This window comes from Vibrio splendidus (assembly GCF_002873455.1).
GTDB classification, from domain to species: domain Bacteria; phylum Pseudomonadota; class Gammaproteobacteria; order Enterobacterales; family Vibrionaceae; genus Vibrio; species Vibrio splendidus_J.
The window spans coordinates 1-115,343 of sequence record NZ_MCUN01000018.1 but is presented as its reverse complement, the minus strand read 5'-3'; the positions used below and the strand labels follow the sequence as shown (position 1 = coordinate 115,343).

At 43.0% G+C, this 115,343-nt stretch carries 97 protein-coding genes, 1 tRNA gene and 5 pseudogenes (1 of these 103 running past the window's edge); 24 read left to right on the top strand and 79 right to left on the bottom strand.

The window, feature by feature from the left end:
- The 7 genes and pseudogenes from BCU75_RS15865 to BCU75_RS15840 all read right to left on the bottom strand — a co-directional run.
- Positions 1-886, bottom strand: the 5' portion of a protein-coding gene (locus BCU75_RS15865) for a PA4780 family RIO1-like protein kinase (RefSeq protein ID WP_198592511.1). Its footprint begins 2 nt before the window's first position; 886 of the gene's 888 nt are visible here — the first part of the coding sequence; it begins with the start codon at positions 884-886; only part of the stop codon is in view: it crosses the left edge, with 1 base visible at position 1.
- 225 nt (positions 887-1,111) lie between these two features.
- Positions 1,112-1,246 carry a DUF2256 domain-containing protein gene (locus BCU75_RS15860; RefSeq protein ID WP_102474423.1) on the bottom strand — a complete coding sequence of 45 codons (135 nt, stop codon included), beginning with the start codon at positions 1,244-1,246 and terminating at the stop codon, positions 1,112-1,114.
- 222 nt (positions 1,247-1,468) lie between these two features.
- Positions 1,469-5,185, bottom strand: coding sequence for an SbcC/MukB-like Walker B domain-containing protein (locus tag BCU75_RS15855; RefSeq protein WP_102474422.1), 3,717 nt, complete (start codon positions 5,183-5,185; stop codon positions 1,469-1,471).
- A 5-nt stretch (positions 5,186-5,190) separates the two neighbouring features.
- Positions 5,191-6,444: an exonuclease subunit SbcD gene (gene sbcD / locus BCU75_RS15850; protein WP_102474421.1), complete on the bottom strand. Its 1,254-nt coding sequence runs from the start codon at positions 6,442-6,444 to the stop codon at positions 5,191-5,193.
- Between the two features lie 234 nt (positions 6,445-6,678).
- Positions 6,679-7,260 carry a porin family protein gene (locus tag BCU75_RS15845; RefSeq protein ID WP_102474420.1) on the bottom strand — a complete coding sequence of 194 codons (582 nt, stop codon included), beginning with the start codon at positions 7,258-7,260 and terminating at the stop codon, positions 6,679-6,681.
- A 506-nt stretch (positions 7,261-7,766) separates the two neighbouring features.
- A pseudogene (locus BCU75_RS24845) lies at positions 7,767-7,969 on the bottom strand (glutathione S-transferase family protein); the annotation flags it as partial.
- The gene (locus BCU75_RS15840) at positions 7,970-8,566 is read right to left on the bottom strand and encodes a LysE/ArgO family amino acid transporter (protein ID WP_102474419.1); all 597 of its coding nucleotides are present in this window, start codon (positions 8,564-8,566) and stop codon (positions 7,970-7,972) included.
- Positions 8,567-9,067: 501 nt separating this feature from the next.
- Here BCU75_RS15840 and BCU75_RS15835 point away from each other — a divergent pair.
- Positions 9,068-10,786 (top strand): S8 family peptidase, encoded by a 1,719-nt coding sequence (locus BCU75_RS15835; RefSeq protein ID WP_102474418.1) that lies wholly within the window; start codon positions 9,068-9,070, stop codon positions 10,784-10,786.
- A 215-nt stretch (positions 10,787-11,001) separates the two neighbouring features.
- Here the strand turns inward: BCU75_RS15835 and BCU75_RS15830 are convergent, their stop codons facing one another.
- A complete protein-coding gene (locus BCU75_RS15830) occupies positions 11,002-11,526 on the bottom strand; it encodes a GNAT family N-acetyltransferase (RefSeq protein WP_102474417.1) in 525 nt (174 codons plus the stop codon).
- A gap of 255 nt (positions 11,527-11,781) precedes the next feature.
- On the opposite strand from BCU75_RS15830, the gene BCU75_RS15825 reads away from it, so the two are divergent.
- Both BCU75_RS15825 and BCU75_RS15820 read left to right on the top strand, forming a co-directional pair.
- Positions 11,782-13,077: a sensor domain-containing diguanylate cyclase gene (locus BCU75_RS15825; RefSeq protein ID WP_102474416.1), complete on the top strand. Its 1,296-nt coding sequence runs from the start codon at positions 11,782-11,784 to the stop codon at positions 13,075-13,077.
- A gap of 306 nt (positions 13,078-13,383) precedes the next feature.
- Entirely contained in the window at positions 13,384-14,139 is a 756-nt protein-coding gene (locus BCU75_RS15820) for a class I SAM-dependent DNA methyltransferase (RefSeq protein ID WP_102474415.1), read from the top strand.
- A 131-nt stretch (positions 14,140-14,270) separates the two neighbouring features.
- Here BCU75_RS15820 and BCU75_RS15815 read toward each other — a convergent pair whose 3' ends face one another.
- From BCU75_RS15815 to BCU75_RS15800, 4 genes are all read right to left on the bottom strand, one after another.
- Positions 14,271-16,316: a TonB-dependent receptor domain-containing protein gene (locus BCU75_RS15815; protein WP_102474414.1), complete on the bottom strand. Its 2,046-nt coding sequence runs from the start codon at positions 16,314-16,316 to the stop codon at positions 14,271-14,273.
- A 172-nt stretch (positions 16,317-16,488) separates the two neighbouring features.
- Entirely contained in the window at positions 16,489-17,418 is a 930-nt protein-coding gene (locus tag BCU75_RS15810) for a LysR family transcriptional regulator (RefSeq protein ID WP_102474413.1), read from the bottom strand.
- Positions 17,419-17,653: 235 nt separating this feature from the next.
- On the bottom strand, positions 17,654-19,843 hold the full coding sequence (locus BCU75_RS15805; protein ID WP_102474412.1) for an immunoglobulin-like domain-containing protein: 2,190 nt from the start codon (positions 19,841-19,843) through the stop codon (positions 17,654-17,656).
- Positions 19,844-20,329: 486 nt separating this feature from the next.
- Entirely contained in the window at positions 20,330-21,328 is a 999-nt protein-coding gene (locus BCU75_RS15800; protein ID WP_102474411.1) for an acetyltransferase, read from the bottom strand.
- 260 nt (positions 21,329-21,588) lie between these two features.
- Here BCU75_RS15800 and BCU75_RS15795 point away from each other — a divergent pair, with 260 nt between their 5' ends.
- On the top strand, positions 21,589-21,828 hold the full coding sequence (locus BCU75_RS15795; protein WP_102474410.1) for a PAS factor family protein: 240 nt from the start codon (positions 21,589-21,591) through the stop codon (positions 21,826-21,828).
- Between the two features lie 132 nt (positions 21,829-21,960).
- On the opposite strand, the gene BCU75_RS15790 is transcribed toward BCU75_RS15795, so the two are convergent.
- The 8 genes and pseudogenes from BCU75_RS15790 to BCU75_RS15755 form a co-directional block, all read right to left on the bottom strand.
- A complete protein-coding gene (locus BCU75_RS15790) occupies positions 21,961-23,505 on the bottom strand; it encodes a glycosyltransferase family 39 protein (RefSeq protein WP_241905387.1) in 1,545 nt (514 codons plus the stop codon).
- Between the two features lie 97 nt (positions 23,506-23,602).
- A complete protein-coding gene (locus tag BCU75_RS15785; protein ID WP_277868919.1) occupies positions 23,603-24,238 on the bottom strand; it encodes a class I SAM-dependent methyltransferase in 636 nt (211 codons plus the stop codon).
- Between the two features lie 108 nt (positions 24,239-24,346).
- Positions 24,347-24,718, bottom strand: coding sequence for a GtrA family protein (locus BCU75_RS15780; RefSeq protein WP_076678708.1), 372 nt, complete (start codon positions 24,716-24,718; stop codon positions 24,347-24,349).
- Positions 24,705-25,655: a glycosyltransferase family 2 protein gene (locus tag BCU75_RS15775; RefSeq protein ID WP_102474407.1), complete on the bottom strand. Its 951-nt coding sequence runs from the start codon at positions 25,653-25,655 to the stop codon at positions 24,705-24,707. The genes BCU75_RS15780 and BCU75_RS15775 overlap by 14 nt, the downstream gene beginning before the upstream one ends.
- Complete coding sequence (locus tag BCU75_RS15770) at positions 25,648-26,781, bottom strand: glycosyltransferase (protein WP_198593428.1); 1,134 nt, start codon at positions 26,779-26,781, stop codon at positions 25,648-25,650. The genes BCU75_RS15775 and BCU75_RS15770 overlap by 8 nt, the downstream gene beginning before the upstream one ends.
- Positions 26,782-27,022: 241 nt before the next feature.
- Positions 27,023-28,747 carry a methyl-accepting chemotaxis protein gene (locus tag BCU75_RS15765; RefSeq protein WP_102474450.1) on the bottom strand — a complete coding sequence of 575 codons (1,725 nt, stop codon included), beginning with the start codon at positions 28,745-28,747 and terminating at the stop codon, positions 27,023-27,025.
- Between the two features lie 620 nt (positions 28,748-29,367).
- A pseudogene (locus tag BCU75_RS15760) lies at positions 29,368-29,466 on the bottom strand (MarR family winged helix-turn-helix transcriptional regulator); the annotation flags it as partial.
- Positions 29,467-29,499: 33 nt separating this feature from the next.
- A complete protein-coding gene (locus BCU75_RS15755) occupies positions 29,500-30,405 on the bottom strand; it encodes a LysR family transcriptional regulator (RefSeq protein WP_102474405.1) in 906 nt (301 codons plus the stop codon).
- Between the two features lie 183 nt (positions 30,406-30,588).
- Here BCU75_RS15755 and BCU75_RS15750 point away from each other — a divergent pair, with 183 nt between their 5' ends.
- A complete protein-coding gene (locus tag BCU75_RS15750; protein WP_102474404.1) occupies positions 30,589-31,848 on the top strand; it encodes an adenylosuccinate synthase in 1,260 nt (419 codons plus the stop codon).
- A gap of 68 nt (positions 31,849-31,916) precedes the next feature.
- Here BCU75_RS15750 and BCU75_RS15745 read toward each other — a convergent pair whose 3' ends face one another.
- From BCU75_RS15745 to BCU75_RS15675, 15 genes are all read right to left on the bottom strand, one after another.
- Complete coding sequence (locus BCU75_RS15745) at positions 31,917-32,858, bottom strand: sensor domain-containing diguanylate cyclase (protein ID WP_102474403.1); 942 nt, start codon at positions 32,856-32,858, stop codon at positions 31,917-31,919.
- 129 nt (positions 32,859-32,987) lie between these two features.
- A complete protein-coding gene (locus BCU75_RS15740) occupies positions 32,988-33,617 on the bottom strand; it encodes an OmpA family protein (protein ID WP_102474402.1) in 630 nt (209 codons plus the stop codon).
- 8 nt (positions 33,618-33,625) lie between these two features.
- Entirely contained in the window at positions 33,626-35,182 is a 1,557-nt protein-coding gene (locus BCU75_RS15735) for a TadE/TadG family type IV pilus assembly protein (protein ID WP_102474449.1), read from the bottom strand.
- A 10-nt stretch (positions 35,183-35,192) separates the two neighbouring features.
- Entirely contained in the window at positions 35,193-35,750 is a 558-nt protein-coding gene (gene tadF, locus BCU75_RS15730; protein ID WP_102474401.1) for a tight adherence pilus pseudopilin TadF, read from the bottom strand.
- Entirely contained in the window at positions 35,740-36,222 is a 483-nt protein-coding gene (locus BCU75_RS15725) for a TadE family protein (RefSeq protein ID WP_099166926.1), read from the bottom strand. Before BCU75_RS15725 ends, tadF begins: the two co-directional genes overlap by 11 nt.
- Entirely contained in the window at positions 36,209-36,910 is a 702-nt protein-coding gene (locus tag BCU75_RS15720) for a tetratricopeptide repeat protein (protein WP_102474400.1), read from the bottom strand. The genes BCU75_RS15725 and BCU75_RS15720 overlap by 14 nt, the downstream gene beginning before the upstream one ends.
- Before the next feature lie 47 nt (positions 36,911-36,957).
- Positions 36,958-37,800, bottom strand: a complete 843-nt coding sequence (locus tag BCU75_RS15715; protein ID WP_102291571.1) for a type II secretion system F family protein — start codon at positions 37,798-37,800, stop codon at positions 36,958-36,960.
- The gene (locus BCU75_RS15710) at positions 37,797-38,699 is read right to left on the bottom strand and encodes a type II secretion system F family protein (protein ID WP_102474399.1); all 903 of its coding nucleotides are present in this window, start codon (positions 38,697-38,699) and stop codon (positions 37,797-37,799) included. Before BCU75_RS15710 ends, BCU75_RS15715 begins: the two co-directional genes overlap by 4 nt.
- A gap of 1 nt (position 38,700) precedes the next feature.
- Positions 38,701-39,972, bottom strand: a complete 1,272-nt coding sequence (locus BCU75_RS15705; RefSeq protein WP_004733950.1) for a CpaF family protein — start codon at positions 39,970-39,972, stop codon at positions 38,701-38,703.
- Positions 39,969-41,210: an AAA family ATPase gene (locus tag BCU75_RS15700; protein WP_102314327.1), complete on the bottom strand. Its 1,242-nt coding sequence runs from the start codon at positions 41,208-41,210 to the stop codon at positions 39,969-39,971. Before BCU75_RS15700 ends, BCU75_RS15705 begins: the two co-directional genes overlap by 4 nt.
- Complete coding sequence (locus tag BCU75_RS15695) at positions 41,210-41,689, bottom strand: hypothetical protein (protein ID WP_102474398.1); 480 nt, start codon at positions 41,687-41,689, stop codon at positions 41,210-41,212. The genes BCU75_RS15700 and BCU75_RS15695 overlap by 1 nt, the downstream gene beginning before the upstream one ends.
- Positions 41,686-43,056, bottom strand: a complete 1,371-nt coding sequence (locus BCU75_RS15690) for a type II and III secretion system protein family protein (protein WP_102474397.1) — start codon at positions 43,054-43,056, stop codon at positions 41,686-41,688. Before BCU75_RS15690 ends, BCU75_RS15695 begins: the two co-directional genes overlap by 4 nt.
- Positions 43,056-43,880, bottom strand: coding sequence for a Flp pilus assembly protein CpaB (gene cpaB, locus BCU75_RS15685; RefSeq protein ID WP_102474396.1), 825 nt, complete (start codon positions 43,878-43,880; stop codon positions 43,056-43,058). The genes BCU75_RS15690 and cpaB overlap by 1 nt, the downstream gene beginning before the upstream one ends.
- A 21-nt stretch (positions 43,881-43,901) precedes the next feature.
- On the bottom strand, positions 43,902-44,354 hold the full coding sequence (locus BCU75_RS15680) for an A24 family peptidase (RefSeq protein WP_102474395.1): 453 nt from the start codon (positions 44,352-44,354) through the stop codon (positions 43,902-43,904).
- A 145-nt stretch (positions 44,355-44,499) separates the two neighbouring features.
- A complete protein-coding gene (locus tag BCU75_RS15675) occupies positions 44,500-44,706 on the bottom strand; it encodes a Flp family type IVb pilin (RefSeq protein ID WP_102474394.1) in 207 nt (68 codons plus the stop codon).
- A gap of 420 nt (positions 44,707-45,126) precedes the next feature.
- Between BCU75_RS15675 and BCU75_RS15670 the strand changes: the two genes are divergently transcribed.
- A complete protein-coding gene (locus BCU75_RS15670) occupies positions 45,127-46,020 on the top strand; it encodes a LysR family transcriptional regulator (RefSeq protein ID WP_102474393.1) in 894 nt (297 codons plus the stop codon).
- A 361-nt stretch (positions 46,021-46,381) separates the two neighbouring features.
- Here BCU75_RS15670 and BCU75_RS15665 read toward each other — a convergent pair whose 3' ends face one another.
- Complete coding sequence (locus BCU75_RS15665; protein ID WP_102474392.1) at positions 46,382-46,705, bottom strand: winged helix-turn-helix transcriptional regulator; 324 nt, start codon at positions 46,703-46,705, stop codon at positions 46,382-46,384.
- Positions 46,706-46,844: 139 nt separating this feature from the next.
- On the opposite strand from BCU75_RS15665, the gene BCU75_RS15660 reads away from it, so the two are divergent.
- Positions 46,845-47,258, top strand: a complete 414-nt coding sequence (locus BCU75_RS15660) for a YybH family protein (protein WP_102474391.1) — start codon at positions 46,845-46,847, stop codon at positions 47,256-47,258.
- Between the two features lie 236 nt (positions 47,259-47,494).
- Here BCU75_RS15660 and BCU75_RS15655 read toward each other — a convergent pair whose 3' ends face one another.
- From BCU75_RS15655 to BCU75_RS15615, 9 genes and pseudogenes are all read right to left on the bottom strand, one after another.
- Entirely contained in the window at positions 47,495-48,880 is a 1,386-nt protein-coding gene (locus BCU75_RS15655; protein WP_198593427.1) for an McrC family protein, read from the bottom strand.
- 3 nt (positions 48,881-48,883) lie between these two features.
- Positions 48,884-50,923 carry an McrB family protein gene (locus BCU75_RS24585; protein ID WP_102474390.1) on the bottom strand — a complete coding sequence of 680 codons (2,040 nt, stop codon included), beginning with the start codon at positions 50,921-50,923 and terminating at the stop codon, positions 48,884-48,886.
- Between the two features lie 18 nt (positions 50,924-50,941).
- Positions 50,942-54,238 carry a type I restriction endonuclease subunit R gene (locus BCU75_RS15645; RefSeq protein WP_102474389.1) on the bottom strand — a complete coding sequence of 1,099 codons (3,297 nt, stop codon included), beginning with the start codon at positions 54,236-54,238 and terminating at the stop codon, positions 50,942-50,944.
- A 261-nt stretch (positions 54,239-54,499) separates the two neighbouring features.
- Positions 54,500-55,798, bottom strand: a complete 1,299-nt coding sequence (locus BCU75_RS15640; protein WP_102474388.1) for a restriction endonuclease subunit S — start codon at positions 55,796-55,798, stop codon at positions 54,500-54,502.
- Positions 55,788-57,434: pseudogene (locus tag BCU75_RS15635) on the bottom strand (N-6 DNA methylase). Before BCU75_RS15635 ends, BCU75_RS15640 begins: the two are co-directional and overlap by 11 nt.
- Before the next feature lie 123 nt (positions 57,435-57,557).
- The gene (locus BCU75_RS15630) at positions 57,558-59,507 is read right to left on the bottom strand and encodes a 3'-5' exonuclease (protein ID WP_065679647.1); all 1,950 of its coding nucleotides are present in this window, start codon (positions 59,505-59,507) and stop codon (positions 57,558-57,560) included.
- A complete protein-coding gene (locus BCU75_RS15625) occupies positions 59,507-61,237 on the bottom strand; it encodes a DEAD/DEAH box helicase (protein WP_102474387.1) in 1,731 nt (576 codons plus the stop codon). The genes BCU75_RS15630 and BCU75_RS15625 overlap by 1 nt, the downstream gene beginning before the upstream one ends.
- 306 nt (positions 61,238-61,543) lie before the next feature.
- Positions 61,544-61,620, bottom strand: a tRNA-Val gene (locus BCU75_RS15620).
- Positions 61,621-61,894: 274 nt separating this feature from the next.
- Positions 61,895-62,563: a DUF2726 domain-containing protein gene (locus BCU75_RS15615; RefSeq protein ID WP_076678690.1), complete on the bottom strand. Its 669-nt coding sequence runs from the start codon at positions 62,561-62,563 to the stop codon at positions 61,895-61,897.
- 273 nt (positions 62,564-62,836) lie between these two features.
- On the opposite strand from BCU75_RS15615, the gene BCU75_RS15610 reads away from it, so the two are divergent.
- Positions 62,837-63,022: a hypothetical protein gene (locus BCU75_RS15610; protein ID WP_102474386.1), complete on the top strand. Its 186-nt coding sequence runs from the start codon at positions 62,837-62,839 to the stop codon at positions 63,020-63,022.
- A gap of 154 nt (positions 63,023-63,176) precedes the next feature.
- Here BCU75_RS15610 and BCU75_RS15605 read toward each other — a convergent pair whose 3' ends face one another.
- A complete protein-coding gene (locus tag BCU75_RS15605; RefSeq protein ID WP_102474385.1) occupies positions 63,177-65,141 on the bottom strand; it encodes a tetratricopeptide repeat-containing diguanylate cyclase in 1,965 nt (654 codons plus the stop codon).
- Positions 65,142-65,402: 261 nt separating this feature from the next.
- Here BCU75_RS15605 and BCU75_RS15600 point away from each other — a divergent pair, with 261 nt between their 5' ends.
- Complete coding sequence (locus BCU75_RS15600; RefSeq protein ID WP_102474384.1) at positions 65,403-66,509, top strand: M20/M25/M40 family metallo-hydrolase; 1,107 nt, start codon at positions 65,403-65,405, stop codon at positions 66,507-66,509.
- Between the two features lie 155 nt (positions 66,510-66,664).
- On the opposite strand, the gene BCU75_RS15595 is transcribed toward BCU75_RS15600, so the two are convergent.
- Positions 66,665-67,087: a DUF3859 domain-containing protein gene (locus tag BCU75_RS15595; RefSeq protein WP_076678686.1), complete on the bottom strand. Its 423-nt coding sequence runs from the start codon at positions 67,085-67,087 to the stop codon at positions 66,665-66,667.
- A gap of 78 nt (positions 67,088-67,165) precedes the next feature.
- Positions 67,166-67,534 carry an AAA family ATPase gene (locus BCU75_RS15590; RefSeq protein WP_102474383.1) on the bottom strand — a complete coding sequence of 123 codons (369 nt, stop codon included), beginning with the start codon at positions 67,532-67,534 and terminating at the stop codon, positions 67,166-67,168.
- Positions 67,535-67,807: 273 nt separating this feature from the next.
- Here BCU75_RS15590 and metA point away from each other — a divergent pair, with 273 nt between their 5' ends.
- Positions 67,808-68,749, top strand: a complete 942-nt coding sequence (gene metA, locus BCU75_RS15585; RefSeq protein ID WP_004734938.1) for a homoserine O-acetyltransferase MetA — start codon at positions 67,808-67,810, stop codon at positions 68,747-68,749.
- Between the two features lie 169 nt (positions 68,750-68,918).
- Positions 68,919-69,686 (top strand): type IV pilus biogenesis/stability protein PilW, encoded by a 768-nt coding sequence (pilW, locus tag BCU75_RS15580; protein ID WP_102474382.1) that lies wholly within the window; start codon positions 68,919-68,921, stop codon positions 69,684-69,686.
- 97 nt (positions 69,687-69,783) lie between these two features.
- On the opposite strand, the gene rlmF is transcribed toward pilW, so the two are convergent.
- Positions 69,784-71,106, bottom strand: coding sequence for a 23S rRNA (adenine(1618)-N(6))-methyltransferase RlmF (gene rlmF / locus BCU75_RS15575; protein WP_102474381.1), 1,323 nt, complete (start codon positions 71,104-71,106; stop codon positions 69,784-69,786).
- Positions 71,107-71,110: 4 nt separating this feature from the next.
- On the bottom strand, positions 71,111-71,608 hold the full coding sequence (locus BCU75_RS15570) for a YgjP-like metallopeptidase domain-containing protein (RefSeq protein WP_102474380.1): 498 nt from the start codon (positions 71,606-71,608) through the stop codon (positions 71,111-71,113).
- 153 nt (positions 71,609-71,761) lie between these two features.
- On the opposite strand from BCU75_RS15570, the gene BCU75_RS15565 reads away from it, so the two are divergent.
- Positions 71,762-71,998, top strand: coding sequence for a glutaredoxin family protein (locus BCU75_RS15565; protein ID WP_004734934.1), 237 nt, complete (start codon positions 71,762-71,764; stop codon positions 71,996-71,998).
- Between the two features lie 89 nt (positions 71,999-72,087).
- On the opposite strand, the gene BCU75_RS15560 is transcribed toward BCU75_RS15565, so the two are convergent.
- The gene (locus BCU75_RS15560) at positions 72,088-72,960 is read right to left on the bottom strand and encodes a LysR family transcriptional regulator (protein WP_102474379.1); all 873 of its coding nucleotides are present in this window, start codon (positions 72,958-72,960) and stop codon (positions 72,088-72,090) included.
- A gap of 110 nt (positions 72,961-73,070) precedes the next feature.
- On the opposite strand from BCU75_RS15560, the gene BCU75_RS15555 reads away from it, so the two are divergent.
- Together BCU75_RS15555 and BCU75_RS15550 are read left to right on the top strand one after the other, a co-directional pair.
- Positions 73,071-74,270 carry an MFS transporter gene (locus BCU75_RS15555; protein ID WP_102474378.1) on the top strand — a complete coding sequence of 400 codons (1,200 nt, stop codon included), beginning with the start codon at positions 73,071-73,073 and terminating at the stop codon, positions 74,268-74,270.
- Positions 74,271-74,355: 85 nt separating this feature from the next.
- A complete protein-coding gene (locus tag BCU75_RS15550) occupies positions 74,356-74,922 on the top strand; it encodes a DUF1415 domain-containing protein (protein ID WP_102464999.1) in 567 nt (188 codons plus the stop codon).
- A gap of 28 nt (positions 74,923-74,950) precedes the next feature.
- Here the strand turns inward: BCU75_RS15550 and BCU75_RS15545 are convergent, their stop codons facing one another.
- Entirely contained in the window at positions 74,951-76,021 is a 1,071-nt protein-coding gene (locus tag BCU75_RS15545; RefSeq protein WP_102474377.1) for a sensor domain-containing diguanylate cyclase, read from the bottom strand.
- Positions 76,022-76,234: 213 nt separating this feature from the next.
- Here BCU75_RS15545 and BCU75_RS15540 point away from each other — a divergent pair, with 213 nt between their 5' ends.
- Positions 76,235-76,810: a nucleoside triphosphate pyrophosphohydrolase family protein gene (locus BCU75_RS15540; RefSeq protein ID WP_102474376.1), complete on the top strand. Its 576-nt coding sequence runs from the start codon at positions 76,235-76,237 to the stop codon at positions 76,808-76,810.
- Positions 76,811-76,950: 140 nt separating this feature from the next.
- On the opposite strand, the gene BCU75_RS15535 is transcribed toward BCU75_RS15540, so the two are convergent.
- From BCU75_RS15535 to BCU75_RS15415, 25 genes and pseudogenes are all read right to left on the bottom strand, one after another.
- A complete protein-coding gene (locus tag BCU75_RS15535) occupies positions 76,951-77,439 on the bottom strand; it encodes a GNAT family N-acetyltransferase (protein WP_102474375.1) in 489 nt (162 codons plus the stop codon).
- A 265-nt stretch (positions 77,440-77,704) separates the two neighbouring features.
- Entirely contained in the window at positions 77,705-77,884 is a 180-nt protein-coding gene (locus tag BCU75_RS15530; RefSeq protein WP_102474374.1) for a hypothetical protein, read from the bottom strand.
- Between the two features lie 239 nt (positions 77,885-78,123).
- Positions 78,124-78,204, bottom strand: a pseudogene (gene cydX, locus BCU75_RS24580) (cytochrome bd-I oxidase subunit CydX); the annotation flags it as partial.
- A gap of 10 nt (positions 78,205-78,214) precedes the next feature.
- Positions 78,215-79,351 (bottom strand): cytochrome d ubiquinol oxidase subunit II, encoded by a 1,137-nt coding sequence (gene cydB / locus BCU75_RS15520; RefSeq protein ID WP_102474373.1) that lies wholly within the window; start codon positions 79,349-79,351, stop codon positions 78,215-78,217.
- 12 nt (positions 79,352-79,363) lie between these two features.
- Entirely contained in the window at positions 79,364-80,950 is a 1,587-nt protein-coding gene (locus BCU75_RS15515; RefSeq protein WP_102474372.1) for a cytochrome ubiquinol oxidase subunit I, read from the bottom strand.
- Between the two features lie 142 nt (positions 80,951-81,092).
- Entirely contained in the window at positions 81,093-82,523 is a 1,431-nt protein-coding gene (locus BCU75_RS15510) for a PLP-dependent aminotransferase family protein (RefSeq protein ID WP_198593426.1), read from the bottom strand.
- 123 nt (positions 82,524-82,646) lie between these two features.
- Positions 82,647-83,186, bottom strand: coding sequence for an MAPEG family protein (locus BCU75_RS15505; protein ID WP_102474371.1), 540 nt, complete (start codon positions 83,184-83,186; stop codon positions 82,647-82,649).
- A gap of 288 nt (positions 83,187-83,474) precedes the next feature.
- Entirely contained in the window at positions 83,475-84,941 is a 1,467-nt protein-coding gene (locus tag BCU75_RS15500; RefSeq protein ID WP_102474446.1) for a lytic polysaccharide monooxygenase, read from the bottom strand.
- A 399-nt stretch (positions 84,942-85,340) separates the two neighbouring features.
- The gene (locus BCU75_RS15495) at positions 85,341-85,700 is read right to left on the bottom strand and encodes a DUF6559 family protein (RefSeq protein WP_102474370.1); all 360 of its coding nucleotides are present in this window, start codon (positions 85,698-85,700) and stop codon (positions 85,341-85,343) included.
- A 158-nt stretch (positions 85,701-85,858) separates the two neighbouring features.
- A complete protein-coding gene (locus tag BCU75_RS15490) occupies positions 85,859-87,163 on the bottom strand; it encodes an MATE family efflux transporter (RefSeq protein WP_102474369.1) in 1,305 nt (434 codons plus the stop codon).
- On the bottom strand, positions 87,160-87,942 hold the full coding sequence (locus BCU75_RS15485) for an ABC transporter ATP-binding protein (RefSeq protein WP_102474368.1): 783 nt from the start codon (positions 87,940-87,942) through the stop codon (positions 87,160-87,162). Before BCU75_RS15485 ends, BCU75_RS15490 begins: the two co-directional genes overlap by 4 nt.
- The gene (locus tag BCU75_RS15480; RefSeq protein WP_102474367.1) at positions 87,942-88,748 is read right to left on the bottom strand and encodes an ABC transporter ATP-binding protein; all 807 of its coding nucleotides are present in this window, start codon (positions 88,746-88,748) and stop codon (positions 87,942-87,944) included. Before BCU75_RS15480 ends, BCU75_RS15485 begins: the two co-directional genes overlap by 1 nt.
- Positions 88,745-89,569, bottom strand: a complete 825-nt coding sequence (gene opp1C / locus BCU75_RS15475) for a nickel/cobalt ABC transporter permease (RefSeq protein WP_102474366.1) — start codon at positions 89,567-89,569, stop codon at positions 88,745-88,747. Before opp1C ends, BCU75_RS15480 begins: the two co-directional genes overlap by 4 nt.
- The gene (gene opp1B, locus BCU75_RS15470; RefSeq protein ID WP_102474365.1) at positions 89,566-90,510 is read right to left on the bottom strand and encodes a nickel/cobalt ABC transporter permease; all 945 of its coding nucleotides are present in this window, start codon (positions 90,508-90,510) and stop codon (positions 89,566-89,568) included. Before opp1B ends, opp1C begins: the two co-directional genes overlap by 4 nt.
- A 111-nt stretch (positions 90,511-90,621) precedes the next feature.
- Complete coding sequence (nikA, locus tag BCU75_RS15465; RefSeq protein WP_157933912.1) at positions 90,622-92,208, bottom strand: nickel ABC transporter substrate-binding protein; 1,587 nt, start codon at positions 92,206-92,208, stop codon at positions 90,622-90,624.
- Positions 92,209-92,512: 304 nt separating this feature from the next.
- Entirely contained in the window at positions 92,513-92,800 is a 288-nt protein-coding gene (locus BCU75_RS15460) for a DUF2607 family protein (RefSeq protein ID WP_277868918.1), read from the bottom strand.
- A 281-nt stretch (positions 92,801-93,081) separates the two neighbouring features.
- Complete coding sequence (gene btuD / locus BCU75_RS15455) at positions 93,082-93,837, bottom strand: vitamin B12 ABC transporter ATP-binding protein BtuD (RefSeq protein WP_102474362.1); 756 nt, start codon at positions 93,835-93,837, stop codon at positions 93,082-93,084.
- On the bottom strand, positions 93,824-94,819 hold the full coding sequence (gene btuC / locus BCU75_RS15450) for a vitamin B12 ABC transporter permease BtuC (protein ID WP_102474361.1): 996 nt from the start codon (positions 94,817-94,819) through the stop codon (positions 93,824-93,826). Before btuC ends, btuD begins: the two co-directional genes overlap by 14 nt.
- Positions 94,820-94,952: 133 nt before the next feature.
- Positions 94,953-95,981, bottom strand: a complete 1,029-nt coding sequence (locus tag BCU75_RS15445; protein ID WP_102474360.1) for a succinylglutamate desuccinylase — start codon at positions 95,979-95,981, stop codon at positions 94,953-94,955.
- Between the two features lie 268 nt (positions 95,982-96,249).
- Entirely contained in the window at positions 96,250-98,046 is a 1,797-nt protein-coding gene (locus BCU75_RS15440) for a M3 family oligoendopeptidase (protein WP_102474359.1), read from the bottom strand.
- Between the two features lie 146 nt (positions 98,047-98,192).
- Positions 98,193-98,810, bottom strand: coding sequence for an alpha-ribazole phosphatase family protein (gene cobC / locus BCU75_RS15435; protein WP_102474358.1), 618 nt, complete (start codon positions 98,808-98,810; stop codon positions 98,193-98,195).
- Positions 98,811-98,819: 9 nt separating this feature from the next.
- Complete coding sequence (gene cobU, locus BCU75_RS15430) at positions 98,820-99,422, bottom strand: bifunctional adenosylcobinamide kinase/adenosylcobinamide-phosphate guanylyltransferase (protein WP_102474357.1); 603 nt, start codon at positions 99,420-99,422, stop codon at positions 98,820-98,822.
- 9 nt (positions 99,423-99,431) lie between these two features.
- Positions 99,432-100,238: an adenosylcobinamide-GDP ribazoletransferase gene (locus BCU75_RS15425; protein ID WP_102474356.1), complete on the bottom strand. Its 807-nt coding sequence runs from the start codon at positions 100,236-100,238 to the stop codon at positions 99,432-99,434.
- A complete protein-coding gene (gene cobT / locus BCU75_RS15420) occupies positions 100,238-101,293 on the bottom strand; it encodes a nicotinate-nucleotide--dimethylbenzimidazole phosphoribosyltransferase (protein WP_102474355.1) in 1,056 nt (351 codons plus the stop codon). Before cobT ends, BCU75_RS15425 begins: the two co-directional genes overlap by 1 nt.
- 44 nt (positions 101,294-101,337) lie before the next feature.
- Positions 101,338-101,949: a flavin reductase family protein gene (locus tag BCU75_RS15415; RefSeq protein WP_102474354.1), complete on the bottom strand. Its 612-nt coding sequence runs from the start codon at positions 101,947-101,949 to the stop codon at positions 101,338-101,340.
- Positions 101,950-102,663: 714 nt separating this feature from the next.
- Between BCU75_RS15415 and BCU75_RS15410 the strand changes: the two genes are divergently transcribed.
- Entirely contained in the window at positions 102,664-103,359 is a 696-nt protein-coding gene (locus BCU75_RS15410; protein WP_102465565.1) for an NAD-dependent epimerase/dehydratase family protein, read from the top strand.
- 184 nt (positions 103,360-103,543) lie between these two features.
- The gene (locus BCU75_RS15405; RefSeq protein ID WP_076679225.1) at positions 103,544-104,917 is read left to right on the top strand and encodes an L-cystine transporter; all 1,374 of its coding nucleotides are present in this window, start codon (positions 103,544-103,546) and stop codon (positions 104,915-104,917) included.
- Between the two features lie 123 nt (positions 104,918-105,040).
- Here BCU75_RS15405 and BCU75_RS15400 read toward each other — a convergent pair whose 3' ends face one another.
- Positions 105,041-105,433: a GlcG/HbpS family heme-binding protein gene (locus BCU75_RS15400; protein WP_102465563.1), complete on the bottom strand. Its 393-nt coding sequence runs from the start codon at positions 105,431-105,433 to the stop codon at positions 105,041-105,043.
- 9 nt (positions 105,434-105,442) lie between these two features.
- Positions 105,443-106,453: an aldo/keto reductase gene (locus tag BCU75_RS15395; RefSeq protein WP_102474353.1), complete on the bottom strand. Its 1,011-nt coding sequence runs from the start codon at positions 106,451-106,453 to the stop codon at positions 105,443-105,445.
- Positions 106,454-106,585: 132 nt separating this feature from the next.
- Between BCU75_RS15395 and BCU75_RS15390 the strand changes: the two genes are divergently transcribed.
- The 7 genes and pseudogenes from BCU75_RS15390 to BCU75_RS15360 form a co-directional block, all read left to right on the top strand.
- Positions 106,586-107,470, top strand: a complete 885-nt coding sequence (locus tag BCU75_RS15390) for a LysR family transcriptional regulator (RefSeq protein WP_102465558.1) — start codon at positions 106,586-106,588, stop codon at positions 107,468-107,470.
- Positions 107,471-107,837: 367 nt separating this feature from the next.
- Positions 107,838-108,599, top strand: a complete 762-nt coding sequence (locus BCU75_RS15385; protein ID WP_076679229.1) for a YdcF family protein — start codon at positions 107,838-107,840, stop codon at positions 108,597-108,599.
- A 426-nt stretch (positions 108,600-109,025) separates the two neighbouring features.
- Positions 109,026-110,498: an aerolysin family beta-barrel pore-forming toxin gene (locus BCU75_RS15380; protein ID WP_102474352.1), complete on the top strand. Its 1,473-nt coding sequence runs from the start codon at positions 109,026-109,028 to the stop codon at positions 110,496-110,498.
- Positions 110,499-110,685: 187 nt separating this feature from the next.
- On the top strand, positions 110,686-112,965 hold the full coding sequence (locus BCU75_RS15375; RefSeq protein ID WP_102474351.1) for a hypothetical protein: 2,280 nt from the start codon (positions 110,686-110,688) through the stop codon (positions 112,963-112,965).
- Between the two features lie 58 nt (positions 112,966-113,023).
- Positions 113,024-114,589 (top strand): M91 family zinc metallopeptidase, encoded by a 1,566-nt coding sequence (locus tag BCU75_RS15370; protein ID WP_372201795.1) that lies wholly within the window; start codon positions 113,024-113,026, stop codon positions 114,587-114,589.
- Between the two features lie 179 nt (positions 114,590-114,768).
- On the top strand, positions 114,769-114,951 hold the full coding sequence (locus BCU75_RS15365; RefSeq protein ID WP_076679233.1) for a hypothetical protein: 183 nt from the start codon (positions 114,769-114,771) through the stop codon (positions 114,949-114,951).
- Between the two features lie 246 nt (positions 114,952-115,197).
- Positions 115,198-115,343 (top strand): annotated as a pseudogene (locus BCU75_RS15360) (IS3 family transposase); the annotation flags it as partial.

Here is a 115,343-nt window from a genome sequence, read left to right as displayed (position 1 = left end):
AAGACTCAGACCAATTAAATTTGCTGTCGTCGACACCTTCTTTTTCTTCTTTAACACGTTCGCGGCGGTGTTGTTCTTCAACTCTTGCCGCATCTATCTCTTGCATTATAGCTTCGATATCCGCTAGCTCATCGGTTTCAGTAAACTCACCGGTTAGCTTGGTGTCTGGTTTCAAGTCACCTTTTTCGTACAGTGCCCACATTTCCTTAGCGTACTCTGTTTGGGCTAACTCTGGCGCGAACTGAGCGTAATAGTCACGGATATTATTAACGTCACGAGTCAGCATCCACTCGGCATTATTATTGGCAGAAGCATCAACCGCTTGCGGTAAATCGATGATAACCGGACCATACTCATCAACAAGCACGTTGAACTCAGACAAGTCGCCATGAATCAAACCAACACACAGCATTTTGACCACGTAAGTCATCATCACTTGGTGATCTTCAATCGCTTGTTCTGCAGGCATCACGACATCGTTTAATCTTGGTGCGACATAACCGTCATCATCAGTGACTAGCTCCATAAGCAGCACACCATCGAAACAACCATAAGGAATGGGCACACGAACGCCTGCCTCCGCCAATTTATACAAGGCATCAACTTCAGCGCTTTGCCACACTTTCTCTTGTTGTTCTCGACCAAAACCAGAGCCTTTTTCCATCGCTCTAGCACGGCGGCTATTACGTACTTTTCGGCCTTCACGATATGCCGTTGCTTTTTTAAAGCTGCGTTGGCTTATTTCCTTATATACCTTGGCACAACGGATCGTATCGCCGCAGCGTACTATGTACACTGACGCTTCTTTGCCACTCATAAGTTGGCTTGTCACCTCGTCGACTAAACCATCGTCAACTAAAGGCTGTATTCTTTTTGGTATCTTCATGCCGCCTTTATACAGCAGTTATCTTACAGATAGAAATATTAACTTAAGAAATGAAGAAGTGATTATCAATTGGTTCTTAAAACCATTAAGAAATGAGGTGATTGTTTTTTTTAACAGCAGTTTGGTGTTGGTTTCGTTTGAATGGATTAACAGTCGCGTTTGAATATACGCAGGGTTTTAGGTCTGTCGATTAAGGTGTCACTGGTTTGATCCTATCGACCTAAATTAGGATTTGTTACGACGACAGCGCTCTGAACAGTAAATGACATTTTCCCAACAGCGCTCCCACTTCTTGCGCCATACGAATGGTTTTTGGCAGGCTGGGCATATCTTAGTTGGTAGATGTGGTTTCTTGTGCATGGCAGATCCCTTTCGATGAATTTAGTTCCTACGTTGATTAGAGATTCCCTATTACGTTCGTCCCTCGCTTTAGGGAATGACGGCGGTGTGATTGCTAACACCCCCCAACTCCGTCATCCTCGAGAATGAGGAGCGACTGAGTCGGGGATCTGCTTTATCCAAACGGATTCGGCTTTACCTGCACTGACTCTGCTCAAATTCAACTAAGTCCGCTTAATCCAGTTAAACAACAACTTTGTACTGCTTCTCCATCTCACTCACACCAAGACCCGAGTGTTTTGTCACTTTAAGCTGAACTGGAACACGCTCTTTCAAAGCTTCGACATGGCTGATTACGCCGATCATCTTGCCAGACGCATTCAGGTTATCCAGCGCGTTTAGGGCTATGTCTAATGTGTCACTATCCAGCGTGCCAAAGCCTTCATCTAAGAACAAAGAATCAATACTGGTTTTGTAGCTCACAAGATCAGATAGCGCGAGCGCCAACGCCAAACTTACCAAGAAGCTTTCACCGCCTGACAAGGTCTTTGTATCTCGCATTACATCGCCCTGCCACGTATCTAACACTTGCAGTTCCAACCCGTCATCGGCTTTACGTTTTAACTCGTAACGACCATGTAAACGCTGAAGCTGCTTGTTCGCCAAGTACACCAAGTTTTCCAGTGTTAGACCTTGAGCAAACTTACGGAATTTGTCGCCGTTCTTGGAACCGATAAGCGAGTTCAAACGTGAGATATCATCAAACTCGACTTGTTGCTCGTCTATTTGCTTGAACAGATCTTGCTGATTACTTCGGTTCTGGCTATCCGTTTGAAGGTTAGCCGAAATCGCGCCGATCTTTGTCGCATGGCTTTGTTGTGCGTTTTGGCACTCGGTTGTCGCGTCTTCAACTTGCTGCTGATCTTGCTCTTGCCATGCTTTAGCATTTTCGTGGTTTTGTAGCTCCACTTGCGTCGTTTTGGCGGTGTTCAACCTAGCTTGTGCACTGACAATCGCTTCGTCTAAAGACTTCTTCAGGCTTTGAAGTTGAGTTCTAACCTCTTCATCCAACAATGCTGCTTCAAAATCAGCCTCACCTTCGAATGGGCTCGTTTTAAGCGCTTCTGACCAAGCATTCGACGCTTGTGTGTAGCTCGATTGCTTACTGGCCAACTCGTCCGAGAAACCAGTGTGTTTGGTTTGCTCGGTTCGATGTTCCAGCTCGCAGCGGTTAAGCAGCAACTGCGCGGCATCAAATGCATTTAACGCTTCAGTGACTTTTTGCTTCATCGCATTGCTGGTGGCTTGAATGTCTTTGTCACCAAACAACTCTGTTCTTTCAGCACTAATACGTGTCAGTTCTAATACCAGAGATTCACTCTGTTGCGTGAGTGCCGTGAGTTCTTTCTCTGCGCCACTTAGCTTGTCATCTAGGGTTTTCAATTCGGCATTTTGAGTGATTAGCTGCTTCTCAATATCGGCCTGTTGCTGTTTAGTTTGCTGCCATGTGCTTGATGCTTGTGATTTCGCAGTAAACCAATCATCAATATGTTCAAGTTCAGGCGCTTCAATAGCCGTTTGAACAATGCTCTCTTTCAGAGCGTTCCATTGCTGTTCTTTTGCTAGAGCTATCTGAGCCGCTTGTTCGTTCGTGCTGTGATTTTGCTTATTCAGATCCGCTAAGCGTTGCTCGGCCAACTCGAGATTAGACTGCGCCTTGTCAGCCATAACACTTGCAGACAAGCATTGTTTCTCAGCTTCAGCATAGAGCGCTTTCGCATCAGCCAACACCTTGAGTTGCTGTGAGCTCTGACTTAGTTGAAGTTCACACTGCTGAGCAAAGGTCACGACTATAGCTTCATTACCTAAATCGTTAATCGTTAGCAGCGCCAGTTCAGGAGCCGTGCCAACAAAATCCGATAAGCTCTGTTGAAGCTTGCCGACAACGCCTTGCCAATTCAGTTGAGCTTGTTGAATATCCGCTTGCGCTCGCTGAATGTCATCGTTAAGCGCCGCAATCATAGGGGCAAGAGAATCTAACTGCTGACGATGCTCTTGGCCTTCTTTTTTGATGGCCGTTAACTCTAGGTTTTCCGTTTCTTTTTGAGCAACCAAATTTGCAATATCTTGCGACTGCTCAATCGAATGGTCTGTTGAACCACACAGTGGGCACTCAGATCCAGATTCCAGAGCCGCACGGTATTTCGCCAATTCACCTTCTTGATCAATCAGTCGCGTTAATCGTTCAAGAGACGTCTCTTTCTCTTTATATCGCTCGACTAACACTTCACGTTCTTTCGAAAGCTTGTCGACCAATTGGGTGTTGGTTTGATGTGCCTGTGTTTTTGCATGCAGCTGTTGCTGGGCATTTAGGAAACCACGATTGATCTCAAGTAATGAGTGCGTATTGCGATTCCAATACTCCAACAGATCTTTTTGCGAATTCAACACTTGCTCGCTGGTGTTACCTTGCAATGCTTCCCACTGTTGCTTTGCACTACTCTCTAACACGACCAATTCAGCTAGTGCTTTGTCTTGCGATGCCTTAGCTTGTTGTGAGGTTTTGATGATCGTTTGCTGAGTATCAACCGCAGACAAAGCCTGCTTTGCTGATTTCAGTTGTTCTGCATGTTGACGCTCTAGGGTACGAACTTGCTCAACTTTGGCTTGCCATTGACCTAGGTATTTTTCCAAATGCTGGTCAGCTTGATGCTTATTTAGGTACTCAGTGCTGAGTTGTTCTTGTTGCTTTAGTGCATCTATTTTTTGGACTAACACGACCTGTTGATTGCGTTGCTGCGTGTGTTGCTCGTTTAGCGTATTAGCAGCATTAACGGTCGCAGTTTGCTTATCTTTGAGTACGGCAATTTGGTTATCCAGCGGACGCACGAGGTCGATGATCTTTTCTTGATCTTGTTGCTCGGTTTTAACCTGTTCGACAATCGCACTGCTTTGAGTCAATTTAGTTTGCGCGTCTTGCTTCTCTACATCACGAACCGCAAGTAACTTGGTGCTGTTATCTAAGTGAGCTTGAGTGGTGTTCACCTCTTGTTCGCAACGCTTTAAATCTTTGTGCATTGGGCGCAGCTTTTCAGCCGGTTCACTGTATGCCAAACGCTCTAGTGATGGTTGATTACGGTCTAGTTCATCTTGGGCTGTTTTAAGATCGTGCTCACTGGCCTCGATAGTTTGCTCAGCTTTAGTCACGTATTTCCACCAGCTGAGATGCGCTTGCCACTCTTTTAATTGCTCGGCTAAACGCTTCTGCTCGGCTTCTAGCGTTTCACGCTCTGCGGTTAACTCTTGGATTTGCTCTTCAGACAGCAAACTCACACCCTCAGCTTTTGCTTTCAGGTGATTGAGTGACCCTTCACTCGACTTGAAATGATCGTAGATGCGCTCGGAAATCAGGCTATAGACTTCAGTGCCCGTTAGTTCTTCTAATAGTTCTGCACGGTCATTTGCATTGGCATTTAGGAACGCTGCAAACTCACCTTGAGACAACATGATGGATTTAGTGAAGCGTGAAAAATCGAGACCTGTTATCTGCTCCACCAACTTGGTTTTCTTGGTCAGCATGGTTTCTAAGACTTTATCGGTGTCCGCATCCGCAAATTCACACGTTGGCGTTTGTAATGCGCCATCGTGCTTTCCGCGCGCTCGCTTTTGATGGAAGTTAGAGCGGTACGTTTTACCCTGCACTTCAAATTCCAGCTCAGCGAAACACTCACCCGTGCCACGCGTCATTAATTCGTTGCTGCCTTTGGCGATACTCTTCAAACGTGGCGTGCGGTGGAACAATGCCAAACAAATCGCATCAAGAATGGTGGTTTTACCCGCCCCTGTTGGGCCAGTAATCGCAAACAGACCATTTTCTGCAAACGGTGATTGGGTAAAATCGAGCTTCCAACGCCCTTTCAAAGAGTTCAGGTTTTCAAATTCTAGGCTTAAAATCTTCATACTGGTTACTCTTCTACTTTATTTGGCGCTTGAGCGCTCTCAGACACTTCAACCATCACTTGTTTAAACTTCACCGTCATTCGCTCTAAACGTGCTTTTTCAGAATCGGTTTCAAACTCTTCTAAGGCAATACGCTTGCTAAAAACGTCCATCGGGCTCAGTTCAGATAAGGTTTCTGCTGACTCTTGCTCTAATGCTTGATTGCGACGCTCTCTTGCTCGGCGCAGTTGAAGTACTTCCACATTCAAACCTTCGGTTAGTACGCGCATGCGTTCTTGTAGATCAGACAAGTAATCTTGCGCTTGCACTTCTATCGATAACCATACGCTTTGGTCGCTATCTAAACCTATGTATTGGTTCAGCTGAGATTCGATCTCGCTCAAGTCGCCTTTGATTTCAGCTAGGGGTTGGAATGTAGGAACAGGCAATTGAGAAATGGTGCGCTCACCTTCAACAAACTCAACCACACACACTTGTTTCTGAGACTTAAGTTCATCAAAGCTTAGTGGGATTGGAGAGCCTGAATAACGAATGTATTCACGCTTTGCCACCACTTGTGGGCGGTGGATATGACCCAGTGCAATATAGTCTGCGTCTGGGAAGCCATCAGCGGCGAAACCATCAAGGTTACCGACATAGATGTCGCGTACCGAATCCGATTGTTGGACACCCATTGCCGTTAAGTGTCCGGTAGCGATAATCGGCATATGTTCGCTGTTTCCAAACGTCGCACGTTTTTCTACAGCGGCATCATAAACACTTTGATAATGCTGTTTGATCGCATCGCCGAGTTGCTTCTGACGCTCAACGCCAGATACACCCGCCTGACTGGTCAACACATCGCGAGGGCGGATAAAAGGAATGGCACAAACCAGCGCTTCTACATCGCCGTTTTTGCCTTTTAGTTCGACAACCTGAGTCGCATGATCTTCATTGGTATTAGGAATCACGTCTGCGCCCATGTATTTGAGCAGCTGTTGTGTCTCTTTAAGCACAGACACCGAATCATGATTTCCACCTAACAACACCAATTGGCAGCCGATCTTGTTCGAGTCGACCACGAACTTGTTATACATCTCACGAGCGTAACTCGGCGGTGTGCTGGTATCGAAAATATCGCCAGCAACAATGATCGCGTCGATGTCGTGTTCTGTGACTTGCTCAAGTAACCATTGTAAAAACCGTTCATGTTCATTCTTACGGCTTTTATTGTAGAAGTTTTGGCCAAAGTGCCAATCGGACGTGTGAAGAATCTTCATTGCTGCTCACTGGAAGTCGGTAATACTTCTAATTTACCAAAATACCTATCAACTACCAAAATAGTTCTCACAATTCCCTTTTATAAGCTTGTGAAAACTAACTAAATTAGGGTTTTGTGCCAACCTAGTTCAGAAGCTGACCAATCGTTATTTTTGACATAAAAAAACCGCTCAAAGTTAGAGCGGTTTTTAGGTGTCCACGAATACTAGCGGTAAACTATTTTGCAGAGGTCATTAGAAATTGTAAGAAGCACCCAATGTTACTGTGCTAAACGCTACATCTCTGCTACTTGTACGGAGTTTGTTGCCATTGAAACTGTAGGTGTAAGTTTCAATATTCACAGCATCTGCTTGCGAGATCAGACGAAGTGTTAGGTTTTCTACAGGCGTGTATTCAACACCAATACCAAAATGGAAGCCTGTACCCGAATCGTCGCCATAGTAAGCGCCGTTACTAGAGTTCAGATCAACATAGCTCAAACCTGCTGTTACAAACGGGCGAATTGAATTGTCGAAAGTGTAGCCAACATTAGCAGCAACAGACAAAGATGTTGGCGAAAGCTTCTTTTTACCCAATAGTTCGTAGTCAGCGTAATCCGTGTAACCAAGCTCGATGCCTACGATACGGTTGAACTGGTAACCACCGTAAAGGCTGTATCCCATGCTTTCCGCGTCTAAATTGGCACCACCATCAGTGTCTGAATCTTGATATACGCCAAGGCCAGCACCAATGTATGGACCGCCTTCAATACCAGCAGCAAAAGTAGGAAGTGAAACCAAGCCAATTAGGCCCAATAGAAATGTTGATTTAAGCATGAAAATACCCTTTTTAGTTTGTCCTGTAGTAACGTTGACCAATCGGAAATAGTTATCCGACACCATTCAAAATGTTGCGTTACTGTTTAAAATAAATCATATAAGCAGCTCCTAGCGAATAATAAAACACTGTTCATTTACGGAGCGAATGAGAAAGTACCACAAGATTTTCAGGTCATCAAACGAACATTCATAGATATTTAATCAAGTCTTATTTATGAGACGGGTATATTTTTCGAGGAGGAACGAGTACCAAAACAAGTATAAACTTGGTAGTAAATCTTAACATAATTATAATTAACTTCATTAAAATCAATTCATTAGAATACTGGCTTGATTGTTACCAGTTCTAAGAAACAACCTAAATTTTCACGCCCAAATATAAAAACTTACCCTATAGGTCCCTCTCTCTGGTGAAAAATATAAGGGCAGAATGAATTTATTTTTTGAATGGAATTATTTAGAACGGCCTACCATTAAAATATATTTCAACTTATTCTATATTATTAACAAGCCTCAGCGAGACTTGCCAAGTAGTTATTCGTTAAATAGAAGCCGCTGAACTTCTCAATAAAGTCCGCAGGAACGGTTTTATCGATCAATCCAGATTCGATCGGCGCGGCTTGCCACTTCTGTAATTTCGGGAAACCTTAAAGCACGTAAAACCTGAGCCCTCTTTAATCACTGACGCACTGTGCAAGAGTAGTAGTTAAACGATCAAAGATATTGCGATAGATGCCATGATCACACCAACGACAAATTCCAACACCTTCCACGCCCTAGGGTTCTTAAACATTGGAGCCAAGAAACGTGCGCCATATCCAAGTGAAAAGAAGAACACGAATGAAGCCGATACGGCACCTGCGCCAAACAACATTTGATTAGGTTGATATTGCGTTGAGATAGAACCCAGCAATACCACAGTATCCAAATACTCATGCGGATTAAGCCAAGTAAACGCCAAACACATCGCAATTGCTTTGGTTAGCGAGTCTTTCGTTTCAGAAGTCGCTTCTAAGGCGTGGTTTTCAGTAAATGCTGAACGGAAGCTTAAGAATGAATAGACACCCAAAAAGACCGCCCCACCATAACGGGCGAACTGCTCTATTTGTGGGAACTGCTTAACGATTGCACCAAAGCCCGTCACGCCAAAGCTAATGAGTAAGGCATCTGAAATGGCACATACAGCGCAAACTGCCAATACGTGTTGGTTCTTAAGCCCTTGCTTTAAAACGAACGCATTTTGAGAACCGATTGCAAGAATCAGCGAAAGCCCAAGGGAAAAACCAGCAAAATAAGTCGTCATGAAAAAGTTCTGTAAAGTAGTGACGGTAATAATTGGAACAATACTGCAAATTTATCAAATTGTTAACAAGTGAATCTGTTGTTTATCAATGACACGTTTCGTGTGCTTTGGGCAATTTGAGTAGCCAAAGACGAAGAGCAGACGCGCAGTTCAACCCCAACCGAAACTAATCGCCCCACACTCAGTTTTAATAATTAACAAACTAATCAATTGATTTTAAAGGCCTTTAATTTTCAATATAAATTTTATAAATATTGATTTTATTAATAGAATTTCGCTCAAACTTTGAGGCTTAAAAATCGATCACAGTGAGATCTTCCTACCATTTCATTGATCAAATGAATGATAGAAGTCTGATTGCATATTATCTTTTGACTACTTTTTGAGCGGGAATTTCCCTCTCACATAACTGACTTACTACGTGTTCTGCAAACCTCTTTTCGAAGGAGTCAGTTCTCGTCGCACAACTATTTAGTCGCAAAATGATAAGGATGCACACAGATGAATCACGGACACAGACTTACCACCATAACCCTAGCTATTTTGGCTTCGGCTCATGTATCAGCTTCGGCTCTCAATGAAACCAACCTAGAGCCGCAACCCGTCAACTCACCTTTCATTCAAGATGTAAAAGGCACGATTGTTGAGGATTACTCACGAGAAACCATTCAACCTTCATTCTTCTCTATGAGAATGATGAGTAACGCAGATGAACAACGCGGCGATTGGTTTAACTTATCGGCGAGCTACACAAGACTTCAGGGCGTGGGTTCAGATATTGTGTATGACTACCTAATACCTCCTCTTATGCCACAGCCTGTTATCGTTGCCGTTCTTGATTCGGGTGTTGACGTTGAACATGAAGACCTAAAAAATAAACTTTGGACCAACAAAAACGAAATTCCAGACAATGGCATTGATGATGACCGCAATGGGTACATCGACGATGTCCACGGCTGGAACTTTCTTGGCAACTCGCTAGGAATTAACGTTGATCAAGATACATTAGAGGTCACCAGAGAATACAAAAAGTACCTCCAATTAAAAGAAAATGGACATTGGATTCCGCGTAAGAAACGCAAGTATTATCAAGACGTTGAATCCGATTACTTGTCGTCTCTAAAAGATGACCAAGACGCGTTGAATCGCGTAACGACAGCAACTGAACAAGCCAATGAATACAAAGAAGAGATTCTTCAATTCGTCGATCAAAAAGACTTTTCTACTAACGGTCTGAAAACACTATTAGATAGCGAGAACGCTAGCGTTGTTACAGCTGCCGAAGGGCTTTTGAGTGTGTTTGATTCATGGTATTCATTTGAATATCTGGAATCACGTCGTAACCGTTATCAAGACTCTCTAGATTTCCACCTTAACTTAGATCTTGATACACGTGGCGATATTGTTTGGGACGACATTTCTAACCCTTGGGAAAAAGGCTATGGTAACAACGATGTGAAAGGCCCTGTTGGATCGCACGGTACACATGTTGCTGGAATCATCGCTGCGGAGCGTAACAACTCAGTGGGTATTGATGGTGTGGCAGATCATGCTCAAATCATGGCTGTACGTATGGTGCCAAATGGCGATGAGCGAGACAAAGATATTGCCAATGCGGTGCGTTACGCCGTCGATAATGGCGCGAAGATCATCAATATGAGCTTTGGTAAAAGCTACTCACCACGTAAATACATCGTCGATCACGCTTTTCGCTATGCAGCGCGTAAAGGTGTGCTAATTGTTCACTCTGCGGGGAACAGCCGTAACGATAACGACGTCAAACCAAGCTTTCCAAACCGCTACGCTAAGCACTACCGCTCAAAGCCTATTTCAACGTGGTTAGATGTGGGCGCATCAGCGAAATACGCAGACGAAACCTTAGTAGCTAGCTTCAGTAACTTCGGCCAGAAATCGGTTGATGTATTTGCACCAGGGTACCGTATTCTATCAACCACTCCGGGGAATACTTACGGTTCGAAAAGTGGCACAAGTATGGCTGCTCCTGTGGTTTCCGGTGTAGCAGCATTGGTTTGGTCACGCTACCCAGATTTGTCAGTCAAAGACTTGAAAGCGATGTTAATGAGTGAGTCCAAAATCTACCCAGAGCTGCTTGTTAAAAAGCCATCAAGCCCAGAGGATTTGGTTCCTTTCAGTACCCTTTCTATCTCAGGCAGCGTAGTAGATGCCGAAGCGATATTTGCAGAACTAGAAACACGCTAACGCTTTATCCATTATCGTTAGCCATTGATTCACAAATAAAAAAGGTTGCTCACAGCAACCTTTTTTTTTCAAGCCAGCCTAACCCCGAGCTAAAACACGGTATATAGACCGCCACCCAAGTGTTATTAGGTTGAAAAAATAGCATCCCTCTTACTTACAAGAACGAACGTGATAGGGAATCTTTCTTTTACTCCGATCTACAATTTCGACCGCATCTAACGCAACTCAATACTCATGAACTGGCTGTGCGGATCCAACACATAGTCAGCAAATGGTTCACAGTATCCAAAGCCAAATTTCTCATACAGGTTGCGCGCTGGCTTAAAATAATCTTCTGAGCCCGTCTCTAAACTGATGGTTTTATACTGACGAACGGCTGCGGTATCTAATACATGTTGTAAAAGTTGGCTAGCAACACCTGATTTTCGAGCAAACTGCGAGGTTCTCATCGATTTAAGTTCAGCATGTTGTGTATCAAGCTCTTTAATCGCAACGCACCCAAGTAGTCGACTGTCTTTCCAAGCGCTAAAAAAGGTAATCTCTGGCGACTTTAGCCCATTCAGATCCAATGCATGAACGCTTTCAGCTGGTGAGGTGGCATACATATCGGCAAGGTGTTCTTCAAGCAATTCAACGACTTCCCCGCCCGACAAATCATCAAGTTTAATTTTTATTGATACGCTGCTTTCCAATACTGTCCCGTTTTCTATAAAGCTTTTTGTGGTTGTTGCTCGTTTCATTGTCTTAACTTTCCTTGTTTAGCTCACTCATTTAGCTTGAGTTACTGATCTACTTCCTGAATTGTTTTTTTTAACTCGGTTTGAATCAGTAAAATTAACGATTAATTATGAAATTATAAATGCCATACTGATCTTACCTAGATAGCATATTTTTCTTATCTAGTCTCTTCATAAAAGTGTTCCACAGTGCCTGTGTGGTCGCTACGCCGAGGAAATACACCTGTTTCAATTTAGCGAATAAGTAGCCAAGTCGATATGAGCATTCAATTAGATTTAACCACTACGAACCCCTGCCAGAACTTCGACTCCGCACAAGGATGCATGACGCTGCAAGATCACCGAATTATTGAGGTCGACAACGAGATAGCTCAGATCTTTGGTTACCGAACCCGCGAAGAGCTGCTATTGAACGTTGAATTTGTTTATGCGCTAGTTCCTGACAGTTACCAAGGGTTAGCCAAGAAACGTTACTTAGAAGCAATAAAAGGTGAATTCAAAAAAGGAAAGTTGTACACCGATATTCCAGCCAGTGGCCGCAACATCTCAATTTTCTGCCTGTCGCACATTATTGAACTCAATGGAAAACCCGCCCTCCAAGTCACTATCATCGACATCACATCCGTAGTCGAAGATCAGCGAAAAAGTAACGAAACAGATCGCATGTACCGTAAGCTACTTAGCACATCGAAACAAGGTATCTTAATCCACAGAAGCTTCAGACCTATTATGGTTAACCAAACATGGGTTGAGCAACAAGGTGCGGACTCTATTGAGCAAGTGCTAGCGATGGACTCCATCCTATCCATCGTACCTGAGGATCAGCGTTCAGCGGCAATCAGACGCTGCGAGAACATTCTCAATGGCAATACACCCAACTTTAGTTCCGTGGTGGCTAACCAATGCTTTGATGGCACCCACAAATACTTCAACCTTTATGACAACGTGATTAACTGGGAAGGTGAAGACGCCATTCAAGTTATCCTTGAAGAAGTCACTGATAAAGTATTACTAGAAAGGGAGTTACTGCATCGAGCGATGCATGATGACTTAACGCATGTGTTCAATCGCCGCGCTATTTACGATTGGTTCAAGAAGCCGGTTAATCAACATATGGAGATGTCATGTATGTTGATTGATATTGATGACTTCAAATCGATTAACGATCGATTTGGACATGCAGTTGGTGACACGGTCATTATACAATTAGCAGACACAATTAAAACTCACGTTGAGTTGTTAGGTGGCATAGTTGGACGTTGGGGTGGCGAGGAGTTTATTGTGTTCATTCCAAAAGCGAAATCTGCTCATACCAAAATCATTGGCGAGCGAATCTGCCACACCTTCAGTCAGCATACCTTCTTTGGCATTAATCGACGCGCTTTTACAACGAGCGTGAGTATTGGCGTTACCAACCAGTGCGTGTGCGACTCTGACAACACTATTAATACTCTTATTCGTATGACTGATGATGCACTATATCGTGCGAAAGCAAGTGGTAAAAACCAAGTATCGATCAACGATGATCTGGTTTGCGATGAAGTACTAGCTTGATCGTAGTCCTCTTGTACTTTCTATAATCCATTCGGTCTCGTGCATAACCCACCAGCTATCCTTAGTAATCCAACGCCTTTCAAGCTAGCGCTAAATGAGTCGGCTACTGCATGAACTGAGCACAGTTCCTATAATTAAAGTACAACCACGAGAATTAAAGTGAAGAGACTTAAAATTCAAGTGCAGCCACCGGAAAATCAAAGCAGATGACTTAATCGAATATTTGATTGCGATTTCGACATTTCGGTATATGATGCGCCACCTTAATTCTATCAGCTAACGCTGTAGGCACTTATGTCCGCCAATATGTCAGCTACTATTTCTTCCAACGCACTTTATACCGATCTATCCGGTTACTACGATTTAATGTGTGTTGATATTGACTATCAAGCGCAAAGCAACTGCGTACGTAGGCTACATCAAATTTTCGGAAATGGTGGAAAGACTCACCTCGACTTAGCTTGTGGCACTGGTCCACACGTTCGTCACTTTATTGATTTTGGTTACCAAAGTAATGGACTCGACCTCAACGCGCCAATGCTAGACATCGCTCAGGTTCGCTGCCCCGAAGCCAATTTCTCGGTGCAAAACATGAGCAGTTTTGAAGTGGCAGAACCTCTGGATTTGATCACCTGCTTCTTATACTCAATCCATTACAACGATGGTTTCGAGAAGCTAAAAGAATGTGTTGAGAGCGTACATCGCGCTTTAAAACCAGATGGGATTTTCTGTTTTAATGTGGTGGATAAAGACAAGATCAACAATGATCTTTTTGTTCGTCACACCACCAATCTTGAACAAGATGATTTCACGTTCAGCTCAGGCTGGTATTATTCTGGCAAGGGTGACAAGCAGGCGTTAAAACTCAGTATCGAAAAGACAACATCCGGTGAGACACAAGTTTGGAATGATGAACACCCGATGGTGGCATTCTCGTTTAAGGAGCTCATTGAGATATTGAAGCCCTACTTTGAGGTTCATATTTTTGAGCACGATTACGATAAGCTGATACCTTGGGATACTCAGTCTGGCAATGCGCTGATCACATGTGTGAAAATCTAAATTAATAGATACACAACGCGTTAAGCCAAACCTATAGATCAAAAAAGAACCCACACTCGCCGCTCTCCTTATAGAGGCTCGGCTAGTGTGGGTTCTTTTGTATCAAGCTATCGGTTACTGAACTAGCGGTATTAGAAGTCCGCAGTCATACCTACGTAGTAAGTACGTGGCTCTTCAACATAGCCCATGCTCTCTAGTTCTTGCGATACCGCTTCGTCCGTCAAGTTAGTAATGCCTGCGCGCACTCTAACCGAATCATTAATGTTGTATACCCCACCAATATTTAGCGTAGTGTATGCATCTTGAGTTAAATCAGTTTCGATATTGCGCTCACCACGGTAACGCGCACTAATAAACGTGTTCAGGTCGTAAGTTGGGCTCCAGTTCAGTTTAACTAAACCTGAATGCTTGTAACGCTCAAGCAGTTCTTCACCGGTAGACTTATCTTCAGTGTCTAAGAACGTGTAGTTACCAGATACACCCCATTCATCCGTTATTTGGAATTGGCCAGTAAGCTCAGCACCTTGAACCACAGCCTCAGACACATTGGTATAAGTACGTTTGCCTTTCACGTAGCCAGTTGAGCTAGAACTATCGGCACACCCTTTACCCGATTCAAACATTCCGCCGTTCTCGCAGTAGGTTTCGTCACGGTCAATAAGGTCGTTAATTTCATTACGGAACAAGGCACCTTCGACATTCCAACGAGGTTGGCTGTATATTGCGGCAATCTCATAGTTCCAGCTTGTTTCAGGCTTAAGATCTTCGTTGCCATATAAGTCACAAGCTCCCTTACAGCTATTAACTTGGTAATCCGCTTGATTTTGCGTCAAAGTTGGCGCTTTAAATGCTTTACCCACGCCACCCTTAATTATCAGATCATTCGTTGTTTGGTGCACCAAATACACACGCGGGCTGAACTCTTCACCGTACAATTCGTGCTTATCTAAACGACCACCGATGGTTGCTGTTAGTTGCTCAGTCATCAGCCATTGGTCTTGAACAAATAACGCTCCTTGATACGCTTCTGATGTTCCATTAACGAGATTTTCTTTGTTGGTTAATTCACTTAACTGGTAGTCCATACCAAACGTTACGGTATGATTCTCACCAAGATAAGTCGTCGCTGATGCTTCTACTATCTGAGTTAACTCTTCAACGTCACTGCTGTAATTAGTGTCAGAATCCGCAGCATCATTATCTGTCACGTTTTCACGTGAGTAGCGAACTTGTGTATCACCCCAGATCCAAAAGCCACTGTGCGTAATCGCTTGGCTCTGACGCACTACTCGCGTGTCAGATTCAATAACAGACGATACGTTTTCTGCAGATGATTCACGTTCGTCGTCACTGTAACCAAAATCGAAATCGATGGTTTGGTTGTCTGTCGCATTCCAAGTCAGGCTTGCGAGTAAGCTTAGTGTGTCACGTTCTTCTAAAGCGGTAACATCTGAGCGATCGTATCCGGAGCTGTGTGTACCAGAGTATGGTTGCCATGCATTACGACTAGTTTGGTTCACAGAAACGCGTGCAAACAATTCATCTTCAATTAGAGCACCAGAGGTAGTGAAGCCCATCGAGTACTGTTCTCCACCATCACCGTCTAACGGCGATGAAGTGTCCATGCTTAACGTAGAGCTCCAATCGTTTTCAGGAGCCTTGGTGATGATGTTGATTGTACCACCCATGCCATCGGAGCCGTAAAGTGCAGACATTGGGCCACGGATGATTTCAACGCGTTCAATTGAATCAGCAGGAATAGTCGATAGGTCGAAGTCGTTACCACGGATGATGGCACTCGCCGAGCTAAGGCGACGACCATTCACCATGATAAGTGTGTAGTCTGAATCCATACCACGAATAGAGATCATCTGACGGCCAGCACGTGTGCTATCAAAGTCAGATTCGACACTGGTTGATTCTGCAACGATGTCAGCCAAGGTAATACCAGGACTGTCTTCGATGTCTTGAGCGGTGATCACCGACATTGAAGCTGGCGCTTGTTTTAGTGCCATTTCAGTACGAGTTGCCGTAACAACCATTTGCTCATCTGTAGCTTGCGGTTCTTCTTGCGCTAACACGTTAGCCGAAAGTGAAGTACAAATAGCAGCGACTGCGATCGAAAGGGGTTTACGAACCAAAAGAGGTTTGCGAATCAAAAGAGATCTCTCAGACATGATATTCATTCTTATATGTGATTGGTAATGATAATGGTTTGCATTAAACAACCAGTTACCACTCTTATCAACGAAAGTTTCATACCAAAAATTGATTCTCGTTATTCAACTTTCAAATAATAAAACCAATACATATTCATTTTAATAGCATGACCTCAATAGCATTCACCACCTAGATGGATTGGGTATATATCTCTTTAAATAAATCACGAACCCAACGACACATAGGGTCATTATGGAAACGTTTATGCCAATAGAGATAAACATCTTCTGATGGGCTTCTGATCGCTTTGGGAACGCGTTTGCAAATTAAATCTCGTTGATTGGCAGCTTGTGTGGCAAATGGTGTCGGCAAGTGAAAGATAATGTCGGTCGTCTCCGCAATATCCGCAGCAATATTGAAGTTGGACAACTGAATTGGGATCGATAGTTGGCGCTGCTTATCAATCAAACCAAGATCTTTGAAGCGATTTTCAATAGAAAGTTTCTTATCCCCTTGCAGTGAGATTTGGCCAAGTTGGCTACTCAACAAGTCATCAACGGTGATCTCTTTGTCCGCCAGAGGATGGCCTTCGCTCATTAATAACCGATAATCGCGACTGATTACGAACATTCGATACAGGTTTTGTTCAGAACTTAATGGCTCATGCGTCGACAGCACAAAATGCGCATCACCGGATAACAGAGGCTCAAAGTGTCGTTTAGGAATCGAGTCGATATCGACCACCATGTTCGGTGCTTGTTTTCGAATTTGCGCCACTACTTTTGGCAAAAGGTGTGAGACCTGAGGAACCAAACCAAAAAAACGAACCGTACTATCACTCGTTTGTGGTTCAAACACGTCTCCGTGAACCAGTTTCTCAAGGCGCGTAAGCACAGAGTTGAGGTCTTGCTTGATGACCTCTGCTTTCGGGGTCAATTCATAGCCATAAGCAGCTCGCACCAACAAATCATCGTTGAACACAGTACGAAGTTTTTGTAGAGATCGGCTCACCGTAGGTTGGCTCATATCCAGCGCCAACGCCGTGTTTGATACGTGCTTCTCTTCAAGAAGGTGTTTAAGAATAACGAGTAGGTTTAGGTCGACTTGGGCAAGATTCATTTTGCAAATATTCACAGCGGAGAAAATTCAGATTACGCATAGTGCATCTACCATATTATTAATACAATTGATAATCACTCTTATTTTGATCTGTAACAACATACAAAACTGAGTTTTAGACTGATAAGGGTTTTGAAGCTCTAAATTAGAGGGAAGACCATTAAAAAGAGAGGCTCTGTGGCCTCTCTTTGTTGTTTATATCTGTGTATCTACCTTTAAAAACTTACCAAGTAGACTACAGCTTTGTCCAAGCATCTTTCCAGTATTGGCTTTCTGCTGGTGCGTAAGATGCGCTTGCACACCAAGCCGTGTATGGCCAAGGCTTACATTCGTACAGACCATTATCGCTGCCGACCACAATGTCACCTCCCGCGTAGTTCGTACCTGCTTCATATGGCGGGTAATCACCTGGAGGTGGAGTCGTTCCGCCACCGTCTTTAACAGTAAACGAATCGTTTACCATCACCATTTCACCATCGGATGCCTTGCCGACCACTTCAAGTGCATATTGCCCTTCAGCTACATCGTATAAGTCCATGGTAATAGCGCGGCTGTCCGTTAAGTTAACCTGAGTTTGCTCAACCACAGTCCCTACACTGTTGATCACCATAGCCTTAACATCTAAAGCTTCATTTGATGTCAGTGTTAGGTCTAAACGAACATTGCCGTTATCTGGCGCATATTCTGACTGAAGGCCTGAAACTGAAAGCTCTAAGTCACCGCCCGGATCTGGGTTACCACCACATGAAGAGTCTGAAACTTTTCTCCAAACGCCCCACTCACCTGTTGTTCCTGGTTCTTCGCCGCGAGTGTACCAACCCGCTCCCCACGTTGAACCGTCGTGAGAGACTTGATCACCTTCAACATAAACGGTGTCGGCATCCCATGCAGCAGCACAGTTAGAACCATCCGTCACAGACACTTTGCGGGCAGCGGTTACAGTTTGGTTCGCGCTATCTGTTACGCTATACACAAGCGTGTAGTTGCCGATTTCATTCACATCAACACTGCCAGTGTGTGTGATGGTACTTGTTAGGTCGCCATCTTCAGCATCATTCGCCGTTACGCCTGACATAGCATCAAATGCAGTTCCCAACACGACAGTTGTGTCAGACACACCATTAAATACTGGCTTCTGGCTGTAAACCTCTACCGTTCTCGCTTTAGTGGTTTCGTTGTTATCGCTGTCTTTCACTCGGTAAGTTAGAACGTAAGTGCCAATCACACTGGTTTCAACGTAACCTTCAACATCGACAGAAGATGTTAGATCGCCGTCTTCTTTATCGGTTGCTGTTACGCCTTCCATAGGATCAAACGTTGTGCCGTGAAGAACACGCGTATTTTCGACACCTTTTAGAACTGGCTCACCCTCGACTGGTGGTGGCGTCACTTGACCGTGGACAAACGGGCCGTAGTCTTTAATAAACTGCTCGTTGTATTGTTGACCGTTTTTGTTAGTACCCATGTCCCAGTTGATAGACCAAGTCATTACACCACGCAGCGGTTGGCCTTGAGTTGTTAAGGTCTCGAACGCTTCGTATAAATCTTGAGGATCTTGCACAAAGCCCGTCGCTGCAGCATCGATACTTGAAGGAATACCAAACACCAGCTTGTCATGAGGGATCTTGTGGAAACCACGCGTTCCGTTGATAAGCGAATCAGAGATGTAGTAGATGAATTCTTCTTTTAATGCATCGTTGTTTTGAGCAATCCAGCCCACACCGTCAACCCAGATACCGTCGCCACCTTGGTTGTAGAACTGTGGGTTAATCCAGTCGTAATAACCTTCTAGATTATCGATATAAGGAACGTACTTACCGCCTGTCGTTAGATACGGGAACTCAGGCGCCATAGTAATAAGGAAGTTTTTACCTTCAGCACGGTAGTGGTCTTTCACTAACATAAGAGCATCAGGAATCACGGTTTGGTTGTTTGCTGCGGTTACCGCGGCTTGTTCAAGGTCGATATCTAGGCCATCGAAACCGTAATGCTCAGTAAGGCGGATTATCTCATCGGCAAAGGCTCTTTCATCACCCGCTTCAAGTTCTACGTGTGCATCAGCACCGCCCAGCGCTATCAATACAGAACGGCCTTGCTTGTTGAGTTCGGCAATTTGGTCAATAAATTGTTCTTCTGATAACCCAACGGTTGGGTCCAGTTTAAAAGTTGGGATTCGACCATCAGCCACATCGTAAACCTTCATGAATGATACATTCACGATGTTATACATTGGGTTTACTTCATCCAGCGTCACGCATGGCGCATTACCACCTTGGTAGCCGCCACCGTCACACCAGTTGTGCCAATAACCGACCACGACACCAGAATCTGGATTCGTCATATCTGAACCATTCGCATAAACAGCGCCAGACATTGCGGCCATGCCGACCGATACAGCTAATTGTAGAGCTTTACGTTTCAACATTAGTCCCACTTCCTTACTTAACAGCTGTGCCAATCACAACCGAACCAATTCATTGTAATCATGAATATTTATAGAGAAGTAATGGAATTTATAGGAAAAGATGACCTTTGATTTAACTTGTGATTTTAAGTCACAGATTGAATATCATAATCAATATGATTTTGACTTTTCATTCAAATTGAAATGCTAAAAACTGTTATTTTCGGCCGGACACATTGACCATGCAAATATTTAATCAACCTTAATTCATAGAGATAATTAACCGAAAATATAAAAAATCATCAATAGGGAAAAACTAACTTGAAATCGACAAAAATCGGCCCGAAAACACCGTAACCACTGACCTAAGACCAGATAGCATTGCGAGTAATGTCACTTAAATAGTCTAGATGTAGTCGTCATACATGTGCTAGCGATACACACGCACAAGTAAATATAGCAGTGGAAATTCGAAGAATTATGTATATTTTCCCGGATATTTTTCAGTCAACCCTCAATACTGAATGAATAATACACATCTAATAATGAAATAAAATTCATCTTATCAAGTTCATTAAGTTGATTAATACCAGCCGCAGCTTTTCTTCCTCCGCCTGTTGCAAAGCTTGAGCAAATTTCGTCTGCACCCGTTCTGTTTGATAATGGTGCCCGTAAGCTCACCGTGTAAGACTCACCATCTTGGTTTTTCGTTAATACTGCTTGCGCTCGGTTTGGATCTTGATTAACGATTTCATTACCAAATACACCACTGATGCGCCTTGCCCAAGTCTCACCTGGCAGTTCAAACACACGTGCGACGTCACTTTCATAAACAGGAGCAAGGTTTGATAGTTGCTGGCGGTCATTTTGATAAGCAGATCGTAGTCGATAAAACACAGAGTTTTTATCATCTAAAAGGTCAAATGGGTTCGGGTATTGATAAAGGGTTTGGTAGAGCTCAACTGGCGTGAAATGCAAATCGCTTAGAGAAGAACCGTAACCATTGTAGTTAACCAAGGTACCTAGCTCTTCTAAAAACTCTGTTTGAGATTGATCGAATCCATTTTCATCCGCTAGCCGCGTGGCCACTGTTTTTAGGTTATCACCAAAAGCAGCCGCGATTGCCCAAGCCACATGCGCACCATTCAGTTTCTGGTTAATCAGCAAGCTCGTACAGCTCTCTGGCGCGGTATCAATCAGAGTATCCAAATAACTAGAGTCAGGTACCTCACCAGTTCGATGATGATCGCAATAAAATACATTGATGTTGTCGTCTAGCAGTGAGTGCAATGCAGGCAAGTTTTTCTCCATCGACACATCTAAAACGGTAACGGAAGGAATGTCACCTTGCTTACCCGACTCCATAATTTGAGTAACAACTTGAGAGACCAACTTAATATCACGTTTTACACCAGTGATCAGTACACTTTCTTTCGGCTCGTTTAAGCGCAGTTGCAGTAAAGCGATGATGCCGTCTGCATCTCCATTGAATACGTCGTAGTGCATGTTGTTCCTTTTCCGCAAGATTTAACCGTTTACCTGAAACAAACCAATGGCATGGCTCACACTAATACGTTCGTTTCTTCGATAATCTGTCGTCCATTTTAGCTTTATTTCACAGATACTTAAGTCTATTTTGGAATGCCTTATTCTCATTCGATTGATAAGTCGCAAAAACATTAATAATATTGTATGACTTATATCACAGTAAAAGTACCTATAAAGGTTATAAAATAGACGCCTCCCACTTAATGATAAAGAGACGAATGAACACTACCACCACTCTTGTTTATGACACTTTGAAAAGCCTTGCTGCTCACGCTCCTGAGCAACATGCCGAGATTCGCCAGCGTTTATATGAGCAGTTGAGCCTGCCATTTAATAAGCAGCTCTCGTTATACGCTAATGTGCTTGGTCCTATCAGTTCAGGTAAGTTAGCGGGATGCGACAATATTGATAAAGCGGTTGAACTGGCACTTGATGTGCTGGAAGGCCGAGACAAGTAATTCCCCCCTTTTTAAAACGTAACATAGCGGCCCTTATCTTCCCCCAGATAGGGCCGTTTTTTAGTTTTTCCCAAATTCATCGTTTCGCCATGTTTCATACTCAATGTTGGGAGGTCAATTGACTAAAATAAGCTAAGGGCTATACAAATATGGCTTACTCCGGCTATTGCTGCGCTTCAGTTCCTCCAACGCGCCTTTGGTAAAATTCCACTGTATCGTGCAAATCCCAATTTCTGTAGAAAGAATATGCGGACCAGTTTTCAGCCATAAACTTTCCCCAGAATAATACCGGTCTTTATCGAGTAGACATGTTTTCCCCTCTGAATTTACGACCTTATACAGTCCTTCTCGAAGTATATTTCCCTCAATATTTGAACCGTTAGAAAATCCTAATGCAAGCACATGAGGTGCAATCTCAACATAATGAGCGTAGAGAGAAACACGATCTTCTTGTAATAACCAATTTGGAATTCGATAACTCTCTAAAACGAGAATAGGTTTTTCTGATAAAATCTCTTGCCACACATTGTATCTACCTTCCCAGTAATTATTAATTTTGATCGCTGAAGTTCTCCAGTGGTAGGTTGACGGTCGAAATAACCCAACGCCTTCATATGCAAAAACAGAGTCTACATATAGCGTATTGTTTTTAATAAACTGATGTAATGCTATTTGGTGTTGATTGTCTCGATAATAATGAATTATAGCGCCTTTGATAACTGAGATTGAGATAACGATGATTGATAATCTAATTTTAGTCTCTCTCGATATCTTTCTGCTTGATGACAATAAATTGATGGAGAATGCACAGAAAAATCCCATTAGTGGATATAGTGTCACAAGGTTATATGCATGATAATGTGGGTTGGCCAATATCGTCAGTAACAACAAAAATGACATCGCGAGTAGACACGACTGTTGCTGATAGTCCCACTTCTTAAATTGGAGACATGCGATAAAGAATCCTGACACACTTAACAGCCAAAACACAGTGTCTTGAATAAAATAACGACCTAAGACCTTAATACGCAATGAAACATTTTCTGAAGTATGATTAACTGAATAAAGTAATAAATCCTGGGTTGTATCTAAAAATAGATTAAATGTTGCTTCACTTCCAAAAAAGTAGAACAACATTATACAAACGAAGCTACCACTAACGAAATTCATAACTTTTAGCACTGTTTTCTTAACAAAATGTGGTTGACTAATGCCACCTAATAAATAAATACCAATTACGACACCAATTAATATTGCTTTGAATTTAAAAAGTAAGGCACAACTACACAACAATCCAATCAAGAACATTTTTTTTCCTGATTTGTCTTTCTTAACGTATATAACAACCAATATCTGAAGCCATAGAACGAGTATTAGCAAGTCAGGCCTCAAGTCTAGCCCTCTCATAAACATTGCAGTCGTTGTTAGGATGAAAATCAAGGTAATAAGCGCTACTGACCTATTAAAAAAGATCCGTATAAGTAAGTAAATTTGATTAGAAGCAATTAGCATTAAGAAAATAAAGAGTATACGATAGAAATATACTATTTCTATCCTCTCCCCAACAATGTAGTAAAGCGGTGCTAACAAATCGAATAATAATGTATAGCTGTCAACATTGAAGTCAACACCTGCTTCCTTTCCATCACTCAACAACCACATAGTGTACAAAGCCATATAGTCATCATTAATCAAAACTGAATTAAACGCGATGAAAATATACATAATAAAACAAAGAATGAGTCCAACATTGATTAACCTTTGTACTCGTCGTTCAATCATTTTTTTGTAGTAACCAAACTGTCTTAGTTTTCAAAACACTAGGCCAAACCAACTCCAACCTACGTACAAAACTCATTAAAAAACTTGGTATAAAGTTATATAAGAAGCTAGGAAATATAAAGATATTCTGTGATTTTACTACTGTAAATCCATATTGATTCGCAAGCGTAATTATACTTTTATGATCATTTGCGAAAATATCCCCCCCTAATTGTTTTGAGTAAAATGAAAGCCTACTACGAGGGGACCAATTAAGCGTATCAAAAATTAGATAGCCGTTTGGTTTTATTAATCGCTTAAACTCTATAAATAAACGGGGTTGGTCATCACAGTGGAACAAAAAGCGACTGGATAAAATGGCATGAAATTTATGCGGTTTAAACTTCGTATCGTAAATATCTCGTTTGGATATATTTATTAAATCAGAATGCCCGTTTGATTGACACTGTGTTAGCATTTCATCAGAGTAATCTCCGCCATAGATATTCTCAAAACTTAATTCCTTAAGCATTGGAAACATTCGACCGGTCCCGCAAGGGATATCCAAGATGTTTCCGGGTTGCGTTGGGTTTTCAAGAAGTTTAGCAAATGTCTGCTCTTCTAATTCGTGAACAAACTGCCCCCCTATATTTGAGAATCTAAGCTTCTCATACTGCTCAACAGTCTTAGAATCGCTGTAGAATTTTTGCTTTTTCTGTTTATTAGTTTGAATAATTCACTCCTCCTACCTGACTCATCAAGACGAACGTTTAAGTCCGAAAACTACGAACTTCATAAGTAAGTAAACGAACGGAAAGCGAACGATGACTACAAACATTTGCGCAATTAGCACAGGAATACCTAACTTACTTTTCAATATATAAAGTAGTAATAGGCCAAACGAGAGCGATGCTATAGTGACAGACAAAAACTTTGTAAAGTCCCAAATATTTCTTTGAACATAAAATGTATATCTAGAGTTTACGGTATAGCTAAACAAGGTGCCGATTATAAAAGACAGTCCGCTTGCAGTTAAATAATGTACATTTAGCCGAATAATAACAAGAAAAATAAGATAACTCAGCACCGTATTCATAACTCCAATAGAGCCGAATTTAAGTATTGTCATCGTTATGTTTTACATTTTTGGTGTATCGAACAACGTAGTCCGGTCTTTCCTGACCTTGTTCAAATATTCGACCAACATATGCTCCAATGAGTGCAACGAAAAAGAGTAAGATTCCAGAAAAGAAAACCTGAAAAAAGATAATAGATGTCCAACCATCAATTGTCGTTTCGAAAAGAAATTTACTTATTAACGCCTTGCTTAAGTAAATTAGACCTAAGGACCACATCAGCGTCGAAACTACAAACATTAACTGGATAGGGAAACGAGAAAAGTTAAGCACGGCATCTGACGCTAGAGCTATCATTTTGGCTAACGAGTATTTACTTTCACCAGAGTGCCTAGCCTCTCTCTCATACTGCACTATTGTCTGATTAAAACCGACAATAGCGAATATGCCTCTCAAATACTTATGCTTTTCTCGGTACATAGATACGGCTTGCCTCACCGGTTTGGTGAAGGCCCGAAAATCTCCGCAATCATCAATCAAACGTACAGAGGACGTAATGGATAGAAAGCGATAAAACAACTTAGCACTAAGCCTCTTAAACGCAGTTTCTTCAGCTCGAGACAAACGCTGAGCATGAATAACTTCAAAGCCCTCTTCGATCTTTTGAATGAATAACTTAATAAGTTCGGGAGGATCTTGTAAGTCAATATCAATGGTTATGTTGATGTCACCTTTAGCAGCTTCGATCCCCGCGAATAACGCAGTTTGTTGTCCAACATTCGCAGCTAAGTGAATAATAACTAGCCTAATATCCCTAGTAGCAAGATTATCCAATAACACAGCACTGCCGTCTTCACTCGCATCATTTACCACGACAAACTCGAATTCATATTCGATGTAAGTATCAGCTATTTCACACAGTCTTATGTAGTACTCTTCAATGACAGATTCTTCATTGAAGCATGGGGCAATAAAGCTAATCTTATCCATGACTTCTCCCATCTAATCTCAATGCACGAGCATATCCAGCGACAAAGTGCTCTAACGTATGGCTCTGTTCGAACTGGGCTGTTTGACAATGGGAAAGATGTGGTAATTGATTACATTCAACAACACCTTCTATCGTTTTTGCACAACTATTTAAATCTTGAAGATCTAATTTTACTGCGTTGAAACCAAACTTAATCACCTCTTCGAGTTGCTCAAATTCAGGCACCGCAATTGGAAGGCCACAAGATATAGCTTCGATAATCAGATTTGGAGTTAAACTGGTTCCGACACAAGTTCTTAATGGAAGAATGAACAAATCTGCACTTGTCATCTCTTTTACAATATCGATATTCGTTTTAAATTTAACGTATTGCTCAAGCCTATGTTCGAACACAATTCTTTCTATACGATCGCTATCTCCAAAGCCACTCAAGCAGAGTGTAAGTTGAAAATCGACATGATTTCGTTCCCTCACCTTTTTGACTATATCAATTAGTACATCCACCCCTTTTGATGGTTTTGCATGACCTATGTACAACAACTCCAATTTTTCATTGTGTGGTTGTGTTTCATCTTTAGAGAAACGTTCGGAAAAAACGCCTACAGGAATATAAGTTACTGGGAAGCTTGAACATCTAATCAGTTGATTTTTCTGATACTCATTATGTACACATACTTGATGGAAAAATCGTAATAGTCGCGCATAAATAAGTGCAGAAATGAATGAATTAAAGACAAGTAAGTGTGCATAATCGGTCCAATTTTTAATGAAAAACTGATAGTTATCCTTAAATTCTTTATAACTTAAGTAAGACTGCCAAATTGAAATCGTGGTATTCACTCTATACTTCGAATCCAAAAACAAAAACACAAGTAGCAACTCAATGGGCGTCGCGATATGAATATTCAGATTCACGTGTGTCCTCGTTGCGAGAAGTTGGTTTAAAAGCTTACAAAGACGTATTAGGTTACTAGCCCCTTCTACCAAAGATTCATATCGACTCTTTTGACGAAAAGTAAATTGCTCAATAGGAAGGTGCGTAACAAAACCAGATGGCGTAACGGCGATAATATCGTTACCACTCTCGCACAAAGATTCTGAAAGATTCACGAAATTCTTACTCATCGCTTCCTTTTGATCTACCTTGAACCTCGCAATTGCTAAGATAACCAACCTAGACTCCACTATTGTGCTAATTGTTATTACTTAAAAATATAGACCTAACGCTCTGAATAAGAAAACATAGCAAGTTAAAAAGTAGCGATGACATTCATTCAGCAATGGTTTGCAAAAAGCAAATTCTTAATCTGAAGACACAAAAAAGGCGCGGATAATCCGCGCCTTTGGTTTAGTTTTCTCTGAATGTTTACGAAGTCTTAAACTGTGCCACTGCTTTATCCATATCGTGGGCTTGTTCTGCAACCTTATCCACTTCAACTAAACAATGCTGCGCCGAAGCGTTATTGTCGTTCGAGATAGTGTTCAACTCAGTGATTGAGTCGCTGACTTGCGCCATTACAGCACCCTGCTCCTCAATCGCTGATGCAATACGCTCTGAGTTGCCTTGGATGCTTTCCATATCGCTTAAAATAAGCTGCAGGCTAGCATCGAGCTCTTCCGAATCTTTCAGAGTCAGTTGGCCTTGTTGGTTACATTCACCAATCTCGGTCATCGAAGCGTTCATTTGGCTTTGAATTGCCGTCACAACGCTGGTGATTTCAGTGGTAGATTGATGCGTTCGGCTTGCCAATGCACGTACTTCATCAGCAACAACCGCGAAGCCACGGCCTTGTTCACCTGCTCGCGCTGCTTCAATCGCTGCGTTCAATGCCAATAAGTTGGTTTGTTCTGCTATGCCTTGGATGATGTTTACTGCATCACCGATTTGATCCACATGATGGTTCAGCGAGCTGATCGAATCTTGGCTGCTTGATAGGCGTTCAGACAACTGAGTAATGTTGCTGATCGTATCAACCACCACTTCACGGCCTTTATCGGCATTCACTTTGGCTTGATGAACGCCCTCAGCTGCAACCGATGTACTTTCTGAGATTTCACCGATTGTGAGTACCATCTCTTGCACTGAAGTAGTCATAGTCGAAGTGTGGTCAGCTTGCACTTCAAACTGTTTGATGACCGATTCAAGCTCATCATGCATGTTCGACGTACTTTGTGTCAGTTGCAGTGACTTAGATTGAGACGCCGCGATTAAGCCTTCCAGTTGGTCAAGCAACTGGTTGAAATATTGGCCTAGTGTGCTGAGCTCATCTTTGCCATCAATGTGTGAACGAATTGACACATCGTTAGAATCAACGATATTACGAATCACCGAGAGCAATGACTCAATCTTGCCGATAATAGAGCGGACAATTAACCAGCTGAACAGAATGATCGACACAAGTAACGTGACGCAAAGAATGTTGTTGATCAGCGATAGTTTGTCCATCTCTTGCTGGGTTTCTTGGTCTAATACGGTTGAGAACTCTTTAAATTGAGTCTCGATAGCGTGAGAACCCGAACGAGCCTGCCCAAGTAGACCTTCGTTATGCTTCAAGCCAATCACTCTTTTCTGTTCAACCACTTGACGAGCTGCGTCTATCAAAGCAGTTGAGCTTCCCGCGTTAGAAGTAATAGACAGAACACTTGAGTCGAACTCGCCCTTTTCAATCAGGTCATTAAACAAGTACAGCTCGATTTTTTGTTCGGCACTGGCGCTAGCGCTTATGTTATCGAGTACTGAATAAAACTGCCCCAGTAAACCTTTGTCTCGTGCTAACCCATAGACTTCACTGGCTTTTACCAAGTTAACAAAGCTTGTGTAGTACGTTTCGATATCTTGACGCAAATGTGTACTGTTCGCTAAACCTAACTCATTAAGCACAGCATTGAGCTCAGATTCAGACGCTAAAAACTTGTTGTAGTTTGTATCAAACTTGTCGAGGTATTTCATATCACTACGTAATAAGAAATCCTTTTCGTTACGGCGAAGGTTGAGTAGTCGAACTTCAAGTTCTTTAGTGATTTGTTTGGCTTCGCTCATTTGAGCAGTGGTGTCTGCAAATTGTGATGTGGTAAACAACAATGAAATCATGCCGAAGATGGAGAACATCCCCAGCGAATAGAGCTTTTTCTTTATATTCATATACGTGGCTCGTCTTTACTAAATTAACTATGAGTATCTAATTGATCCCATCGAATCATGGATATACAACTCGTGCGATCTGGTTATTGTTATGTTTTTGTATCAGTAATGAGCACTAAATCTAGGGACTGTTCGGCCCACTAGCAGTGACATTCTCAATGGTATTCAAACAGAGAATGAATCTTCTCACTAAAGATAAAAGCATCAATAACACAAATTGAATACATGTACATTAGTTGATTGATAAAAGTGAGAGACGGCTATTTGACAGGGTGTAAATGGCTTGAACGCTATGATACACAAGGCTTTGAATTAAAAGGCTTTGACTGCCTCTTGACTACAATATTTATGATGACATTTTTTTGGCTCGCCATAAGAGCATAAATGGAGCGCAATATTGGAAGTTTGACTAGAACTTTTAAACGGCATATCCAACTATTGGTACATTGAAGGTCAAGTATAAGTTGGGTTACAAAAAATGGCCCCACTCTATTCGAGTCTGGCCCATTTTGGGATTTTCTAGTCAATCGCTTTGCAGTTCAAAATTTAGGGTGCGAACTTAAGGCTGACTAAAACGCTTTCACCATCTTGGTTAGGCACTTCAATAACACCGCTTTCTCATCTTCTTCGATGCCTTGTGTTAGTCCATTAACCAAATTCCAGTGGAGGGGGTATCTTTACACCCTCTTCACTCCGCGGTCTTAGTGTTGTAACAGAGTAATCTCATCATTAACCCAACCTAACAGTTGCTTGGTCGCTTTCGACAAGACTTGGTTCTGCCGAACAATATAACCAAGACTGGTACTAGAAAAGTTCATCAACGGTGTCACTTTCGAATGCAGATGTTGCTTAGTGGATATTGCAAACTCAGGAATGATAGCTACTCCAAACCCCGCTTCTGCCCAATCGATTTGAGCGTCAACACTCCCTACTTCCATTACCCTGTAATTCGGTAAGTTTAAGCTTGGCAAACCTTCATCAATGAAGTCGCGGGTTCTCGTATCGTGGCCAAGCAGAATCAAGGTGAGTTCTGTATCTACATCGTCGTCTTTAGCCTCGTTTTCTGTCTTGCTATCAGAGTCTTGCATGTCGAGGCCATCGCCTAGCGCACACCAAGAAAGCTCCTGCAGCTTAGTGAAATACAATGACTCGTTGTGCTGTTCTTTGGCTATAACAAAACCAAGATCCGCCTGAGCGTTCTTAACTAAACTCGATGCCTGAGATGAGGTGGTATTCAACAAGGTAAGGTCAATACCGGGATACTGCGCTTTGAACTTTTGGAAAGGACGAATCAGCAAGAATCGGGAAATGATGTCACTCACAGCGATGGTTAACGTCCCTATTTTGAGATCGTTAATGGCATTGAGATCGGCCTGACAAATCTGCAGTTCGAGTAACGTTCTTTGACTTGTCTCTAAGAGCCTTTCGCCTGCTTGAGTCAGTTGAAACGGACTTCGCTCTATCAGTTTGATCCGCGTAGTTTGCTCTAATTGCTTTAAGTGTAAACTCACATTCGGTTGTGTCATATGAAGTGCATTGGCCGCTTTCCCAAAATGCTTGTACTCAGCAAGTGTCACAAACGTCTTCAACAAATTAATATCGAGCATTATACCTGTCCTGTGTTCCTTACATCATTCCCTACAGTGAAGAACGAACATATTAGGGAATCTCGCTTGTAGGTTAAGACTTTAAGGATATATGAAATACTTATCAAGATAATAAAGATAATTAATTTCTCTTATCCACTTTGTGGGCCTAACATGATTTCTCAATCAGTTAGGAGAAAAATTATGCCATCTATCGTTGTTGTGGGCGCAAACTGGGGTGATGAAGGCAAAGGCCGCATCGTCGATTTTTTAGCAGACCAAGCTTCTGCTAGCATTCGTTTTCAAGGTGGAAACAATGCAGGTCATACTGTGGTAAATGACTTCGGTACATTCAAACTGCACCAACTACCTAGTGGTATTTTTAATCCTGATTGTACGGCGGTTCTTGGCCCTGGCATGGTGATCAGCCCTGCTGCGTTAACTCAAGAGATTGCAGAAGTTCAAGAGGCTGGCATCAAAGTGAAAATGGCGATCTCAGATCGTGCGACACTGTGTCTTCCTTTACACGCCCTTGAAGATACCCTTGAAGAAGAGCGTTTGGGTGACGGCGCTTACGGTTCAACACGTCAAGGTATTGCACCAGCATACGGCGATCGCGTTATGAAGAAAGGTATTCTTGTCGGTTGGTTGAATCAACCTGAAATTTTAGAGCAACGTATTCAATTCCTGCTTGATTGGAAAATGCCTCAGCTTAAAGCGCTATACCCTCAATGTGACTTCTCTCAGACTGCTTCTGAAATGACAGAATGGCTACTTGAAGTAACTAAAGCTTGGCGCCCGTTCATTTGCAACGTCACTGAGCCGCTTAAAGCACTGCAATCACAAGACGCGAACCTACTGTTTGAAGCTCAACTTGGTGCAGGCCGTGACCTTGTTTACGGTGAATACCCTTGGACGACGTCTTCTAATGTAACCGCAGCTTACGCGGGTATCGGTAGTGGCTTACCTGCCCTTCGCCCTGAGCGTGTAATTGCCGTTGCTAAATCGTTCAGCTCGTCTGTTGGTACTGGCACCCTCGTTACAGCAATGGAAGAGCAAGACAGCTTCCGCGAAAGCTCTAACGAATATGGTGCAACTACAGGTCGCCCACGTGATATGGGGTACTTTGATGCGGTAGCAACTCGCAATGGTGTTGACCTACAAGCTGCAACGGAAATAGCACTGACTAAGATCGATTGCCTGTCTGGTTTATCTGAACTTAAGATTTGTACGGCTTACTCAGGTGAACACACTGAGAACCCGATTTGGCCACAAACGGCTGATCTAAAGCCGGTATATGAAGATATGGCAGGTTGGGACGAAGACATCACTGGCTGCCGCACGTTTGAGAGCCTTCCTCAAGCCGCACAAGATTACGTTACTCGCATCGAAGAGTTGATGGGCGTGCCAATTGTAATGGTATCGGTTGGTCCAGAGCGCGAGCAAATGATCATTCGAGGCTAATTTAGAAAGCTACTACATCTACATCTAAGCCCACATCCAGTGGGCTTTTTTACAGCTGTCACCAATATCTAAATCTTGTTCTTCTTGTTGAGATACATGTTTTCATCGGACGACTTTATTAGATTTATGATGTTGTAACTTCGGGAATCCGCCGTACCACAACCATATGAAAAACCGAGTGGCACCTCATCATCACAGCGAAAGCCTTCAATGAAATCATCGAATTCAGCGTGAATTTTATTGACCAACTCAGAAGCGTAGCCAGCCTCTTCCGAATGTATGACGACGATGAACTCATCACCACCGACCCTAGCCGATATGATGTTGTACTTTGAATTGTTTTTAATGCATGACGCGAAGCCAGAGATATAGTCATCGCCTTTGAAGTGACCATAGGTATCATTGATGTACTTCAAATTATCCAAGTCGAAATACAAACAAACGATCTCTCCATCGCTGATGTTTGCTTTGTTGAATTCGTGGAAAAAGCCCCTTCTATTTAGCAGCGTAGTCATGATATCAAAATGACTATTTTTGTATAAAATCCGACTCTCTTCTTTTAATAGGACTTCGGAACGCAGCAAGGTTGAAATGTTTTCAATCAAGTTAACTTGGCTTTGCGTATACGTTGTCGGGCTCAAATCAAACACCAAAAGCACCGCAAACACTTCGCCATCAATATCTCTTACCGGGACGCCGCAAAAAGACTTATAAGCATCTGCTCCCTTTACAGAAACGGATTCTCCACCAGCGTGACCACTCAAATAGACCGTGCGATTTTCGTTATGCACATACTCACAAAAGAAGCTAATTCGGCTCTTATGTTGATTGCAAGATATATTCGAGGAACTCCAAACACTTTCAGAACCAGAGCAACTCAAATCAGAGATCATAATGATGCCTGCATTAGATGCATCCCTTATGTCTCGTATGTTATCCAATATAGATACCCAAGTATCTATATCGATATTTTTTTCCATCCCTTCACAAGAGATTTTATCAAAAAGCATTAATATTTCTTTAGTGTCAGACAGTTAAACTTGATTGAATATTCATTAGAGTCCGTTGTAACAAAATTCTAAAAACGATAATTTAGGGTGGCTATTGCCAAGCAACAACCAACCCCTCATCCTAATTTTCTAATTCAACGCTATCGTTTCAGAAGCCCAAATCTCGGAGCGTCGATTCTTGGCTCTACCCTCTGACGTTGCGTTGGAGGCAATAGGCTTACTTTCACCAAACGAACGAATCACAAGGCGACTTTTCTCGACACCATCCGCGATTAAACCGTCCGACGTCGTCAGCGCTCTTTGAAGCCCCAATGCTTGGTTATAGCCTGTTTCGCCAGTGCTATCAGTGTGTCCATCCACCGTAATCGCAATGCCGTTAGTCTTTAACTCGTCTGCAAGTTGGCTCAGAGCTTTGCTGCCCATCGGCGATAAATTGTGTTGGTCAAAACCAAAATGAAGACGTGCTAGTAACCCTTGACGATCTTGGTTACTGATCCAAGTCTTGCATCCTGATTGGTTCATACCTAGATTGGATTGACCTGCTAACGCTTGCTTTAGCTCACTGCTGTCAGACGGCTGTTCTATTTGTAAAAAGCCCTGTCTGTGTTGTGCAATGCCAACGACATCATCAACCGTGACACTGTGTTGATATTCACTGAACGCGGTGTCGCAATAAGTGCTGATACCTTCTTCTGCATGAGCGATAAGACTAAATTGCAATGTCGATATGACGATTGGACTGATCATTAACTTTTTCATATTTTCCTCTAGTACAACTTAGTTATTCCGCTTGTTTTTGAGCCTTTACGGATGAGTTCTTCTATCTTTTCAATCAATTCATCTAGGTTAGATACATCGATAATGTCTTCATTTGGGTCGACAACGCAGTCTTGAAAACCACTTTGCTGAGATGCTCGAAAATCAATTCCGATGACACCTATGTATAAGCCTGGTATTTCCTCTCTTGCTTTGTCACACATGCCTCTATCGACTAACCCTTTGAGGATGCCGTTGTTCGGACTTTCCTGCCCGTCACTTAAAATCAGCAGCATCTTAATTTTCTTGTTATAGACTTGCTGTTCTTCTTGATCGGAACTGTTCGGGTCACCGTCATGAAGCACCTGAGAACCCCTCAAAATACCTTGAAAAGCCGCAGTGCCGCCGTCTGCCCACATCGAGTTAATCGGATCCAAATCTGAGAGCTTATTCGATAGACGAATGTTGGAAAACTGCGATGAATTGGAAGAACCGTGCGCGTTAAATAGCTTTGTTCCACTCACACCATAGAAATCAGGCTGTAACCCCGACTTATCCGTAAACATCGTCGACACTGATGTCGATAAATCAACGTAGTTGTAGACATCTGCAACCAAGTAATTATCTTGATAGATCACATCCTGAATGCGTTTCGCGTACCGTCGATTGTCCGCTTTTGGATTGGGACAATATGATTGCCAATTCGCACAGTTGATCACCTCATTTTGCGAATACGTACGCCAGTAATCCCAGTTAACATCGTTGTAGGAATAAGGTGATACGTTCGTTTTATAGTTATCTTTGTAGCTCAGCTGGCTGGTCGCATTAGCTTTATTGCCCGAGACGATCTCCCTCGTTCGAACGTTAAAAGGCACAAAACCAACTCGGTTAAGCAACTTGTCTCCGGTTGTATCTTCTCCCGGTTCGTCACAAACGTATTTCCACTCTCCATCGACATAGTCCTGTTTAATTGAAGTGCAAAGGATTTTGCTGGATATTTCATCGATAGCAGTCTTTAGATCATCGATTTTTATGTGTCGACTCGAACCCCATCTGTCGTTCATTGAACCAGAAAAGTCCGACACAAAAGCAATATCGATATTGTTATCACCAAGATAAACAGGGTACTTCCGAGCTAACGAACGTCCCGCTAAGTCTTGCTGCTGATCAAACGAAGGGATAAAGCTACTCGCGAACCAAGAGTCATGTGTCGTCTTGGCATTCACTGTGTATTGGATGTATTCCAGAACCCCAGTGCCCTCGTCTTCCGCTTGGTGAACTCGGTCTGCAGAAAGGTTGGTTGATTTGATGTCTCGAACATAGTTTTCGACATACTTGGTCGCTAACCCACGAGCCTGATCCGGTTGATCTTCAATCGTCACCGCTATGGCTGCCGCCTCTGCTGAATCTCGTAATCGGCTAGTCTCTTGAACATAACGTGTGCCTTCAACCGCCCAAAAGGTCATGCCCATAATTGGAACAAGCAATAAGCCCATCCACACCGCGGCAACCCCTTGCTGTCTTTGGAGACTGAGATGCTGGCGATTGATATGACGATCGTGCTGCATTTTCATTTCATTATCTCCCAGGCATTATTGAAGAAGATCCAATCTTAACCGTGGTACTGGTGCCACTGTTGAAGAAGGGTTTAAACCAAGAACTTTGCTCCTCACAAAGGCTGATTCGGTACAATGGATACACAACGCCCTTTTCTACCGGAGCTAAATCCGCATGCTCGAAAATCGAATCGGTTTGGCAATTTAAGTTTCTGTACTTGCGGGTTGAGAATTCAGCGACATTCGTTTTATTGGTCAATGACTCTATCTTGATCGCCACGTTATCAACTGGTGTATTGAGCATTCGACTTGCCACTTTAGCCATGTCTTCTAACTCTGAATTAGTTACGGGTAGGTTTTGTCCTGCCAACACGTCGGCATCAAAGTAACGAGTACGCTCTTTGAGCACATTAACTAAAGCAAAACTGGATCGATCGAGCTTGGCGCGCACGAGTAGCTGATGACTCAAGTCTGCGCCAAACAGATAAACACCCCACAACGCCACAAGGATGAACAGCAATTCAACGGTGAATGAACCTTGCTGGCGAATCGCGTAAGACACACGTTGTTTACGGCGCATCATTATCCCACCCCTCGTGTTCTAAGTTCAAAACCATAGTGCTTGAAATATCCCTATCCGCAGCACCAGCCAATTTAATGACTGGGGTATAGCGGTAGGTCACGGTGATCTCGGCTAAGTCGTAATTGAAGTTCAACCCTTGATCAGAGTGTCCCCTGTTCGCGACGAAATCGTCATAGGTTTTGAAGTACTGACCTGCGATAGAGAACCTTGAGCTATCAATTAAGAAGCTCCATAAATTGTCATCATCTTCGATTAACGATTTGAACTTATTTTCGTATTGCTCGTTGATCCCTTCGCCTTCATATATCTTGGTATTTCTGATGGTTTCTCTCAGCGAATACTCGGTCATGTTCACAACGTAGATCTGGTAACTCGATTCGAAGATCGCAAAGGTGGCGAAAAACAGAACAAGCGCACCCAACACAAACTCAATCGCTGTCACGCCCTTCTGCTTATTAAGACGCTTCATCGTTAACTCCTAGCTGAGTTAATTCAGCGGCAATGCTCTGGATCTCTTCCGCTGAGAAGTCGCCTTTAAGTAACTTTTTGGCCGAGTCGATTTGCTGGGTTTTCATTAGTGCGATAGCTAGGTTCGCTTTAACTATCTTATTCGCAGGGTCTTCTTTTAAAACCGGGGCTAACGTTTCGATCGCTTGTTGGTACTCGCCATTGGCCATTTGAATCATCGCAATGTTGTTCTTAACCACGACATCATCATAACCGCGTAAACGGGCACGATTCAGTTCTTGGTAAGCTTCATTAAATCTTCCAACTTTGGTGTATGAGACGCCGAGTAAAACGTGAATTTGACCTGTGGTATTCCCCGCATCTACTGACTCCATATAAGCAGCAATGGCACTTTCAACGTCATTTCTTGCATCAAACACTTGCCCTTCTAACTGGTACAAGTTGGGATTTTCAAACCCCTCCTTTTGCAAATGTTGAACATAGAAGTCTGCCGACTCGATATCTCCTTTACGAAAATATGCCCATGCCAGTTTCTCTTTTACCTCTGGATCTTCAGAGCCCTGCTCTAGCTCGGATTTGTAATAACTAATCAAGCCGTCATAGTTCTTCACTTTTTCCATACTAGTCACGTCGCCAAGCTGTAGGTCTTGTGCTGAAGGGGCCGATTGACAGCCCGCTAACACACTCATCGACAACAAAATCAGACAAAAACGTTTTCCATTCACTTGTCGTCTCCCTATATGTTCAATGTCATTTGCATGATGCTCGGTGCGAGAATCAAGATGACGATCGGAAACATGATGAAAAGGATCAAAGGGACACTCATCTTCGCGGAGAGCTTACCTACCTTTTCCTCAACCGTAAGAATTTGGACTTTTCGCATGTCCTCTGCGAGATCACTTAGTACCTGAGCCACGGATGTGCCGTATTGCAAGTTTTGAATGATAGTCAGTACAAAGCTTCGTACTGGAGGCGTTGGGATACGTTCACTCAGATCATTGAGCGCCTTTTCCAAACCGTGTATTTTTGCAGAATCGGATGTGCGCTTAATCTGGTAGCAAAGGTCTGAATCAAATTCAGCTAACTCTTTGCCCAAATAAACCAACGCCGCTTCAATCGTCATACCGGTTTGGACACATACCGACATCATGTCGAGCAAATACGGCAGTTGAGCCGAGGTTCGACTGATCAACATCTTGCGGCGCATTTGTAGCATTGTATCTGGGACGACAATGACGCCAATCAGCGAGAAAATAACCACGATCAGTTTGTTGGTGGATGTCATGTCCCCTAACAAAACCAAGCCTGAAACCAACGCTAATACCAACAATTTGGCCGGAAAATAAAATTTTGCCCAATCCGTGTTGTAATAACCCGCCTCAATCATTTTTTGCTCGAGTTCTTGTCGGTGTTCTTTACCAAAACGAACAAAGAAGCGATTTACGCGCGAAGGCGCACGAGCCGAATTATCCCCGATATAGAGCGCAACCTTCTTATGTCGTTGCTCTTTACGAATCGAATCGACAATCAGAAACAGTAACGAAAAAAACAACACGATAAGGGAAGCCAGTAACATCATGCGCGTACTCCTCTCACTAATAACCAAACAAGGAATAAACCGAAAAGCTCACTACCCAATACGTAAAACAGTACCAGCCTTCCCTCAGGGTCATAGAGAACAAACTCCACATTATCTGGATTGACGTAGTTAAGAATAAGCATAAAAATCAAAGGGATCGCGGCAACAATTTTGGCGGAAATTCGGGCTTCCGAAGTCATCGCCATCTTCTTTTTCTCGAGTGTTCTAGAGTCCACCAGCACCCTAATCAACCGCGCTAACACACCTTTGAGTTGGCCGCCTCGCGCGATATTCGCTCTGATCGTCACGGTAAAGAAAAGAAACTCCGGATAAGGATAGTTTTTGCACGATCGTTTAAGCACCACTTCTGGCGACTCACCCAATTTCAGTCGGTCACCCATTAGCTTAAATTCACGACCAATCGGGTTATGCATCACATCGCCAACATAACCGATAGCTTGCATTAAGCTGTCACCTGCCGTTACCGCACTCATCAGAATGTTCAGCGCATCAGGGAACGTATTCTCAAATTCTCGACGTCTTCTTGTGACCAGGAATCGATAACCGCAAAGGGTAAACACCATAGATGAACCCAGTACAAACCACGTATTGGTGATTGATAACAACTCAACAACGATGTACCAAGATGCGATGATGCTGCCCGTGATATAGAGCGCGATGTACAAAGAAGAGCGTGGACCTAATACCATCAACGTGGGTGACACAGACTCTTTGAATTTTTGCCAGTTTTGTTTACGTACCAATGACTTGACGTTAATGGCATTGAAGTTTTCAGCTTCTACTTCTTCAATATTGAAAAACTGATTGACCTTTTTCACTTTTGAATCTCGGATCAAAAGCAGCACAAACGCCAAGAGGATTAACGAAAGCCAAAGCATTCTAGGCCCCCTTAAACGATGCTTTCAGCTCTTCGTAGAGCCCGAAGAATTGTGCTTTTTTCACAAGCTCAGATCGCTGCATAATGCCGTCGGTGACAAATTCGCCTTTAACGGTTTCTCCGTAGTGCGCGTCGTCATAACGAAAACGATAAATCTCTTCCATCACCACGCTGTCGCCTTCTAGGCCGACGATTTCCGAGATGCTTGTTATCTTACGAGACCCATCGCGCAACCTGTTAACCTGAACAATCATTTGAACGGCACTCACGATCGTTCTTCTAATCGCATCAAGAGGCTGATTTAGGTTCGCCATCATGACCATCGATTCAACACGAGCAATCGCATCGCGCGGCGTGTTGGCGTGCAGCGTAGACATAGACCCATCGTGTCCGGTGTTCATCGCTTGCAGCATTTCGAATGCTTCAGAGCCACGACACTCACCAAGAATAATGCGGTCTGGACGCATACGAAGTGCATTGATCACTAACTCACGCTGGGTTACCGCTCCAGTTTGTTCAACACTCGAGGTACGTGTTTCGAGTCGGACTAAGTTGGGTTGTTGCAGGCGCAGTTCAGCCGCATCTTCAATCGTGACAATACGTTCATCTTCAGCAATGTATTGAGATAGCGCATTGAGCAGCGTGGTTTTACCTGAGCCGGTACCGCCAGAGATCAACACATTGATTCGACAGCGCGAAGCGATCATCAGCACTCTCGCCATATCTGGAGACATAGAGCCGAAGCCAATCAAATCTTCAAAGCCGATGTTCTGCTCTCTGAACTTACGAATAGAGATCGAAGTACCATCCAACGAAATGGGAGGAATCACGATGTTCACACGGCTGCCGTCTTCTAACCTGGCGTCGACCGTCGGCGAAAGTTCATCGACACGTCTTCCGACACGTGAGGCAATACGCTTAGCAATGGCTAACAACTGTTCTTCATTCACAAACGAGACTTCGGACTTTTTCACCTTGCCGTGTCGTTCGAAAAAGATGTTATTGGGTCCGTTGACCATGATGTCAGAAATAGACTGGTCTTCGACCAAGGGCTGTAAAGGCCCCAAGCCAAACAGTTCATCAATCAGGCTTTTCACCAAGCCTGACTTCATCATCGAGGTAATCGGTCTTTGGTAGCTATTCGCCAACAAATCAACCGCTGCTTGTATTTGCGATTCAAGGTCTCGACGACTCATTTTCTGAACCGCTTCTGCATCTAGGGCTTCAAAGATCTGGCCACGAAACGCAAGGTATAAGTCTTTGTTAGAACTCATTTAACACGCACCTTTTTCAACCAAGAATTCATGCCCTTCTGATCCATCGGCTGACCATTGATCAGCTTCACCAGTTGTTCCATAGAACGACTAATGTGACGGTCATGCTTATGGCCGCGTTTACCATCGATAATGATGTGCGCTAACGCTTTGCAGTAATCGACTTCGAGGTCAACATTGGCGCCTAAATACTTAATCAGGTCGGGCTTTTGTAAGACGTAGGCATTTTCCGGGCGATGGTAGTTCACCACGGTAATCACACGAGTGCGCGACGATAGCGAAAGCTGTAAGTTGGAGACTTTTTCAAACAGTCGTTTTGCACTTCTTACTGAAGACACTGACGCATCCAACACCAACACAACCACATCAAAGTTTTCTACCAAGAGTTGAGGTTCAACTTTGAAATCCACGCCACCCGAAAAGTCTTCAATAATGAAATTGGTGTTGCGCGCTAACAGATCACACAAGGTTTGGTTGTAATTAAGAACATCGGTTTGACTCATGTCGCCATCAATCGCCAACAGACGTAAGTTCTTGCGAGCATTGATTAGGTAACTCAACGCCCCTTCTTCATCCATTTCATGCAATGGTGCGGTGAACTCGTCAATGGTTCTCGGCTTAAAGTCTTTTAGGCCGAGCAAGACATCAAGGTTGGTATCCGCATATTGATGATCGACGAGAATCGTGTCTGAACCTTGCGTCGATAATAGTGAGCTCAACTCGGTTGATAGAAACGATGCACCCACGCCGCCTTTTGAACCAACAATCGCCACTCGCTTCGCTTTACGTTTTTGGCTCACACCAGAGAAAGTCTTCAGGTTCTTACTTACGTGGTTTAAGAAGTCAGCAAATTCCTGCTTATTCACTGGCCAGAACACGTAGTAAAAACCCATATCTTTAAGCGAACGAAGCGTAGAAATCGCATCCTCTTTACCAATCACAACCACCCCTTTATGCGTGGGTAGCTTGCTGGCAAAGGATTTAGCGTCTTCAACCACATTGGTTGATTCATTAAGCTCTAGAATCACAATGTGGCTACTTTGTTGTTCTGTCAGCTTGGTCAAGCCGGCTTTGGCTTTAACGCATGCAGGATCATTCCACCCTTCAAATCGGAAGACTTCTTGAACAAGATCTAAACACTCTTGAGATTGATAGAACAAAGTACATCCGGCAACACCTGTCGTTCCGGTCTGAACTGGCTTAGCCTTTGTTGTTAATGCTTTAGTCAGGTCAAACATTATTGCTCTCCTACCAATCGAGACTTGTAAGCCACTTGCTTCAAGCGCATCGATTCAGCAAAGCAGTCTGGCTGCCTCAACCGAACGTGAATCTGTGCTGGTGCGCATTCTTGAGTCTTCAAACGCGTTAAGGTCACCTGAATCTTTAAGTCGCTCGGTAACAACTGAGCGTTTCGATACAAGACTCTTTGTGGCGCGATGACATGTGACGGATATTGATCGAAGATCGCTTGCAACATCTGTTTGCTACGGGTTGATTTGTAATCCACGACATAAGTGGCTTCTTTGTCCGTTGACTCAATATCTTGAATCAAAGCGGTAATCTGCTTGGTGGTTTCAGCACGGTTTTTCATCGCAAACTCAAAGCTATGATGCTCTTTGTACACCAAGGCTTCAGCACCATGTCCGACAAAATATTGCTCAGAGGCGCAGCCTAAAAGTGACGTGGTAAATAACGCCATTAATAGTAATTTCTTCATTGGATAAACCCTCCTTGCGACAACAGACGAATCGTTGCATCAGAAGATGTCACCGACTTACCATCCCACTTAATGTTTAGCCAACGCGCCAATGTGGAAGTCTTCTTGATGTAAGGCAGTTGAATGTCTTTCGGTTTCATCGGTTCAACAAGATTCACGGTAGCAACGATGATCAATTCAGTTCGTTTTCTTTCTGTGGTTGCTTTGCGGAAGGCGGCACCGAGTACTGGTATATCGCCCACAAAAGGGATTTTATGCATTTTTTCCAAATCAGCACTGCTCATCAAGCCACCAAGAACGAAGCTATCGCCATCGGCTAACTCAACGGTTGTCATCGCACGTCGTGAAGCCAGTTGCGGAACTTTGATACCTGCCGTTTCTATATAACCTTCAACTTCGCTTACTTCTGGCGCTAATTGCATGCGGATTCTGTCTTGGCTAAGCACTTTCGCGGTGAGATCGAGTTTGATGCCGAACTCTTTGAAGGAAATGTTCACATTGTTACTGGTAGTAACGATAACGGGCACTTCGCCGCCCACAAGGAAACTTGCAGACTCACCGGACAACACGGTTAAGTTAGGTTCAGCCAGAACTTCAGCAATCTGGTCGTTACCTAATGCCGTGATTAACGTACTGAGGTTTGCTGCCTCGAATTGGTCGAAAACAAATTCGCCGACGCTTGAACCTACTGAACTCCAATCAACACCAACGGTTTGTCCAAACGACTCCGTTACTTGCGCTACCGATATTTTGACGTTCACTTGCTGGGTCGTTGCCACTTCAATACGCTCGACGATCCCTTCCCACGTCATATTGCGCGCAAACACCATGCCTTCGGGTTCTTCATAATTTGAGCTATCGGACTTAAACTCCAGCTTCACCGTTTTGTCCCATTTCTCTGTTTTTTCTCGTCCAAGCAGAGTCGCAACCAAACGATAGATGTCGTCACGAGTCGCTTCGGAATCAACAAGACCACTCACGGCGACTTGCTCTCCCACAGACTGAATCTTGACTTTGGCATCAGGGAAATGAAATTTGAGTTGTCGTCTAATATCCGTTAAATCCAAATCAACAATAATGCGGTCTGAAAGCAGAACATCACCATCAATGCCATAGACGATCAGTCGCGATTGCCCAATAGCATTGGCGAACACAACTATCGTGTTGTCGTTAATTATTTTGTAGTCGACGATGTCAGGGTTATTAATAAACACTTGGCCAATGGGACTTTTTAGCTGGATGTGCTGACCATCATTGAGCGTGATGGAGCGATCGGCGGCAAAAGCGTTTGTTATAGAAAGTAAGCTAATCAGCGGCGCTAGAATGGAAGCAAACAGTACTTGTTTGATTCGATAGTGAATCATCATCACAAAGCCTCTCTCGGGTTGTTCTCGTTACCACGTAACTCAGCAATCCCTGTATAGTTATCGATAATATTGCGCACCTCCGCGAACTCGGGTTGCGTGTAGGTTTGGCTTCGGTAAATTTCGATGTGCATTGTTCGTTGTGCTAGCGCAAGTTTTGGTAACTCGTCGGGGCTAACTTCGATGACCACCGTAGTCAGTCCATCCTCTTTATTCGGAGCGCGAGCGTTAATAGAACTGTCACCAGTTGCGTCATTGCCAATGTTGAGTACTTTGACGTTTTTAAGAAACATTGACGCCTTCACCCCTCTAAAGCGCTTCGGCTTATCGATATTTCCAGCTAAGTTATCGTTTGGAGAACTCACAGTGAGGATATCGATGGACGTTCCAGGGCGGATATAATCGTTGATTAGGTTTTTGTCACTGACTTTGAGTGGGTATAACGTCATACCTTCCGTGATCAAAAGGTCGATGTATCCGGACTGGCCAGGCGTCACTTGATATTCAGGTAGTACCACCTCACCTGCGTTAAGGTTGCGATTGAGCAAAATGGAGGGTGAAAAGCTGATTTGTGCGTCTTCTCTGACACCAAGCGTTAATGCTTCACTAAGAGGGAGTTGTTGTTTTATGACACCTTGCGCATCGATCGCACGTCCTTTTTCATAAGGTTCCGTGGTCATCCAAACGGCAACATGCTCTTCATTTTTTTCTTCCACCACTTCAGCGGTCGTTGTCGGTTGAGGTTCACTCTTCAACAAATCGACAACGCCTAGCGCGCCGACTATTAAGGCAGCAATGGCAACAAGTAATACCAGTCGAGATCTCATAATGTTCTCATTCTTGGAGGTTTATATATGTGGCGTGTTTTGAGTTAAAATTACCAAGTAGAATCCAACGCTAATTGCTATCCCATATGGAATACCTTGTTGGTCGTTCGATGCTTTTCTTATTAGCTTTTTACTTATCAGCTTATTATTTACGAGATAAATAACGGCTAAAAATCCGCCAGCAAAAGCCGTCATAACAAACGCCCAAAGTAAATCGTTGAGAGGTATGGTAAGTGATAGAACCGCGACATATTTAATATCACCGGCTCCAATCCAAATCAGGGCGTAAAGAATCAGCCCTCCCCCTAACACCAGTAAAAAGCTCATAATTTGAATGTCTAACGGTGACAGAAAACATTGCAAAAAGAGTAATATCAACAATGCGTGATTTTGTATCTTGCGATAGAGAAAATCGGTAACCGATACATAGACACACACGATTGCCAAAAGCAGTAAATATACTTCAAAACTCAAAATTGGAAATATTGCCTAAATTTATATGGATTGACGTAAACATGTATTAATTGGTATTCCCAATTAACTGAGCCAGACCAATGAAAACATAGGTCTGGCACAAATATCTTTCGATATATTCTACATTAGCCAATAAGGCTTGATGTTAGCTGCTCGCAGTATCGATAGCAGTAGCTACTTGTTCAAAAGCGCCTTCTAGCTTACCAATGAAACCTTGTTCGCCTACAGCTGTAGTTACTAATACAGCCATTGCTACTGCAATAAGACCATATTCAATTGCAGTTACTCCGCGCTCATCGTTCTTGAATTGTGATAGAAACATGCTTGTTTTAACGTATAGCTTAGTAATCATTATTATGTCTTCCTATAAGGGCTGTTGAAAATTCGTCGCCATTATAATTAGCACCACCAATCTATGGAAAATACCTCCTATCGATTCAATCTATAGGTCGTGTAAAAAATGATCAAAACAAACACCTTTTAAAATATCAACAGAAATACAAAGTCCATATATGACAAACACTTACATTAAAAATCAGTTGAAAAACAAAATGAACATTTAAATTTATAAACTTTAAAAAATAAGACACACGTCAATCTTTCACTTAATCCAAAATTTATATAAGCTTTGGAACTAGCCTAATAGATAATTCATCGAACTTTGTTACTCCTTATAAAACATGTTGAAATACAATTATCATCACGCTATTGTTCTTCGAATCAACAAACTATAAAAAATATAATTTCTTTGTGTCAAAAGGTTAGTCGAATCATGAAACTACATTTCGAAAATATTGTTTCGTTCATAGCAGTAGTTGAAGAAGGTTCATTTAGCTCTGCTGCACGTAAGCTTGGCAAGTCTCAGTCAACGGTTAGTACCGCTGTGCAAAACCTTGAGTCAGACTTGGGTTTCAATTTATTTAATAGAGAACACTCTAAAGTCTGGTTAACTGAGAAAGGAAAACGCCTATTCCAATTATCTTTGCCTGTGGTATCGAAATATCGTGAGTTAATCACTATTGCAGAACAAATGAATCTATCCGACCAGATAGTTTACCGCGTGGGCATCGATCCATTGGTTTTCAACAAAAACGTAAAAAAGGCATTGTTGGCATTTTCAGAGGCTTTTCCTAATGTCGACCTACTTGTTGTGACTAAACCGAGTTTCGTTTTAGGGAACTATATAAACGAGGGAAAGATCGACCTAGCGTTAGGTAACCCATATCACAAGACATATAACGACTTTAATATAGAAGAGCTTTTTCACGTCAACTGTTGGTGGGTGGCACACGAAGACTTAGTATCATTTAAGTCTCATGCTTCATCGCAGCGTGTTCTTTTAATGGACGGATTTGAAGATCTTCTCAATTTGTCGAACATCGCCTCATATAATCTATGGCGGCTAGATGATTTGGAAACCATTATCGACCTATGCAAAGCTCAAAAAGGCATAGCTTTCCTACCAGGGTTTCTGCTAGAAGGAAGCCTTGAAGACAGTAAACTTAAGGTGATTACAGACCACCCCGATTTTTTTGGGAAACGAGTTATTGCATCCCTTTTCTGGCAAATACATTCTGACTTTAGCTTGTTTAATCAATGGATTAAGGACGAGCTAAAAACGAGTTCCAGTTATAAACAAACATTTATTGCGGACTTAGCCCAATAATGTTCTATTAAAATCATGACAATCACACTCTATTGCACTCTCCCGCTTCGAGTGTGATATTTCAATGCCGATATTTATCCGAATATAAACGCCAAGCAAAGCATATGAAATACATATAATTAATATCAGATATATTAGTTTATATATGCATTTTTATTTAGTTAGAATTCTTCATTACCTAGCCGTTCATAAATCTGTAATAAAACCTAGATAGACACTAGCCGATAAGGTTATTCAGCACTTAACTAATACTTAGTGTGTCACAAAGTCTCGAACGGTACTTCTCAAGCTGTAAATGCAGAAAACCCGTCATAAATAATAACGTTCGATAATAGAAGAGCTTTTCTGTAGTCACGTCAGACTAGCCCCAGTTATCAGATTTTTTTACGATAATATCAACAATGTCCGCAAGCTCTTTTCCTTTTTCTGTCAGACCATAATATACAGTCACAGGAACGGTTTCTTCTTGCCTGCGCCAGATAAAACCTTCTTTACTAAGTAACTTCAGCCTCTCACTCAGTACTTTACTAGACACTAAAGCCAGTTGCTTTTGAATTTGTCCAAAGCGTATCTCGCTACTCAGCCCTAATAACCAAACGATGTGAGCGGTCCACTTCGTAGAGATCAAGGTCAAATACTTATCAGCGTTACAGTAACCTTCAGGTTGCTTACCCTGTTCACTCATATTTACCTCTCAGCTTATCCAGTTCATCAATTGCATAGTTACTTAAAGGTAATTAGTTACTTTTAGGTAGCTAATTTCTTTTAGTAAGCACCCTATCTATTATGGCCTCAACCCAAAACACAAACAAGCAGGTGGTTCCATGAAGATATTTCTGTTCATAGTTTTAAACTTTATAACTTTCTATTCTTACGCATCAACAGATTACAAAAAACCGCAGTCACCAACAGAACTGCATCAACTTTTCGCTGAATACTTTTCAAAACAAGACATAGAAGGACTGGGCACTCTGTTCCATGAAGACGCCATATTCGTCCTGGATGCTCAGGGGAACCTTGCTAGAGGGCCAAAGGCTATCAAGCCGATATTGAAAGGTTATCTTCAAGGTGACGTTGAAATGCTAACCCATGATGTATCCATCCATATTAACGGCGATACGGCTCTTGTAAGGTCTGAGTGGGAGATAGTTGGAGGCCCTAAAGGAACCGCTCTGGAAGTGATGAGATATGTAGATGGAGGCTGGTTATACGTTATTGACAACCCAAATGGATTTTAAGTGGCCATTGCACTTTAGAGCATTGAAGAACACAGTCTAAAAGCTTAGCAGGCAATAAATTTCAGACACAAAAAAGCCCACGCTAGGTGGGCTTTTTTGCTTGTTCATAAAGAACGAATTTGGTCGCTACTGGGCGCGATTATCCAATCTATTAGATTGAATAAAATAAATTGATGAATATCAAAAGAAACACATCACCATTCCCATCATATTTCGGTGTATTCCCTGCACTCGCATTAGTTTGATTGCTGTTGAAGAATTTCAATACTAGAGGTCAAGTTGAACGCTGATGGCCATCTGATACCCGTATGTTTCTTCTCTGATATATCGAACGGTACGACCCAAAGCTTATGTCCATCCCCCAACTTAAAGGGGTATTGTAAGGCTTCATCAAAGTTATCTTGGCTAGGGTAGATAAGCACTACATTCTGACCACTTGTATCATCTACAAGGTATTTTTTTGCATAAGCAAACAGTTGGTAAATATCCGATTGAGAGATATTTGAGTTACTTAATTTGGTATTGAGAAGCTTCCATTTCGTATCGAGTACAACTTGGTTAGTGTTCCCTTTTTTAATGATCAAATCTGGGCGTAGGCTAAACTTATCTCGACCGTTATAACAAGCTAAATACTTACCAGTCACTTGTGTACTAACGGTAAGTTTAGGGTGACTCACAGCAAGCTGATCTTTTAATACTTTAGCGACGTAGTCTTCAAAGACCTTTTCCATTGGGAATAGCAAAGAAACGGCATGTGACTCACCTTTCATCGTTTGTGGAGAAAAGCCTTCTAATATCAGCTTGCACCACACCAATGGCACTTGATAGTAGTTCATCCCTCTATCGAGTTTTACATTGTTAAAGTCTGACTTGTAATCACTGCTTTGAGGAACTTCATTGAAAACAAACTCTAGTTCTTGGAGTAGCTTTTGATTGGCTGCACTACGACTGATGGTTTTCACTTTTAGAAGAGCTGAATGAAGCAAGCGATTAGCAGGGCGATCAAGTAGGAACTCATCATATTCACAGTAGAACTTGTGCTTATTGATGTAATTTCGCTTTACCTGTTTACCGACATCAAGCTTACCTTTCAAGAAGGCTAGGTTATCTTCCCGGTGAACGTAGTCACTTTTCAAGCCTCGTTTCACTAATGCATTAACCGATTTTAAAAACTGGCTAATAAACACTTCTAACAGCGGCATTTTCTGTTTTGCGATATTCGCGCTTGAGGTTTGAATATGGGAAAAGCCTTTTAGCGCTCTCAACATAATCAATAACGATTTTCGAGCCTTGTCATAGGTACTTTCATCATTGTCTGTCTCCTCACCTTTAAAACCCTTACCAATTTTAGGCAGTACTTCAATTTGGGTCCTGCCTGGTGTAAAGATCACCCCTGCGTAGTTTTGGACTTGTAGGACTTCCATATTGCGGCGACGACGCAGTTGCAGCAGCTTGCTTTCACTCTCATCACTTAAACAAAGGGATTTAAGGTAGTCATAAGCAATATTAGATATCACCTGAATGTGTGAATACTCAGATGATGTATAAGCTGCTTGTTTTGCGCCTTCTTCACTGACTAGGCAATCAAATTCAAACAGCGTAATTTCTTTTCTAGCCCTCAAAGGTTAGCCCTTCACGCTATTGAGAGAATAAATACCAATATAGGCTTCGGCTTCATCCCATATTGAGTCATCACAATCAAAGGGGCTGATTTTATAAGTGGTTTTATTGTTCTCATAGAGCTCTAAGCCGTGATCAGCACCAAACAGCTCGGTATATGACTCATTATTGACCTCAATAAGTTGTAGGCTCTCCTTATCACCTTCTTTTAAGCTGTCACCAAGAACCAAGCGTATCTTGTTCCAGTCTTCGTAAAAGTACTCTTCAAGTAGAGGGATAATCTTATTTTTAAACGCCGCTTTAAGCGCATCAAACGCGAGTTCATGTTCACCTGTTTTTGCCGCATTGTAGGCTGGGAATAGGAAAGCATGACCAAGGGTATGTTCACGGTCATATAGTACTTCAATACGTTTATTAAGAGCTTCAAGTAAAAATTTCAAGTCGATCTTCTGTCCGTGCCATTCTATACAATGGTCGCTAAACAAATCTGCTCTGGGCATCATTTCAACGAAATCAAAACGACGACGTAATGCTGTGTCCATCATTGCCAAGGAACGGTCCGCCGTATTCATTGTACCTATAATATGAAGGTTATCGGGAACAGAAAACTTCTCGTCAATATGAGATAGTGGAAGCTGTAACTCCAACTCTTCTTCAGCACCTTTTCTCTTTGATGGTTCGATCAGAGTGATCAATTCCCCAAAGATCTTAGAGATATTTCCACGGTTGATTTCATCAATCACTAATACATAGTTTTGGCGCTTTATGGCTGGTTGCTGCTCAATTGCCACCAACCCCTTTAAGTAACGAACTAGCGGGTTATAGTAAACTCCAAGACCCGATGTATAATCTCGTGAGCCTTCAAAGATATCTTTCAGTGTATTGATGCTAAGAGTGTGGTCTTTTTTACCATTACTTTTCTCAAAGAAAATGCGTTTAGCATTAAAATCCATGACACGAAAAGACGTTTGAGACATCGTAATTTCAAGACTGTCCTTTTCAGCTAATTGTTCAGAAAATACCTGCCAGCATAGGTCAAAGCTATGAGCTTTTGATGCTGCCTTATCCGTTGTATGCTTTGCGGCCTCATCACATATTTGTCTGAAAACTCCTTTTTCAACATCATAAGAGATCTCACCATCTTCTGAGTTTGCTTTCAATCCCTCTACAAACTCTTCATAGCCATAACTTTGATGGAAAGTGACAAACCGAATACGACCAGCCTTGCTAAGTGACTCGTATTGTTCGACCAAATAATTACGCTGCTCTTCGGTCGCTCCCTTCTTTGAGTCAATACCAAGCGTTGCATATTCTTCGGGCTCGGCAGCCCTAACCGCCGCTTCAATCGTATGATACGTTTTACCTGTTCCCGGTGGTCCATAAAGAATTTGGTTGAGAGGGGAGACTACAGCAGGTTTATTCTTATATGCTTGAGGAGCTGGCTCTTTAACAGTGCTATTGGCATCCTCAAATTCTTCATACAAATGCCAAACCTGCATATTTCGAAGCAATATTGAATAATCATCAGGTAAGACATCCTTTAGCTTTTCAGTTAACCAAGTGTTTTTTTGGTACCAATCACCACTTTCTGGGAGTTCAAACTGATACTTTTGGTTTAGCCTTTGATATACATAATCAAATTTATTGCTTTGAATGGTAGTTGTTAGAAAATCAGGATAAGCCGCAGCCCAAGCTCGGTTAAGTAAAGCTATACATCGAAATGACAATAGCCCGGACTGGACCATTTCATCGATTTTCTCGACACTTCGAAGGTATGACTGATGATCACTATTAGTTATTATTGAAGATGTGAGCTCTCGTAGTACTTCGATATTGGTAGAGAACTGTTTGTCTGACAGGTTTCCCTGCATAAGCCTTGATACACCATTCTCACGCGTAAACCATAAGCGTCTTAACAGGGCATCATCAATGCTAGAGCTTTTCATCTGCTCTACGATTTCTGCGTAATGCTTATGCCACCAGCTCTGCTCTATTGCTTCCTGATCTTTTAACTCAGTAAATTTCTCTATCAATTTAACAGTCATCACTCCTCCTAGAGCTTACTAACTATTCTTCTTATAATTCTCAGCCTGCTCTAGCACGCCTTTGTAAACATCATCATTGGCTACTGGTGGGAAGCCGTATTTATGTAGCAGTAAGATTAAATCCACTTTCAACTTGGCTTTGATATCATCGCGCCCTGCCCAATCTGGATATTGGGCGACATTGTCTACGGTAGTTTTCATCTCCTTCGCCAGTTCGAGCATCTTGTCATCGTCGTAAGTGAAATCGTATTTCTTGCGCATGTGATTCAAGATATCGAGGAACGCTTTCTCTTCTAGGTCGATCCCTAGCTCTTCAAATGAGCCCATTTCTTTCACGATATCAAAGATAATATCGGTCATTTCTTGAGAGAAGGTATCGAACTCCTCGCCATTCAACACATCATTTTCACGACGTTCGTTATACTGCTCCACCAGCGATTGGAAGCGCTTAGAGAAGTTCATGCCTTGTAGCTGGTTGACCTTTTTAAAATCGCTTATCGCCTTCTCTAGCAGCTTTTGAAGCAACTGAATCTTGGTGTTAGGCAACTTAATCTTGTTGATACGAGCTAGGTAATCTTCGTCAAAAATATCGATAGCTTCGGCGTGCTCATCACCAATGGTAAAGATCTCTTCTACTCCATCGGCACGAAGTGCTTCTGCCACTAACTCTCGAACACGCTTATTCATTTGTGCCGTGTCTGGTGCATCACCTTTGGTCAGCTTAAAGATGATAGAGCGCACTGCTATATAGAAGTGAATTTGGTCGCGCTCTTGCTGAGATAACAATTCACTACCACAACAAACATCATAAGCCGCCTTCATACGGCCGACTAAAGCCATGAATCGGGTTTCGCCTTTCTTGGTTTGAAGAATGTATTCTGCCGACTGATTAAGACACTCTAGCTGCTTACACGGCTCTCCTGTGTAATAACCGGCCGTATCGAACTTGTGGAACATCTGCCTTAACAGATCGAGATGGTTCTTCACCTCAATAACGGAAAAGCGAATATCTTCAAAGTTAGTCTCATCAGCCTTTGAATACATCGCTAAGGCTTGATTCATTCGCGACTTGATACCAATGTAATCGATAACTAGCCCTTTCGCCTTGCCTTCAAACTTACGGTTAACACGTGAGATAGTTTGAATCAGGTTGTGTTTCTGCAACGGCTTATCGATGTAGATAGTATCCAATTCAGGAACGTCAAAACCTGTTAGCCACATATCGACCACAATGGCTATTTTGAAATTCGACTTAGGACTCTTAAACTGCTGGTCGAGCGATTTTCGATATTCCTTTGTCCCTAGCAGGCTGTACTGATCAGGGTCATCGTCTTTACCGCGCGTCATCACCATTTGCACCATCGCGAGTGGTTTTAACTCTTCTTTCTCTTTTTCTGTCAGCTCGACGCCATCAATTGATAGCTTTTCCTCGAACCATTCTGGCTTTAAGATTTTGACTTGCTTATAAAAATCAAACGCGATTTCACGACTCGCACAGACAAACATCGCCTTGCCCTTTATCGTGGAACCTTCTTTAACTCGCCCTTCATAATGTTCAACAAAGTCTTTCGCCAAAGCTTCAACACGTTCAGGGTCGCCAAGAATCGCGTTCATATTGGCAGAAGCTTTCTTACTCTCTTCTATCTGATGTTCATTAGTGCCCGCTTCTGCGCACGCTTGGTAGTATTTCTCTACCTCTTCTAGCTTGCTGTTATCAAGAATGACTTTAGCTGCTCGGCCTTCATAAACAATACGAACCGTAATTTCATCATTAACAGATTCTGTCATGGTGTAGCTGTCTACTGCATGACCGAATACATCAAGGGTGGCATCTATTGGTGTTCCAGTGAAACCAACGTAAGTCGCGCTTGGTAGAGAATCATGTAGATACTTAGCAAAGCCGTATGTCTCTTTCACATCGACGGCTACACCATCTTGATATTTGATCACCACTTTCTTATCAAGGTTGACCTGTGAACGGTGCGCTTCATCGGAAATACAGATGATATTAGTACGCTCTGAAAGCAATTCGATGTCTTCGGTAAACTTATGAATGGTAGTCAGGAACACACCACCGCTTTTGATGCCTTGCAGTTTGTCTCTTAAGTCTTGGCGGCTTTTAACTGGCACTACCATCTCATCACCAATGTAATCAGAGGCGTTACAGAACTGCTTAGAAAGCTGGTCATCGAGATCGTTGCGGTCGGTAATAAGTACAATGGTCGGGCTTTCAAAATCGATGCTTTTCATCAGTAGGCGAGATAGAAATTGCATGGTAAAGCTCTTACCACACCCTGTTGCACCAAAGTAAGTACCGCCTTTACCACTACCGTATGGCTTACGTTCTTTGTCAATATTGTAGTAAAGCTTTCGCGCTGCGTAGTACTGGGGGTAACGACAACAGATTTTTATTTCTTTCTTTGATGTATCAGGGAAGAAGACAAAGTTCTTCACCACATCAAGTAATCTGGTTTGGTTAAACAACCCGGCAATCATGGTGTAGAGGGAATTAATACCCTCCTTTTCGGTAGACTCGTTGCCCGTTACTTTTCGCCATGCATAGAAAAACTCATACGGCGCAAACAGGTTACCCATTTTGTTGTTCACGCCATCACTAATAATGCACATCGCGTTGTAGACGAACAGCTTGGGAATATCACGGCGATAACGAACGCAGATTTGCTTCCAAGCATCAAAGATGGTCGCGTCTTTCTCTCGCACGGCACTTTTGAATTCAAACACCACCAGCGGTAAGCCGTTCACATAAAGGATGCCATCAGGGATTCTTATCTGTTCATCGACACCTTCAATCTCTAGCTGGTTAACGATTTTATAGATGTTGGTGTCAGTCGCTTCTAGCCGATTTGTTTCTAAGTACGTAACCTTACCTTCAGCAACTTTTCTATCAGAGTTATCTGCTTTAGATTTATTCTCTAGCAGCGGGACAAACATCAAACGCAAGGCTTGTGCCAAATGTCTTGTATCGATTAACTCAATATAGAGATCTTTCTTTGAGCGATCTTCACGTTTAAACAAGAAGCCATTCGTTAGCCATTGGCAGAAGGTTTTATTGCTATGGTACAAATCACTGGCAGGCAACGTTGAGATCATACGAACAATGGTGTAGATCTCGCTCTCGGTTATACCATCGCCTCGGTACTGATTGGCAAGGTAGCGGCGTAAGTCATCTAGAATGAGGACTTGCTCTTTGTCTTCACGCGCTATTTGTTCACCCACTGCGTGTGGGTAGCCTTGCTCACCCAATAGCTCAATAATGGCTTGTTCGAGTTTGGCTTCAGTAAATTTTAAGCTCATCGCCTTTTCCTACTGCTGTTTGACGTTGTTTGTTGTTTTCTAAATTGAGTTATTTGAGTTTGTTTTTGGACCAAATCGGTTTTGTTCCGTCATCTGAGGTGTGTTTGATTCGCCACCTTAGAACTTCACCTTCTTCACCTTAGAACCTCGCCTTCGTCATCTCAGAACTGAGGAACGAGGTATCTGAGATCTCGCTTTTCATCACCACCAAAAACGAGATTCCTGATAAGTTCGTCCCTCACTTTCTGGAATGACTAAAGGTTACTCTGCTAGTGCTTTAGCTTGCTCTACTTGCACGTTTTCTAAATCGATTTCGCCGGAAAGCAATTTAGGAAGTAGCGTGTCACGTAGCGATGCAAGCGATTCATTTTCACCAGTATTTTGAGCCATCATAGAACACAGATTCCCAACAATGGCCTCATACTTCTCGATGATGCTTTTAGGTGGAACAACTACTTTGAAATGCTTGAGCGTAGGTCCGCTCCAACTAGGGAATGTTGAGCCTGTTGTAAGGATCAATAAGTTATTTAACTGGCTTTTAAATAGGTAATTGGCAAAAGCTGGATAATCATCGGATCGGACAGAACATACACCTCTACCTATGCAATATTCGCCATCACTTACTACATAACGACCAGTAGTTGAACCGCGAACGCATACGATGAGATCCTTATCTTTAGACAATTTTGTAGGCGCTGTTGTCCATTTTTGAACAACAGGGTGATAAACACCAAACTCCACAGGACCGTTCACCAAAGGCATTCCTACATTCTGGTCATTGTATGTGGTCCCTTTAGGTGACTGACCCATAATGACATCTACGACTGATGACAATGAATCAACTTCCCATCCCTCTGGAATAAAACCCAACTCAGACTCAACTAGCTTTTCTGGGAATAGCGAGGCAGTCGCAGTATCCATGCCCTCTGGCTGCTCGCCATTCATTTTGGCTTTCACCGGATCGAAGTCGACAAACCATGACTTGAAAATGGCTTGCGCCATTTCTTCTAGGGTTTGGTTTATCTCATAGTTGAGGTGAATCTTATCATCCAGCTCGCCTAAAACCGCAGCAATACGATTTTGCTCTTCTAAAGCAGGAATCGGAAACAACAGACGTTCAAGAGTTTGCAGGTTTATATTGTCTTGTACACTACCAGTAGCTTGTGCCTGAATGCGCTTCCTTAACAATCGGAATACGTACTCTATGAAGTAAACATTACACTTCGATTCATCAGCTATAAATCCAATTACGCTATCTGGAAAACAAGCTGGATAAGTAAGTATCCCTGTTTCGGCTATGTTTGCGGCTATGGTGATGCACATAGTACCTTTCGGCCATAACCGACTCTGAGCTAAACCCTCTTCGCTATACGTCTGAGAGTGTTGGGAAATGCGGCCTTTAGAAGCCTTTACATCACCAGTTTGAACAAATGGGTAAGGCCCACCGTACAAGTGAGCCGCATCTCGTGGACGATGACGTGAACGCCCTCGATTTACTTCACCTAGGTCGCTGAGTTTTACCTGATACCACCCTTCAGGAACGTGAAGTTCAAAGCTCATAACCTAACCCCGCTAGGTTCTTCTTAATCTCGGCTTCTAAGGTTGCGGACTCGGCAAACTGTTTACTTAGCTTTGAAGTCAATATCGTCATCTTTTCAGCAAACGGAATGCCATCATCTTCTACGTCAGCTGCGCCAACATAACGCCCCGGCGTCAGTACAAAATCATTGGCTTCAATGTCGGCAATGGTCGCTGACTTGCTAAAACCAGCTTAGTCTTGATACTTCTCTACTTTACCGTCACCACGCTCAATACGCGCTTTGAGTTCTGCGTCATCACAACGCCAAGCATGGTATGTGTCGGCAATCAGCGCGATGTCGTCTTTAGTCAGCTCTTTATTGGTGCGGCTAATCATGGTGCCCATTTCACGGGCATCAATAAACAGCGTCTCTTTTTGGCGGTTACGGAAACCTTTGGTGGTGTTCTCGGTTTTGTCTTTAGTGATAAACCAAATGCACACAGGGATCTGCGTAGTAAAGAACAGCTGCCCCGGCAGAGCAATCATACATTCAACGCGATCGTTCTCGATAAGCTGCTGGCGGATCTCCCCTTCACCGGACGTGTTTGAACTCATTGAGCCGTTCGCTAATACAAAACCCGCCGTGCCTGTTTCACTTAGCTTCGAGAGCATGTGCAAAATCCAACCGTAGTTGGCGTTGCCTGTTGATGGAGTACGATAGCCGGCAAAGCGCACATCATCGGTTAGCTCGGCTTCATTACGCCAACCTTTAAGGTTAAACGGTGGGTTAGCCATGATGTAATCGGCTTTCAAGTCTTTATGCTGGTCAGCAAAAAAGGTATCAGCTGCACGCTCACCTAAGTTACCCGATAAACCACGAATGGCTAAGTTCATCTTCGCCAGTTTATACGTGGTCGAGGTCAGCTCTTGACCATAAATAGCGATGTCTTTGGTGCGCCCTTCATGCTCTTTAATGAATTTTAAAGACTGAACAAACATACCGCCGGAGCCACAAGCCGGATCGTAGATCTTACCTTGGAAAGGTTCTAGCATTTCAGCTAACAGTGTTACCACTGACTTAGGCGTATAGAACTCGCCACCACCTTTGCCTTCGGTTGCTGCAAACTTACCTAGGAAGTATTCATAAACACGACCGACTAAGTCCTCTTCGCTCATGTCGCATTCGTTCGCCAGCGTATCGATGTTTTCAATGCTGTCGATAAGTGACGCCAGCTTTTTCACTTCCAAACCTTGGCGCGAGAAGTAATTATCTGGCAAAGCGTCTTTTAAGCTTGGGTTGTTTTTTTCGATGGTTGATAGAGCGGTATCGATAATGATAGCGATATCATCTTGCTTAGCGCGCGCTTTAACAAATGACCAGCGCGCATCTTCTGGCAGAAAGAAGATGTTGTCTTGTTGATAGAACTCTTTCATCTCAACAAAAGCTTCTTGCCCGTCGTCTATCATCTTCTGACGGCGTGCTTCAAACTTGTCGCTGATGAACTTCAAGAACACAAGGCTTAATACCACGTGTTTGTATTCAGATGACTCAACACTGCCACGCAGCTGATTAGCGGTATCCCAAAGGGTCTCTTCAAAGCCTTTGGTCGCTTTTTTAGCTTTTGAAGCGGGTTTAGCTTTTGAGGCAGGTTTCTTGTTAGCAGGTGCTTTTGCCATGTTCTTAATTACTCGAATAATGTAGGACTTGGCTCTGAACAGCAGAGCCAAGATTTATTGCGTGGTATTGTAGCGTAAATGCGACTTTTTGCATTTAATAGAACGTCGGTTTAGCCGATTAATTTACGCCATTGAATGGTCGCCAGAGCGTTCCACGTGAGGTATAACCGAATCCGGAAATGCTTCGGTACTAAATACCACCAAGTTTTGACCCGCCCTCGTCATGGCTACGTAGAGTTTACGCAACGATTCTTGCAACGCTTCCTCTCGCTCTGATTCTGTGAAATCAAGATGCTTAGCTTGGTTAATGATATGCCCAGCACCCAATACGAATGTTGTGGGTGCTTCCATGCCCGTACAGCTATTCACCGACATAATTTTGATTCTGCTGCCCACAACGGTTTTAAGATCGTCCTTATCGTTATAATTCACAACGGTGTTATGACCCGTTCTGGCCTCAATCTCTCTTTTTAAATTCCACGGCTTATATTGACGGCTGTAAACCACCATAATGTGATGCAGTGGTACTTTTTGAGACTTAACTAGAGCTTCAATCTCATTTAAGAAACGAGCATTCTCATCTTGGTGGCTTCTTGAGTAGATAATATGAGGCTTACTTCCCCGCGCCATTTGGTCAAAGTCAGGCTTAACGTAATCTTCGGGGCTGCTATCTAACTCGTCTAAAAGTGAATTTGACGCGGTCATGATTTCATAGGTTGTTCGGTATGAATGGTTCAAACGTTTAGTTCTACCGCGAACATTCAATCCGACACTTTTCCAACTTAACCGTCTTTTTAGAAAACCTTGATTAGGGTCGGCACACATGAAAATGCTTCCTCCGGGTACTAGAGACCTTTTAACCACCTCAAGCCAAGACGGCGCAAAAAATTGTGCTTCATCAATCATAAAATGATCGAAGCTCTGCAACGAACTAGCAGATAACGCGAGTTCTTTAATATAAATATGGGGAAGATAACCTTTAGGATCTGAGAGTTTTTCAATTAAAATCTCATACAGTTGCCAAACATGTTCCCTTTGACTTTTTTGTAATGCAAAACCTCGCCCCTGTCGGTCATATTCTAGATACTCATCTTTATCTTTAATTAAGTAGTCGTTGATATACTCAAGTTCATCCCAAATTTGACTGTCTTTAAGCGACAATTCTGTATAGCAAGCATGGGCATTATTAAGAATTTTTTTCTTTGCGGCTTCAACATCTTTCTCTTTAAACAGTGCGCTTACATAATTAAATGTTGCTTTGTATTGCTGCCACGCAAAGGAGTGAAATGTTTGTATTTCAAGGTTTTCAGGTTTTCCGCCTAACCATGTTTTAAACTTGAGCTTAATATCTTCAACCACCGGGTTGTTATGTATAATCAGCCGTACCTTTTTCTCAGGGAATTTCTTACAATAGAGAATTGCTCGATTTATTAAAATGAGCGTTTTGCCACTTCCGGCGACTCCATTGATCAAACGAACCGAGAACTCATCCTGCTGCTCTTCATCCTGATCTACCGACTCCAGAATATCTAGCCGAGTCGCTAATTCTTGGTCATAATCCAGGAAAAAAGGCAATAACCTAGCCGAGTTATCACTCACTAGATGCTGTCTACGAGTACTGCACTGTGTCGGGATAGCGGACTCCGGGAAGAGCTTCTTTTTTATACTGGTAAAATGTTCAGCCGAAAGTTCTATCAACTTGTCGATGATGATTCGCTCACCATTAGCATAGAAATCTATTTGACTAATAACTTGAACATAATCAGGTAAATGAGAATGGTTCGAATCTAGGTTTTCTACCACTGCGAGATATCTGACTTCCGCACAATTTCGTTTCACCAATAAGTCATTGAATCGACTCAACACCTGAATATCCGCTCGGCTTGGCACTTCTGAATGCGACCCAACAAAAACCCAGCTATTACAAGGTCCTTCAACAATACAGGGGGCCACTTTTAAGGCATCGTCTAGAGGCTCACGAATAAAAAAATCATCGCCCAATCGAGCAAATACCTTTTTGAAATGACGTCGATGTTTGCGGTCTAAGCCTGTAATCGTATCTATATGTGCCATTAATCTACTTCCACCTTATAACAGTGACGAACCAGAGATTTATAATCTTTAATGTTTTGTCGCACCTTAGGATCCTCCACCTGTTGCAGCATGCCTTCTGGGATTTCGGGACCTACAATCACCAACTTAGTCTGGGGTCTAGTAATGGCGACATTGAGACGTTCCGCTTGGAAAAAGAATTCAGCGATAGCGCTAATGTATTGCGGATCTGAGGAGCAGAATGAAACTATAATCATTTCCCGCTCTTGGCCTTGCATCCTTTCAACGGTATCCGTTACCACTAATTTTGATCCAAATATCCCCAACTTATCCTGAAGGCAAGACTTTAAAGCTTTGGCATGACCCCGGAACGGTGTAACGACACCTATCTCTTCAGCAGATAGACCCGCTTCAACAGCCGCGGTTATCAAATCGGCCACTAACGCCGCTTCTTTTCTATTTACACTTCGGGCATTGACCCCTGGAGTTTTGATAAATACAGAAGGTCGATCGCTAGAGAGGACGTCGGAATACTTGTAAGGTTTTTTAGGTAAAGAAAATGATGACAGCGTTGGTTGTCTTTTCGATTCTAATTCGCCCTTGTAATAACAGTTACTAGGCCATTCAGTTAGGGCTGGAGACATCCGATAAGTTTGGCTTAACAAGACCGAAACCTTTTCATTGCCAAGAATCATCTTAGAGAAAGCCGAACTGTCCTCAAGAACGGATTGAGAAAGTATCACAGGAGGAAGCTGCTTATGATCTCCAACGAATACAAATCGACACCCTTTTCTCATTGCCATTAACGCCAATGGAACGGTAATTTGGCTGGCTTCGTCAAAAATGATGGTATCAAATGTAAAGCTTTCAAGTCGCTCACTACAGGTAGCAAAAGGTGTCGCACCAATCACATACCCAGTGTCCGGTATATCTTGCCATTTTGATGCGTATTCAAAATGCTGAACCTTATCACTCAATGATTTCTTACCACCACTCGCGCAAATTTTTGCAACAGGAACCCCTTCCTCTACAATTTTGTTGAGCGCATTATTGATCGCCATGTGGGTATGAGAAGTCATGAAAACTCTCTGCCCTGCCTCTACAAGAAGCTTGGCGATAATACTAATAACTTTTGTTTTACCCGTTCCGGGAGGACCTTGAATACACGCTAAGTATTTGGATGCGACACCAATCCCAACAGCTTCACTCTGTTTTTCATTTAACCCTCGAGATTCTGCATAATCCGCAGCGTCATCAAAATCTTCGTCATAAATCGTTTCCGTATTCAAATGTCCGGAAAGCATGGGCAGCAATACGTCTCTGCCGACTTTCGATGTTGCTACATCAGCCAAAGCTTTATCATAAAACGGTTTTAAGTCCATGCCTGCAGGGTCGGCATAACAGCCTTCACTTAGTTGTGGAAGTAAGCTTTGATCTACTTTGACTTTGAGCAACCACTCTCCATCGTTTTCAGCTTCAATCGCTACTTGGTCAAATACCTTATGGTTACTTGGGTCGCCAAGATGCAAACAAATCATGTCGCCTTCTCTAAAGCGTGATTCGTTATCACCTAATACGACTTCGAGATGATTAGACCCGGAACACCTTACTGACTCTATTCGTTGAGTTTCGCCTTTTAATAGTTTTTCTTCTAAAGGTTTCTTCCAAGTTTCTAGAAGGTTTTCCATGCTAGCTTCATGTTCTGCGTACACAAAAGCTTGTAGTTCTTTTAATACCGGAGTGAGTTCCATACCTAGCTTACCAACGTGAATTTGTACTCAAAAATGAGAATATTCATCAATACGAATAACCCAACCTTATTTTTTGAACGGTCATCACGTCAACTACACATTCACTAAACTGTTAATTACATCTCTTACTAGACATAGATCGCCACTTAAATTAACTATATTTCATGGGATAATGGTGGATTTTACTACGTGCTAAGGGATCTCTTGAAGCCAAAAGATGACTAAGAGCTTGATAAAGCGAGGAATTTCAGACACAAAAAAGCCCACACTAGGTGGGCTTTTTTGCTTATTCATAAAGAACGAATTTGGTGCCCGCTACTGGACTCGAACCAGTGACACCTTGCATGTCATGCAAGTACTCTAACCAACTGAGCTAAGCGGGCAATGCTTTGAAACTTAACTAGCCGCTTTACTAAGTGGCTAACGCTTCAGAACGAGATGGATAATAACGAGTGAATGGGTAGCGTGCAAGGATAAATTTGCACAAAACCGATCGTTTGCTTTTAAAAACAACAATCAGAATAAATTTTAAACACAAAGCAGATCAATGGCTTGAAGTAGATCACATTTTGTCTTCACCCCAATCATTACGAACCTCACCATGTTGCGTGTTTTTTATTCCCTCTTACTCCCTATTGAACATTTTAATCAAGGATATTAGTTAGAATCTTCATCCACATCGAACACAACATTGTAGTTCTCTGTATACGTACAGTTTGGCTGACGGCTACAAGTGAAGAATCGTCGGCCTTTGTAATCGCCTTGGCTCGCCAATTTGATGATCATCGGGCTGCCACACTTCTTACAGAATCGAACTTCTTTTGATGGCTCGATTAAATCAATGTGTGCTGCCAGTAACCTCTTCAAACGGCTCACTTGGTAGCTGTGTTTAATTGATGCACCAATCAATGGTAAGCCTGCCGATTTACAAACGTGAATCAGTAGCTTTTCTCGCTCGGCCTTTCCCTTGTTGAGCTCTTTGCCGTTATCAAGTTCAATGATCACGCGGGGCTCTAACGTTCGCGGGTCGCAGACGACAAAATCAAAGTAGCTACGTGAGATCTTGTTGTTGGCGATAAACCAATTCTTCTTATTGTTCGCCTTAGCAGGAACAAGAACGTTCGACATGCTGACTTTAGCAAACACTTCACCATGGTTACCTACAGCGGATTTGAGCGCGTTGTAGAATGTCGCCTGTTGCGTCGACATCAACGCCCCTTTCTTCTGATAAGCGTGGTCTTTTGTGTCGTCATGTTTAAATACGTACTTCTGAATGAAGTAAAAGAAGACAACAAGCACCACTACAACGATAAAAATATTAGTCATGTTCCACGCAAGTAGGGAAATAAAAGTGATTGTAGCGTAAGTAGAAAAGCATCATGTGGCAAGAAAAAGAGAATCAGTTGTTAACTCGAATCACGACCTTTCCTTTGGAATGGTTTACTAACTGCTTGATTAACGCTTTTGGATAACCGACATAGCTCTCTTATTTGAGTATTTGGTTAGTATTCAGCCCCTAACTTGACGCAGATCAATTTGCACCAGTTTGTGATCAACTAGTCTGAAAAACGTTAGGCAAATGTTAATAAGGAAATTGATATGGAACTCAAACAAGACCCAAGATGTTATACCGACGTATGTGTAGACGGTAAATGGTTCCACTATGACCACTGCGGAACTCGAGCTTATATGTTAAAAGGCGGCGCTTCCGCGGTAATTGAGCTAACGAGAGAACCTTCTACAGAAGGCGAACTGGTTGAAATGCTACAAGACGTCGCTAAATAACTCATACAGATAATGCTGATATAGATAAACTCGACATATCGCTAAGTAAACGCCAACTTTTAACACAAACTTTGATATTAGCGATCTCAGTGTATTCCAGAAGCCATTCTTATCTCACGAAGATCAGAATGGCTTTTTGTTTCCTGATTATCGATTAACTTTCAGCGATGATTACTTGATTCCTACCCGACTCTTTCGCTTGATATAACGCATCATCAGCCGATTTGAGGTACTTCTTATAGGTATCTTGATTGAGTTGCTCTTGAGCAATACCAATCGACGCCCCTATCGATGTGGTGAGGTCTAAAGAGCTGGAGTGCGTATCAATTGGCGTTTCAGCAATGCCTAAACGAATCGCGTTCAATTGTTGTTCAGGATCGACGGATCCAGATAGCAAGAGGACAAACTCTTCACCACCCCAGCGAGCCACTACATCATTAGGCGATAAATGTTGCTTTACTCGCCTTGCGACTTCCACTAAAACCTCGTCACCAATATCATGTCCAAAGGTGTCATTAACGCGCTTAAAGTGGTCAAGATCTAGAATAACTAGACTGATTCCAAACTGTGAATTGTTAAATGGTATTGGCTGAGTTAACAACTGCTCTAGATAGCGTCGGTTGTATAAACCCGTTAGCGCACACGTTGTAGATTGAGTGACCAGCGCTTTATTTTTCCTTTGTATCGAGCTAAGCCTTATCAACAATAATGCGGCGCTGATCATCACCATGATACCCAACGCGACAACAATTCGATTTCGTAACTGCTGCTTGTCTAATGTCAACTCCCCAAGTTCTTTTTCTGCATTAAGCAGTTCATTTTCTTGGGCTAATGATGCCGTGGCGAAATCTTGCTCTAGTAAAAAGATATCGCTTTGGCGTTTATCAAACAACAGCGCTTTGTTACCTTTGTAGTAGAGCTTAAAGTAGCGAAGTGCATTCTCGCTGTCGCCTCTCGAGTCGTAATATTCTGCAAGTGTTCTTAGACCAAGGACTTTCCAACTGCGAGTACCCACAACGTCGAACATTGCAGATGATCGCTTAAGATCAGCAAAGACAAAATTATCTCGGTTCAAACCAATGTTTGCCAAGGCTCTGTTTAAGTAACACTGGCCCATTTGAAGTGTGTATTTGTCCACTCCCGGATATCTAAGACACAAGTTCGCGACTTGCCTTGCTGACTCAAAGTTTCTTTCTGCCAACAACACGTCACTCTCTGCTTTCAACAAGATGATTTTGTATCGCTCGCTCACATTATCGCCATTGAGCTTAGCCGCACTTTGATATGCTTCTCGGCCTTTAACCAAGTCACCACTGCGCAGAAAAGCAAAAGACTCATTCACATGCAGCACACCTATGGTCGAAGCTTCGAGTAGTCCACTCTTGTAATAGAGTTTTTTGGCTTTTTTCATCAACTTGAGCGCTTTAGGCCAGTCTTCCAAATAGATATAAAGCAGTGCCATGTTTGACACTATCTTACTGTTGTAGATGTGTTGAGGGTACTTCTTGCCAAGGTCTAGGCCTTTATGGAAAAAGTATTGAGCTTCAGGAAAATCATTACGGATGTTATTAATGACACCTGCCGTGTTATAGGCCTTAATTAACAACTCTTCATAGTGGAGCGATTCTGCTATATCTATCGCCGCTCGAATTTGGATTTCAGATTCCGCTAACTCACCCTTACTGATGTATTCTATCGCTAATTCAACTAGTGATTGAGCCTTAAGCCACCCCATATGTTCGTGTTGCGCGAGCGTTTTAATCTGTCTGACGTATCTTGAAACCGCTTTGCTATCTAGCTTGTGTTGCGCGAGGTTCGACAAAATCATCAATTCATAGGCACGATAGATGGCTTTATCTTGATTTGGGAAGTTGGCTTGCAGAGCATCGAGTTGTTGAGAGGCTAAATTAGGATCACCACGAGATACATCGAGAATATCAATCAACGCAGATCCATATTGAGAGAGCAATAACTCTTTCTCTGGACTATAAACACTCGGATTTTCAGGGCGAATGTGCTTTAAATCGTCGTCATAAGTTGGATAAAGCAAATACAATCCCAGCACAACACTCATCAGCAGCACCAAAAGGAATGAACCTAACACATTGTTTCTATTCATTTATCAGTGCCATTATTGATTGCATTACAATTTCATCGACGTTTTTTTTCAAAGCGGTTAAACATTATACCCGACAGATATGCAGATTAAAATCCTGTGCACCGCTGGATCTTAGTTGGATTTTTCTAATTAATTAGAATAATCAGGCAACTTTCTTGATTTAACTCAGACAATCATCCTACAAAAAGGCGTTATAGTAATTTTCCTGTTCCTACCTCCGCAGCTTCTATAGAACGAGCGGAAGCATAATGAGAATTAACAATGACCCAAATTAATGAACAACGTCTTGTAGAACATTTTTGCGATCTAGTGAAAATTGATAGTGAATCTCGTAACGAAAAAGCGATTGCTGAAGCGTTGGCTGAGCAACTCGGTGAGCTGGGTTTTGAAGTTCACAAACTGGCTGTCCCTACAGAAGTGTCTAACGGTTTCAACATCTACGCTCGTCTAGACGGTACGCTTCCTGGTAGCACTGTATTCAGCTGCCACATGGACACAGTAACACCAGGCATCGGCATTGAGCCAATCATTGAAGACGGTATCATCCGTTCAAAAGGCAACACGATTCTAGGTGGCGACGATAAGTCTGGTATCGCAGCTATCATGGAAGCGGTTCGTTGCATCAAAGCTGAAGGCCAAGAGCACAAAACTATCGAGATTGCGTTTACTGTATTTGAAGAAGGCGGTCTGTTCGGCTCTTTGAACTTCGATATGTCTTACATTCAGTCTGAGCACGCTATCGTTCTAGATACAGGCGGCCCGATCGGCACTATCGTAAATGCAGCACCTGGTCAGCAAAAAATTGTTGCGAAGATCAAAGGTCGCCCTGCTCACGCTGGTTTAGCGCCAGAAGAAGGCATCAGCGCAATTCAAGTTGCTGCAGACGCTATCACTAAGATGAACCTACTTCGTATCGACGAAGAAACAACGGCAAACGTCGGTATTGTTGAAGGCGGTCAAGCGACTAACATCGTAATGCCAGAGATCAAAGTAGTGGCTGAAGCACGTTCTCTAAACGGCGAAAAGCTAACAGCTCAGGTTGAGCACATGATTTCGACATTCCAAGAGAGTGCAAAACAATTCGGCGCTGAAGTAGAAATCGAATCTACTCGTGCTTACGATGCATTCGTGATTGCAGACGATCACCCGCATATTCTTTCTATCAAATCAGCGTTTGAGAAGCTTGGCGTAACAGCAAATACTAAACGCACTGGCGGCGGTAGCGATGCGAACAACTTCAATGCGAAAGGTCTAACAACGGTTAACCTTTCTACGGGTATGGCGAAAGTTCACACCACTGAAGAATACATTGCAGTGAAAGACATGGTCGCTATCACTGAGTTTGTTGTGACTTACGTAACGCAATAGTCATACTGGTTAACTAGCCAGTCTTATTTGTTAACTAGACAACCTTACTCGTTAATGAAATAGCAAATGCCATCTAGTTAATGTCAAAAAGCCGAGTTCACGTATGATCTGTGACTCGGCTTTTTTGTTGTCTGAGTTTAGCTAAAAAATTAAGCTTAAAAACCCCTGCGCTTCCAAAACTGACTCTCATCTTTACCCACTAAGTCGAACGTCTTGTCAGCAATGATGTTGCCTTTTAGCTCGACGGTCATACGCCACTTGCCTAGCTTGTTCGAGACAGGTGCCCAGATAGTGTCACCTAAGTAGAAATCCCAGTCGTTATTACCGACGTGCTCTTCACCATCAAACGGTTCGAGCACTTCGCCCTTGTCTGTGGTGATATCCGGGTGATAAATACAGTAGCGGATCTTTTCACCTTTGGCTTTCTTGATATTCAAGATATAGCCAAATTCCACATCGATTTCAGCATCAACGGTAGTGGTAAACTCTTGGATTTTTGGAAGGTCTTTAGATTTGGAATCCCACGTGGAATAGATACCATAAGAAGTCATGTCGACCACAACAGAGCGCTTTGCCATTTCAATCGTTACCTTGGAGTTGTTCTATTAATTTAATTCTATTTGCCATTCAGCCACGCAAGCAGAGGAAGTACGAGGCTATTCTTGCCAGTCTTTCGCCATACGCTTAATCACAGACGGTTCGATGTCGTGAATACTGCCATATTGCTCTCGGCACACTTCGATAACCAAATCCGCTTTGTATTTGAGTGCAAGTTGGCGGTAAGCCTTCATTTCCCAATGCTTAATAAAGGTATTCGAAACAACAACATCTAACCCTTGCTTTAAGCCATTTTCAGCCGTGTTCTGACACCACTCATGAGCTTGCTGCAATTGCCTAGGATCAAAACAGTACTCACCTTGTTCATTCACGTAATACATATCCGCTTCGACATGTAATGCATCGTAGGTCTTTGCTTTTGTTGATTTACCCGAGCCAGGCAGCCCTCGAATGAGTATTAACTTCATCTGTCACTTTACAAGCTAATTCGAAAGCTCCAGTTTATCTCAAATACTAACTAAGTGCTCTGATAACTCTACCAATCCTACAGACTTGAACCGATCAATACCCAAACCCCGAATGTATGAACCCCAAACAACCAGTCGCTAGCAAGCTAGGTATTACTTCTGATAGAAAACACAAATAATTTACAACTATCCACTTTGTATATCGACAAGCGTATCAAACTACTATAGATTCAGAAGTATAGACGTCTACATATCTAGCTTAGGGAGAAAGCTTTGCCTATTCGCATTCCAGATCAATTGCCAGCATCTGATGTTCTTCGTGAAGAAAACATCTTCGTGATGCCGTTATCAAGAGCATCGACACAGGAAATTCGTCCACTTCGAGTCTTGATCCTCAACCTAATGCCGAAGAAAATTGAAACTGAAACTCAATTCTTACGCCTACTATCGAACAGCCCATTGCAAGTCGATGTAGAGCTGCTGCGCATTGATGACCGACCAAGCAAAAACACTCCGACTGAACACCTTGATAACTTCTACCGCCAATTTGAAATGGTCAAAGGGAGAAACTTTGATGGATTGATCATTACTGGTGCACCGCTTGGCTTGGTTCAATTTGAAGATGTTATCTACTGGGATCACCTAAAAACCATCATGGAATGGGCAAACAAGCACGTGACCTCAACCTTGTATGTGTGTTGGGCGGCTCAGGCTGGTTTGAAATTACTGTATGATTTGCCAAAGCGCACTCGTAAAGAGAAGCTTTCTGGTGTTTATAATCACGAGATTCATCACCCTTATCACCCACTTCTGCGTGGCTTTGACGATACCTTCTTAGCACCACACTCTCGTTATGCTGATTTCTCTCAGGAATACTTAGCCGAGCATACCGACCTTGATGTTCTTGCGACTTCTGATGTGGCGGGCGTATATCTGGCGGCAACCAAAGATAAGCGAAACGTGTTTGTAACGGGTCATCCAGAATACGATGCGCATACATTACACGGTGAGTACGTTCGGGATTTAGGCGAAGGCATGGAACCCGTGATTCCAATCAACTACTACCCGAACAACAATCCAGATAATAAGCCTGTCGCAAGCTGGCGTAGTCATGGCCACTTGTTATTCTCAAACTGGTTGAACTACTGCGTTTACCAACAAACGCCTTACGATTTGGATCACTTCAGCGAAGACAACTTTACCAAAGACGATTAAGTTCTTTCTTCCGATTCACAAACACATAAAGCCGTGTTCAGTAGGTTGTTGATAAAACACCAAATTGGACACGGTTTTTTTATGGTGTTTGAGTCGCATTCCATAATAGATTTACCACTTCAATGGGTTTGATTTCATATGATGGGTTGGTGTTCATAAGGAGCTTCACATGCCCGCCAAGCCGTTATTATCTAAATCTATTTCATTATTCCGCCCCCTTTCGTTATCGAGTCTGATACTACTCGCCTCTCTTTCGTTGGTCGGTTGCGTTTCTGTCACTGAAGGACCGCCAAAGATTGAAAGCGACCCTATTGCGATGTCTGAATCTCGTATTGAATTAGGTTTGGGTTATATGGGGCAAGGGAATATGGTGAGAGCGCGTGAGAACCTAGAACTCGCCATCAAACACGCACCTAGCTACTATCGAGCTCGCCTTTCCATTGCACACTATTACGAACAAGTTGGGGAAGTTGACGAAGCAAGAAACGCCTATAAGAAAGCGCTGAGGTTAGACGCAAGAAACGGCAACGTATTGAACAACTACGGTACATTCTTGTGTAAACAGGGCGAATACGAGCAAGCCGATAAATACTTTAACCGTGCCATCGACCAACCCTATTATTATCTCGTCTCTGGCAGTTATGAAAATGCGGCATTCTGCGCGTTTAAAGCCGGAGAAGTCGAGCAAGCAAAATACTACTTCTCTCGTGCGATTGACCACGACCCAAATCGAGCCAAATCCATTCTACAGCTTTCTAAAATTGAGGTCAGTGAGGCCGAATACAATGACGCTCGGCTCCGCTTATTCAAGTTCCACCAGCGTTATGGCTATCAAATCCCATCGCTTCAAATTTTGATCGAACTCGAAAAGAAAGCGGGTAACCGTGCACTTCAACAGAAATACCAAAGTAAATTAGACGAACTGCTCTCCGTTTAGGGCTAACTAATTGCGATAGATATAAAAAACGGGCTTGTTGCGTTAACAACAAGCCCGTTCGTAATTTCAGCTTAATGTCTTAACCAAGTACAGTCTGTTATTTAAGCGCAATCCACTCTTGTCTTTGTTCGTCGTCCATAAAAGTCCATGCAATAAAGCGACTCACCTTCTGGCCTTGCGACATCTCAACCACTTTTACTTGTTTAGCTCTAAGCTTACCTAGTTCTGAACGAACCATATCAACGTTGTCTTTCTTAGAAATCAATGTCGTAAACCACAATACTTGAGTAGCAAAAAGCTGGCTCTCTCTCGCCATCTTCATAATGAAAGTCGCTTCACCACCCGGGCACCAAAGTTCAGACTTTTGGCCACCAAAGTTTAAGGTTGGTTTATCTTGCTTAGTTAATTTATCTAACTTAACTGGCTTCTTATTCGTTTCTGGCTTGAATGACTTACCGGCTTTCTTAGCTCGGTTTGCCGCTAGGTTATCCAGTTTACGCTGTGATCCCTTTTCCGCCTCTTCTAGAGAGCTATGGAATGGAGGGTTACAGATTGTGACGTCGTAACGTTCATTGTCCTTAATCACGCCCTCAAAGATAGATTCTGAGTCGGCTTGCAGGCGAGCTCGGATCTTACCTTTTAGATTAGGGTTACTTTCCGCAATGAAGTTCGCTGTTTTGATGGAAACTGAATCGACATCAGTACCTGTCCAGCGCCACTTATACTCTGTCGCACCAATGATTGGGTAAATACAGTTTGCACCAACACCAATATCTAGTGCTTTCACAGAAGCATGATTATAAGGTTCACCTTGGCCATCACTATTCAGAATATCTGCCACTCTGTGGATGTAATCAGCGCGCCCTGGAATAGGCGGACATAAATAACCCGCCGGAATATCCCAATGCTTCACACCGTAGTGATGAGCAAGTAAGGCTTTGTTCAAAAGCTTGACCGCCAGAGGATCGGAGAAGTTAACCGTATCTTCCCCTGCTGGGTTCTTAATCAGGTGTTCTTTCAACTCAGGCAGCGCCGCGACCAACAGGTCAAAATCGTATCGACCTGTGTGTTGATTTCTTGGGTGCAATCCGCCTTGAGGTTTTTCAGCCGAACGTCTTCTCTGGGCTGCGTTTTTGTTAAAAGCAGTTTTATTAAAAGAACCCTTGTTCGATGATCCTCTATTCGCACGCGGTTTACCTTCGCTATCTTTTGCAAAAGGTCGCTTTGCGTTGTTGTTGCCAGCGCCTTTAGGTGCACTATTCTTGCGGCTTTTATCAGATGTGTTCTTTGTAGAAATACGCTTGTCGCTGCTTGGCTTAGCTGTACTTGGCTTAACATCAGCTTGGTTGTCTTTTGTTTTTGCAGATGAGGTACCGTTTTTTGACAGGCTTAGCGTAGTTCTATTTTGTGATTGGCTCATTGGGCTACTTCTTTAAGTCTAAATACATCATGAATAAACGGGCATCTAACTCAAGTTGATGATATTCCGGCTCCATGTGACAGCATAGTTGGTAAAAGGCTTTGTCGTGTTCTTTCTCTTTGATATGCGCCAGTTCATGCACCACCAGCATTCTCAGCAAAGGTTCTGGGGCATTTCGAAAAACACTCGCGATACGAATTTCATTCTTCGATTTGATCTTGCCACCATGATTCTTTGCCACATAAGTGTGAAGACCTAGTGCATTATTGATCAAGTGGATCTTTCCGTCGTAAATCACTTTGCTGATCGGCGGTGTTTTCTTCATATAGCGATTTTTTATCTCAATCGCATAGTCAAACAGGGCTTTCTCGCTTTTTATCTCGTGATTATTTGGATAGCGAGCTTCAAACCACGGCACTAACTTACCCGACTCAACTAACTGAGTGACAGGGTCGATAATGTGCTTTGGATAGCCTTGGATATATCGCAAAGAAGGATGCATGTAAAAAAGCCGTACCGGTAACACCACGACAATACGTTGTGGTCTTGAAATTTGAGCCGCACAGTGTAACTGATCACACTTTTCTAATCACCTAAGATTCGTTACACTTTAGCGAGATTCACCAAGAGCTACACTCAAAAAGAGATTGTAAAAATGAAACGTGTTGTATTGTATGTCGCAGACAAATGCCCGCACTGTAAAGATGCACAACGCTATTTGGATTCGAAGAAAATTGAATATCGCCTAACGAATGCAAAAATGCAACGTGGCCGTAAAGAATTGCAGGCGATGGGTGCTCGCTCTATCCCTGTGCTGAAAATTGGTGACCAAGTGATGGTCGGCTGGAATCAGAAAAACTTCGATAAGATGTATAACTCAAAGAACACATAACGTGGTCTGAGCCAGTAATACTTCTATACAACAAAGTCCGAAGATCCAATCCAGGATACTCGGGCTTTGTTGTTCTATTTCAATGTTAATCACACATAACGCTTAACGAAATCAATAAAGGTTCTGTCTGCTTTCGACAAATACCCTTCCTTTCTCCAGGCCAAAGATAGATTCAGTTTTACAGGGTCTTTAAATGGCACGCCTATCACGTCTTTCTCATATTCCGTCACTAAGCTGAGCAGCGCAGTGATCGCAAACTCTTGTTTAACGATGGATAGAATCATCGGGAGCAAGTTGGTTTCAAACGCAATGGTCATATCGAGGTTGTATTTTTTACAAGTCGCATCGATAAAATCACGGTGAAAATAGCCCGATTTGAACATGATCAGCTCTTGAGCAAAGAATTCTTCAAAGGTCATCGAAGGCTGTTGTGCTAACGGATGCTCCTTACCGACAACGGCGACCATCTCAGAACTTAACAGATGGTCCGTTTCTAAATCATCAGGGACGTTCTCATGATTAATTACACCAATATCGAGCTCGCCGTTTAACAGCATTTCACGAATCGATGCGGTGCCAGCATCAATTAAAGTCAATTTTAGGTTTGGGTATTGGCTTTTAAATGCCATCACGACTTGAGGGAAAAAATAGCTCCCCATCATGCTTGGTGCCCCTAAACGCACCTCTCCTTTATCTAAGCCCTTTAACTCATTCATTGCAAGTTGAGCATCTTCGAACTGCTGGGCTATTCGCTTCCCATGCTCGAACAGTACCTTTCCCTCTTCCGTTAAGGTGACTGATTTATCTCCGCGACGAAATAGAATTAACTCGAGCGTCTGTTCTAGTTTTTTAATAGAGATACTCAAAGCCGGTTGGGCAATATGCAGCGCTTTGGCGGCTTGGGTAAAGTTACCAAATTGAGCGACGGCTAAGAAATGTCGAAGTGGTTTTGATTCAAGCATGGCAATATATTTAATATATAGAGGTGATATTTTTAATATATTTCTTTAATCGCAACTGTACTGGTAACTTGTTCACAAATAGCTTATTAACTTGTGCAGGCACAACGTAAATGTTTGATAAAGGCAGTCCTCAATACAAACGAATCACCCAATCATTGGCCATTGGCTCGTTTATCATTTTCTGTAACCTTTACCTCTTTCAACCTATTTTGCCGCACATGGCGGAGCACTTCCAAGTATCTGAAACCCAGATCAACTGGTTGTTTGCCGCAACGACTCTTGGTTTATCTATTAGTTTGGTGCCATGGGCTATCGCCTCAGAAACCTTTGGTCGAAAACCTATCATCTTGTTCAGCCTTTTTGCGATTCCTTTAATTGGGCTGAGCATGGTGTTCACGACTACTCTACTACAACTTGTTATTGCTAGAGCATTCATGGGAATCGCGGTTGCTGCATTCGCAGGTGTGGCAGTTGCCTACATGGTTGAGGAGCTCTCTCCCAAGGCATTTGCTGTCGCGATTGGCGGCTATATTGCAGCCAACTCATTGGGTGGGATTTTCGGACGTGTCCTTGGAGGTTTAATCACGGATTACTTTGACTGGCACGCTACGGTATTGTTTTTCGTGGTCGGCTCCTTAATCGGCGCTCTCTATATTGCATATAGCTTGCCTGACCAACAGAACTTCAAACCACAGAAAGGACTGTTCTTTCATCATAACCGCTCGGTAGTGATGCACTTAAGAAACCGTACACTGTGGCTCGCTATGTTGATTGGTGGCGCTAACTTCGCACTGTTCGTTAACCTATATTCGGTAATGGGCTTTAGATTAGTATCAGCGCCCCATTCAGTGCCTGTTGGTTTAGCTTCACTCATATTCCTATGCTATTTGGCTGGCACAATCAGCTCTAAGCTATCCAATAAATGGACACTTCGTTTTGATCCGTTAAACGGTATATTGATGGGTGTGTGTATTAGCTTAGTCGGAATGCTAGTTTCTGCAGTCGATAAAGTCCCGTTCATGCTAGCAGGCTTGCTATTGATTAGCGGCGGCGCATTCTTTGCCCATACCCTTGCCTACTCTTGGGTCAGTCAAAAAGCTCCGAGCGCCAAAGCGACAGCAACTGCACTTTACTTAGTCCATTATTATATTGGCGGGAGCTTAGGTGGTTTCTTACTCTTATATTGTTGGCAACTGTTTGGTTGGAATGGCGTGATTGTGGGCGGTTCAATCTTCTATGTCGCTATTTTTGCTTGGGTCTATCGGTTGAAACAACTTCAAGCCTCAGCTTCTAAACTCGCACGAGCATAGGTACAACTGAATTTGTAACTCAATTATTGCTTTTGATTAACGTCCGTTCTGATATCCTACGCAAAATTTCAATTCGGAACCTGTTATGTCGAACACTCAAAGCACAGATCTTCAAACCATCCACGACCAAGTAAAGCAGTGGTTAGACGATGTCGTTATTGGCCTGAACCTGTGTCCATTCGCAGCCAAGCCACAACGTAACAAGCAAATTAAGATCTTTGTGAGTGAAGCGAAAACGGAAGAAGCGTTATTGGAAGACATCATGACGCATTTTGTAGAGTTAGATAATACGCCAGTCGCAGAATTAGAGACGACTTTGGTCGTGGTGCCTAACATGCTGCAAGATTTTTTCGACTACAACATGTTCATTGATTGGATTGAAGCACTGATCAAGCAAGAAGATTGGGAAGGTACTTACCAAGTGGCAACTTTCCACCCAGACTATTGTTTTGGTGGTGCGGATCCAGAAGACGATGAAAACCTAACAAACCGCTCTCCGTATCCGGTTTACCATTTGATTCGTGAAGCAAGCATGGAAAAAGTGTTGAAGCACTACCCTAATCCTGAAGCGATTCCTGATACCAACATCGCAAGAGTTGAATCTTTAACGCCAGAAGAACGTCGTCAACTGTTCCCTTACCTGTTCAGTTAATAATTCAGTTAGTCGCTAACATGATGGCTCATATTCCTGAGTGCTCTTGATGATATGGACGAGAGATGAACTGATCTCGTCCATTTTGTTTCGCAATGTACAGGCATTCATCGGCAACTTTAATTAACGAGTCTAACGCCGACATTCTTTCCCCTTTGGTATCTCCAGTACTCAGCTTAAAATGACACGCACCGATTGATATGGTGACTGGTTTTCTATCCAGTGTAATTTTCTTCATATCTTGGAGAAGAATCATGAACTTATCTTCAACACAACTTGGGGTTTTATTTGGATACCAAAGAATGAACTCCTCGCCACCAAAACGCGCCACAAACTCCCCTTCTTGAGTGTTATTGCTCAGCACATTCGCCACTTTCTTTAACACAACATCACCCATTTGATGACCATAAGTGTCATTGACCTGCTTAAAGAAGTCGATATCGACAACCGCTAAAGTTCCCTCTCCTAAAGATCCTTTTAACTGCTCTACTTCTGCGTTCAACGTTTTGAACAAGCAACGTCTATTCGGCAAGTGTGTCAGAGGGTCATACATAGCTTGGTACTCTAACTTCTCATTCAGCTCTTTGAGTTTTCGTTCTTGTTGTCTTCTAACCAGTTCCACTTCAATCCATGAAGCCATCAACCTCATCACATCGATATCGAACTCTTTGAATTCTCGATAATACGGTCTAGGACTTGAAAAGTTTAAGGTGCCGTAAAGCTCTCCGTTTACGAAAATAGGAATGCCAATATAAGACTCTAACCCGAAAGATTGATAAGCAGGATGAGTCGCATATTTATCGTGTTTACCGCAATGTTCAATGCAGATAGGGCCGATTGATTTACACGTAATTTGACAATAGGTCGAACGATAATCGAAAACATCGCCACAGTGCAGTTCCACGCCATCAGGAGTAATGCAGTGTTCTACTTGATAACGGTTACCTTCTACTTTCGATAAGATGCCAATATCTAAATCAAAGCGTTCGAGTCCCATAATAAGCAGTTGAGCGATCTGAGTATCGAAACCTTTTCGATACTCATTGGTAATTTGATACAAGCGGCGTATAACAATTTCGCTTTCACTAGCTTGGTTCATAACTGGGATCCCACTGCAGCCAAAGTTAAAGGCAACATCGATATTTGGTATATTAAGAAGAGTAAAGGGTAAAAAAACATAATAATCAATTAGTTTGTATGCAAGATACCTCATTGAACCAGTGAATAAAACCAAACTTATTCGACTTTGCGTTAGCACCCGATTCCTAGCTTTGGTAAAATACCCCATTAACGAAACAGAATGGATAGGAAAATGAACCTTTCTCAACTAAGCCAAGAAATCTACGATCACCTTTACCGCGATATTGAAGAGTTCCGCAGTACTTTTGATCTGCCTGTTGCTGCTCCTGAAACAATGGACGAAAAAGGCGATACGCTACATACGTCTCTAGCGATTGAAGAACTAACAGAACTTGCAGAAGCTGACTCTAAAATCGAGCAAACTGACGCTATCGTAGACAGCGTTTATGTTTTGATGGGACGTTTAGTTCACCTTGGTCAAACTAAGGTTGAAGACAACCTAGCAATCAGCTACCTGATCGATCTACTGTTGAATGTTTCTAAAAATCGCTCAATTGACTTCTTACCTTGCTGGGACGAAGTACACTCAAGCAACATGAGCAAAGTATGTCGCAACGAGACTGAATACGCTGAAACAGAAGCTTTCTATGCTGAGCAAAACATCAAACTGATGGCGGTTCAAAAAGGCGAATACATCATCGCTAAGTGCGCAGAAGATTTCGTATCTGAAGGCAAAACAATTCGCCAAGGTAAAGTACTGAAATCAGTACACTACCGCCCTGCGAACCTTGAGCCACTAACGGCTTAGGCAAGTCTTTTAGCTTTCTAAACCATTAATGTTTTAGCGAGTCAAAACAACAAACGCCACGTTACGATAACGTGGCGTTTTAATATCTATCGTTTTATTTTCTGTGTCTTCTAGTTCTTGAAAACGTCACCGTGTTACCACTATACCAGTCGCGCCATGTGATAAGCCGCTACATATTCGCCATTTCTAAAGGCAAACCCTGCAGACTCCCCTTCAATCACAAAACCGAACTTCTTATACAGGCTAATCGCTCTTTCGTTATCGGTATACACCGTCAACTCCATTCGCTTGATGTTAATCCAGTTATCACACAAGTCGATCGCGGTCGCGAGCAGCTGACTACCCACACCTTTGCCTAGTACATCGTCCTTAACACCCATACCAAATGAAGCAACATGACGCCTTCTCGGGTTTACACACACTTCCATTCCCAAACTACCAACAATCTCATCGTCGATCATCGCGACATACGAGTACACGTTGTCGGGCATGTTAGAGATTCGCTTCTGCCAGCTTTCCAGAGATGGATTTGGGAGTTGCAGCGTACCGGTATAAGCATTAGTGCATTCGTAAACTTCTTTGATTCCCTTTGCATCTGACGGTTCAGACCGTCTCACTATAATACTCATCGCAACTCCTACTATTTTCATCGCTAAATATGAAACACATCCTTAATGTGCACCTAGACACAGTATCAAATAGTAAATATTTAACAATAGGTTAGATGAATTGTTTTTATTGGGGCTGATGCGGGGAACGTATGTGGATGATCTGAAGAAGTAAATTTGAGGAATCAAGGTTAGTTAAACTGGAGGTAATTCGATATGGACACCTTAATTGTGCCCATATCTTGAAACCTATGGCGTTAGTTCGCTTTGGTTCACCATGCTCTAGTTAATCACGCTCACATTGAACTTGCATGACTTTAAGGTCTGTTACATTTAGCTTCTCAGCTAGAGCTGCGCCTTCTTCATTACATTGCTCAAGAGTCGTAAATTGGGTGTTAATTTCCATTTCTGCTGTGCTATCAGCTCCACCTATCATTAGGCTTAGAATCAGTGTTAGTTCGTACATAAAATAATCCTCTTTCGAGCTTTCAAAGCATCTATTCGAATAAGATAAAGTGATCAGGGCTTGTTCACTTTTTTCGTTTGAAATAATTCTAGCCATTAACTCGAATCGAGTTTTACCATTTTGTGCCACTAACTAATAAAGTAGCTAAGCCATGATTTAAAGGTGTAACAAAGACCAGAAATTCACGATTTTGTTCTTTTCTTATAGCTCTTGGTCAAGCGATTAAGACTCCGTTTCACACTCACTTCTAGGTTGATAACATTCAAAATCGCGAATGCAGAGGCTAGGAATAAGCCTAATATCCAAACAAAATACCACATGAGAAACTCCTTAATACAGTGAATGGCCATTGCGTTCGACATACTCGCTATCGAGTCGTCCAAACATGGTTCGGTAGCTGAACGCGGTATAACAAAGAATGATAGGCACCATCACAAACGCCACGCTGGTCATGATGTTCAAGGTCAGTTCGCTTGATGTTGAATCCCATAGGGTTAAGCTGTGGCTTGGGTTAATTCTGGATGGAATAATGAACGGAAACATCGTGAAACCAGCCGTTAAGAGGATGCAAGCGTTAGTTAGGCTTGAACTAATAAAAACAATCGCATCCCATTTCAACATTGAGCTGATCAAAGCTAATAGCGGAATAAGCACACTACCAATTGGTGCCAACCACATCCAAGGATAAATATCGAAGTTCGTTAACCAAGCACCTGTTTCTGCTACCGCTTGTTTGTTTAACGGATTTGAAACTGCGCTATGGTTCAACTCACTGACAATCAGATATCCATCAATTTGGCTTATCGCTAAACCGCCAATAACCATCAGGCTAGCTGCAAATACCGCACTCACTTGCGTAACCACTCTTGCTTTTGCATAAAGCGCATCTGTGGTTTTCATCATCAGCCACGCACTGCCTTGTAACAGCGCCATCAATAACCCAACCAGGCCACACAAAAGCGCAAATGGGTTAATCAAATCGATAAACGACCCATGGTAATCAACCATCAATAAACTATTGAGCGTAAAAGGTAAGCCTTGCATCAAGTTGCCAAACGCCACCCCAAATAAAATAGGTGGAAAAAAGCCTGAGAACGAGATTGCGAAGTCACATACTTGTCGCCATTGATCGCTGTCGATCTTTGCTCGATACTCAAGCGCCAAAGGACGCAGCCACAATGAAATAAGCACCAAATACATCGCCACATAAAGGCTTGAAAACGATGTCGCATAAACCAGAGGCCAAGCCGCAAACAATGCACCACCTGCGGTAATTAACCAAACTTGATTACCATCCCAATGGGGCGCGATGGAGTTAATCATCACTCGTCTTTCAGCGTTCGTTTTACCCATAAACGGTAACAACGCCCCCACTCCCATATCAAAACCATCAGTGATCATAAAACCAATCAGCAGCACGCCAATCAGAACCCACCAAATTAAACGTAATGTGTCATATTCGAACATGAGTCAGTCACCTTATTGTTGAACTTGTTGTGCCAATTTGGCTTTAAGTGATGTTGTATTTTGTTCATAGTGATAGCGACCTGTTTTTAAGCTGCTCGGGCCTTTTTTAACAACGGTAATCATCAAATAAGTTTCAACAATGATGAATACGGTATATAGGCTGATAATGAGAGCAAGAGACGTAAGCAAGTTTTCAACGGTTTGCGAAGATGCCGCAACTGCAACAGGAAGAATTTCACCGACTGCCCACGGCTGACGGCCATACTCCGCAACAAACCAACCAGCTTCAATCGCAACCCAAGGCAATGGAACTGACCATAGCGCAGCTTTTAATAGCCAAGGCTTTTGAGTGATGTTTTTACGATAGGTTTGTAAGAAGGCCGCGCCAAAGACAAACAACATAATAAAGCCACAAGCCACCATAATCCTGAATGACCAAAACAGCGGCCACACTGTTGGAATTGAATCATCAGCCGCTTGTTGGATTTGCTGCTCGGTCGCATCGGTTACAGTATCGGTGTAACGCTTAAGTAATAAGCCATAGCCAAGATCGTGCTTAGTTTGGTCAAAGGCCTGTTCTGCCTCATAAGAGGTATCGCCTGCTCGTAAACGCTCCAACAATTCATAAGCGATGATTCCGTTACGAATGCGGACAAGGTGTTGGTCGCGTAAGTCATGTAAGCCGGTAACTTGCTCATCCAAAGATCGCGTTGCAATAATTCCCATCACATAAGGGATTTTTACCGCGAAGTCGGTTTTGCCTTCTTCTTGGTTTGGTAATCCAAACAAGGTAAACGCCGCGGGTGCGGGTTCTGTGTGCCATTCAGCTTCAATTGCCGCGAGTTTCACTTTTTGAACGTCACCCAGTTCATAGCCCGACTCATCACCTAATACGATCACCGATATGATAGAAGCAATGCCGAACGACGCTGCGACAGCAAACGAACGTTTTGCAAAAGCAACGTCACGACCTTTAAGCAAATAGTAAGAGCTCACACCAAGGATAAACATTGAGCCACAGGTATACGCTGAGGCCACTGTATGAAGAAATTTAACTTGTGCGACAGGGTTGAGCACCACTTCGGCAAAGCTGGTCATTTCCATACGCATGGTTTGATAATTGAACTCTGATCCAATCGGGTTTTGCATCCAACCGTTGGCAACCAGAATCCATAGTGCAGAAAAACTTGAGCCCAGAGCCACTAGCCAAGTCACCATAAGGTGTTGACGTTTCGATAGCCTTTCCCAGCCGAAAAAGAATAAGCCGACAAAGGTGGATTCTAAGAAGAAAGCGACAAGCGCTTCGATGGCTAAAGGGGCGCCAAAGATGTCGCCGACATAGTGAGAATAGTAAGACCAGTTGGTGCCAAACTGGAATTCCATGGTTAAACCCGTCGTCACACCCAACGCAAAGTTAATACCGAACAGTTTGCCCCAGAAGCGAGTCATGTCCTGATAAATTTGTTTACCGGTGAGTACATAGATCGACTCCATGATCGCCAGTAAGCACGACATACCGATAGTCAGAGGGACGAAAAGAAAGTGGAACATAGCGGTTAGCGCAAACTGTAAACGCGACAATTCAACTACATCAAACATTTAAGCTCCAAACATCATAATGATGGCTTTCATATTAAGAATTGGAGCGTATTTCAGCACAGTTCTCGCGAACCAAACTAGAACAGATTGATTGTTAAAAAACAGAACAGATTAAATTATTAGACGAACGACCTATGGGCGCTTAGCTGCACCCGTTGGCTTGTAATTCCATTGTATGAATCAAGCCGCTTAGTGTTTGAATGGCTTCTGTTATTTTGTCGTCACAAACGTACGAACAATTGAGACGAATGTGATGGGAGAACTTTTTGTCACTGCTGAATATGATTCCCGGAGCGACAGAGATGTTTTGTTCAAGGGCTAGCTCATATAGCTTTTCAACACAAACAGAATGAGGCAGTTCTATCCAAATGAAGTAACCACCTTGATTCTTATGTATTAGAGCACTCGATGGTAAACTTGTTTCTAACAGCCCTATATGCGCCTTCTTCCGTTCATTCAAAAGCTTACGAAGCTTTTTTAGATGGTTGTCATAGCTATAAAATGTCAGGTAATGAGACAAACCCAACTGAATAGGAATACTGCTCGATAACGTAGATAGATGCTGCAATCTCTGAATCTTAAGTGCTTGTTTACCTGCCACTACCCAACCGATTCTGAAACCCGGTGATAGCGATTTGGAAAACGAACCACATAACATGATTTGTTCACCAGTGTCGTAGGCCTTAGCAGGCAAAGAAGTTTGATTGCCGACATGAAGCTCTCGATACACATCGTCTTCAACCATCGGGACCTGATGTTGATTCACCAACTCGGCCAGTCGCTGCTTGTTGCTATCACTCATCGAATAACCAACCGGGTTTTGCGATTCTGTCATAAACCAGCACGCTTTGATGTCCATTGAAGCGAACACCGACTCCAACACTTCTAAATCGATGCCTGTTTCAGGATCGGTCGGGATCTCCACAGCGGTAAGGTTAAGCCTTTCAATGGTCTGTAACACACCGTAAAACGCAGGGTACTCTATCGCGACTAAATCACCCGGCTCTGTACAAGATTGCAGGCATAAGTTAAGTGCCTCCATCGCTCCAGAAGTAATCACAATATCGTCAGGCAGTACGTTCAAGCCTTGAACTTGATAACGTTGGGCAATTTGTCTACGAAGTGTTTCACTGCCTGGAGGTAAATTAGTGAGCATGCTGTTGTCGGGCATTTGGCGGCTGGCATTAGCTAAACTGCGTGACAATGCTTGATGGGGAAACAAAGCAGGATCTGGGAATGCCGAGCTAAGTGGAATGATGCTAGGGTCTTTGGCACGCTGAAGCACATCGTAAAGCAAATCACTGATTTTAACGGGATACGGCTTGATGGCTTTTTGCTGTGCAAGTTCTGAGGTGAACATATTTCTACGTGGTAACACGAAATAGCCAGACTTGGGCTTTGAGCGCACATAGCCTTGATCTTCAAGCTGCTGATAGGCTTGCAGTACCGTCTCGATACTGAGTTTATAGCGCTTACACGCATCTCTAATTGATGGGATCTTCTCACCACTCAACCAGATGTTTTGCTCTATCTGATTCTTAATTGTATTGGCGAGTATCTGGGATTTTTTCATCAAAAAGTCTTTCGTGTTCGAAGATAACAAGCACATCATGTTACAGGTAAACCAACACTCAGCCCTAATCGAAATTCATTTGTCTTGGTTCAAACGTCGATAGCACTTTTGCAACGCGTCTAACTAACTCAAGGCGAAGGCTAATTGGGTGATCACTAATACCAAGAACATCACTGCCGTTGAATAGAAGGTTGTCGCAAAACCAAAAGCCCTTGCCGGTGCACCATGACTGTAGCCTTTGAAAAAGAAGATACGACCGATAAAAAATAACACTGAACAAGCAGGGACCGCAGATAACCAAGAGGAAGGCATCAACAAACACCACGCCGTATACACACCGAATGCGATAACCAATTGCTCTAAGGTATTTTGAAGCATGCTTTGCAAAATGATGGCTTGCCGAGTTCCAGACGTTAACCCACTGCCATCAATATCGTCTTGACTGAAGAATCTGAACTTAGCCAAGCGCCCAATAGATACGATCAACATCATTGTTGGCAGTATCAAGGACAGTCCTAAAACAGTCGCCCTACCCTCTAATAAACTGACTTGGGCGTAATTGAACGGGTCTAAGATGATGGCAGCCAATATTACGAGAATGGCGGTGAACATGGCCAACGCCATCCCCTTAAAGACGCCAACTTGCTTGCTGGTTAGTTGCATAAATTCCTCTACATTGAATGAACGTGCTGACTCATTATTGCTTATCAAACTGCTGACTTTTGTGACGCTCTCTTACTATATGAAAGGATAAAACCAAGAAAAAACAAACCTATTCTGTTCATTAGTCTGTGTCTTCTTATCAGATTCTGATGTTGGCTCCTCTTTGTTTCTCAAGTCTATCCAACAAAAAAGACACCACACTCGTCAATCGAGCGGGGTGCCTTAGTTATTGTCTTAAAGCGAGCTAACTGGCTAGCCATTAAGTAAGTTAGCTAACGAGAGTTAAGACTAGTTAGCTGGACGCCACACGCCCCACTGATCATTTTCGTAGGCCGCTTTAGGGTTTTCACCACCCTGAACCCACCATTGCGCTTTCCACGACTGGTTCGAGTAAGTCACGACTTCACCGCCTAGGTAAGTTGCTGATGAATCCCATGAGCCTGGCTCTGGTGTAGGGTCTGGGTCAGGAGTCGGATCAGGATCCGGCGTTGGATCTGGGTCTGGTGTTACACCACCGTCATCAGCAATCACTTCAAACGTGAAGGTTTCAACACTTTCGCTTTCAATTGAGCTAGCCATGAACGACAAGGTTTCATTAGCCAAAATACCAGTCGTATCTACTACAATTGAAGCCGTGCCGTTGTTTTGAATGCTGACTGCAGAACCTTGAGTTTGAGTTAATGTCGCCGCTTCGCTTGTTGCAATCACAACTTTGTCGCCAGCATTCACTACGTTGTCACTCTTCACTAGCTCGTAGATGTCGCCTTTCAGTGGTTCAACACCACCGTCGCCACCGTCAATCAGCGTTAGCTGACCAGAAGCACGGCTATCCTTTGAGTTGAAGAAGTTACGTGAAGGATCGTTTTGGAAATACATGTAGTGCTGCATTTCAGCATGCCAGTCACCAATGAAGATCGCGCCATCCTTAAACTCTTCGTGCCAGCCATTAATTTCTGAAGCCAACAAACGAGCCCAATCATTAACGTTTGAAGCGTCGATGACGATGTCGAAGCTACGCGCTACTTCACCATACTTGTTGATGATGTCGTACTTAACGGTGTCACCAATTTCTGGAGTACCAAAACCTTCTGAAACAAATAGGTCGCCACGTACGAGATCAGGCTCAGGGCCCGGCTCTGGCGGAGGTGTTGTACCACCCGCGATAGTGATGTCTGAACAGTTGTAGAAGCCTTCACCCGCTGAATCATCACGCTGCCAACGTACATATAAGATTGCATCGCCAGAACGATCTGAAGGAATTGTCACGTTGATACGGTATTTGCCGCCGCTTACAGGAACATTCCCAACTTCTTGAATAAGATCTAAATCACCCCACGCCAGGCCTTTACTCAGGTCTGCATTTGGTTTTGTAAGATAGAACTCCCAAAATGACGGGTTGTGTGGCGCAGTCGCGTTGAATACATATTCGAATGTACCTGTGTTCAGCTCGGTGCGAGTCCAACCAGTATGAGGAGCGCCCATACCACGTTTTTGCGAGTCATTGGCATAACACAAAGTGCCGTCTGGAATCGCAGCCTTTACAGCATTGATGTTGTTGAAATCTTGGATATTTTTCGCATATTCATTACGTTGAACGAACGGATATGACCCTGAAATATCTTTTGCTTGCGCACATGCAGCATTTGGTGGTGTACCTGACCAAACTCCGCCTTGCTCGTAACATGTGTTCTGACGTGCACTTGGAAATTCAGACCAGCCATGAGCGTTTACCACTGACGGCACACTCGATAGCATAGCCATACCCACTGCTATTTTTAGAATATTATTGTTTATTGTTGTCACTTTCCCACTCTCTATTATTTGACCCTACACACAACATCAATTGGTCGCTTACCAATCAAAATTGCACTTCAAGGGCTTATAGTTTCTGACTTAAAGAACAACGAAAATATATACGTCAATTTTATCAATGACAGCGGGTTTTATATTGATAGGAATCAGAATCACACAACTCAAACAAAAGCGTTGTCGATAGATGATGTTGCTTCGAATTATGACATTTCAGTATTCTATGTTGATTGAGGGAACATTATTCAAAGTGAATAAAAAAGCGACTTTATGATTAAGTCGCTTGGGGGACAGACACTAAATGTACGGCACGAGGTGCACACAAATTGAGTAATTGGAAGAGAGTTAATAACGGCTGTGCATACCAAAATGGTGGGACAAATTATCGTCCATACTGCCGCCTTTCCAGCCGCCGCCACCTAATAGACTAAGTACATCACGGGCTGTGTAATTGTCGCCACCAAAGAAGTCATTAGATACATCATTACGTAGCAAATGAATCGTTGGAGCCAATTCAACGGCAAGGTCTTGTGGATCCGCAAACAAGGCTAAGGCAATCTGTTGTTGGCGCTTACTCAGTTCGCGAGAACTCGTTTCTACTTGTCCAATCGAGAAAAAGTCACGACTTCCATAGTTCTTGACCATTATTGAAGATAGTAGCTTGATTACTTTTTTGATTCTTCGTCGCTGAATATATCTGAACACCTTGATTCCTTATCTAGTTTACAAAGGTCACATGACGCATTTGCAAAACCTAACAGCTTGTTAGGATGTCATTCTTTGATTACGCACTCAATAAAAAAGTCAGCAGGACACCGCTGACTTCAAAAGGATATTCTCGTGGATCATCTAAAACACGTGCATTACAGGCATTTTCGTTTTACTTGTCCAATGAATGGGATCAGGAATATAAATCGCCCTACATAAAACAAAGTAAAAGCAAACCACAGGCCATGATTGCCCCAATGTTGTACTGCAAAAAATTGGACGATTAAAAATACTATCAGTGTAATAAAGCTTGAGTCTCTTACTGGACGAGTCGTCGCTGTTCCAGTAAAAATGCCATAAAACGTTAGGCCATATCCCGCTACCAGTGGGAATACAAGCAACCAAGGGCTCATTGACAAGTAGATCTCTATCAGCTCAGGCAACGTCGTAAAAATCATAACAACTTGATGCTTAAACATGACAGTCAGTAATGTCATGACAACAACGAACGCTGTTGTCCATTGCGTGTTTAACTTAATCACATTATCGAGCAACGTCGGATTTTTTTGCCCTACGGCTTTACCCGCAAAGACACTCGATGCATTAGCGATACCATCAAACATGTAACTAATGATAAAGGTCACTTGCATCAAGATTGCATTGGTCGCCAATACATTCGAACCCAACTGAGATCCTACGCGAGCCATCATGTTAAAAAACACTAGGATACAAACCGTGCGCAGTAGCAAATCCATGTTCGAAGACACGATAGCCTTAAGATCTTTCGGTGAAATGTTTAATGAACATGCATGTTCCCATAGTGAGAACTGACACGTTTTAAATACGAAAATAAGACCAATGGCAAACGTAGTCACTTGCGCGATCAACGTTGCAAAGGCAACACCAACAATACCCATGTCGAGATACATCACAAACACAATATCAAGCACGATGTTCAGTACGTTGCCTACCACTTGAGTAAACAAGGTCGCTTTGGCCTTCGTCTGTCCCATCAACCACCCAATGATGGTGTAGTTGATAAGAACAAAAGGCGCACCATAAATCATAATGTCGAAGTATGTTTTAGCGTTTTCACCCACCGCAGCTTCTGGTTCTATGAGCCATTCCGCCCCTTGCCAAATCAAAGACTGAGACAAGATGAAAACCACACCAATACATAACGCAAGTAACAACGGGCGAATGAGACTGCTTGCCTGTTCTGCGAGATCGTTTCTTCCAAGCGCAATCGCACTTTGTCCGGTAGTACTAACACGGAAAAAACCGAATAACCAATACAGGGTATTCATGATCACAGCACCAATCGCCACACCACCAATAAGCTCAGCCACACCGAGCTGGCCGATAACAGCCGTATCCACTGCGCCCAATAACGGCTGCGTGACAGTAGAAACGATAAATGGGAATGCGATTTTAGAATAGTCTTTGTGTGTCAGTTTCATTCTTGTTCAGACTCAATTTCAAACGGAATTTCTAGATAACTCGCCGCCTCTAGCAAACTTTGGGTGTAAGGGTCACGTACATTTTTTAGGTCTCGCATGTCATCGACTTGCTCGACGATTTGGCCATCTTTAAAAAACATTAAACGGTCACACAGAAAACTCGCAACCGCTATATCGTGGGTGATAAACAAATATGAGATCTGGCGTTCTTGTTTGAGCTTTTGCAACAAATCGAGCACTTGTACCTGAACTGACACATCTAATGAGCTCACCGCCTCATCAAGCAATATAAACTTAGGGTTCGGCGCAATCGCTCTGGCAATACAGACTCGTTGTAATTGCCCACCGCTGAGTTGATGTGGGTAACGGTCAAGCATGTCTGCATTTAAGCCCACTTCTTCAAGCAACAGTTTTAAGTGGCTTTCTCGTTCTAACTTACCGACCTTTTCGTGAATCAAAGGCTCATTAATGATCTCTCGAATCGTCAACCTTGGGTTCACTGAGGTGTTGTAATCTTGGAAGACCACACTCATCACTTGATGCATTGGTAAGTTTACGATCGCATCACCCAGAACAACCTCACCACTGTCAGCAGCTTCTAAGCCAAGGATCACTTTCCCTAGCGTACTTTTACCGCTGCCCGACTCTCCGACGACACCGACACACTCGCCTTCATCAACGGTGATAGAGACACCATTGAGTACGTTCTGGTAACTAGGAAACAACCAGCTGTCATCGTTTTTGAATGCCTTAGTGACGTTTTTAACTTCAATCAACATTAGTTTCTCTCCATGACTGATTTAAAGCGATTAACCAATGCCATGCGTGTATCCACTAGGTAGCGTGTATGTTTGCTCTCTGGTTTTGTGAATACCTTTCGGGTCGTTCCGTACTCAACAACCTTTCCTTGGTTCATCACCATGACATTGTCGGCGACATGCGACACCAAACTCAGATCATGGCTAACAAAAATCAAACTGGTTCCAAATTGTTCTCGTACAAATTGCAGCTCTTTGACCACCTCGCGCTGCGAAATGTAATCGATCGCTGTTGTTGGCTCATCTGCAACGATCAACTTCGGTTTCAGTACCAACGCAAGTGCCACCATGATGCGTTGAAGCATTCCACCACTTAGCTCATGTGGATACTTCTTGATGAGGCCACGCACGGATTTTAGATTGACTCGAGTCAGTACATCACAAAACAAATCCAACGCCTCTTTGGTGCTCATTGGTTGGTGTTGCTTTATCGTTTCAACAGCTTGATTGCCAATGGTGAACAGTGGATTAAAAGCCGTCATTGGGCTTTGCATGATCATGGAGATCTTCTCACCCCTTAACTGACGACGTTGTTTTTGAGGCATTTCAAATAGATTCTCACCTTCAAACAGTGCATGACCCGAAATACAGAATGAGTCATTCAATAGCCCATTAATCGCGTTACAGGTTAAGCTCTTGCCACTTCCCGACTCCCCCAAAATACCCAAGCACTGGTCTTCTTTGAGCGTAAAACTCACATCAGAAACCAACTCTATAGGTGTTGGTCTTTTCAACGAAACACTCAGATTGTTAACTTCTAACATCATCTTTGCTCCGTTCTTGGGTCTAATACATCACGTAAGGAGTCACCAAGTAAGTTGCAACACGCGACCACAACCATGATTGCAATCCCTGGGATAACCATCTGTTCAGGGCTAGAGAACAAGACTTCTTTGGCATCGCTCAACATAGCTCCCCATTCCGCCGTTGGTGGTTGAACACCCAAACCAAGGAAAGACAGGGTCGAGATACTTAGAATTATCCAGCCTAAATCTAGCGTTGCAAGGATGATGACCTCTGCAGCGATGTTCGGAGCCAAGTGCTTACGGAAGATGTAGCTTCGTGGCGTCTTCACCGTGCGTGAGTACAATATATAATTTTGGTGGTTAAACGAAATCACTGAACTTCGGACAATACGCACGTACCACGCAATTTTTGCAATGAAATTAGCGATGATAATGTTGAAGATACCCGGCCCCATGATGCCAACAATACTTAGCACAATGATTTCGTACGGGAAGGACAACATCACCTCACACGCACGCATGATAAGTGAGTCCACTTTGCCACGCATATAGCCAGAAACCACACCAATAAAGCCACCAACTATCGCCGTAATCACCATAGTTAACAATGAGTAATACAAGGTAGTACGGATACCAAACAACAAGCGAGAATAGATACATCTGCCTAAGTGATCGGTACCCAATGGATACTCCATTGACATCGGCATCATAGAATTAATCACATCGGCCAAGTTTGGATCATGCGGAGCTAGGAAAGCTGCAAACGCACCCATTAAGCAAATCGCCGTTAATATAAACAGACAAACAACGACGGTCTTATTGGAAATCAAACGTCTCATCATGAGTTTTTCGCCCCCGATTTAAGACGGGGATCGACCACCGTATGTAAAATATCAATCAACAGATTGGAAACAACGAACAAACTACCCATGACCAAAATGTAAGCCTGAATAATCGGGTAATCTCGGTTAAAAATAGCCGCCAATGCAAGTCGGCCCAAGCCAGGTATTGCGAAAATACTTTCGATAACAACAGTGCCCGCAATCAAACGAACGATACCGATGCCTAGCGCTGTCATTGAAGTTTGCAGCGAGTTCTTTAACAGGTGTTTCCAAATGACACTACGCTCTGAAATGCCGCGAGCTCGAGCATAATTCACATAGTTGTGATTCATCGAGTCCAACATAGAGTTACGGATAAGGCGGATGTATGTCGCTACATAAGCCATACATAAGGTCACAGACGGCAGTATGAAATGGCTGAAAGTGGTCGCGCCACTGCTCGGCAGCCAATAAAGATTGATCGAAAACACCCAAATAAGAATGAAGGCTAACCAAAAGTTAGGCATTGCGGTACTAGCAAAAATGAACACGCGAACAATGCGATCAAACCAATGATCTTTGTACACCGCGCTGAGTACACCGATTGGAATACTGATACACACCAACAAGATGAGTGATAACCCTGCGAGTTTTAACGTGTAAGGAAAGCTTCGTGCAAGTTCTTCTGAAACCAGTCGATTGGTATTGGTGTACGAGATACCAAAATCGCCCTGTACAGATGAGACTAGCCAATCGGTATAACGGACTAAAAACGGACGATCGAGACCGAGCTCTAAACGAATTTCTTCAATCGCTTCTGGGCTCGGTGTCGTGTCGTTGACACGCAGTGCCACTTCAGCAGGGTCTGCTGGAATAATATTAACTAAGGCAAACGCGATAAAAGAGACAAAGAATAGTGTCACACTCGCACTCAGCAATCGCTTTAGGATGTATTTAGCCATTCGGTTACTTTCTTAATGTAAAACAGTAAGCAAAAAGACTGACACCCCAAAAAGAGTGTCAGTCAATAAGCTAGTCAGTGATAAAGGAAACAGGCAATAAGTCTCTATTTCTTACTTTACAGACATACGTTGAAGTGGAATTTCAAACTGAGACGGGTTGAAGCCTACACCTTCTACACGTTTGTTGAATACCGCTCGGTTTTGCTCGTAGCTGATTGGAATGTAGATCGCTTGTTCATGCAGTGTTTTTAGCACATACGTGTAATGTGTTTGGCGTTCTGTTTCATCAATTGCTTCAAGCGCCTCTAAGATATTTTTATCAATTTCAGCTTTTTCTGGGATACCTTGTTGTGCTGCATAGTCGCCATATACTGGCTTACGCATACCACCTAGGAACGATTGAGGATCGTAAGGCGTGCCCCATGAAATATTGAACGACAAGTCGAACTCACCTTGTTTAAGACGATCGCGGTGCGCTTGTTCTTCTTCACCCACAATATTCATCTTCAGGCCAACCTTAGACCATTCACTTTGCAAGTATTGCGCGATAGTACGCTCTACCACTTTGTCACTGTCATAAGAAAGGGTGATTTCAAATGGTTTGCCATCTAACTTACGAGCCTTTCCGTCTTTCTTCCAACCCGCTTCGTCTAGCAGTTTCTCTGCTTGAGCAACGTCATATTGGTATGGTGTCAGTTCGATATTTGCGTAAGGAACGTTCTGCGCAAGTAGCGTATCCGCTGGTTTTTCTAGGCCCAACATGATGCGATCTGCAATGATTGATTTGTTGGTTAGGTGGCTCAATGCTTGACGAACACGAGTGTCACTTAGGTTTTCGCTGGTCGAGTTCAAAATCAACATACGCGTTGAAACTGGCTCTGATAGTTCAGTTCCGAAACGAGGGTCTTTCTCAAACTGTTTGTATGACTGCGCGCTAACAAGTTGTAGCCCATAAACCATATCGATTTCGCCACTACGCAGTGAAAGCAAGCGAGATTGATTGTCTGGAATTACCTTTGCCACGATCTTATCAACTTGTGGTTTTTCACCCCAGTAGCTTTCATTTCTCTCGAACGTCGCACGTTGATCAACCACGTTTTCTGTCAACACGTAACTACCTGTACCTACGTAACAACTCGCGCCATTCTTGGTAGTACCATCTTTAAAGCATTCAGGAGAAAGAAAACGGAACGGACGAGTTACACCAAGCTCAACAAGGAATGGGTAGTATGATTCAGCAAATTCAACTTGAACTGTGTGGTTATCTACCACCCTTACACTCTCTTTGCCTGTTTTCTCAATTTCCACCATAAGGCGGATAGACTCAAGCCATGTATGGCGGTTCGCATTGTCCAGCAGCGCATCGAAGTTCGCTTTCACGACATTCGCATCGAACGGCTTGCCATCAGAAAAGGTGACATCATCACGTAGTTTAAATGTATACGTTTTGCCATCTTCTGAAGTGCTCCAGCTTTTCGCCAACCAAGGTTCAAGAACACCGTTTTCTCCAAGGTGTACTAGCCCTTCAAAGATAAGGTTTTGCGCGAAGATCTCACCGCCATAAAGATGTGGGTTTAAATCTCGGATATCACGATAGTTTGCAAAAGTAAGAGTACTCTCATCAGCAAACGCATTTTGAACAGGAATAACGGCAGAAGCAGCAACGACCACAGCAGCGATAATTTTCTTAAACGGCATAAACAAACCTTGAATGGTAATGATAATTATTATGATTAACAGATTTAATAGTACTATAACGATAAATATCATCAAGAGTTAGTGACGCATTCATTTTTCTTATTGTTTATTTCAACAGTAAAAATGTCGTTACAAATCTGGCGATGAGTTCGTTCAACCTACACGGTGCAGTGACAACAAGACTGGCGCATTTGCCCAATTCATGTTGCCAACAAAAGCCACGCACAGGCACCCAATGCATAGACATCTTCATGACGATTAGATGCATACGCAGGTGGACTACTAGATCACGATACTTTTGAGGTTAAACGTATGGAGGCGAACGTGTACGAGGCAGCTCATATGCAGAGAGTGAACCCACCAAGAACGTGAGCTTTTTGTATATCGGAGCTTGGGTTCTGATGGTAATAGGGAAATGACCACTGTGAATGGCACTTTGTACCGCGTCGTAAACAGCGCAATGATGCTGCGCGTGTACCTCTTCTCCCATTTCTAATTGGTGCACGATCGACGATACGTTCAAGCTTATTGGAAGCATGAATAACGCAAAAATCAATAATGTGCGATTAGCAGTGCGAGAGAGGAAGTTCAGACTTTAAGCCCTATTGAGAGAATTCTAGTGAGGTTAACACCGATAAATATGTGATTTATGTATCTAGATCAAATTAATATCACTAATCAAAATCATTCTCATCACTATATAAAATGAAAACGGTAACAAATTGATACCCGTTCACATGACCATATTTGCTTATAAATTCTTGCTGTTGGAAAAAGACTGTGCGAGGAGATATAGAAAGAACTATGAAAGAAGCTTTTGAATAATCAGTGCCTATTCAAAGGGTTTTCTCTTAGACAGTTTCTATGGTGCTGTTAGAAGACTAGATAAGTTTGCCCATCAACAGAGATGCTTTTTACTTGAGTGTTGAACACTAACTCTAGCTGTTCAGGGGTAAGCACTTGATCAGCTGCACCTGACGCTTGAAGTACGCCTTTGTCGAGTAGCAGTACTTGGTCTGCGTGTCTTAGGGTGCGGTTCAGATCATGGTTTGCCATAATCACAGCGATGCCCTTCTCTGCTACTCGTTCGATAAGCTTATACAGTAGCGCTTCTTGAGCAATATCCAATGGCGCTGCGGGTTCATCGAGGATCAGCAGCTTTGCATAAGGGTTAAGTGTCGGCCAAATTTGCAGGCACATTCCCGCCAAACGAACGCGTTGCCATTCACCACCAGACAGTGTCTGAATTGAACGATGAAGTTTGTCTGTGATGTCCAACATCTGGCTTATCTCTTCCAAAGCTGCGTTGATTTCAGTATCAAGGCCGTATGAGGAGCTTGGCAGTGACAACGCAAGGTATTGGAACACTTCCAAGTTGAAGGCTGGCCTTGCGCTTTGACACAGATAAGCACGATGTAATGATAAGTCTTGTAACGACAACGCTGATAAGTCTTGCCCGTCGAGCTTTATATCACCTTTGTAGCTATCACCAACGCCAGATATCGCTTCTAGTAAGGTACTTTTACCGCTGCCATTCGGGCCGATAACGTGGGTCACCTGCCCTTGCTTGAGCTCAAATGATAGTGGTAATAAACGAGCGCCAACGCTCAGGCTCTTAATTTGAATCATGATTTTTAATTAACATCCAAATAAAGATAGGCGCACCGATACTGGTAGTCATCACACCCAAAGGTAGCTCTGCAGAATCGAGTAATGTACGCGCGCAAATGTCAGCAAACACCAGTAACGCGGCACCTGCAACGGCAGACAAAGGAAGAAGGTATCGGTTGTCTGTACCAATCGCTAAACGCAATAAGTGTGGCACAACCAAGCCAACAAAGCTGATCACGCCGCCTAAGGCAACCGCGCAGCCGACTAAAATAGACACAGCGAAGATCAAGCGCCAGCGTAATCTTGGAACGTTCACGCCTAACTGTGCAGCATGCGTTTCGCCAATCATTAACTTATCTAGTTTACTACCTTGCAGGCACAGCCAAATAATCACGGGAATCATCACCAACGTGAGCGAGTGTTGATACCAAGTAACGCCACCCAAACTGCCCATCAACCAATACATCAGCAAACGAAGACTAAGGTCATCACTAAAGTAGAAAGCCCACGTCACCATCGCGCCAGAAAGAATACCTAGCGCCACGCCCACCAGCAATAACTTGGAGGTGGTGAGTCGCATCGTTTTTACCATGCTAACTAGAATTACAGTAAAACAGAGTGAACCTAAAACGGCAGCAATCATGAACAATTCAGGTGTAGGGGCAAACGGCAAGAAGAACAGCACGATCACCATAGCCAAGCTTGCGCCACCAGAAATGCCGAGCACACCTGGCTCTGCTAATACGTTACCCAATAAAACTTGTAAGCTTGCGCCAGATACAGCTAACCCAGACCCGATAGCAATAGCTGCCAATAGTCGAGGTAAGCGTAAATCAATCAGTAGTTTTTGTTCTAGCGTGGACAAGGAGCCCAGAGGGGAAATGAAGAGATCGCCAACCATTAGATAAATTGCACTCAGCGCGACAAGCAGTGCTGCCATCAGATAAATGGCTCGCGTCCATTTGCGCTGTTTTTGGTGAAGAAGTTGTTGGAAATCCATATCAAGCTACTTTGAAATTGTTCGCGTAACCTTACCTGTATCCCTAAATAAACTCAAGGCTCACACCGTTATGTGAACCTTGATATTTCAACCAGTTGAGCGGTTGTTTTAGTCGCTTAAACCCAGCTAGGTATTAATCGTACACAAGCTGACCGTGGTCGAATCGTGTTTCAACTTCGCACACCATTAAGGCAGCTCGTTGACCAATGGCCACGTTGCGATTTGGGAATACCACGGCTTCGTTTTCATTCTTCGCCATCAATGGCTTATCACCATCATGACCAAATACTTCACCGTGCTTGAACGCGGTAAAGTTCTCTACAGAATCAGAGAACATGAAATCGAAATCATCATGCAAGCGAACAATAGTGCGGCTCACACGATACATGATGGTTCGCTTAGGTAGATGCTCAGGCTCGGCTTCAGCAATCAAGTTACGCATCGCTAAATCAAAAGCAGTAAGCTTATCTAGCTGGTTCTCGCCAATTCTTGCTACCTGCCCTAACTCCATTGTCAGAGCTTGGGCTTCAAAGTTTTCAGCGCTGTACCAACTGAAAGTACTCGTTGGCGCATTCGATAGCAACACAGCTTCAACGTGAGCGCTGTTAATGAAGTCGAACAAGGCTTTACTGCGAACTTCGTGGCGAACCTTAGGGCTTACGGCGAAAGAGTAATGCTTAGACAAACGGATCGCACAGTGCAGATCTAAGTGCCAACGAGTAGACGGCACAGTGTCTTTGTAAAACTCAGTAACCAAGTACTTCAGGTTCTTCGCGATATCGACTTCTCGATTACTCTCGTGCTGTTTTTCATCAAACAGACGGTTCATATTCACATCAAGAAAACGAGTATGCGCGTTGGTTGCTTCTGGGTGAGCAATGATAAACAAACATCTTGCTGTCACCACTTGGAAGCCTGTTTCAATATCCTCAATGAGCTTATCAATCAGCTCCATTGGTGAAGTTTCGTCGCCATGAACACCGGTTGAAAAAATGATGTTCTTGGTTTCAGAATTATACTCCGCGGGAATCACTTCCAATACACCGCGTTGATGAAGCTTAATTTGAACACCGTTACTCAGTACGGTCTGTCCTGCAACCATTTCTTGTTCAAGATCTAGGCTGTCAAAAAGAAATGATTGGCGAAAGAGGGTCTTCGTCATGCGCTACTCCTTAATTGCACGGCCGTATGTTAATAAATTGTACATAGAAATTGTGTCGCTAGGATCGCACTTATCAATAGAAACTCCGTTATCACTCACAAATACTACCCATATATTTTTATATTACCTGCTGACTTTAGTAACCGACATCTGTTCCAGATAGCTTTTTCTATTTAGAACAACTTTTGGTTATCTCTGTTTATATCAGCAAGATAAGAGCCACGTAAGCTAACACAGCTCTTACCTGCCATGAACAGATTGAGATCAATTAATCTTCCTGATCGAGCAATCTTTCAAATTCATCGATTTGAACTTTGACCATGTCGATGCTTTGTTGCCAAAAATCAGCTTGAGTCAGGTCCATTCCTAAGTGCTTTTGAACGACTTCTTCCGCCATCATGCTGCCCGTATCACGAAGCAACGAAACGTAATCGCCGTAGAATTGCTCACCTTTCGCATCACGCTGAGCGTAAACACCTTTACTGAATAGATAACCGAACAGGTATGGGTAGTTATAAAAGCTCACTTGAGAGATGCTGAAGTGCAGCTTGCTCGCCCAGAAGTAAGGATCGGCTTCTGTCATTGCATCGCCGTACCACTCTTTCCAAGTCGTTTCCATCAAGTCACACAACTGCTGAGCCGTTAGCTCACCTTTTTCTCGCTGCTCGTAGAAAGCTTTTTCAAATTCGAAGCGAACAGGAATATTCACCATCAAGGCAAGTGAAGAAGAAAGCTCTTCCCATAGCATTTCAAGTTTCTCATTGCGGGTTTGCGCTTGCTTCAATAGGTGGTCACGAACGATGTTTTCAGCAAAGATTGAAGCGGTTTCTGCTAGCGTCATTGGGTAGCGTGTTTGACACAACGGCATGTCTTTCATCACCCAGTTGTGGAACGCGTGGCCTAGCTCGTGCGCTAATGTCATCAGATCTGAGCGGCTGCCACTCCATGTCATGAACACAAGCGGCGTGCGTGTCGCAGCAAATTTAGTGCAGTACGCACCTAGACGTTTGTTGGCGGCTGGTGCGGCATCAATCCAACCGTTCTCAACCATTAATGCGACAAAATCAGCCATCTCTGGATTTACTTCAGCGAAGGCGATTTTAATCACTTCGATCGCTTCATCAAATGGGTAAACCTTAGATTCGCTGTCACCCAGCGGTGGCATCGCGGCTAAATGGTTCCAAGGCTTCATTTCATCGAGCCCGTGAACTCTTGCCATCAACAGACCTGCTTTCTGGCCTACTTCACGATTTGCCTTCGCTACCGACATCATGGTGTCTAGCGTTTCAGGTACAATGCGGCTGCCGTGCAGGCTTGGATCTAGGAAATGTACATCGCTTATTTTTGAACGCTTTTTATTTTCGGTCAGTCGCCATCCAGCCAATGCGTTTAGGATCGAAGCAAACGACTCTTGATGCGTTTTCATAGCACCTTGAACCGCGCGCCATGCCGGTTCTTGTTTGTCGAATTCGCTGCCGTACAACAGGCTCGCCGCTTGCGAGAAACCTAGAGCTTCGTCTTCACCGTCTAGCTTTAGCGAAAGTTTTAAAGAACCGGTTAGGTTATCGTATAAACGACCCCATCCGTCGCGCCCATCAACCTTCATCGCCGCTAATAACTGCTCTTCAGCAACACTGAGTCGACTGCTTGATAACTTACGTGAGCTTTCAATAGCAAAACGTTGCCCTGCCACGTCCACGCTCTCATGCTCTAATACTGCATCAATAAATTCTGGTTCTGCGTGGATTAGCGAGTCTTCGTAAGGGCTAAATGCCTGAGACATTTCAGAGTTCAATTTCGCGACACGGCCAAGCAGTGCTTTAGCTTCTGTGTGTGTCGCGTCGACCGATGCGTGGCAATTAGCGAAGGTGTTGATCGTGCTCAGTAACGTGCCTGCCGCTTCTGAAGTCTGGATTGCATTTTGCATTGCCAGAATGATGTGTCGCTTTTCAACATGCAGGTACAACAGCTCAATACACTGTTGAATGAGTTCAATGTCCTGTTCGATTTTTGCATCATTAAGATCGCGATAAGCAATGCTTAGATCCCAACTCGGTGTTGTCATGACTAAATTCCTTTCACGTAGGTAGTAATACCAATCTGGTATAGCGGCTGTTAACGCCGCTTTATACTTTCTATTTATCTTTCTATTTCAATTTCTCTTTACACGTCTAATAGATTGTTAATTCTTAAACTGTGTATTTTTAACACTCAGAGAACAGACAGCCCTATCGATTTTACGCTGATAAAGCTCTGCGCAAACTGAGTAACTTGAATATGGGTTATCGACGCATTCTCAATCGATAACTTTGAGTACAAGCTCGGGTTTTTCCAATCAATATCAAGGCAATACGCCAATAACATTCGAATTACCCCACCATGAGTAACTAACAATAGATTATCACTTGGATCATTCAAAAGTTTCGACCAAGCTTGAGTTATTCTGTCGTGGAAGCTCTGTAAACTTTCTGCGCCAGTTAATTGATGATTTGCGGGGTCTTGCCAGAAAGTGTCTAACATCGCCCACTTGTCTTCAAGTTCATCAAACGCGACCCCGTCAACCTCACCAAAGTTCATTTCTTGGAAATCTGGTGCAACAGATAGAGGCACCGACATACGCTGTGCATACAGGTTTGCTAAATCGCTACATCGTCTCAATGGTGAGGTAATAACACCATCAAAAGAGACATCGAGCTGAACCAATGCTTCACTAATTTGCTGCTGAATGCTTGGGTTCACCAACACGTCAGATAAACCATTCAATGCAGCTTTCCCTTCAACCTTGCCATGCCTCAGCAAATAGATATTTTTGGTTGTTCCATTGACCATGTGTGCAACCTAACCTTGAGTATTAAGCGAGTGATTAGATGGTTTTAAGTGCAGCGGCAATCCGGCAGCGACCAGTGTGACGCGTTCAACAACGCTAGCTAGCGCTTGATTCATGCGCCCCGCATTGTCGACAAACAAGCGCGACACTTTACCCAGTGGCACCACGCCTAAACCGACTTCGTTAGAGACCATGATAATTTGCGCCGGGCTTTGCTCGACATTTTTGACCAAGATTTCAACCACAGCTTCGACTTGTTCATTGGTTGCATCATCACCCAGTTCAAAAATAATGTTGTTCAACCACAAGGTTAGGCAATCAATCAGCACGACATCATCTTGATCAAAAGACTGCAGTTTTTCGGCTAACTCAACAGGGACTTCATGCTCAATCCACTGCTCGCCACGACGTTGTTGATGGTGCGCGATTCGTTCTCGCATTTCATCGTCTAAATACGTGGCCGTCGCAATATAGTTAAGGCGCCCATTTGAACATGCTTCAAGCGCACATAATGCTTGTTGCTCTGCAAAACTGGACTTACCAGAACGTGCCCCACCCAATACCAGATGGCTGTTTCGCTGACTTGCTTGATTAATTTGATTCGTGTTTGTCATAGGAAGCCGTTATAGAAAGCCATTGTAAATAGCAGTAATGAACACAAGGTAAGTCAGTAACTCCATCAACTGTTGAGCCGCACCCAAGCAGTCGCCAGTAAAGCCGCCAATTCGAGCCATTAACCACTTTTTGAAACCTGCTCTAAACAGAAATGCGACGACAGATAAAACCAAAGCGAATTCAAGACCGAACCATAAGCTTGGCAGCACACCAATAATTAGTAAAAAGACAAGTTCGCCCTTGGTTTGCTTGTTGGCCAATGGCTTACTTTTACTGGTATCTAAATCGCTGACATAGGGCATGTCATAGATAAGTGACGCAGCAATTGCACGGCTAAAGGTATAACTGGTCACGATAACCATAAACAAAGCAGTCATGTTGACCAGTTCATTCAATAGCACCCACTTTCCAAGCAGAGCCATAACCAGTGCAGACGCGCCATAAGTGCCAATTCGGCTGTCTTTCATAATGGTCAAACGGCGTTCTAAGGTCATGCCGCCGCCAATACCATCCGCCATATCGGTTAAGCCGTCTTCATGAAAAGCACCAGTGAGCATCAAGCTAAAACTCATCATCAAAAAGATCGCCACTACACTCGGTAATATGGCATCAAGTAGCAAGAACACACCGCTACACAGAACACCAAGTAACAAACCAACCGTTGAAAAGTAGCGACCAGAACGATTCATTCGCTCCGATGAATAGGGCGTATTCTTTGGCATTGGCAAACGGGAGAAGAAGCCCATCGCCAGCGCAAACAGCTGCCACTGATAAGTGACTCGATCTTTCAATGATCTTTCTGGCACATCACTCATTAAACCGTGACTCCAGCACTTTCGAAGCTCGCCATGTTGTTATAAAACTCGGCTGCCACACGAATTATTGGCATAGCTAGCGCAGCACCCGTGCCCTCGCCTAATCTCAATCCAAGATCGAGCAGTGGCTCAGCGTCTAGCAGTTCTAATAGAATTTTGTGCCCTGACTCTTCAGAGCGATGTGCGAAGATCATGTAATCACGGCAACTCGGTTCAATTAAAGTCGCGACATACGCTGCAACCGATACGATAAAACCATCGACTAATATTGGAGTTCTGTTCTGGTAAGCGCCAAGGAAGCCCCCCACCATTTGAACAATTTCATAGCCACCCACTTGAGCTAGTACCTCTTTAATATCTTTAAGCTCTTTAACTTCTTTAAGCTCTAAACCTTTGCAACGAGCAACACCTTGTTCCACAACCGCTTTCTTACGTTCCAGTTGCTCACTGTTAATGCCGGTTCCTAGGCCAACACACTCCGTTGCACTGCGATTTGCTAACGCACTTAAAATCGCTGAAGCGCTACTGGTATTGCCGATCCCCATCTCACCAAACATGATGATATTGGTACCATTCGAAATGGTTCTAGATACAAGCTCTGTACCCAGTTCAATCCCACGTTCAACCGTTTCTAAACTCATTGCCGCTTCATTGGCAAAGTTATTGGTTCGCGTACCCAAGCGCTGAGAGATCAACATCGGGCTATCAGATTCCACAGGTAACAAAATACCAGTATCTACGACAGTGATATCAATATCATTTACGGTACAGAAACAATTAATGGCCGCGCCGCCCTGTAAGAAATTCAACACCATTTGTTGTGTTACAGCACTTGGAGCAATACTCACGCCTTCATCTGCTATGCCATGGTCGCCAGCAAAAATGATGATACTTGGCTTATTCAATTCGATGTGTTCAACCGCAGCTTCTTTGCCTTGGCTCTGAATCAATGCCAATTGATGAGCGACTTTTTCTAGTAAGCCAAGCGCACCGAGCGGCTTAGTTTTTTGGTCAATTCGGTGTTGGATGTACTGTGAGTATTGGGTATCTAACATAGTTTTTAAAAACGCTTATTCTGGGTACGTTAATTTAGGATTGGCTATTTTGGGCGAGCAACAGAGAACACATTAGAAAGCGTCGCGTATTCACCGCCACCAAGTCGAGACAGTGGGTCCAATGCCAACGCATCAACCTTAAGACGTTCACTCTCTTTATCGATCACATCTTCGGAAATGTACACGGTTTCAACTTGAGCAAATATCAAGCTTTGCGGCACCTCTCCAACTTCTTTTACTTCGTATAAGATGCAGCCAAAAGCGACCGCGCACTCTTTTACTCTCGGTAAAGAAAAGCCTTCAAATTCAACCAGTTCAATATTATTCGCGGTGACTTCAGAATCACCATGATCGAGAGTGGCTGCTGTTGCTGTCATTGTTTCGGCAGAACTTGAAGAAGCAATGTGAATCACTAGCTTACCCGTTTCTAGGGCGTTACGAGTGGTATCTTTGATTTCGCCAGACGGTTTCTTCCCGACCGATAACATCAGTAGCGGCGGATTACTGGAAACTGGCGTGAAATAAGAGAAAGGCGCTAGGTTGTACTCTTGTTCAGAAGATTCCGTCAATGCCCATGCAATAGGCCTAGGCACAACAGTTTGTGTCATCAGGTGATAAATCTGAGTAGGAGCAAGAGTATCAAGCTTGAGGTTCATAGCACGTCCTTGGTCTATGTGAATTACGACTCAGTTTACGTGTTAAGCAATGCTGTATCTATGCCTAATCAACAGAAACCGTAGAGAGTGTTCTTAATTTAAACAGATCACACTGGTTTTTTCTCAAATTGACAATCAAATTGACGAACCTTCAAACTCCTATAGTGCTGATAATAGATTTATCAGTAACTTACGTTTTGGCATCGATTATGCTTTATATAAAGTAACCTACTAACCTCTCCTTTAGTAAGTTAAGCAGATAACTTTTCAATCTCTCTCCATTGTTAAGTTAGAAACAAAGTAAGTTAAGTAAGTTAAGTAAGAAGAACAAAGTGATAGCCCTCACTTAGCATCAAATAGTCGACTACTAGAAATAAATGAACAAACTAAGATTTAGGAGGTGTAATGATACCGAACACAAGTAAAAGAAAACCAAATAAATCAAGTAAGAAAACTAGCAAAAAGGTAAGGAAAATCCCACTATCCTTCACCTAATAAGCAGCAAAGTAAGTAGCAAAGCCCGTCGCCCAGCGGGCTTTGTTACCTCTAGCACCTTACGAATGTTTGCAGCAAGTTAAGTACATGCCTTCAACACAACTAACCTATCACCAACCCACCTCTTAACTGACCACTCGTATAAAAAATTTTTATTCGCTTAAAATTCAAACACTGTTTATATTAAACAAGCACTTGTAGAGCGAATAAGGGATTAGAATGAGCATTTCTGGAGATAAAACATCAGTTGTGGTGGCTGGCGCGACAGGGTTAATTGGCCATCATGTGATGAGGCAGCTCATTGATGAGCCTGCGGTCGACAGTATTTATGCGCTATCAAGAAAATCACTTAATGCACAGTTTGATTCCAATAAACTCCACACACTCATTCATAGTGACCTGCAAGTCACGAGTTGGGATGACTCGAATGCGACGCCTAAACTTGGCGTTATCTGCTTAGGTACGACTAAGAAAAAGGCAGGATCAAAAGAAGCACTTCGCAAAGTCGATGTTGAATTGGTTAGCCAGGTTGCACAGTCAATGAAGTTTCTTGGGGTACAACGCGTTGCCGTCGTTTCGAGTTATGGCGCTTCACCAGATTCTTATTCACACTACCTTCGCTGCAAAGGGCAAATGGAGCAAAACTTAAAACGTATTGGCTTCAAGCAGCTTTTCATCGCACGTCCGGGGCCGCTGGTTGGTGAACGTGATGAACCAAGAGCCGATGAAAAACTTCTGCAAAGCATCTTTCCTTTAGTCTCTCCCTTTATGTTTGGTCAATTCAAAAACCTGCGTCCTATTCAAGCGGAAGATGTAGCGAAGGCAATGTTGTTCCGATTATTCGAAAATAATTTTAAAAATACCGAAATTTACTCGTCAAGTGACATGCTCAATTTATTGGCAAAATATCGCTAAAAAGCTCACCTATTCATCAAAATGTTGAATATCCACTCATGCCATTGAGTAGATATTACTAATCGTTCTAACAAATTACTTTTCCTTATTTTACGTTTTGTAACAGAACGTTATTTTAGCAGCAGTACTGACACCTATACATCCAGGTGCTTAATTGATTTAGCGTTATTCATAAGGAAAACAAATGTCATTTTCAGCTATCGCTGCCTTAGCGGTATTCACTGGTATCCTCTTTTTTCTCTACGGACAGCAGAAAAAAGAAAACACACTTTCTCGCCTTGTTTTACTCGGTTTAATATTTGGTAGTGCGTTTGGCCTTGGCCTACAGCTGTTATTTGGTGAAGGCAATCCCATCATCAAAGAGACACTAGACTGGGTAAACATCGTTGGTCGTGGTTACGTTGGATTGCTTAAGATGGTAATCATGCCATTAGTCTTGGTTTCAATGATTGCAGCTGTAGTGAAGCTTGAAAAAGGCGGCTCATTGGGCAAGATTTCTGGTATCACTATTTCAGTATTACTGGCAACAACAGCGATCTCTGCGATTGTTGGTATTGCAGTGGCTCAAGCATTCGGTCTTTCGGCTGAAGGCTTAACAGAGGGCGCTCGTGAAACCGCTCGTATTGCAACACTAGAAAGCCGCATGGGGAGTGTTTCAGACCTAACCATTCCACAAATGCTGGTTAGTTTCATTCCGACTAACCCGTTTGCAGATCTAACCGGAGCTCGTTCTACTTCAATCATCGCGGTTGTTATCTTCGGTGTGCTAACAGGTATTGCTGCCCGTAAAGTAATGGCTGAGAAAGAAGAGCTAGAATCACCGATCCGTACTTTCGTTGACGCTGCTCAATCTATCGTTATGCGCTTGGTTAAGATGATCATGGCACTCACGCCATACGGCATCGCTGCGTTAATGGCGAAAGTAGTCGCAACATCAAGTGCTTCAGACATCCTGAGCCTACTCGGTTTCATCGTCGCTTCTTACGTAGCTATTATCCTGATGTTCGTCGTTCACGGTGTGTTGGTTTCTTTTGTTGGTGTAAACCCGAAAGAATACTTCCAAAAAATCTGGCCTGTCCTAACGTTCGCTTTCACTTCGCGTAGCTCTGCTGCAACGATTCCACTGAACGTTGAAGCTCAAATCACTAAGCTAAATGTGCCACCAGCGATTGCTAACCTGTCTGCAACTTTCGGTGCGACGATTGGTCAGAATGGTTGTGCGGGTATCTACCCTGCAATGCTAGCCGTCATGGTTGCGCCTACGGTTGGTATCGATCCAATGGACATCAACTTCATTCTGTCTCTAATTGCTATCATTACAGTGAGCTCATTCGGTATTGCCGGCGTAGGTGGCGGTGCAACGTTCGCGGCACTTATCGTGCTGCCAGCGATGGGGCTTCCAGTGACTATTGCAGCACTACTTATCTCTATCGAACCCCTTATTGATATGGCTCGTACTGCGCTTAACGTATCTGGTGCAATGACAGCCGGTACCATTACCAGTCGCCTATTGGGTAAGAAAGACAAGCAACAAGATCTGGAACAAGCAAGCGCTTAATTCGACTTCCTATCGAAGAGTGATTATAGCTCTTAGTATGAATAAGCAAAAAAACCGATGCACATGCATCGGTTTTTAATTGTCTATCGTTTCTAACTTCTGTTACTTCACAAACAACATAGCTCAGAGCACTCGTTGAATCACTTTTTCGGCGAGCGCTTCATCGTCATCTTCACTCAATCCGCTGATGCCAATTGCGCCAATCACCTGCCCCTTTATCTCAATGGGAACACCGCCTTTAAAGCCAGTGATCTTTGAGTCGGTCCAGTAACTTAAGTCTTTACCGGTTTCTCTCGCCCAAGCGCCTAAGTTACCGCTTGGCTGTCTGTCTCTTGCAGACGTGTAAGCTTTGTTCTGTGCTAACAACCCGGCTTGTACGCTCACATTATCCATGCGAATAAACGCCAGTAACTCACCGTGCGTATCACACACGCTCACCGCAATTGCTTGTTGATTACGGTCGGCAATGTCGAGAGCGTTAGACACGAGTTGTTGGGCGATCTTTTGATTCAACATGTTCATTCCTTATGGCAGTGCTTGACCACGTGAGTACACGTAAAGGTTGTACCACTCTTCACGAGACAAGTTTATCTGAGTCGCTCTTGCCGAAGCTTTGATTCGCTCTAGGTTTGTGGTGCCAATAACAGGTTGGATACGAGCAGGGTGACGAAGCAAAAATGCCAGCACAATCGCTTCACTTTCTACGCCATATTGGTTCGCTAACTGAGCCACGTAGTGCGCCGTCTTTTTCACGTTTTCATGTTCTGAATACAAACCTTGATCAGCAAATCGGCCTTGTGCCAAACAGCCCCAAGCTTGCAATTGGATGTTATTCATTTGGCAATGTTCTAGTGTGCCCGCGGCGAAATCTGATTGATAATGCCCTTGCGAGTTAATCATCACCCCATCATTCAACCAATCGAGTTTGGCTAAGCTCATCTCAACTTGATTTGCGACGATGGGTTGCCCGAGCGCAGATTGCAGGTACTGAATTTGATGGCTGTTCATGTTCGACACACCAAAGAAATCGACCTTACCTTGTGCTTTCAAGTTCTCTAACGCTCTTGCTAACTCATCAAGCTCCATCAAAGGATCAGGACGATGCAGAAGCAACACGTCGAGCTTTTCAGTATTCAATCGGTTCAGAATACCTTCCACCGATTGGCTTACCCAATCTACCGAAAAATCATAACGACCAACATTACCCTCGCCTTCAAAACGAATCCCGCACTTAGATTGAATGAACATCTGTTCACGCAACTCAGGCGCTTGTTGTAATGCTTGACCAAAGGCTTGCTCGGCTTTTCTGAAGGTATAGATATCCGCATGGTCGAATAAATTAATACCTGATTCTAATGCCGTATCGATTACGCTTCGTGTTTGAGCAACATCCGCACTATTTACTGGATTATCATTCCATCCACCACCTAAGCCCATGCAACCATAGGCAACTTGCCCAACATTCGGTAGATGGTTTGATAATGGGATACTCTTTTGATCATTCGTTTTGTTTGTAGATTCAATGCTGTTCGTCATATCGATTCTCGCTTAGAAGATTTGCTGACCAGAAATATGTCTCTATCATATTGTTCTTTTAAAAAAACAGAATATGCTAGTTACGAAATGATTGTTTGATATGGCGAACAATAGATTAGTAGGAATGCGCGAATGAACGAACACAAAAGAATTGAACGACTGATCCTGTTTGTAGAACTTGCTCAGCAACTCAACTTTACCAAGGCAGCCGAAAAGCTCGGTATCTCTAAGAGCTACCTTTCTGAGCAGATCAAACGTTTAGAAAACGACTTACAATGCCCGCTTTTGGTCAGAACCACACGCAGTGTTCGTTTAACCCAAGAAGGCGAACGCGCGTTACAACAAGGCTTAACGATTCGCTCGCAAGTCTTACAGCTTGAACGCAGCGTTTCAGAGCAACACGACATCGTAAAAGGTCTATTACGCCTCACTGCGCCAAAGATGTTTACTGAGGTATATCTATTCGATATCTGCCAACGGTTTAGGCAGCAATATCCAGAAATCCGTTTTGAGATAAACAGCAGCTACACCAACTTTAACCTCAACCAAGATGATATCGATCTCGCGTTTCGTGCAACCAATACCCCACCAGACAACATGGTGGCGAAACACTTGATTAGTTATCAGCATGATTTGGTTGCTACTCCCGGCTATCTTGAGCAGTTTGGCCGCCCCAACAATGCCAACGACTTAAATGACCATCAATGCTTAGCAACGCTGCACCAAACCGAGTGGCCTTTAAAATCGGCAAATATTGATGTGTCCGGTTGGCTTTCAAGCAATGACAACCACTTGCTCAAACAACAAGCCATTTTAGGCAGTGGCATCATCCGTATCGCAAGTTACTACGTTGCGAAAGAGGTTGGGCTTGGAGAATTAGAGCGAGTGCTGCCTGATGAATGCCAGCAACAAGGCAACAGTATTTACCTTTTCTATCCGCAAGTTATTTATCCTGCAAAGAAACACCAAGTGTTCGTTAAATTTGTTCAGGCTTACTTTGATAACTTGAAAGCTTGATAATTTAAGAACTTGAAAACTGGAGAGTTTGATAATTAGAGAGCTTGAAGATTTGGTAGTTTAAGAATATGAGAGCTGAGTTAACGAATTGAAGAAATGAAAACCGATGAACAGATAAATTAAATAACACGAAATAAGGTTTAAGTAACTTTCTTGATTTATATACCTATATTTAGAATGGGATTATCGAACAATAACAAAGCGATTTTTTCGAATGCTCTCATCGATGATTGTTCTTGATAGAAAGAAATCGTGCATTTGTTCAATAATACAATGAGTTATCTATGAATGATTAACATAACTGATATATGATGCACCGCTTCAGTATGTCACATCATCTTGGCACCAGTTCGATAACAGGATCCTCATGAGCTTTATTATATTATTACTTCTTCTGCTATTCGTTGGCTTTACACGTTTACTTCAGTGGCGAAAAACCTCTCTGTTTTTATCTCTGGTTCTTATATCGTCATTTGCGTTGATTGGCTCAGGTTTAATTCCTCGTTATTTACTGAACGACCTACAAGCCGATTACGAAAATAAGCCTGATATCCAGTGGTCTGACAATAACGCCATTGTTCTTCTGGGTGCGGGAACGCAGTTAATTAAAAGCACGCAAGAGTTCGAACCCGCCTTTTTCTCTTTTGGCCGAATCAGCGAAACAGCAAGCCAATATAAAGATTGTGCAAAAATACAAACCACGTGCAAAGTGATCATCAGTGGTGGCGATGCACAAAATAACGGTGTCACCGAAGCAGAAGTTTATCAACAACAATTGCTGAGACTTGGCGTTCCGATGCGTGACATCATTCAAGAGCCAAATAGCGTAAACACTTGGAAGAATGCACAGCTTACTAGTGACCTAATGAAGCATCATAAATTCGATAACATTGTGTTAGTTTCATCTGGTCTGCATATTCGTCGCAGCGAGCTCTACTTCAACCACTTCGGCTTAAATGTTACTCCAGTTAGAGCCGATTATATGGCGGCTCAAGTTTCATGGCTGCCACTATGGTACAACTTTGCGGTCACAGATTTTGCTTTGCATGAACAGATAGGCTTTGCTCGTTACAACATCTACAACTTTATGGGTTGGAACAGTAAGCGAGAAAAGCCAGGCGATGCTTAATCACTTGCTTGGAAGCTCAGAAGATTATCGGCAGCTAAGTTAGCTCCAGTTTACAAACAAAATGCAGCAGCAATCGAACGGTTGTTTGTTGCATTTTTTAGTTCAAAGTAACTGCAAAGTACTTCTATCTTACCCTCTCACTGCCCTTCATTTTTTATCTCCAACCTCTTATCTATTTAGGGTTTAAGTAAGCCTTTATACCGAATGAACACCTACATAGATATCCATCAATAAAATAATAAAACCATTACTGTAACCAACTGATAATAATAAGGAATTTATTTCAATTTAATTCAGTATTTTTGGCATTGTTTTATATGACAGAGTACACACCGCTAGGGGCTCTCGGCTTCAAAATAATATAAATATAATCTAACAATCGCTTCAAATAAAAATAGCCAGAAAATGGCATTTAGGAAATTATTCATGCTTAACGTCAGTAAAACCATACTATTCAGCGCTGCCCTCTCTTTAATAGCTTTTACGGCTCATTCAAAGATTTACTCTGACCAGGTCGTCTTAGATAAACTCGGTGACGATAGTTGTCGTTCAGACTATCGCCCACTTAATAAGTTTGAGGCTCAAGAACATAAAACGGCTCTTATTTCTCGCATGAACGTGTGGGACATTGTCGGCCTTCAGGACAATTGGGAGATTATGGGCTCTGGCTATCACGGACTCATCAAACAAGGGCAAGCAAATGACAACACTTGGTGCTATCCAAACTCGCCAGATGCGGGCCTCCCTTATTACGATGAACAAGCTATTCAAGAGAGCGACAACCTTGAGGTTCAAAGCGCTTTAGTCAACGACAACGGAAACTTTATCAGGCCACTAAGTTACTTAGCTCACAATCTTGGTTTTGCATGGGTAGGTGGTAACAACGCCCGTTATGTCGGTCAAGACATGTCAATTAAACAGCTCAACGACGGTTGGGAGATAAAAGGGAATAACGACGGGAACTGCAGTGGCATGCGTTGTAATGAGAAAACGACAATCACAGTCGATAATTTCTCTTACACCCTAGACAGCGAAGTATTTTCGCACGGCACGATTTTAGAGCCAGCTCAGGAACTGATTAAAACCGTTTCTGCCTACGCAATTAATGAAAGTAATAAGCCTAAGCAGATCATCGTTGACCTTGAGTTTGAGCAATCAACTCGTTGGCAAAAAACCAATAGCTTTGATCTTGCCGATTCGGTGCTCCTTTCTGATAACTTTAAATGGCCACAAGTTGGTAAAACGGAAGTACGAGTACTTTTAGAGCAAGAACAGCGTTTTTCTGATACCAATAATGGATCTCGTTCTGAACTGAGCGAACTGCAAGCTATCATTACGGTTCCTGCGAAATCAGTACTGCCCTTTCAAGTAGAGTTCTTACGCTCTACCATCTCTTATCCTTACCGCATCAAAGCCAACATGAGTTACAACGTTAACTTTACTGGTTTCCTTCGTCATAGCGGAAACGCGCTCAGCAGTCATCCGACAAATCGTCCGACGATTTCTCACACCTTCACAATGGGAACCAACACTGAAGAACAAGCGAATATCCGTTACCAATGGGATCACCGTTATATTCCTGGAGAAATGAAATGGTGGGATTGGAGTTGGGCAATCAACACCAATGGATTGAGCAGCATGCAATATGCCGCAGGAGCTAGCTTACGTCCGTTTTACACTCACGTATCAGGTCAATTCAGTGCTGAGTCTCAATATTCAGGCCTGATCGATATCGGTGAACAGCACTCTGTAGGTTCATTCGATGCGATGACCGCACTGAATAATCATAAAACCTATTATGCCGGCGATGTTCAGGTGGTTACTGACTTTGATTCTGAAACCCTCGCACAGCTGGGATATGAAGATGCTGAACTTATGATTAACCCTGTACAGCAGTAAACAAACTCACATTTCCCCCTATCTAAGCTCATCACTCTGGTGGTGAGCTTTTTTGTTGATGACAAACCCAAAGAAAGCCAAAGCACCTATTCGCCACTTATGCCTACACTGATCTCTTTGTTGTCAGTAAAAAGCTAATCGAAGAGTGCTATTCATCTAACTGCGATAAAAAAACTAGTATTTGAATATGACCAAGAAAAACGATTTATGGTGGCTCACAGCTATCGTATATAGTCCTTTATCAGCCGCACTTTGCTTAAGCGACGGAGTTCAGGATACCCAATCACTAGACACAATAAACAATGACCGTGCTTCTTTATGGTCTCAAAATGAGCTTTATGCAGAGCCAGATTTTGGTACTGCGTTAGGCGAACTTGAACACAGTGGGCACGCGCAATCTTTCGCATCAGCATGGCCACAAACAGAAAAAGCGTTGGCTAATGTCCCGCAGACATTCGAAAGCTCGTTAAGCCAAGAAGGCCTAATAAACCGACTAGGTCAGGCTGGTTCTTCGACGTTGGAAGTCTTAGGGCCAATCGGAGATGCAGTCGCAGTTGGCTTTTGGGTTGACAACATGGTCCAAACATTTTCTGAGGAATCCTCTACTCGACTCGACAAAGCGGCTTCTATTTTCTCTCTCATTCCTCTAGTTGGTGATGAGCTAAACCTATTATCGAATGACATTAAGTACTTCGCAGCCAAAGAAAAAATCACCGAATTTGAAAACCAATCGCACTACGTGTTTACCAACCACTCATCAAAATTTTCTCGTTTCCATCATAAAAAACAAGATGCAATCTCACTGATTAATAAATACGACAATCATGTGAAGCACTCTGCCTCAATGTATATCGATCACCTACTTCTTGAAGCCGACGCTGAGTATCGCCGGTTAGCTTCAGCGTATGACAGGCAGATATCTAAGCAAATGGCACGAATCGACCTAGAGCTATTAAAATCGCTAGGACACGTCTTTGTTGATTCAAGCTTATACAAACCTTTATGCCAAGGCCGATTTAAACCACAGGCAGAACTCAAAAGCTGCGTTCGCAATCATGGACCAGATCGAATTGATGATCTCATTAATAAATTGAATGCTAATGAGTATCACGAACTTGCTTTGGCGATACACACAAAGAAAAGAGAACTTGTCGACATTGCTTTACGTCGGCTAGCCGAGCACCGACAAAACTTAATCAAGCGAGTAAACGACAGGGCAAAACCCCACGTTTTTAACATGATCACCCATAGCACGATCAACCGAAGCAACTTGCAGATCCAAGCGCGACAAAGCGGTCTGAGAGAGTATGCCAAAGAAATGTGGGATATCGATTACCTGAGCGAGGAACAACTCAGAACAGCAACTGTAGAAGTTCGCCCCGCAAGAACTTGCTGGGGTGTTCCTTCCATTGCCCCAGGCGGTATTCAAGCTTCTATAGATGCGTGTAAAAACTCTGGCGCATTGTACGATACCTATCACCCGAAAAAAGACCCTGAGCTGTCCAGAGTATTAACAAAAAGAGTAGAGTTTAATGTCGATTATTATACAGCGTCGAGAGTGACCTCGGGATGGCCTGCTGGCTTATTTAGAGAGCAACTAATGAATACAGCTGACGCCTACATATCCGGCCAGTTCTCTAATCAGGTGTTTGAGCAGCAATTATCCTTGCTAACTGACATCGAGATTCTTAGCTACCAAACGTCTTTAATGAATTATCTAGAAAGCAAAGGAATCGACGGTTCAAACCCCGAAAATCGTACAAACTGGTATCAGATTAGCCGTTGGTATGAACTGCTGCTAACAGAGCGACCAAGCGGTGGAGTGTTAAGTCAAATCAAACAATACGAAATTTTTAGACATTTCATTCAACCTCAATTTGAGCTCGCTATATCGATGTCTTATCTTCGTTCACTGAACTATTCAGTGCCCTATCCGAGCGTTTATGCTGCAGGAGACCTTAGATTTTATGCTCCCCAAATGGCCGATATACTCGATGAAGTGATGTCGCAGCCAAGCACTAACTTTGATCAAAATTTTCAAAGCGCTATTGAAAGCATCATTGAAAAGGCAATGAAGACGACGAATGCCAACCAACTTCAATATTTATTAGGCGATCTTTCTCTCTACCTTCAAATCGCACAACATCAGCAGTCAGAAGTCAATGTATCGCCTAACAGTCAACATCAACTGTTCAACAGCACGCTTTCCCCTCTGCACCTGAGCTACCTTTCCGATGAGCATCAAGATGAACTGGAACAACAAGTAGGCTATGTATCTTCACATGCCCTCTGGGCCCAACTCGCGAATATAAAAATAGCGTTGAGCCAAGGAGATCTCGAGTCTGCAATTGGGCAGCTTGGGTTAATCATTAAACAAGAAGAACTGACCATGCTTCCACATATCAACCATCTGCTCCTCAAAGAACTCGAAGATTGGATTGAATTACAAATCGCATTAGAGGAATAAGCCAATGAAAACTAAGGTTATCTTAACTCTTTCAATGCTTTTTTTGCTTGTTGACCCAATGAATGTATATGCTGGAAAAGGCTCAGAATTCGGCCTCTTTTATGATGCTCCGGACGGCGTAAAAGTGATTGCTGGGTACAACTCAGACACCCACGGTAAACTTTATCGCATGTCTAGAAACCTCTACGTACAAACAAAGAGTGACGCATACCTTGCAGATATAAGCGTGTTAGTCCGCAAGCTACAGCTGTCACAAACTGGACGAGAAATTTTACGACAAATCGCTACCTACGTTCCGGTCAATGCGCCTCACGACGGTGTTGAACCATTAATTGAACATACAATAGGGATCGACCACTCTAATGCTGCGGTTGTCACTGTGATAAGAGAACCAGAAGGACCAGGAAGACTCTTTGAGACGATACCCTCTATATTTAAAGATCAACAAAAGGCTTCGCTAGCTTGGCAGCGACAGTTTAATGGTAAGGGGGTCTCGAATACGGTTTACTTCTCCACCACGGAGATGGTCAATATTCCAGGAACAGAGACACCGTTTGATCAAACTGTCGCATTAGGACATGAGCTCATACACGCGAGAGACTTCTCTTCTGGTGCCGTCCCTCAAGGCAATGCGCCTCTGTCTCACCGACACCCAGACACCAATAAAGCGACAGAGTATGTGATTCCAAATTATGAATATCAGACCACAGGAATTACTCACTACAACAATGCTGAACACGGTCGAGATCCCGTTACAGAAATCAGTAGTGCCAGGCAGGCAGTCATCAACCTTCGTGAAGAGATGTACTTCCAATGGAAAGCGCTAAGACAAGAAAAACCTAAAGCGTATTTAAAAAATGAAAAGATCGTGAGTGAATTTCATTTAGCTGACGATTTGGGAAAAGCAAAAAGAAATACTTATTGGCCGAAAGAACACTACGACTACAAGCCATATACGCTTGAAACAAGACCATCCGCAACACCTCAGCATGCACCGAACTGGGATACTGTAGAAGGAAAAATGGCACATATCGAAGTTAGACAAGCACTAAAGAAATCGTTAAGTGAAGGTAACAAACCTGCGATTGTTATCGTTGATGCTACCGAACAACGCTTATCTCAAAGCTTGCAAAATTCACCAGCGCTGACACGCAGAGGACTCGGAAACCAAAGTTCAATTCTGAAATACGCTGCTCAAAACGATATTAAAGTGGTCAATATTTATAGCAAGCAGAATGAGACCCCACTTAGCTGCTTAAAGAAACGTAAAAAGAGCCTTCTTTATCGTTCAATTTCAGGCAAACGAGCAGGCTCAGAGCAAGGTTACAGTGATGTTCAATACAGCAAAGACAATGAAAGCACATTAGTCTCAGCGCTTGAAGAAAATAATGAAGTTTTGGTCATGGCCTACTCCGATGGAAAAGTGACAACTAATGTAATCGATAGCCTATCTGAAAGCATGGATAAACAAGTGGTTGTATCCAGATACGCTAACTTAGATTACCAACCTTCAAACCTCAGTGCGGCAGAAAGTACTGCCTGGAAGGCACTTAGTAACAAAGAGAATGTAAAAATGTTAGGTGGAGGTAGCCGCTCTCGCTTCAATATATGTAGCATCCAATAAACAGCATTGTCGAACTCGAAGCACCTTATATCGCTGCTCCTTTCTGTGGCCAAGCACAGCAACAAGTAGCGGGTTTATGACAAATAAACCCGCTACTTGACTTAAAAGTGAAATCACAACGAAACAAAAGTTTGAGTTAATAGGGCCGGTTATACACTGGGATTCCATCAGGAGGATCTATGAAACACTGCCCATCTTGTTCAACTGAACTGGTCGCAAGAGACGATGTACAAATTTGCCCACGCAATGAAATCGGCGACTGCTATTTTGATGGCTATGAGCAATATCAGCTCGAATATCATCAACTTAAAAACAGCCAACAAGACTCAACTTTCGACATCGCAGACATTGTTGCCGATTAGCTAGCCAAAGTCTTAGTAGGTAACTTACCTACTTAGCTACTTAGCTACTTACCAGTAAAGCGGTCGTAAGCGAGGCACTGGCAATGAATTATTTCTCAAATATAGAGAGACACGACCGGTTCAGATGAGCCCGTAAATAATTCTATGCAGTTGCCAACATTGAAAAAGCCCCGATGTAAGACACATCGGGGCTTTTAATACTTCTTTGTCCCGTCCTGGAATGTGTTTACACATTGAGGACTAATGATGACCATTCCAAATAAACACTACGTTAAGCGCACTCAGCGTGATTACACACTAGGCTTTAAATTGCAGGTTGTAGACGCCATTGAAAAAGGCGACATGACCTATAAACAAGCCCAATCAATTTACGGCATACAAGGTCGTTCGAC

Excerpts from the sequence above, each read along its gene's own strand:
- opp1C (WP_102474366.1), bottom strand. The coding sequence starts at position 89,569 with ATGATGAGACGTTTGATTTCCAATAAGACCGTCGTTGTTTGTCTGTTT.
- BCU75_RS15590 (WP_102474383.1), bottom strand. The coding sequence starts at position 67,534 with ATGAAGTTAATACTCATTCGAGGGCTGCCTGGCTCGGGTAAATCAACA.
- BCU75_RS15690 (WP_102474397.1), bottom strand. The coding sequence starts at position 43,056 with ATGATGATTCACTATCGAATCAAACAAGTACTGTTTGCTTCCATTCTA.
- cydB (WP_102474373.1), bottom strand. The coding sequence starts at position 79,351 with ATGTTCGAATATGACACATTACGTTTAATTTGGTGGGTTCTGATTGGC.
- BCU75_RS15600 (WP_102474384.1), top strand. The coding sequence starts at position 65,403 with ATGACCCAAATTAATGAACAACGTCTTGTAGAACATTTTTGCGATCTA.
- BCU75_RS15400 (WP_102465563.1), bottom strand. The coding sequence starts at position 105,433 with ATGTTGAATCAAAAGATCGCCCAACAACTCGTGTCTAACGCTCTCGAC.
- BCU75_RS15405 (WP_076679225.1), top strand. The coding sequence starts at position 103,544 with ATGTCATTTTCAGCTATCGCTGCCTTAGCGGTATTCACTGGTATCCTC.
- BCU75_RS15790 (WP_241905387.1), bottom strand. The coding sequence starts at position 23,505 with ATGGCTTTGTACACTATGTGGTTGTTGAGTGATGGAAAGGAAGCAGGT.
- cobU (WP_102474357.1), bottom strand. The coding sequence starts at position 99,422 with ATGACAAACACGAATCAAATTAATCAAGCAAGTCAGCGAAACAGCCAT.
- BCU75_RS15750 (WP_102474404.1), top strand. The coding sequence starts at position 30,589 with ATGCCATCTATCGTTGTTGTGGGCGCAAACTGGGGTGATGAAGGCAAA.
- btuD (WP_102474362.1), bottom strand. The coding sequence starts at position 93,837 with ATGATTCAAATTAAGAGCCTGAGCGTTGGCGCTCGTTTATTACCACTA.
- nikA (WP_157933912.1), bottom strand. The coding sequence starts at position 92,208 with ATGCCGTTTAAGAAAATTATCGCTGCTGTGGTCGTTGCTGCTTCTGCC.
- BCU75_RS15830 (WP_102474417.1), bottom strand. The coding sequence starts at position 11,526 with ATGAAACGAGCAACAACCACAAAAAGCTTTATAGAAAACGGGACAGTA.
- BCU75_RS15485 (WP_102474368.1), bottom strand. The coding sequence starts at position 87,942 with ATGTTGATTGAAGTTAAAAACGTCACTAAGGCATTCAAAAACGATGAC.
- BCU75_RS15695 (WP_102474398.1), bottom strand. The coding sequence starts at position 41,689 with ATGAAGAAATTACTATTAATGGCGTTATTTACCACGTCACTTTTAGGC.
- BCU75_RS15700 (WP_102314327.1), bottom strand. The coding sequence starts at position 41,210 with ATGTTTGACCTGACTAAAGCATTAACAACAAAGGCTAAGCCAGTTCAG.
- BCU75_RS15795 (WP_102474410.1), top strand. The coding sequence starts at position 21,589 with ATGAACACTACCACCACTCTTGTTTATGACACTTTGAAAAGCCTTGCT.
- BCU75_RS15395 (WP_102474353.1), bottom strand. The coding sequence starts at position 106,453 with ATGACGAACAGCATTGAATCTACAAACAAAACGAATGATCAAAAGAGT.
- BCU75_RS15515 (WP_102474372.1), bottom strand. The coding sequence starts at position 80,950 with ATGTTTGATGTAGTTGAATTGTCGCGTTTACAGTTTGCGCTAACCGCT.
- BCU75_RS15565 (WP_004734934.1), top strand. The coding sequence starts at position 71,762 with ATGAAACGTGTTGTATTGTATGTCGCAGACAAATGCCCGCACTGTAAA.
- BCU75_RS15385 (WP_076679229.1), top strand. The coding sequence starts at position 107,838 with ATGAGCTTTATTATATTATTACTTCTTCTGCTATTCGTTGGCTTTACA.
- opp1B (WP_102474365.1), bottom strand. The coding sequence starts at position 90,510 with ATGGCTAAATACATCCTAAAGCGATTGCTGAGTGCGAGTGTGACACTA.
- BCU75_RS15660 (WP_102474391.1), top strand. The coding sequence starts at position 46,845 with ATGAAGATATTTCTGTTCATAGTTTTAAACTTTATAACTTTCTATTCT.
- BCU75_RS15425 (WP_102474356.1), bottom strand. The coding sequence starts at position 100,238 with ATGAGTGATGTGCCAGAAAGATCATTGAAAGATCGAGTCACTTATCAG.
- BCU75_RS15740 (WP_102474402.1), bottom strand. The coding sequence starts at position 33,617 with ATGAAAAAGTTAATGATCAGTCCAATCGTCATATCGACATTGCAATTT.
- pilW (WP_102474382.1), top strand. The coding sequence starts at position 68,919 with ATGCCCGCCAAGCCGTTATTATCTAAATCTATTTCATTATTCCGCCCC.
- BCU75_RS15530 (WP_102474374.1), bottom strand. The coding sequence starts at position 77,884 with ATGTACGAACTAACACTGATTCTAAGCCTAATGATAGGTGGAGCTGAT.
- tadF (WP_102474401.1), bottom strand. The coding sequence starts at position 35,750 with ATGCGCCGTAAACAACGTGTGTCTTACGCGATTCGCCAGCAAGGTTCA.
- cobT (WP_102474355.1), bottom strand. The coding sequence starts at position 101,293 with ATGTTAGATACCCAATACTCACAGTACATCCAACACCGAATTGACCAA.
- BCU75_RS15540 (WP_102474376.1), top strand. The coding sequence starts at position 76,235 with ATGAACCTTTCTCAACTAAGCCAAGAAATCTACGATCACCTTTACCGC.
- BCU75_RS15610 (WP_102474386.1), top strand. The coding sequence starts at position 62,837 with ATGGAACTCAAACAAGACCCAAGATGTTATACCGACGTATGTGTAGAC.
- BCU75_RS15415 (WP_102474354.1), bottom strand. The coding sequence starts at position 101,949 with ATGAACCTCAAGCTTGATACTCTTGCTCCTACTCAGATTTATCACCTG.
- BCU75_RS15725 (WP_099166926.1), bottom strand. The coding sequence starts at position 36,222 with ATGAAGCGTCTTAATAAGCAGAAGGGCGTGACAGCGATTGAGTTTGTG.
- BCU75_RS15375 (WP_102474351.1), top strand. The coding sequence starts at position 110,686 with ATGACCAAGAAAAACGATTTATGGTGGCTCACAGCTATCGTATATAGT.
- BCU75_RS15555 (WP_102474378.1), top strand. The coding sequence starts at position 73,071 with ATGTTTGATAAAGGCAGTCCTCAATACAAACGAATCACCCAATCATTG.
- BCU75_RS15625 (WP_102474387.1), bottom strand. The coding sequence starts at position 61,237 with ATGGAACTCACTCCGGTATTAAAAGAACTACAAGCTTTTGTGTACGCA.
- BCU75_RS15645 (WP_102474389.1), bottom strand. The coding sequence starts at position 54,238 with ATGAGCTTAAAATTTACTGAAGCCAAACTCGAACAAGCCATTATTGAG.
- BCU75_RS15800 (WP_102474411.1), bottom strand. The coding sequence starts at position 21,328 with ATGCACTACGACGTATTCAATGGAGATGCAGACGGCATCATCGCTTTA.
- BCU75_RS15815 (WP_102474414.1), bottom strand. The coding sequence starts at position 16,316 with ATGTCTGAGAGATCTCTTTTGATTCGCAAACCTCTTTTGGTTCGTAAA.
- BCU75_RS15615 (WP_076678690.1), bottom strand. The coding sequence starts at position 62,563 with ATGACTAATATTTTTATCGTTGTAGTGGTGCTTGTTGTCTTCTTTTAC.
- BCU75_RS15370 (WP_372201795.1), top strand. The coding sequence starts at position 113,024 with ATGAATGTATATGCTGGAAAAGGCTCAGAATTCGGCCTCTTTTATGAT.
- BCU75_RS15410 (WP_102465565.1), top strand. The coding sequence starts at position 102,664 with ATGAGCATTTCTGGAGATAAAACATCAGTTGTGGTGGCTGGCGCGACA.
- BCU75_RS15390 (WP_102465558.1), top strand. The coding sequence starts at position 106,586 with ATGAACGAACACAAAAGAATTGAACGACTGATCCTGTTTGTAGAACTT.
- BCU75_RS15545 (WP_102474377.1), bottom strand. The coding sequence starts at position 76,021 with ATGAACCAAGCTAGTGAAAGCGAAATTGTTATACGCCGCTTGTATCAA.
- BCU75_RS15440 (WP_102474359.1), bottom strand. The coding sequence starts at position 98,046 with ATGACAACACCGAGTTGGGATCTAAGCATTGCTTATCGCGATCTTAAT.
- BCU75_RS15720 (WP_102474400.1), bottom strand. The coding sequence starts at position 36,910 with ATGAGTGTGTTAGCGGGCTGTCAATCGGCCCCTTCAGCACAAGACCTA.
- BCU75_RS15840 (WP_102474419.1), bottom strand. The coding sequence starts at position 8,566 with ATGACGACTTATTTTGCTGGTTTTTCCCTTGGGCTTTCGCTGATTCTT.
- BCU75_RS15630 (WP_065679647.1), bottom strand. The coding sequence starts at position 59,507 with ATGGCACATATAGATACGATTACAGGCTTAGACCGCAAACATCGACGT.
- BCU75_RS15670 (WP_102474393.1), top strand. The coding sequence starts at position 45,127 with ATGAAACTACATTTCGAAAATATTGTTTCGTTCATAGCAGTAGTTGAA.
- BCU75_RS15365 (WP_076679233.1), top strand. The coding sequence starts at position 114,769 with ATGAAACACTGCCCATCTTGTTCAACTGAACTGGTCGCAAGAGACGAT.
- cobC (WP_102474358.1), bottom strand. The coding sequence starts at position 98,810 with ATGGTCAATGGAACAACCAAAAATATCTATTTGCTGAGGCATGGCAAG.
- BCU75_RS15755 (WP_102474405.1), bottom strand. The coding sequence starts at position 30,405 with ATGCTCGATATTAATTTGTTGAAGACGTTTGTGACACTTGCTGAGTAC.
- BCU75_RS15705 (WP_004733950.1), bottom strand. The coding sequence starts at position 39,972 with ATGAGTTCTAACAAAGACTTATACCTTGCGTTTCGTGGCCAGATCTTT.
- BCU75_RS15765 (WP_102474450.1), bottom strand. The coding sequence starts at position 28,747 with ATGATTTCATTGTTGTTTACCACATCACAATTTGCAGACACCACTGCT.
- BCU75_RS15855 (WP_102474422.1), bottom strand. The coding sequence starts at position 5,185 with ATGAAGATTTTAAGCCTAGAATTTGAAAACCTGAACTCTTTGAAAGGG.
- BCU75_RS15480 (WP_102474367.1), bottom strand. The coding sequence starts at position 88,748 with ATGATGTTAGAAGTTAACAATCTGAGTGTTTCGTTGAAAAGACCAACA.
- BCU75_RS15835 (WP_102474418.1), top strand. The coding sequence starts at position 9,068 with ATGAATCACGGACACAGACTTACCACCATAACCCTAGCTATTTTGGCT.
- BCU75_RS15605 (WP_102474385.1), bottom strand. The coding sequence starts at position 65,141 with ATGAATAGAAACAATGTGTTAGGTTCATTCCTTTTGGTGCTGCTGATG.
- BCU75_RS15380 (WP_102474352.1), top strand. The coding sequence starts at position 109,026 with ATGCTTAACGTCAGTAAAACCATACTATTCAGCGCTGCCCTCTCTTTA.
- rlmF (WP_102474381.1), bottom strand. The coding sequence starts at position 71,106 with ATGAGCCAATCACAAAATAGAACTACGCTAAGCCTGTCAAAAAACGGT.
- BCU75_RS15560 (WP_102474379.1), bottom strand. The coding sequence starts at position 72,960 with ATGCTTGAATCAAAACCACTTCGACATTTCTTAGCCGTCGCTCAATTT.
- BCU75_RS15780 (WP_076678708.1), bottom strand. The coding sequence starts at position 24,718 with ATGACAATACTTAAATTCGGCTCTATTGGAGTTATGAATACGGTGCTG.
- BCU75_RS15805 (WP_102474412.1), bottom strand. The coding sequence starts at position 19,843 with ATGTTGAAACGTAAAGCTCTACAATTAGCTGTATCGGTCGGCATGGCC.
- sbcD (WP_102474421.1), bottom strand. The coding sequence starts at position 6,444 with ATGAAGATTCTTCACACGTCCGATTGGCACTTTGGCCAAAACTTCTAC.
- BCU75_RS15735 (WP_102474449.1), bottom strand. The coding sequence starts at position 35,182 with ATGCAGCACGATCGTCATATCAATCGCCAGCATCTCAGTCTCCAAAGA.
- BCU75_RS15445 (WP_102474360.1), bottom strand. The coding sequence starts at position 95,981 with ATGACGAAGACCCTCTTTCGCCAATCATTTCTTTTTGACAGCCTAGAT.
- btuC (WP_102474361.1), bottom strand. The coding sequence starts at position 94,819 with ATGGATTTCCAACAACTTCTTCACCAAAAACAGCGCAAATGGACGCGA.
- BCU75_RS24585 (WP_102474390.1), bottom strand. The coding sequence starts at position 50,923 with ATGACTGTTAAATTGATAGAGAAATTTACTGAGTTAAAAGATCAGGAA.
- BCU75_RS15665 (WP_102474392.1), bottom strand. The coding sequence starts at position 46,705 with ATGAGTGAACAGGGTAAGCAACCTGAAGGTTACTGTAACGCTGATAAG.
- BCU75_RS15595 (WP_076678686.1), bottom strand. The coding sequence starts at position 67,087 with ATGGCAAAGCGCTCTGTTGTGGTCGACATGACTTCTTATGGTATCTAT.
- BCU75_RS15770 (WP_198593428.1), bottom strand. The coding sequence starts at position 26,781 with ATGAGTAAGAATTTCGTGAATCTTTCAGAATCTTTGTGCGAGAGTGGT.
- BCU75_RS15640 (WP_102474388.1), bottom strand. The coding sequence starts at position 55,798 with ATGAGCTTTGAACTTCACGTTCCTGAAGGGTGGTATCAGGTAAAACTC.
- BCU75_RS15490 (WP_102474369.1), bottom strand. The coding sequence starts at position 87,163 with ATGAAACTGACACACAAAGACTATTCTAAAATCGCATTCCCATTTATC.
- BCU75_RS15500 (WP_102474446.1), bottom strand. The coding sequence starts at position 84,941 with ATGCTATCGAGTGTGCCGTCAGTGGTAAACGCTCATGGCTGGTCTGAA.
- BCU75_RS15505 (WP_102474371.1), bottom strand. The coding sequence starts at position 83,186 with ATGCAACTAACCAGCAAGCAAGTTGGCGTCTTTAAGGGGATGGCGTTG.
- BCU75_RS15535 (WP_102474375.1), bottom strand. The coding sequence starts at position 77,439 with ATGAGTATTATAGTGAGACGGTCTGAACCGTCAGATGCAAAGGGAATC.
- BCU75_RS15510 (WP_198593426.1), bottom strand. The coding sequence starts at position 82,523 with ATGAAAAAATCCCAGATACTCGCCAATACAATTAAGAATCAGATAGAG.
- BCU75_RS15820 (WP_102474415.1), top strand. The coding sequence starts at position 13,384 with ATGTCAGCTACTATTTCTTCCAACGCACTTTATACCGATCTATCCGGT.
- cpaB (WP_102474396.1), bottom strand. The coding sequence starts at position 43,880 with ATGAGATCTCGACTGGTATTACTTGTTGCCATTGCTGCCTTAATAGTC.
- BCU75_RS15845 (WP_102474420.1), bottom strand. The coding sequence starts at position 7,260 with ATGCTTAAATCAACATTTCTATTGGGCCTAATTGGCTTGGTTTCACTT.
- BCU75_RS15570 (WP_102474380.1), bottom strand. The coding sequence starts at position 71,608 with ATGCATCCTTCTTTGCGATATATCCAAGGCTATCCAAAGCACATTATC.
- BCU75_RS15775 (WP_102474407.1), bottom strand. The coding sequence starts at position 25,655 with ATGGATAAGATTAGCTTTATTGCCCCATGCTTCAATGAAGAATCTGTC.
- BCU75_RS15550 (WP_102464999.1), top strand. The coding sequence starts at position 74,356 with ATGTCGAACACTCAAAGCACAGATCTTCAAACCATCCACGACCAAGTA.
- BCU75_RS15675 (WP_102474394.1), bottom strand. The coding sequence starts at position 44,706 with ATGATTACTAAGCTATACGTTAAAACAAGCATGTTTCTATCACAATTC.
- BCU75_RS15715 (WP_102291571.1), bottom strand. The coding sequence starts at position 37,800 with ATGATGTTACTGGCTTCCCTTATCGTGTTGTTTTTTTCGTTACTGTTT.
- BCU75_RS15710 (WP_102474399.1), bottom strand. The coding sequence starts at position 38,699 with ATGCTTTGGCTTTCGTTAATCCTCTTGGCGTTTGTGCTGCTTTTGATC.
- BCU75_RS15860 (WP_102474423.1), bottom strand. The coding sequence starts at position 1,246 with ATGCACAAGAAACCACATCTACCAACTAAGATATGCCCAGCCTGCCAA.
- BCU75_RS15745 (WP_102474403.1), bottom strand. The coding sequence starts at position 32,858 with ATGCTTTTTGATAAAATCTCTTGTGAAGGGATGGAAAAAAATATCGAT.
- BCU75_RS15825 (WP_102474416.1), top strand. The coding sequence starts at position 11,782 with ATGAGCATTCAATTAGATTTAACCACTACGAACCCCTGCCAGAACTTC.
- BCU75_RS15810 (WP_102474413.1), bottom strand. The coding sequence starts at position 17,418 with ATGAATCTTGCCCAAGTCGACCTAAACCTACTCGTTATTCTTAAACAC.